The following is a 112,636-nucleotide window of genomic DNA, read 5'->3' on the forward strand; positions in this document are numbered from 1 at the left end:
CGCGCCGGCACTTCGAAGCGGACTTCCGCCACCGCATCGGCGAGGACGAGGCATCCCTCATCCGCCGTTACGACGCGACTGCCGACCCGCTCCCCGCGGACCTCGAACTCCTCCTCGCCCACGACGACACCGACCGACAGGTTTCGCCGACGTGGTCGCTCGCACTGCTCGAATCGCATCGCGACCGCGCACGCCTCGTGCGCACGACCGGACTGGGACACGTGCGACTGCTCGCGTGCGACCCGGTGCTCGACGCCGTGGTCGGACTCGTCACGGGCGGACTCTACGGCGTCGACCGCGCCACCGCAGCGACGCGCACCCACGCGGTCGAGATCGCTCCGCGCGAGGCCGCTGCACGCGAGACCGCGTCGCGCGAACCGGCGCTGGAAGAGGCTGCCCACCCCGATTCCGAGCTCGACGTCCCGGCGCCGTCGGGCACGATAGGGAGATGACCCAGCCCGCACTCCTCGCGATCTCGCACGGCACCGCGTCGCAAGCGGGTCAGTCCGCCATCCGTCGACTGGCCGACGCGGTCGCGGAGCGGCTCGCCGACGTCACTGTGCGCCTCGGGCACGTGGACGTGCAGCAGCCGGATGTCGCGGCATCCCTCGACGCACTCCCCGCCGGGAAGCCCGTCGTGATCGTCCCCCTGCTGCTGTCGGCGGGGTACCACGTGCGCGTCGACCTGAGGAAGCAGTCCGCCGGTCGCGAGGGAGTCGTGATCGCACGGGCGCTCGGGCCCGACGCCCGCCTTGTGGAGGTGCTGCTGCAGCGGCTCGGCGCCCTCGGCATGCATGACACCGACGGCGTCGTGCTCGCCGTGGCGGGCTCGAGCGACGAGCGCGCCAACGACGACTGCCGCGCAGTCGGTGCCATGCTCGCTGAGGCGCTGTCGCGCGAGGTCACGGTGGGATTCCTCGCGGCTGCAGAGCCGCGGCTCGGCGCCGCAGTCGGGTCGGCCCGCGGGAACGCAGCGCGCGTCGTCGTCGCGAACTATCTGCTCGCACCCGGCTACTTCCACGACCTCGCCGTGCGCATCGCAGCAGGCTCGCCGGTCGCACGACCTCTCCTCGACGACGACGAACCGCCCTCCGTCCTCGTCGACATCGTCGTGGATCGCTACCGCGCCGCGATCGCCGCGGAACAATGAGCGCTCCGGCTCGATAAGCAACTGTGTGTCGCCGCGTTACGCCCCGTAACGCCCCTTGACACATCGATAGGCCGCCGCGCGATCGGCTCCTACGCTCACGGGGTGGGCTGCTTCAGAGTCCGCCCCGAGGACGCTCGGGACATTCGGAGGCCACCGTGACGATCAGCGACACCCATGAGCACGCCGGTGCGCCGCGCCCCGAGCACGCGCCGGCCCGGCCCCCGCGACCCTCATCCAAGCCCAACGGGCAGTGGAAGATCGACGGCACCACCCCGCTCAACGGCAACGAGGAGTGGAAGCAGGTCGACGGCGGACTCGCGGTGCGCGAGCGCATCGAGAAGATCTACGCCCCCGGCGGCTTCTCGAGCATCGACCCCACCGACCTGCACGGCCGCTTCCGCTGGTGGGGCCTCTACACGCAGCGCAAGCCCGGGATCGACGGCGGCAGGACCGCCACGCTCTCACCGGAAGAGCTCGAGGACGAGTACTTCATGCTGCGCGTCCGCATCGACGGCGGCCAGCTGACCACCGAGCAGCTGCGCGTCATCGGCGACATCTCCACCGAGTTCGGCCGGGGCACCGCCGACCTGACCGACCGTCAGAACATCCAGCTGCACTGGATCGAAGTCGAGGCGATGCCCGAGATCTGGCGCCGACTCGAGGGTGTGGGCCTCGGCACGACCGAGGCGTGCGGCGACGTGCCCCGCGTCATCCTGGGCTCGCCCGTCGCCGGCATCGCCGCCGACGAGCTCATCGACCCCACGCCGCAGATCGACGAGATCACCTCGAGGTTCATCGGCGATGAGTCGCTCGCGAATCTCCCGCGCAAGTTCAAGTCCGCCATCACGGGGCATCCGAGCCAAGATGTCGTCCACGAGATCAACGACGTGGCGTTCGTCGCGGTGCAGCATCCCGAGCTCGGCATCGGCTACGACCTGTGGGTCGGGGGTGCGCTCTCGACCGCGCCGCGTCTGGGCGAGCGTCTCGGCACGTTCGTCGCTCCCGAAAAGGTGGCGGATGTCTGGCACGGCGTCGTGCAGATCTTCCGCGACTACGGGTACCGGCGACTGCGGAACAAGGCCAGGCTGAAGTTCCTCCTCGCCGAGTGGGGCACCGAGAAGTTCCGCCAGGTGCTGCAGGACGAGTACCTCGGCTATGCCCTGCCCGACGGCCCCCCGGCGCCGAAGCCGCTGACGCAGGGCGACCATGTCGGCGTCCACCGCCAGAAGGACGGGCGCTTCTACGTCGGGGTCACGCCCATCGTCGGCCGCGTCTCGGGCCCGACTCTCTCGAAGCTCGCCGACCTCATCGAATCACACGGCTCCTCGCGACTGCGGACCACCCCGCACCAGAAGCTCGTGATCCTCGACATTCCCGAAGACCATGTCGAGTCGCTCATCGCCGGCCTCGACGACCTGGGCCTTCAGGCGCGTCCGAGCCTCATCCGCCGCGGCACCATCGCGTGTACGGGGCTCGAGTTCTGCAAGCTCGCCATCGTCGAGACCAAGGGCTTCGCGACGACGGCCGTGCTCGAGCTCGAGGAGCGCCTCGCCCAGTTCGACCTGCCGCATCCGATCAGCCTGCATGTGAACGGCTGCCCCAACTCGTGCGCGCGCATCCAGACCGCCGACATCGGGCTCAAGGGCCAGCTCATCATGGATGACGCCGGTCAGCAGGTGCCCGGCTACCAGGTGCACCTCGGCGGAGGGCTCGCCTCGCAGCACCGCGACGAAGCCGAACTCGGCCGCACCGTCCGCGGCCTCAAGGTGACCGCAGACGGTATCGCGGTGTACGTCGAGCGCGTGGTCACGCGATTTCTCGCGGATCGGGATGCTGCGACCGACGAGACGTTCGCCGAGTGGGCCCATCGCGCCGAAGAGGAGGCGCTGCAATGAGTAGCTCGCTGCGCGGGATCGCGCACTCCGGCGGAGATCTGCCGTTCGAAGGACGGATGGCGAGCGGGGTCTCCTTCGAACGCGCGATCTCCTGTGAATCGACCGTGTCGAACGGCAGCGAGTGGAGGATCCAATGACCGTGTCCCTCGCCCCACGTCTCGCCACCAAGCGGTCCGCCGAAGAGCTCGAGGCGCTCGCCGAGCAGGGCAACCTCGAGCTCGGCAGTCTGACCGACCATGAGGCATCCCCCGCCGAGGTCGTCGCGTGGGTCGCCCGCAACTTCGGGGCGGATGCCGCGGCCGTCGCGTGCTCGATGGCCGATGCCGCGCTGCCGCACCTCGTTGCCGAGCAGCTGCCGGGCGTCGACGTGCTGTTCCTCGACACCGGCTACCACTTCGCCGAGACCCGCATCACCCGCGACGAGGTCGGTCGCGTGCTCGACGTGCGCATCGTCGACGTGCTGCCGCAGCTGACTGTCCCCGAGCAGGACGCGGAGTTCGGCGCCAAGCTGCACGACCGCAACCCGACGCTGTGCTGCGAGATGCGAAAGGTCGCACCGCTGAAGGACGCACTCGCCGGCTACGAGCTGTGGTTCACCGGCGTCCGCCGCGAAGAGGCTCCCACGCGCACGAACACGCCCCTCGTCACCTGGGATGCGCGAAATGGCCTGGTCAAAGTCAACCCGGTCGCCGCGTGGACCTTCGACGACCTGCTCGACTATGCCGGTGCCCATCAGGTTCCGGTGAACCTGCTCGTGACGAACGGGTACCCCTCGATCGGCTGCGAGCCGTGCACCAAGCCGGTCGCAGCCGGCGAGGACCCCCGCTCGGGTCGATGGGCCGGCCTCTCGAAGATCGAATGCGGGCTGCACCTATGACCGCCGTGGACGCCGCCCTCAGTCAGGTCCCGGAGCTTGTCGAAGGGTCCGGGCGTGCATCGGACGCTTCGACAGGCTCAGCGACCGATGCTCGCGGGCCGGCGAGCCGAAGTCACCGCCTCTCGACCCTCGACCTGCTCGAGGCCGAGGCCATCCACATCATCCGCGAGGTCGTCGCCGAATTCGAGCGCCCTGTGCTGCTGTTCTCGGGCGGCAAGGACTCGGTCGTGGTGCTGCACCTCGCCGCCAAGGCGTTCGCTCCTGGCCGCGTGCCCTTCCCGGTGCTGCACGTCGACACCGGGCACAACTTCCCCGAAGTGCTCGCGTTCCGCGACGAGACCGTCGAACGTCTCGGGGTGCGGCTCGAGGTCGCGCGGGTTCAGGACTACATCGACGATGGGCGACTGCAGGAGCGCACCGACGGCACCCGCAACCCACTGCAGACACTCCCGCTCCTCGACGCGATCGCGGCCGGCCGGCACGATGCCGTCTTCGGGGGTGCGCGGCGCGACGAGGACAAGGCTCGCGCGAAAGAGCGGATCATCTCGCTGCGGGACGAGTTCGGGCAGTGGGATCCGCGCAACCAGCGGCCGGAGCTGTGGAGCCTGTACAACGGGCGTCACACGCCCGGCCAGCACGTGCGCGCGTTCCCGATCTCGAACTGGACCGAGCTCGATGTCTGGCGCTACATCGAGCGCGAGCGCATCCCGCTGCCACCGCTGTACTTCGCACACGAGCGCGAGGTGTATGCGCGCGACGGCATGTGGCGAGCGGTCGGTGAGTTCTCCCCCGCCCGAGCCGAAGAGACGATCGAGCGACGCGTGGTCCGATACCGAACCGTGGGCGACATGAGCTGCACCGGCGCCGTCGAGTCGGATGCCGCAGACCTGGCCTCGATCGTGGTCGAAGTCGGGCGCTCGACGCTCACCGAACGCGGGGCGACCCGCGCCGACGACCGCATCTCCGAAGCAGCCATGGAAGACCGCAAGAAGGACGGGTACTTCTGATGCCCGATCTCGCCACCTCCACCCCCACCCCCACCTCCACCGCCACCCCCACCGTTTACGGACGGGACACGCCGCGGGGCGCAGGGCCGACACGGCGTGTCGCGTCCGTAACCGGTAGAGGGGACCGGGAGTCCGAGCCCACGCTGTTCCGGTTCGCGACGGCGGGATCGGTCGACGACGGCAAGTCCACGCTCGTCGGGCGGCTGCTGCACGACTCCAAGGCGATCCTGGCCGACCAGCTCGAGCAGGTGGCGCGCACCTCTGCGGAGCGCGGGTTCGCGCACGGCGACTTCGACTTCGCGCTGCTGACCGACGGCCTGCGGGCCGAGCGCGAGCAGGGCATCACCATCGACGTCGCCTACCGCTACTTCTCGACCGGGTCGCGGTCGTTCATCCTCGCCGACTGTCCCGGACATGTGCAGTACACGCGCAACATGGTGACCGGCGCCACGACCGCGGATGCCGTCGTCGTGCTGATCGACGGCCGCAAGGGAGTGCTCGAGCAGACGCGGCGCCACCTTGCCGTCCTCGCGCTGCTGCGCGTGCCACACGTCATCGTCGCGGTCAACAAGATCGATCTGCTCGGCTTCTCACAGGATGCGTTCTCGCCGGTCGAGGCTGACGTGCGCGCAGTGACCGCCGAACTCGGGATCGAGGACGTCCACGTCCTGCCCGTCTCGGCGCTCGAAGGCGACAACATCGTCGAGCGGTCCGAGCGCACGCCCTGGTACGAGGGTCCGGCTCTGCTCGAACTGCTCGAGTCGCTACCGACCCAGGACGAGCTCGTGACTCGATACGCTCCTTCGTCGCGGCTCGACGACCGGGCGCCCGGGCCGTTCCGCCTGCCGGTGCAGCTCGTGCTGCGTCCGCAGGGCGGGCTCTCGCCCGATCTCGCCGACGACCCGCTCCAAGCGGAGCGGCTGCGCGACTACCGCGCGGTAGCGGGGCGGGTGTCTTCGGGCAGCATCCGGATCGGTGATCGGGTCGAGATCTTTCCGTCCGGCATCGCGACGACGATCACCGGCATCCAGGCCGCCGGCACGGATGTCGACGAAGCCGGGGCACCGCAGTCCGTGTCTCTCCAGTTCGCCGACGACGTCGATGTGGCTCGAGGCGCCCTCGTCGTCGCGGCGGGCACTCTTCCTCCGGCGCGCCGCGAAATCGATGCCGAGCTGTTCCAGCTCGATTCCCGCACCCTGTCGACCGGAGCGCGCGTGCTCGTCAAGCACGGCACCGCGACTGTGCAGGCCATCCTGCAGCAGATCGACTCGCGCTACGACCTCGACCGCCTCACGCACGAGCCGGCCGACGAGCTCAGCACCAACGACATCGGCCGCGCGCGTCTGCGCCTGTCGGCCGACCTGCCGCTCGAGCCTTATTCCTCGAACCGCCACGGGGGCTCGTTCCTCGTCATCCATCCGTCCGACGGCGCGACTCTCGCCGCCGGCATCGTGCGCGACTGAACCAGTCGAGCAGCTCACCCCATCGAAATACCCACCTGAAGGAGGCGAACCGTGAACACCATCCGCACCGCGACGACGATCACCACTCTTGGACTTGTGGCTGCCATGATGGCCGGTTGCGCATCCGCCGCGGGCAGCAGCCCTGCCGAGGAGGAGCCGGTCACCGAGCTCCGTCTCGGCTACTTCGCCAATGTCACGCACGCACCGGCGCTGGTGGGCCTCGAGGAGGGCCTGTTCGCCGATGCCCTCGGTGACGTCGACATCACGACTCAGGTCTTCAATGCCGGTCCCGCTGCGATCGAGGCGCTGTCCGCTGGCGCGATCGACGCCACCTACATCGGCCCCAACCCGTCGATCAACACCTTCATCCAGTCCGCGGGAGAGTCGGCGCACATCGTCGCCGGCGCCGCGACCGGTGGTGCCGCACTCGTCGTGCGCGACGGGATCGACGCGCCCGCAGACCTCGAGGGCACGACCCTCGCCACACCGCAGCTGGGCAACACGCAGGATGTCGCGCTGCGCAGCTGGCTCGCTGACGAGGGATACGAGACGGACACCACAGGCGGCGGCGACGTCAGCATCACACCGACCGAGAATGCCCAGACGCTGACGCTGTTCCAGCAGGGCGACATCGACGGCGCATGGCTGCCGGAGCCCTGGGTGTCGCGACTGATCCTCGACGCGGGTGCTCACGTGCTGGTCGATGAGGCGGACCTCTGGCCAGACGGTGAGTTCCCGACGACCGTGCTGCTCGTGCGCGCCGACTTCCTCGAGCAGCACCCGACCGTGGTCGAGCACCTGCTGGAAGGACACATCGCGGCCGTCCAGTGGATCGCCGACAACCCCGACGATGCGCCCGGCGTGATCAACGACGCCCTCGAGGCCGAGACCGGCAAGCCGCTGGACGATGCCGTCATCGAACGGGCTCTCCAGCACGTGACCTTCTCGGTCGATCCGCATGCCGACACGTTCCAGACGCTCGTCGAGAACGGGCTTGCAGCAGGCACTCAGAAGGAGGGCTCGATCGACGGGCTGTTCGACCTGACCCTGCTCAACGGACTGCTCGAAGCCGCCGGCGAGGAGCCGGTGTCGGCGGCGGGGCTCGGAGAGGAATAGCCGTGACCTCAGCGGCTCGCAGGTCTTCCGGTGCCGCATCGTCGAATCTCGACGGTGCGGCACCGGGCATCCGCGTCGCCGGCCCGCTCGCCCCGAGCTTCGACAGCGTCACTCCGGTGCGAGAGCCGGCGCGGCCGGTCGAGCCGGCCGTGCGCATCGAGCACGTCGGCAAGCGCTTCGGCGAGGGACCGCTCGTGCTCGACGACATCAACCTCGACATCGCGCCCGGGGAGTTCGTATGCCTGCTCGGCGCGTCGGGATGCGGCAAGTCGACGCTCCTCAACCTCATCGCGGGTCTCGACCGGCCGACGGCAGGACACATCGAGACGCCGGCCGCGGGCTCGGCCGTGATGTTCCAGGAGTCCGCGCTCATGCCGTGGCTGACCGCGCGGCGCAACGTCGAACTCGCTCTGCGACTGCGGGGAGTCCCGCGGGCAGAGCGTCGCTCGAAGGCGCTCGCGCTGCTCGACACCGTCAATCTCGCGGATGCCGCGGAGAAGCGTCCTCACGAACTCTCCGGCGGGATGCGGCAGCGCGTTGCTTTGGCACGCGCGCTCGCGCAGGACCGCCCGGTGCTGCTGATGGATGAGCCGTTCGCCGCGCTCGACGCGATCACCCGCGACCTCCTGCACGAGGAGTTGGAGCGCGTCTGGCGCGCCACGGGCCGCACGATCGTGTTCGTCACCCACAACGTCCGCGAGGCGGCCCGCCTCGGCGAGCGCGTGATCCTGCTGTCGAGCCGCCCCGGTCGGGTGGCCGGTGAGTGGCGCATCGCGAAGACCGCCGGGCGGCGCATCGAGTCGCCCGAGGTCGCCGCGCTCTCGATCGAGATCACCGATCAGCTGCGCAAGGAGATCCGCCGAAATGCCGCGTGACGTCGAGGTCGAAGTGCGCCCGGTCGCGGGAGGAGAGGACCTTCGCAGCCTCGCCGCGGGTCTGGATCGCCTCCAGACCGATCCGACCAGCACGCCCGGGCGCTGGCGGCGCTTCGCGACCAGCGTGCTGCCGCCCCTCATCTTCGTCGCGTTCCTCATCGTGGTGTGGCAGCTCTACGTCGTCATCGCGCAGCCCCGGCCCGACATCGTGCCCGGACCCCTCGACGTACTCGCGGCGATGGGCGAGGCGTGGCAGTCCGGCAGACTGCAGGAGGCGGTCACCACGAGCCTCGAGCGCGGCATCGTCGGCTTCCTCATCGCGGTCGTCGTCGGCACGCCGCTGGGTCTCCTGCTCGCCGAGGTGCGCCCGCTGCGTCGTGCGATCGGACCGATCATCTCCGGCCTCCAGGTACTCCCCTCGGTGGCGTGGGTGCCGGCGGCGATCATCTGGTTCGGTCTGTCGGACGCGACCGTGTACTTCGTGATCCTGATGGGCGCCATCCCGTCGATCGTCAACGGCCTCATCGCCGGTGTGGACCAGGTTCCCCCGCAGCTCAGGCGCGTCGGCACGGTGCTCGGGGCGAGCCGGGCGCAGCTCGCGACATCCGTCATCCTTCCTGCCGCACTGCCCGGCTACCTCGCGGGCCTCAAGCAAGGGTGGGCATTCTCGTGGCGGTCGCTCATGGCCGCCGAGATCATCGCCGTCGGCGGCACGATCGGCTTCGGCCTCGGCTCGATGCTGCAGCAGTCGCGCGAACTCGCGGATCTCGCCGGCGTACTCGGGACCATCCTGCTGATCCTCGCGATCGGCATCCTGATCGAACTCGTCTTCTTCGGCCCCATCGAGCGCAGGATGCTGCGCCGCCGCGGGCTGCTCATCTCAGGAGGTTCCCGATGACCGCGACGATTTCCGGCGGCAAAGTCTGGCTCGTGGGCGCCGGCCCGGGCGACCCGGGACTCTTGACCGTGAGGGGCCTGCGTGCCCTCGAGGCCGCCGACGTCATCGTCGCCGATCGGCTCGGTGCCCGTGCGGTGCTCGACGGCCTCGAAGCCGAGGGTGTCGAACTGCGGGCCGAGGTCATCGACGTCGGAAAGCTTCCCGGCCATCACGCCGTGCCACAGGATGCGATCAACGCCCTGCTGGTCCAGCTCGCCCGCGACGGCAAGACAGTGGTGCGGCTCAAGGGCGGCGACCCTTACGTCTTCGGGCGCGGCGGGGAGGAGCTCGACCACTGCCGTCGGGCGCAGGTCGACGTCGAGGTCGTTTCGGGCGTCACGAGTGCGATCTCGGTGCCCGCGCTCGCCGGCATCCCGCTCACACATCGCGGCGTCGCGACCGCGTTCACCGTCGCGACCGGGCACGACCAGATCCGCGAACTCGGGGGCGGCCGCGACCACACCGTGGTGCTGCTCATGGGCGTGGGCACTCTCGCTCATGCCGCGATCACCCTCGCGCGCGGCGAGCGCGGCGCAGGATGCCCCGTCGCGATCATCGAGGACGGGTTCGGGCCGAGCCAGCGCGTGACGATCGGCACGCTCGCCACCATCGCCCACCAGGCGGCGGAGCGCGGCGTGCGCTCGCCTGCGGTCGTCGTCGTCGGAGATGTCGTGCGCCTCAGCAGCTATGCGCCCGAGCAGATCGCCACGCTCGACCTGTCGAGCTTCGAACCGCTCGCATGACGTACGTGATCGCGCTGCCGTGCGTGGACCTGAAGGATCGTGCGTGCATCGACGAATGTCCGGTCGACTGCATCTACGAGGGCGATCGGATGCTGTACATCCACCCCGACGAGTGCGTCGACTGCGGAGCCTGCGAGCCGGTGTGCCCCGTCGAGGCGATCTACTACGAAGACGATGTGCCCGACGAGTGGCGGGACTACTACACAGCGAACGTCGAGTTCTTCGCCGAGGTGGGCTCACCCGGCGGCGCCGCCAAGACAGGTGTGATCGCGGGCGACCATCCCCTCGTCGCCGCTCTTCCACCGCAGGCGACCGAGCATGCGTGATGACGTATACGACGCCGCGCTGTACGACGCCGTCATCATCGGCGGTGGGCCTGCCGGCCTGTCGGCGGCACTGAATCTCGGCCGCTCGCGCGCACGTGTGCTCGTCGTCGACGCGGATCGCCCGCGCAATGCCGCCACGCTCAACTCGCACGGCTTCCTGACCCGCGATGGGGTGCCGCCGCACGAGCTGCGCCGCCTCGCCCGCGCCGAGCTCGTTGCCTACCCACTGGTAGAAGTCCTCGGGCGCACCCGCGTCACCGCCGTGACCGAACCATCCTGCAGGTCGGCAGCCCAAGCCCGGTTCGTCGTCGCGCTCGAGGGCCGCAAGGCACCCGCATCCGTCCTCGCCCGCGCCGTCATCGTCGCCACGGGGCTCCGCGAGACGCTGCCGGGTATCCCGAGCATCCGTGCCTTCTACGGCATGTCGGTGTTCTCGTGTGCTGCGTGCGACGCGTGGGAGCTGCAGGACCGGGCGCTCGCACTCATCGGCGAGACGCCCGACCTCGCCGATCGGGCACGGCTCATCGCGCGGTGGACCGATCGGCTCACCGTCTTCACGAACGGGGCGGATGTCGTCGACCCGGTCGAGGAGGCGGAGCTCGCGGCATCCGGAATCGTCGTCGAGCGCCGCCGGATCGCCGACCTCGAAGGCGAACGAGGCGCCGTCGGCGCTGTGCGGCTCGAGGACGGATCACGGGTCGAGATCGCCGGCGGATTCGTGCGTCCGCACTGGAGCGCCGCGCTCGACTTCCTCGCTGATCTCGAGGTCGAGCTCGACGGTGACGGGCACCTCGCGGTGGATCGCTCGGGGCGGGCGTCTGTCGCGGGCCTCTACGGGGCAGGAGATGCCGTCGCCCCCGGCCCGCAGCAGCTCATCGTCGCCGCAGGCCAGGGGGCGAGGGTCGCCGCCGTGCTCGTGCACGATGAGATCGGGGTGCGCACCGCGCACTGAACCATCGCTATCGCCGCTGCTGCTCCGAACCCGACAACCGCTGCGCGATGTAGATCGGCACGATCGACACCACGACCAGCACAACCGCGATCACGCTCACGATGGGCGCCTGGTTGGGGCGGAACATGTTGTTCAGGATGAAGATCGGCAGCGTCGTGACGCCGGATCCGGCCGTGAACGTCGTCACGATGATCTCGTCGAAGCTGAGCGCGAAGGCGAGCAGTCCACCGGCGAGGAGTGCAGACCGCAGTTGTGGGAAGGTGATGAGCCGGAAGGTCGTCCAGATCCCGGCACCCAGGTCGGATGACGCCTCTTCGAGGCTCGTGCCGGTTCGTCGCAGGCGGGCGATCACGTTGTTGAAGACCGTGACGATGCAGAAGGTCGCGTGCGCGATCACCACGGTCCAGATCGACAGCGGCACGCCCATGATCGTGCGGAAGAAGTTGTTGAGCGCGATACCGGTGATGATGCCCGGCAGGGCGATGGGCAGGATGATCAGCAGGCTGATCGCCTCACGGCCGAAGAAGGTGAACCGCTGCAGGGCCAGCGAGATGAGCGTTCCGAGCACGAGCGAGATGAGCGTCGCCACGATCGCCACCTGAAGGCTCGTGAGGACGGCCTCCATCGCGCCGGCGCTCTGGAACGCCTTGCCCCACCACTCCAGGGTGAACCCGGGCGGGGGCCACGTCAACGACGTCGACGTCGAGAACGAGTTGACGAGCACGACGAACAACGGCACGTACACCGCGACGAGGATGAGGCCGGTGACCACGGCGAGGATCACTCGCGCAGGCTTTCCGAGTCGCATGTCCGCTTCCTAGAGGTTGTTCAGCGCACCGGTGCGACGCACCAGGGCGAGGTAGCCGAAGATGATGACGATCGGGATGAGGGCGATCGCCGCCGCGAGCGGCAGATTGTTCGCTGCGCCGACGTTCGTGTAGACCAGGTTTCCGAGCATCTGGTTCGCGCCGCCGACGATGTTCACCGTGATGTAGTCGCCGAGCGACAGCGCGAAGCTGAAGATCGTGCCCGCGATGATCGCGGGAAGCGTGAGCGGCCACACCACGAGGGCAAGCGTCCGCCATGTCCTGCCGCCGAGGTCGGCGGAGGCCTCGAGCAGCGAGTCGGGCACCCGCTCGAGCCCCGCGTAGATCGGCAGGATCACGTACGGCAGCCAGAGGTACGAGAGGGTGATGACCGTCGCCGTGAGGCCGTAGCCCGGAGTGTGCAGTCCGAAGGGCGCCAGCATCCATTCCAGGATGCCGTCCTGCGACAGCACGGATCGCCACGCGTACGCCTTCACGAGGTAGCTCGCCCACAACGGCGTCAGCACCGCGATCACGAGGATCCGCTGCGCGCGCGGCGAGGCCACCTTCGCCATGTAGAACGCGATGGGCAGGGCAAGGGCGACGTCGATGAAGGTGACCGTCAGCGCCACACCGAGCGTGCGCAGCGTGACGGTCTGGTAGAGCGACCCGGTGAGCACCGTGATGATGTTGTCGAGCGTGAACTGGGTCTGGATCTCGCCGGTGAAGCTGTCGACGCTCCAGAACGCGGTCACCAGCAGGAGGACCAGCGCCACGATGTAGACCACGCCCAGCCAGAACAGCGGCGCCGACAGCAGCAGCGTCAGCCTCGCGCGAGGATGCGTGGTGAGGAACGACGACGTTCGACGACCGATGCCGCGGCGAGGCGTCGGGACCCCAGCAGGCCCGGGCTCGGAGCCGGAGGCCCGAGGGGTTGTGGAGACGTCGGTCGTCATGTGCCGTTCCTGGGTTCAGGCGATGTGGGGGCGTCGGGTGGCGGGTGCGGCCGCCACCCGACGCTCCGGTTCGGTCGTGCGGTCAGCCCTTGATCTCTGACCAGGCCTGCGTCCACTGCGCGTAGTCGATGCACTCGACATCCGTGCGGCCGTCGACGCAGTCGGCGATCGGCGTCGTCCAGTACCAGATCTGCGATGCGTAGTCGGCGTCACCGGCGTGGTACGCCTCGCAGTCGTCGCGGAAGTCGCATGCCGCCTCGCTCGACGGCGCCTCGCCGAAGTACGCGGTCGCCGTGGCGTTGGCCTCGGGGCTCGCGATGTAGTCCAGCCATGCGTAGGCGCAGTTCGGGCTCTTCGCCTCGGATGCGATCATCCAGGTATCCGACCATCCGGTGGCGCCCTCTTCGGGCAGCACGACGTCGGTCGCCGCTCCCTCGGCCTCGAGCGAGTTCTCGATGACCTGCCACGTCGTTCCGACGACGGAATCACCGGTCTCGAACGCGCTGATCTCCTTGAGGTAGTCCGACCAGTACTCGCTGATGTGGGGTCGCTGCTCCTTCAGCAGATCGACGGCCGCCTGGAACTGCGTCTCGTCGAGGGCGTACGGGTTCGTGATGCCGAGGTCGGGCTGGTGCGCCATCAGGTACACGGCGGCGTCGGCGATGTAGATCGGCGAGTCGTACGCCGTGACCTTGCCGGTGTACTCGCTCGCCTTGTCGAACACGACATCCCACGACGTCGGCGCAGGGGTCACGTCATCCGTGTTGTACAGCAGCAGGTTCGCGCCGTAGCCGTGCGGCACGCCGTACGACTCACCGTCGACGGAGTTCCACGCCTGATCCTTCAGGAAGTCGAAGATGCCCGCGTAGTTGGGGATGAGATCGGTGTTGATCGGCGCGACGTCCCCCGCAGCGATGAGGCGCAGCGTCGCATCGCCCGACGCGGCGACGACGTCGTAGTCGCCGGTCTTCATGAGGTTGACCGCGTCATCCGATGTGGGGTAGCTCTTCGACACGACCTCGCAGCCGGTGTCCTCCTCGAACGGGGTCACCCAGTCGACGGCGGGGTCGTTCGATCCGTCCTCGACGTAGCCCGGCCACGCCAGGATCGACACGGACGACTCCATGTCGCCGAGTTCGGTGGCCTCCGGTGCGGCGGTGCCGCCTCCGGAGCTCGTGCCGCATGCGGTGAGCACGGCGACCGAGCCGATCGCGATGGCGGCGACGATCGAGCCGCGCCGCATCGTTGTGATGCCTCTCATGGTTCCTCTCCTGCTTCTCTCGGGTGCTGCGGATGGGTCCTGTATTGCGCTCAACCGCCGCCTGCCGGCGGGTAGAGCGAGATCACATCGCCGTCGTGCCAGTTGACGATCACGCGGTTGCCGCGCTCGTCGTCGTCCACTCGGCCGCGGACGTTGGGCTCGAGCACCGTCACCCGCACCCCGGCATCCAGATCGACGACGCTCCGGATGCCGCTTCCGACGTAGATGGACTCCACGACCGTCCCGGGTGCCGAGTGGATGCCCTCCCCCTCCTGCGGCGTCCGCGAGAGGGTGAGCTTCTCGGGCCGGACGGAGTGCTCGCCGGCGCGACCGAGGATCGTCTGCGATCGCTCGTGGTCGAAGACGTTCGAGGTCCCGACGAAGTCCGCGACGAAGCGGGATGCGGGCCGCTCGTACAGGTCTCGCGGTGTGCCGAGCTGCTCGATTCCACCGGCGTTGAAGACCGCGATGCGGTCCGAGAGTGTCAGCGCCTCTTCCTGATCGTGGGTCACGAAGATGAACGTGATGCCGAGCTCGCGCTGGATCTGCTTGAGCTCGACCTGCATCTGCTCGCGCAGCTTGAGGTCGAGGGCGCCGAGCGGCTCGTCGAGCAGCAGTGCCTTGGGCTGCACGACGGTCGCCCTGGCGAGCGCGACGCGCTGGCGCTGCCCTCCCGAGAGCTGGGCCGGGCGGCGGTCGGCGTACTGTTCGAGCCGCACGGAGGCGAGGGCCTTCATGGCGCGGTCTCGCCGTTGCGCACGCTTCATCCCTCGGACTCGGAGCCCATATGCGACGTTGTCGAGCACGCTCATGTGCGGAAAGAGCGCGTAGTCCTGAAAGACCGTGTTGACATCGCGATCGAACGGCGCCTTCGCGGTGACGTCCTGCCCGAACAGCTCGATCGTGCCCGACGTCGGCTGCTCGAAGCCCGCGATGAGGCGCAGCACGGTCGTCTTTCCCGACCCCGATGGACCGAGCATCGAGAAGAACTCCCCCGCCGCGATCTCGAGATCGACGTGGTCGACGGCGGTCACGCTGCCGAACTCCTTCGTGAGCCCGGTCAGCCGGATGGCGGGCTGGTCGGTCATTCGCGTCTCCTCGATGTCGCTGGGAGTAATCATATGGATCCAGATGTCTGGATTCGACCTTCCGTGTTACGGTCGTGTCACGGATCTCGGGAGTGCCGCCGTCAACGCCGCCCAGCCGCGGTCATCGGGGCCACCGTCATCCGTGCCGCCGTCATCCGTGGGAGCACACATGCCGCAGGCCACGACCGGCCGGGACGCGACGCACGCAGTGGTCTTCTCGCCGCTCGACGCCACCGGCCGCGCCGAACTCGTCGAGCAGCGGCTCACCGATGCGATCGTGGCCGGTGTGCTGCGCGACGGTGAGCGACTGCCGAGTGAGTCCGAGCTCGCGAAGAGCCTCGGAGTCGCGGTCGTCACCGCCCGCGAGGCACTCGAGGGCATGCGCGACAAGGGTCTCGTGCAGACGCGTCGAGGTCGCGACGGCGGGAGCTTCGTGACGTACGACCGGGATGCCGCGCGCACCCTCATGGACGCGCGACTGCGCGATCTCAGCCGCATCGAGATCCGCGACCTCGCGCTGCACGCCGCAGCGATCGCGGGCACGGCGGCGGAGGTCGCAGCCGACCGCGCAAGCCAGGACGACCTCGAGACGCTGCAGGCGATCGACGAGCGCGCCGACCTCGCGACGGCGGGCGGCGCCCGGCGCGCTGTCGGCCGCTTCCAGTTGGAGGTGGCCGCTGTCAGCCAGTCACCGCGGCTCGTGCACGAGGAGCTGCGGCTGCAGGCGGAAGCGGGCCCGGTGCTCTGGCTGTGCCTGCGGGAGCAGGAGTACCGTGACGAGAGTGCGCGACGTCGTGCGGAGGTGATCCGCGCGATCCGGGATGTCGCGCCCGCTGCTGCCCGCGCGGCCACGGTCACCCACATCGAAGCGGCCTTCGAGTGGCTCGTGGACGAGAAGCTGCGACTCGACGCATCCGTCCAGCTCGCCGGCGGCTCGACCGGTGACGATTCCCACCCGATCCAGGAGACGGCACGATGACTGCAACCGCGACGATGAGCCCGCCGGCGATCGCGGCCTACGTGGCCGAGACGATCGACCCGATCTTCGCCACGATCGATGCGTGGCGCGACGCTCTCGAGGCCGGGCTGTCGCGGCATCCCGAACCGACGGCGGCACTGCTCGACCCGATCGTCAGCGCGCTCGTCCACCCGGCCCTCGAGGGCCCGGGACTCATCACCGGCGCCGGCTTCGTCGCGACGCCGGGCTATCTCGCCGACGCCCAGTGGCATCTCGCGTGGTGGCTCGCCGGCGACGGAGCGCGCGGCGCAGCCGGGGTGCGCCGGCTCGCCGCGGTCAGCGATCCCGACAGCGAGGATTTCCGCGACTACACGGGACTCGAGTGGTGGCGCGTGCCCGAGCGGACCGGCACGAGACACCTGACCGGGCCGTATGTCGACTACGTCTGCACCGACGACTACACCGTCACCATCACGACACCCGTTCGGGCGGCGGGGCGGATGGTCGGAATCGTCGGAGCCGACGCCTACGCCGCGCGGCTGGAACTGGAGCTTCGGCAGGTGATCCGCGGCACCGGAGCGCCGTGCGCCGTCGTGAACGCGTCCGGTCGAGTCGTGACAGCCACCGAGTCCCGCCGCGAGCCGGGCTCGATCCTGCGGTTCGACGGACTTTCGGATGCCCTCGCTCCGCTGCGGGAGGCGGATCCGGGCGTCGTGGCGGCGGTGCTCCCCGGCGGCCAGAGCGTGCTCGCGTGCGGCGACACCTCGCTGGCGCTGGTGATCGGCTAGGCGGGGAGGTCAGTCGCCGCGCGACCCCGCGTCGGACCTGCCGACATCCGTGCGGTGGAAGTTCTGAGACGAACGGGATGCCGTCGGCCCCCGCTGGCCCTGATACCTGTTGCCGTACGGCCCGGAGCCGTAGGGGTTCTCAGCGGGAGACGACAGCCGGAAGAAGCACAGCTGGCCGATCTTCATGCCCGGCCACAGCGTGATCGGCAGTGTCGCGACGTTCGAGAGCTCGAGCGTGACGTGGCCCGAGAAACCGGGGTCGATGAATCCCGCGGTCGAGTGGGTGAGGAGGCCGAGACGGCCGAGCGACGACTTGCCCTCGAGCCGTGCGGCGATGTCGTCGGCAAGCGACACGAGCTCGAACGTGGATCCGAGGGCGAATTCGCCAGGATGCAGCACGAACGGCTCATCCGGTGCGACCTCGATCAGGTGAGTGAGGTCGGGCTGGTCGAGCGCCGGGTCGATGAACGGGTACTTGTGGTTGTCGAACAGCCGGAAGTACCGGTCGAGCCTCACGTCGACGCTCGATGGTTGCACCATGTCGGGCTCCCACGGGTCGAGCCCGATGCGCCCGGCCTCGATCTCGCCACGGATGTCACGGTCGGAGAGCAGCACGCGATCAGCCTACCGGCGGCGGTCTGCGCGAGGATCCCCGGTTCGGCGCTCGGTCGGGCACGCGAGGTCGGTTTGCTATGCTGGCCGGGCGCCGAAAGGCCTGCCGGGGATGTAGTTCAATGGCAGAACTTCAGCTTCCCAAGCTGATAGCGCGGGTTCGATTCCCGTCATCCCCTCCAATGCCTGTAGGAGTCACTCCCGTGCGGGCGGGCCCACCGCGACCCTGTTTAGTGTTGTAGGTGCATCGCCGGCACACCGAGCTCGTCGACCCGCCGGCAGCAAAGGAGCCTCACCATGCGCGCACTCATCCATTCGACTTTCGGCGATCCGACCGAGGTCCTCGAGGTTGCCGAGCGCCCGCTCCCGGAGCCTGGGACCGGACAGGTGCGCGTGCGGACCCTGCTCTCGCCCATCCACAACCACGACCTGTGGACGATACGCGGCACGTATGGGTTCAAGCCCGAACTGCCTGCGGCATCGGGCACCGAGGCGGTCGGCGTGGTCGACGCACTCGGCGATGGTGTCGATGGCCTGCAGGTGGGGCAGCGAGTCACCGGCGGCGCATTCGGGGCGTGGAGCGAGTACTTCCTGGCCAAAGCGGCCGGGCTCGTACCGGTGCCCGATGCGATCGACGATGAGACCGCCGCGCAGCTCATCTCGATGCCGTTCAGCGCGCTCGCCCTCCTCGACTCGCTCGACGTGCAGCCAGGCGACTGGATCGCGCAGAACACCGCAAATGGCGCGGTAGGCAAGCTGGTCGCGCAGTTTGCGCCCGCGCGCGGCATCCGTGTTCTCGGCCTGGTGCGCCGCGATGCGGGCGTCGATGAGCTCGCAGCCCTCGGCATCCGCGATGTCGTGTCGACTGAGGGCGCGAATTGGCGCGATCGCGCCGCTGAGATCCTCGGCGGCGCGGAACCGCGCGCGGCGGTCGACTCGGTCGGGGGGAAGGCGGCCGGAGAGCTGCTGTCGCTCCTCGGCGAGGGTGGCACGCTCGTGTCGTTCGGAGCGATGGGATCGAGCACGCTGGAGATCTCGTCGGGCGATCTCATCTTCAAGAACGCGACGGTGAAGGGCTTCTGGGGAAGCACCGTGAGCAGGACGATGGATGCCGCGAAGCGCGGCGCGCTGATCGGCGAACTGCTTCAGCGCATCGGTTCGGGCGAAGTGTCACTCCCGGTCGAAGCCGTGTATCCCTTCGAGGAAGCACGCGCCGCCGCGGCCGCGAGCGCCGTTCCCGGCCGTGCCGGGAAGATCCTGCTGCGCTTCGGCGCGAGCGACGCGAACAGCAGCTGAACCGTCCAGACGGATGCAGCGACGACGTCACGCCAGCGGTTCGGCCGCTTCGCGCGCAGCACGCCCCGAAGAGCGCACAGCGCCGATGCTGGCGGTGATGACCAGCCCGATGCCGACGAGCTCGAGCCACCCCAGCGTCTGATCCAAGAAGACGAATCCGGCGAGCGCCGCGGTCGCCGGTGCGAGGCTCATGAGAATCGCGAACGCTGCCGCCGGCAGCCTCCGGAGGGCGATGAGCTCGAACGCGTACGGGATGGTCGACGACAGCAGGGCGACCGCAGCCCCGATGGCGAGAATGTCGACGCGAAGCAGCGAGGCACCGGCATCCGCGATTCCGAACGGCAGAGAAAGCAGCGCGCCCGCCGTCATGGCGAGTGCGAGGCCATCGAGTTTGGGGAAGGCGCGTCCGACGCGAGCGGAGGCGAGGATGTAGAAGGCCCAGCTCGTCGCCGCGCCCAGTGCGAACAGCACCCCGAGGGCGTCGAGGTCATCCCAGCCTCCACCGCCGAGGGCGACCACTCCGACGAGGGCGAGCAGCGCCCACAGCCAGGCCGACGCTCGGCGGCTCGCGACGATCGAAAGCACGAGCGGTCCGAGCACCTCGATCGTGACTGTAACGCCGAGCGGCAGGCGCTCGAGGGCGAGATAGAAGAGGCCGTTCATGGCGGCGAGCACCACGCCGAAGCCGGCCACGGCGAGCCAGGCATCGCGTGAATGACCGCGCATGCTCGGACGGGCGATCGCCAGCAGGAGCACCGCGGAGAACACGAGGCGCAGCATGACCATGCCGAGCGGGCCCACTTCGGGGAACAGCAGCACCGCGAGCGACGCCCCGACCTCTTGGCACGCCAGCCCCGCGATGACCAGCAGGATGGCGGGAGTCGTCCCCGCGCGGGGCGTCACGGCCCGCTGGTCACTGGGTCGGGAGCGGGCAGATGGCGCCCTTCGCGATCATGTCGTGGTACTGCGAGGCGGTCCACGGCAGACCTGCTTCCGGAGCGGTCTCTCCCGCCGCGGCGGGCGCCTTCGATGCGATGGCGGCAAGCTGCCAGGCGAGAAACGCCACGAGATCGCTCGACGCGGCCGAGTTGTTCAGCACGACAGCGACGGTGAGACCCGAGTCAGGGTCGGAGAAGACCGCCGGCAGGTACCCGGGCACCTTGCCGAACTGCCCGATCAAGGATCCAGCCTGAAAAGTCCCGCCCGTCGCGGTGTACCACGCCGGCGCCTTCGCATAGGGTGCGATCGGGTCGGCGAAGCGGTCGATGCCGTCCGGCAGCAATGCTCCCGCCGCAAGCGCCCGCCCGTACCTGCCGAGATCGGCGATGGTCGATACGACGCCGGCGTCGGTGAAGCCGACGCTCGACGACAGTTCTGTGATGTCGCGAGGCTTTGCGCAGTCGAGTCCGTTCTTGCCGGTCAGAGACACGGTTCCGCTGAGCACCGAACCGCTGGATCCGGGCTCGACGGTGCTCGGCGAGGGCAGTTCCGTGCCGGCGAGGTCGAGCGGGTCGACGACGTACCGGTCGATCAGGGCGGCCGCGCGCTGGCCGGTGGCGCGCTCGAGCGCCAGGCCGAGCAGGACGTATCCCGCATCCGAGCTGGCGTATGCCTTGCCCGGATCGAAGAGCCGCTTCTGGCCGAGACCGTAGCTGGCGAGTTCGCGGGGATCCCACGTTCTCGAGGGGTTGCTGAGCCAGAGCGGCCCGAGCTGCTTCGCGAACGAGCCGATCCCCGATGTGCCATTGCACAGTTCCTGAAGGCTCACGCCCGTGGCTTCGGGAACCCCTGCGACGTAGTCCGACACGTTGTCATCGAGGCTCACCTTGCCTTCGGCGGCCACGGCGTAGAGCACATCGCACGTCATCGCCCGGGTGATCTTGCCCGCCCGGAACTGCATGTCTGCGGTGACCGCCTCGTCATCGCCCGGGTGCTGCGTTCCGATTCCGGTCACCCAGCTGCCGCTCCACGGCGCCCACACGCCGACGACGGCACCCGACGATCCGGTGGCGGCCATCGCGAACTCCACCGCGGCCTGCAGCTGCGCGGCGGTCTCGTCGGGGAAGGCGGCATCCGACTGAGCGGGGAAGTCCAGATCGACGTGGTTGTCGGCGGCGCATCCGGCGAGACCACTCACAAGCCCCAGCGCGACGAGGATGGCGACAGCACGGTGCTGTCGTGTGGAACTTATGCGCATCTCACCCCCCGGTGTAGTGCAATGATTCAAACACACCGTGTGTCGTTCCCGTATTCAACCTCCTTAGGCTGTTGAAATGCCCCACCGATTCGACGACGCCGCACGCGCGGGAGTTCTCGGCCACATGAATGCCGACCATGGCGACGACAATTTGCTGATCGCGAAGGCATTCGGGCCGACGAGCGACATCGTGACGGCGACGATGACCGACTTCGACGGCGAGGGCGGCCGGTGGGATGCGCAGCTCCGCAGCGGCGAGACGATCGAGGTCAGCATCCCCTGGCCCGCGGGCGGGATCACCCAGCGCCCCGAGGTTCGCCGAGAGATCGTGGCGCTCTACGACGAGGCATGCCGACGGCTCGGGCTCGAACCACGAGCGCACGCCTGACCGGTGCCGAGATCGACTAGGTAAGGATGCCCTAAGTCTTCTAGACTTGCGCCATGCCCGACCCGATCCCGTTCTCCACGGCGCTCCGCGAGCGCTCGAGTGGAGCGCACTCCGGCAGCGAGCACGCAGGATTCATGGCCGATCTGATGTCGGGCGAGGGAACGCGGGCGGATTACACCGCGCTCGTGGTGCAGCACTGGTACATCTATGAGGCACTCGAGCGGGTGGCCGAGCAGATGCGCCGCGATCCGGTGGCGTCGGTCTTCATCAGTGACAAGCTCACGCGGATGCCGGCCCTCGAGGCCGACCTCGAGTTTCTGATCGGCGCCGACTGGCGTGATCACATCACGCCGCTGCCCACGACGCGGCGCTACGTCGATCGGATCAACATGGTCGGCGCGACCTGGCCGGGCGGCTTCGTCGCGCACCAGTACACACGCTACCTCGGCGACCTCTCGGGTGGGCAGTTCATCGGCCGCCTCATGGCCCGTCGCTTCGGGTTCGAGGCGAACGGCATCGGGTTCTACCTCTTCGCCGACATCGCAGACCCGAAGGCTTTCAAAGAGGTCTATCGCGAACAGCTGGATGCCGCACCGTGGGATGCCGAAGAGCAGGCGCGGGTCATCGACGAGGTCCTGCTCGCCTACCGCTTCAACACCGAGCTGTTCGACGATCTCGCGCGTGCGAAGCAGTCGCAGGTCGCCTGAGCACCGGCATCCGCGCCCGCATTCTGCTGGCGAACCCACTCCTTTTCGCCGAGCCCATCCGTTCGGCGCGACCGAGCGGGTGGGTTGGCGCGGAAAGGATGGGCTCGACAACCGCAGTGTCAGGAGGCCGACGGCCGCAGCGCGGACGCCATGAACCGCTGCACATCCGGATCGACGCGGATGTCGCTCGGTCGCAGCGGCCGCGACAGATAGAGGCCGTCGAGCGATGTCAGCCGCGAGAGTGCGACGTAGGTCTGTCCCGGCGCGAACGCACCGGAGCCGAGGTCGATGACGGCCCGATCGTACGTCTGTCCCTGCGACTTGTGGATCGTGACCGCCCACGCCAGCCGCAGTGGGAACTGCGTGAACTCGGCCACGATCTCGCGCGTCAGCGACTTCGAGCCGGCGTCGTACGCGTAGCGGAATCGCTCCCAGACCGTCGGCTCGACGTCGAACTCGTCGCCTTCCACCTCGACGCGCACTGTTCCGCCCGCGATGCGCGTGACCGTGCCGATCGTGCCGTTGACCCAGCGAGGCGGCTCACCGAACGAACCCGTGTCATTGCGCAGGAACATCACCTGCGCCCCGACCTTCAGCTGCAGCTCCTTGTCGGCGGGGTAGGCGGCATCCCCGCGTCCGAAGTCCCCCGTGATCTCGGCGACCGCGGTCTGCGAGCGGCCGGCGAGGGCATCGAGGTGGCGGCGATTGATCGAGTTGACGATGTCGTTGCGCGTCGCCAGCGTGATGAGCGGGGATTCCCCGTCGACGGGCTCGGGCGGCGTGCGGGAGCCGGTGTCGTTGAAGATCTGCGCGATGTCAGCCGTCACGCGCCCGTGGCGCACGGCGTTCAGCATCGCCTTGAACGCCGGATCCGCCTGCCGATGGATGTCGACCAGCTCCCTGATGTGGAGCTCCGCACCGTACGAGCCGACGTCGATGAGGCCGTCGCCGGCCGCCTCGCCGACCCACACCTTGGCGTCGAAGAACCAGAACGAGCGGTAGTGGTCGCGGATGTAGTGCGCCTCGTCGCCGCGCGGCGGCACCGGCGCGAGCTGATAGGGGTCGCCGAACATGACGACCTGTGCGCCCCCGAACGGCTCGGCTTTGCGGCCCCGGGCCTGGCGCAACGCCCGGTCGATCGCATCCATCAGGTCGGCGTTGACCATCGAGATCTCGTCGATGACGAGCGTGTCGATCGCGTTCAGGATGCGGCGGGTCGGATCGGACTGGTCGATCTCACCGTTCGCGATGAGACCGATCGGCAGCCGGAACAGCGAGTGGATCGTCTGGCCCTCGACATTCAGCGCGGCGACGCCCGTCGGGGCGCACACCGCGATCTGCTTCGAGGTGTTCCATGCGAGGTGCTGCAGCAGGGTGGACTTGCCGGTGCCGGCGCGGCCGGTGACGAACACGTGCTCGCGGGTGTCCTCGATGAGCCGGAACAGCGCCTCCTGCTCGGGGGACAGGGCGGGCGCGGTCACCGACTCATGCTAACCAGCGCCGCGGGGCGCCGGGCGCGGCATCCACAGCCCGCGGAGACATCTTTCAGGTGCCCGTCCATAGACTTGTGGCGTGGACCAGGGGGCGGTGGACACGGCGGGCGATCACGCGTCGGCGACGACCGCCACCGCTCAGCGCCCGGAGCCCGAGCCCGCCACACCACCCGGTCGCACCCGGGCCCGCCTCGCCGTCGACTTGACGCTGCTCGGGATCGTCGGCATTCTGCTCGTCGCGGCGATGTGGGCCGCAGTCTCGGCCGTCTCCCGTGAGTACTACAGCCCCACGGCGTTCGTCGAGCGCTACCTCGAGCTGCTCTCGGACGGTCGAGCGGCCGAGGCGCTCGCTGTTCCCGGTGTGGCCGTCGACTCGGCCGCACTCGATGCCGCGCGCCTGCCCGAGAACGCGTCACAGGCGCTGTTGCGTCACGACGCGCTCGCGGCGCTCACCGGCATCCGCGTCCTGTCCGAAGAGCCCGATGGCGACGTGACCCGCGTCACCGTCGAATACCGTGCGGGCGACTACCCCGGAACGACCACCTTCGACGTGGTGCGCGATGGGTCGATCGGCCTCGCCCCGACGTGGCGCTTCGCCACCAGTCCGCTCGCCGTGATAGACCTCACCGTGACCGGCTCGATGGTGTTCGACGTGAACGGGTTCTCGATCGACAAGCGCCAGGTGTCACCTGATGGAGCGGATGCCAATCCGCTCGTGCCGGTTCCGCTCCTCGTCTTCTCGCCGGGCGTCTACTCGGTGTCCGTCGACACGCAGCTGTCCGAGACACCGGGGGTCGCCATCCTGTCGGACAGTCCGTTCACCGAGGTGCCGGTGCAGGTTCATGCGACGGCGACGAAGGAGTTCGTGGCGATCGTGCAGCGCCGGGTGGCGGAGTTCCTCACCTCCTGCGCGACCCAGGAGGTGCTGCAGCCGACCGGGTGCCCGTTCGGCTTCGTGGTCGCCGACCGCATCGCCTCGACACCCGTCTGGTCGATCGCCGCCCAGCCCGCCGTCAGTGTCGACCCCGACGGCGGCGGGTGGAAGATCCCTGCGACGGATGCTGTCGCCCACATCGAGGTCGACATCCAGTCCCTGTTCGACGGATCGATCAGGCACGTCAGCGAGGACGTTCCCTTCCTCGTGACCGCGGCGATCACGGTGCTGCCCGATGGCAGCGCCTCCATCGCGGTGAGCGGACCCGACACGTTCTGATCGGATGCCGCGCACGACGCGACCGCCACACCGCGGTCTCTATCCGCCATGATGTGGATCGGGAGGCGCGAGGCGATGACCAACGCGATAGGTCGGTGGCTGCCGGGCGTCGGCACGGCAAGGAACTACCGGCGCGCCTGGCTGTGGCCGGACCTCCGTGCCGGCCTCGTCGTGACGGCACTGCTCATCCCGGCGGGCATGGGCTACGCAGAAGTGGCCGGGCTCCCGCCTGAGACGGGTCTCTATGCCACCATCGTGCCCTTGATCGCGTATGCGGTGTTCGGTCCGTCCCGGATCCTCGTCCTGGGCCCCGATTCCTCACTGGCACCCATCATCGCCGCGTCCATCCTGCCGCTCGCCTTGGGCGACAGCGAACGCGCGGTGGCGCTCGCGGGTCTGCTGGCGATCATGGTCGGCCTGCTGCTGCTGATCGGAGGGATTCTGCGGCTCGGGTTCGTGACCGACCTGCTGTCGAAGCCGATCCGCGTCGGCTACCTCAACGCGATCGCGCTGATCGTGATCATCTCGCAGATCCCCAAGCTGCTCGGCTTCTCGATCGACGCCGAGTCGGTCTGGCAGGAGGTGGTCGCCAGCTTCACGGGCATCAGGCTGGGCGAGGTGCAGCCGCTCGCCACGGCGTTCGGGGTCGGTTCGCTCATCGTGATCTTCGCGCTCAAGTGGCTTCGCTCGCCCGTGCCGGGAGTGCTCGTCGTGGTCGTCGTCGCGATGGCCGTGACCGCGATCTTCGGCCTCGCGGAAGCACTCCCCGTGGTCGGTGCGCTGCCGCAGGGACTCCCGGCTCCCGCGCTCGAGGGACTGCAGTGGGCGGATGTCGGCGCGCTCGCGCTGCCCGCGGCGGGCATCGCACTCGTGGCGTTCACCGACAGTGCCGTGCTCTCGCGCACGTTCGCCGCGCGCCGTGGTGAGACAGTCGACGGAAGCCAGGAGATGTCGGGGATAGGCCTCGCGAACATCGCAGGAGGCCTGCTGGGCGGGTTCCCCGTCTCGGCGTCGTCGTCGCGCACGCCCGTCGCCGAGCAGGCCGGATCCCGCACCCAGCTCACGGGCGTCGTGGGTGCGGTGGTCATCCTCGCCTTCATCCTCCTGGTTCCCGGCCTCACGGCGTTCCTCCCCTCAGCCACGCTCGCGGCCATCGTGATCAGCGCGGCAGTCGGTCTCATCGATGTGCGCGGCGTGCGCAGGCTCGTGCGGATGGACACCGTGGATGCCACGCTCTCGGCCGCCGCGTTCCTCGGGGTGGTGGTGTTCGGCGTCCTTCAGGGGATCGTCGTGACGATCGGCCTGTCGCTGCTTGCATTCGTCATCCGCTCGTGGCGACCTTACCGAGCAGAACTCGGCCGCATTCCGGGCCGAAGGGGATACCACGACCTGTCACGGAATCCGCAAGGGTCGCGCATCCCCGGCATCGTGATCGTTCGGTTCGACGCACCGCTGTTCTTCGCCAACGGTGCGACGTTCGACGACTGGGTGCGCTCATGCGTGCGGGCGGCGGGGCCCGGTGTGCACTCCGTGATCCTCGCGTCCGAGCCCATCACGGACATCGACACGACCGCGATCGATGAGCTCGTCGAACTCGACGACTTCCTCTCGGCGCACGGCATCCGGCTCCTTTTCGCGGAGATGAAAGGGCCCGTCGTCGACGTGCTGCGTCGATACGGGATGACGGAGCGCTTCACGCCCGACCGCTTCGCGCCAACGGTCGGCGCAGCCGTGGACGAATTGACAGGCACCATCCGCGGCGATCTCGAGGGGACGAAGTGGGACGACACGCCCGACGCTCCGCCGGACCCCCCGCAACCCGGGTCCGGCTGACCCGACCGTGGATGCCGCTGGGGTCAGCGGCCCGCCCGGGCGTCCCGCTCGGCGAGTGCGGCCAAGCGCGCGTTGTACTCCTCGAGCTCGGCATCCCCCGTCCGATCGGCGTGCCGATCCCTACGACGCTGATCTCGATCGTCGCTTCGGCTCCATTGGATCGCGACGGTGATCGCCAGGATCAGAGTCGGGATCTCCCCGACCGACCACGCGACACCGCCCCCGGTGTACTGGTCTTCGAGCGGCGTCGGTCCCCATGTGCGGCCCATTGATCCGAACCACTCGGCGACCATGAGTCCCGACTGGGACATGATCGCGATGCCGAAGAACGCGTGCATCGCCATGATGCCGATGAGAAGCAGCAGCCGGCCGGCGTACGGCAGCCGGTAGGGCACCGGGTCGATGCCGATGAGGGTGAGCACGAAGAGGTAGCCGGTGACGAGGAAGTGGACGGTCATCCACTCATGACCCAGATGGTCGTAGAGCGACCAGCGGAAGAAGTCCGTGAAGTAGAAGACCCACAGCGATCCGATGAACAGCCCGGCCGCCACGAAGGGGTTGGTGAGGACGCGGGCGACCGGCGAGTGCACAGCCCACAAGATCCACTCGCGACCGCCCCTGGTGCCGTCGTCGCGCCGGACCACGGCTCGGGCTGCAAGGGTGACCGGCGCTCCCGCGACGAGCAGCATGGGGATCGCCATCGTCAGCAGCATGTGGCCCACCATGTGCATGCTGAACAGATAGTCCTGATAGACGTTGACCACTCCACCGGTCACCCACACGAGCAGGGCGAGACCCAGGACCCAGAAGATGGTGCGATAGATCGGCCACCCGTCTCCCCGCCTGCGCATCCGCCACACGCCGGCGAGATAGAAGAAGACGGCGAAGGCGGCGATGAGCGCCCACAGCAGATCGACGTTCCACGCGGTGATCCAGTCGATCGGCGCGAGCTCGGGCGGCACAGGCGCACCGGTGAGGCGCTCGGCGGGCGAGGGAGTCACCGGAGCCGTGCCCGGCACGGGCGGCGGTGTGCGGGCGAGAGCGACGGCAGCGCCGGCGGCCGCACCCATCAGGGCGAGTTCGAAGACGACGAGCGTCCAGAACCGGCGGGATGACGCATCCTCCGTGAGGCGGGCGATGAGCCGCCGGCGGTACCAGGCCCCGAGCACGCCCAGTGCGATCAGGGCGACGATCTTGACGCTCAGGATGAGACCGTACGGCGACAGCATCGCCTCCCACGACCGGAGCCCGATCACAGCCCGCACCGTGCCCGAGACGGCGACGATGATGAACGCGACGAGCGCGATGCTCGAGTACCGGGTCAGCGCGACGGCGGTCGCGCGGCGTCCGAGCACCGGGCGCACCAGCACCATGAGAATCAGGCCACCGAGCCACACCGCCGCGGCGATGATGTGCAGTACGAGGGCGATGACCGCCTCGTTGTGGTCGGCTTCGGCACCGGAATGCCCCTGCGTGCCCATCGGCACGAGCGCGGCGAGCGCCAGCAGCGCGACGAAGAACGTCGCCGTCCACGACCTGACGGCGAAGGTCAGGACCGTGAGGATGGCTCCGGCGACCGTCGTGATCAGCCAGGTGCGCCCGAGTTCCGTCTCGACGAGGAATCGGCCCAGCTGCGCTCCGAACTCCGGACCCGCGCTGATCGCCGGGTTGAAGGCGTCGACGAAGGTGAGGAAGCCGGTGGCAGCGGCCGAGACGGTGAAGATCGCCGCAGAGACGGATGCCGCATCCAGCGCGACGTCGAACTCGCGCTCGCCGGCGCGCAGGGTGTACAGCGCGGTGACGAGCACACCGACCATGCCCGCGGCCGAGAGGTTGACGAACAGCCGAGCGACCGGAAGCCCCCAGCGCACGAACGGACCCGGGTCGCCGATCGCGAGGGCCGCCGCGCCGCCGCCGTACGCCAGTGCCCACACCATGACCACGAGCGCGGTCACGACGAGGATCGCGGGCCCGGCGGCCCGCAGCGCGCGCGGCTTCACCGTCCCAGCCTAAGCGTCGTGCGCTGGGCACCTGCCCTCGCCCGCCCCCCACCGGTTACGGCCGGGACACGCCGCGCCGGACGTCGGGGGCGCGGCGTGTCGCGTCCGTAACCGTGAGGGTGGGAGGGGGAGATGCCGGCGGGCACGAAGAAGGGGGATGCCCCGTGGCATCCCCCTTCCTCACACCTGAGTGTTACTTGACGGTGCTACTTGACAGTGCCTACTTGACAGCGGCCTTCAGCTTCGAGCCCGCGGTGACCTTCACGCGCTTGCCCGCGGGGATCTTGATCTCGGCACCCGTCTGCGGGTTGCGGCCCGTGCGGGCCGACGTCGCGACCTGCTCGAACGAGATCCAACCGGGGATCGAGACCTTGCTGCCCTTTGCGACCGCCTCGGAGACGGTGGCGAAGAGGGAATCGAGCACGCCCGACACGGCGGACTGGCTCTGCCCGGTCGCGCTCGCAATGCTCGCGACGAGTTCGGTCTTGGTGATGGACTTGTCGGCCATGTGGATTGTCCTCCAAGGGGGCTGAGACGCCACCCTTTGATTGCTTGGACCGGGGCGCTCGCGCCCCCCGGCTGGTCGGATCGACCGCCTTGAATGTACCTGACTTCCCCCACGATTCCGCGGATTTCTGCGGTTTTTCCGTCATCCGCGCGGCGTGTCGGGGGCTGGTGTGACTCGTGTGGCCGCTGTGGCCCCTTCTCGTGGCCATCGCGGCGGCTCAGTGACGGTGCGCGGCGATGACCTGGCGCGCGGTGCGCGCGAAGGCCGGGGCGACCCGATCGTGCCCGTCGAGGTAGCCGCCGACGAGCGCCGCGTCGCGCAGCAGCACGAGCGATTCAGCCACCTCGGGGGGCTCGGAGAGGCCAGCCGCGCTCGCCAGCTGCTCGAGCGTCGCCCGGAACCACCCACGGTGATCGGAGATGAGGGTGCGCACAGGTCCCGCGTGCGGGTACTCGGCGGCCGCGTTGATGAAGGGGCATCCTCGCGTGTGACGGTGACGGATGTCGGCCTCGATCCCGGAGACGACGGCATCCAACAGGATGTCGGGGTCATCCGAGAGGCCGGCCGCGTCGACGAACAGCGTCCGCAGCTGCTGGTCCTCGCCCTGGAGGTACGCCAGGACGAGCCCTTCTTTGCCGTCGAACTGCTTGTACATCGTCGCGCGGGTGACACCGGCAGCCTCGATGATCCGATCGACGCCGACGGAGTGGATGCCTTCGCCATAGAACAGGTCTGTCGCAGCATCCAGCAGTCGCTGCCTCGCTGGAGAGGGGCGCGAGTTTCCCGCCGTTGCAGTGGTGGTGCTCATGATTGCTCCTCGGTCTCCCATCGTGCCACTTTGGGCGTCAGAGGAAATTGTTTGGGGAAGGACTTGTGTAGATAGAACGTTCGGTCTACTATCAGAGTATCACCCCGGGACCGCAAAGGATCCGGAACCTGAAGCTCCGCAACGACAACCCACCGCAATACCTCAAGGAGAAGAACCAATGGCCGCCACGACCAAGACCCCGATCGTCCTCATCCACGGACTCTGGATGACCCCCAAGAGCTGGGACACCTGGGCCGACCGCTTCCGCGCCGCCGGACACGACGTCATCGTCCCGGGCTGGCCCGGGATAGATGACCGCACCGTCGAGGACATCCGCAAGAACCCCGAGGCACTCAAGGGGATCGGCCTGAAGCAGATCGCCGACAACTACGAGCGCATCATCCGCGCCCTCCCCGAGAAGCCGATCATCATCGGGCACTCGTTCGGTGGCGTGATCACCCAGATGCTCGCCGACCGCGGACTCGGGGTCGCCTACGTCGGTGTCGCCCCCGGCCAGACCGCCGGAGTCACGGCGCTGCCGCTGTCGACGCTGTGGACCGGAACCCCGATCCTCTCGAACCCCTTCGGCAAGAACGGTGCCAAGCCGCTCTCGAAGCGCCACTTCCACTTCACATTCGGCAACGACCTGCCCCGCGCCGAGTCCGACAAGCTGTGGGAGGAGTACGCCGTCAACTCCTACAACCGCGTGTTCTTCGAGGGAGTGCTCTCCGTGCTCAACGAGAAGGGCGGCGTGACGCACGTCGACTACGCCCGCACGGATCGCGCGCCGCTCCTCATCATCACCGGTGAGATCGACCACGTGGTGCCGCCGGCGATCGGCGAGGCCATCGTGAAGAAGTACCACGCGACCGGAAGCCCCGCGATCGTCGACTACAAGACATACCCCGGCCGCACCCACCGCCTGGTCAGCCAGGACGGCTGGGAGGAGATCGCGGACTACGCGCTCGAGTGGGCGACCTCGCACGCGATCACCGAGACGGCGAAGTAGGAGCCGCCACCACGGGGAAGAGGCCCCGGGGTTTCAGACCCCGGGGCCTTCTCACGTTGAGATCCCTGTGCCGTGTCCGCCGGCCGGTCAGTCCTCGTACAGCCGCCGCAGAGCGCTCACGACGTCCGAATGCCAGCGCCGCGCGGAATCGAGCACTCCGGTGAAGATGGCGATGTCGTGGGTCACACCGAGGTATTGCACGACACTCGCCTCGACGCCCGCCCGACGCAGCGCGGCACCGTACGCGGCGCCATCGCCGCGCAGCGGGTCGTACTCGGCGGTGAGGATCACCGCCGGCGGGAGTCCGGCATGGGACGGAGCGCGCAACGGAGAGGCGTAGGCCTCGAGAGCATCGGCGTCGATGGGCAGGTAGGTGCGGGCGACCGAGCGAAGCTCGCGCACGGCGATGAGGGTCGGGATGCCGAGGGCCCGGGTCGCACGGAAGTCGAGGTGTCGTCCGGTCAAGTCGGTCACGGGCACCTCGAGTACCTGCAGGCGAAGCGGCAGCCGCAGGCGATCGCGGTTCATCAGGGTGACCGCCGCAGCGATGCCGCCGCCGGCCGACATTCCGGCGACGCCTATCCGCTCCGCATCGACACCGAGTTCTTCGGCGTGCTGGAACAGCCAGACGAGGGCGGCGTGCGCCTGCTCGACCTGTGTGGGGTAGCGGTGCTCCGGTGCGAGGGCGTAGTCGACCGCGATGATCGCGATTCCGGCATCGACGGCACGACGTCGGAAGGCGGCATCCGTTGTGGGATAGTCGATCCCGCCGATGCGGAAGGCTCCGCCGAAGAACGCCAGGCACGCGGGCACAGCGCCGGCGTGCTCGATGCCGGGGTAATAGATGCGCACGCGAACGTCCGGCTGACCGCCCACGGCGACCACATGCTCGGCCGTGCGGACCACTGGCCCGGCGGTGCCGACCGTCTGCAGCTCCTTGCGATCCCATGCGAGCGCGGCGCGTCGGTGGCGGGCCCGCGTGCGCGTCGGCGTGCTCACGGCCGGGGCGCTCGCGCCGCCGGTCTTCCGGGGTTCATCAGCGCCGGACCCGGCCGGACTCTCGCGCTGGAAGGGCCACAGCGCGGAGATGCGCCCACGAACGGCGCTCAGAGCCTTCCCGAGCAGGTACCGCCGATGCACGCGCAGCCGCTCTTCGAAGAACGGATCCAGGGGCATGCCTCCATCATCGACTGCCCGGATGCCGAAAGGCCCGGAGTTCCGAGGAACTCCGGGCCTTTCGCTCAAGCTCAGCGGTCACTGCCCTTCGACAGGCTCAGGGACCGAGTCTTGATGCCTACCAGCTCGACTTGGTCACGCCGGGCAGCTCGCCACGGTGTGCCATGTCACGGAAGCGGACACGCGAGATGCCGAACTTCGTGAGGACACCACGGGGGCGCCCGTCGATGACGTCGCGGCTGCGCACGCGCACCGGCGACGCGTTGCGGGGCAGCTTCTGCAGGCCGAGGCGTGCGGCCTCGCGCTGCTCGTCGGTCGACTCCGGCGACACGAGCGCCTTCTTCAGCTCGGCACGCTTTGCGGCGTAGCGGTCGACGACCACCTGACGCTGCTCGTTGCGGGCGATTTTGCTCTTCTTAGCCATGGATCAGCGCTCCTCTCGGAATTCGACGTGCTTGCGGATGACCGGGTCGTACTTCTTCAGCACGATGCGGTCAGGGTTGTTGCGGCGGTTCTTGCGCGTCACGTAGGTGTACCCCGTGCCGGCGGTCGAACGCAGCTTGATGATCGGACGGACGTCCTGAGCCTTCTTCGCCATCAGAGCTTCACACCCTTCGCGAGGAGGTCCTTGACGACGGACTCGATGCCGCGTGCGTCAATGACCTTGATGCCCTTCGCCGAGACGTTGAGCTTGATGTTGCGACCCAGCGACGGAACGAAGTAGGTCTTCTTCTGCACGTTCGGGTCGAAGCGGCGCTTCGTCCGGCGGTGCGAGTGCGAGATGCTGTGACCGAAGCCGGGAACCGCTCCAGTCACCTGGCACACTGCTGCCATAGTGATGTCTCCTTAATACCGTGGGGCCGGACGGCCTCACCCAAGATCCCTTGTCTGCACTTCGACGAGCCTGATTGGCGGGCTGATCGAAGCACGAACTGCGTGCTGGAGTGCGCGCAGACAAAGAGTCAGTCTAGCACGGGGGATGCCGCGACCAAGACCACCGGCCCGTCTTGGACTGTGCACAACCGGATCACATATACGGAATACGGCATCCGGAGTATGGAATCATTTGGGCACCGCAACTCCAAAGGAGGAGTGCAGATGTCTGATTCAGCTGATGACGCGTCAATGTGGCCGGGTTTCCCCCACGTGCTCGCGGACAGAGGATTGTGTCCGAGCTGCTGGTCCAATCTCACGGCGATGACCTGCTCGAACTGCGGGCTCGTGCTCGCGGATCCGCGGGCTCCTCGACTGCTCGAGATCGGGCGCAGCATGGTGTCTCTCGAGGCCGAGCGACAGGGTCTGATCCGCACGATCCGCTCCGAACATCGGCTCGCGCCGGAGCCTTCGCCGCCGAAGCAGCCATGGTCGGCGACGGATCGGCCCGAAGTGGCCTCAGTCGCTACGCTCGCGGCCCTGCTGGAACCCGCCGCTGAGTCGATCGCCGTCACGATCACCGTCGGCGGCGAGCCCGCCGGCGAGCTGGTGGTCGAGCCGAGGGCCGAGGCCGGTGCGGTCGCCCCGCCCCCCGAGCCGCCGATGACGCGGGCTGCGGCATCCGCCCCGTCCCAGCCGCCACGGCGTCGGCTCAGCGTGCCGGTGCTGCTGCTGATCGTCGGCGTGTCACTCGTGGGTATCGCGGCGATCTTCTTCCTGGTACTCGCCTGGAACATCGCCGACATCGGGATGCGCGCATTGATCATCGGCGGTGTCACTCTCGCGACGATGGCCGCGGCCGCGCTGCTTCGGCGGTGGTCGCTGACGGCGACCGCCGAGGGAATCGGTTGTCTGGGCGTCATCCTTCTGGCACTGGACGGCTGGGCGGTGCGCGCGAACGATCTGTTCGGCGCAGGAGGCATGGACCCCGTCGTCTATGCGGGAGTGGCCGCACTCGCGCTCGCCGCGGTGTGTCGCGCGTGGGCTGTCTTCTCGCGGCTGCGCGGCCCCGACCTCGCCGCGACGCTCGCCCTCCCCACGGGCGTCGGCCTGCTCGTGGCAGGGCTCGTTCCGCTCGATACCGCGGGCGCGTTCGCGGCCGGCTTCGTCGGGACAGCGATCGGCGGGCTCGCGTTCGCGCTGCCTGCGCCATGGTCCGCGGCCCGAACGCGCACCGATTCCGTGCCGGAGCACACGGCACTCGCCGTGCTCGGTATGGCGGGTCTGGTCGGAGCCGGCGCAATGCTCGCCCTCGGCCTCGAGTCAATACCCGTGCAGCTCATGCTGGCTGTGAGCGTCATCGTGCTGGGCATCGCGTATGTGCTGCTTCTGCGAACGCGACCCGACGCCGAGCCTCTGCCGGCGTCGCGGGCACTCGAGGCTGCGGCCGGTGCTGTCTCGGCCGCGGCCACGGCGACGCTGGGCTGGCAGGTGGCCGCTCAAAGCGCCCTGCCGGTCTACGCCGAGCTCGTCGCTCCGGTCATCGCGGTGACCGTCGCCGTGGGACTCGATCGATGGGCGCGGCGGGGGGCCGCGTTCGTCGCCGCCCGGATCAGCGGCGCGATCTTCGGCGCGCTGAGTCTCATCGTGCTGCTGACGGCGTCGGCCCTCCGCGCCCAGCAGGCGCTCGGCGTGGACTGGGGGATGTGGCGGACACCCGTGTTCACTGCTCCGATCGCCTCCGACACCACGGCGGCGATGCTCGGAGCGCTCGCGGCGATCATCGTCTCGACGCTGCTCTTCTTCGCACCCGCTCTCGCCCGCCCGGTCCTGCGGGACGTGCGGCCGATCGTGGGCGCGATCCTCGTGCTCGTCGGTGTCATGGGCACGGGCATCCCCATCCTCATCGTGGCCACGGCTGTCGCACTCGCCGCAATCGCGCTCGCCCGCCTCGCACTTCCCGCCCGCAGCCTCGCGCCGATGGGATGGGGAGTGGTTGCCGGCCTCGCGGCGCTCACCGCCTTCATCGCCGGCCTGGCCGCTCCGTGGTTGTGGGGGATCGGCGTGGTCGTCGCCATCGCGGTGCCGATCACGGCGCGGGCTCTCATTCGCCCCAAAGCCGAGGGAGCCGTCCTGCTTGCACTCGCGCCAGTGGCGGTAGCTGCGGTGGCCGCCTTCATCGCTCCCGCCGCCATCGGAGCCGCGTTCGATGTCGAGGTCGACACGCGGGCCGCGTTCAAGCTGCTGCAATGGGTGGCAGCGGGCGCGCTGGTCTGCGCCGTCGCCCTACGCCTGGACTCCCCGAGCCGCGCCGCGCTCGCCATCTCGTCGTATGGCCTCCTCGGCATCTCACTGCTCGCCTTCCTGTCCGAACCTGCGGGCGCCGGAACGGCGTCGGCATCCATCGGCGAGCCCCTGCTCGCGATCGTCCGAGCCGCCGCACTGCTCGTGCTGCTCGTCGTGGTCGCGCTGGTGCGGACGCGCATCGATCCCCTGACGTCGCTGGGGGCCGCAGTGCTGCTGGCACCGGCGGCTGCCTGCGCTGTGGTGGGCGTACTCGAGACCCTTCGCGTCACGGATGAAGGCCCGACCGCGCTCTTCGTCGCAGGGGCCGCCGTGGCCGTCGTCTGGCTCGGCGCTCTGGTCCCCCGGCGGATGTATGGCGTCGCCGAGGGCGCGGCGGCATCGACGGATGCCGCGCCGAGCGCGGAGCCTGCGACATCGCAAGCGGGCCCGGCGCCCTACGCCACGCTCGCGCGCCGGTGCGCCGACGTCGGCGCGCTCGCGACGCTCGTGGCCGCAGGCAGCGTCGTCCCGTCGGACGTCGACTGGGCGATGCTCCTCACGATCGCCGTAGGGCTGGCCGGGGCATCCATCACCCGCGGCTGGGCGGCACCGGCGACGAGCCGCGCTGTCGGCGTCCCCGAGACGCGAGCTGTCGGACTGCCGCTCACACGCGCGCCACGCCGACTGCTCGCCTGGCCCGCGTTCGCCGCCGCGACACTCGCCCTGTGGGTCTGGCTCGACGGTGCGGGTTCCTACGAGATCGAGGCGTTCGCCGTTCCGCCGGCCGTCGGGCTGCTCGTGTTCGCGGTGGTGCTGGTCTGGCTGCGACGGGGCGTGGAGGCGACGATCGCCGTGGCGGCATCCTTCACGCTCGGGCTGGTCCTGCCCGCTCTGGCGAGCGTCGCCGTCGGCTCGGATTCGCCCGTGCGCGGCACCGCCGTCGCGACCGTCGCGGCCGCCCTGACGGCGCTGGTCGCGTGGACGCCGGCGCGTCGCGTGCGGGTTCCGGCGATCGCGGGCGCGGTGGTGGCGATCGTCGGCCTCGGGATCGTCGCCGTCGACCGAGCACTCACGACCCCGGCCGGCACCGGATGGCTGCTGCTGCTGGTCGGCGCCGCATACGCCGCGGCGTTGGGCTTCTTGCGACCCTTCGCACAGCAGGCGTCGTTCGCATCGATCAGCGCAGGAACCGTGTCGTTCGTGCCGGAGCGGTGGTTCGCCGTCCTCGCGCCGGCGCTCGCCCTGGCGACATCGGCCTTGGCGGTCATCCCATCGCTCGACGAAGGGGTCGTCGTCGCCGTGGCGATCGCCGTCCAGGGTGCGCTTCACCTCGCCGCGTCCGCGCTGCACCGAGACCCGCTCGGCGCCGCCACCCGATGGACCGCCCTCGCCGGTGCCGTTGTCGCGGCCGGCGGCGCGTTCGTCCTCGGCGACGTCGACGCGGTCGAACTGGTCAGCCTGCCGATCGCCGGCATGCTTTTGGGCGGCGCGGCCCTCGCGATATGGCGGCGCGCTCGCGCCGGAGAGCCGTGGCCCGGCCGTGAGCTGTTCGCCTGGCTCGCCGGCCTTGCAATCGCGGTCGCACCGAGCGTCGTCGCCGAGCCGAACGACCCGAGGACCTGGCTCGTCATCGCCGGCACGCTTCTCGCCGCTATCGGATGTCTCGTCGCCCCGATCGCCGACTCGACTGGGCTGAAGACCCCCTCCGCGATCGTCCTGACCACCGGCGCCCTGGCGATGGGAGTGCGGGCGCTGTTCGCGGGGAACGTCGAATCCCGGGAGTTCGCTGCGATCGCGGCCGGCGTGGGTGCGCTGCTGGTCGCGGCGACGATGGTCTGGATGAGCGAGTCGGACGCGCCGCCGATCGCATCGACGGCGCTCGCCGGCGCCGGGGCGGCACTTCTCGTGGGAGTGGTCACCGTCCAATCGGAGGGCGAGCTCGTCCAGGCATCCCTGACCGCCGTCATCGCCGGGACGATCGGCGTCGGAGGCGCCTTCCTGTTGCGCTGGCCCCGCTGGGCGGGTCTCGGCGGGGTGCTTGCCGTCGGCGGCCTCATCGCCGCCCTGGTCGCGATCGCCCTCCGATTCGCTCAGGTCGCCACCCTCGCCGGGACCGGCGTGGAGCCCGATCTCTGGGCGGTCGCCGGGGTGGGCATACTCGTGGCGATCGGTGTCATGGCGCTCCGGTCCACCACCTCCTCCGGTGTCGCGACGGCCGTGGGCGTGACCTTCTCCACCGCGCTCGTCCTCTTCGCCGCGGCGGAGCTGATCCTGCTCGGCACCGGCGATGGCGATCAGATGCGGACCGTTCTTACGATGACCGCACTCGTCATCGTGGGGATCCTCGGCTGGATCCTGCGCTCGCGCGTCGGTGCGGCACTCGCTCCGACGGCGGCCGTGGCGGCCGGACTATTCGGCCTCGTTGCGCTGGTGGTCTTCGCCGTCCGTCCGATCGAGCTCGTGACCGTTCCTGCAGCGCTCGGCATGCTCTTCGTAGGCGCCCGCGAGCTGCGGCGACGGTCCGCGCTGCGGACCTGGCCCGCCCTGGGCCCGGGGCTTGCACTGCTGCTCATCCCCTCGCTCGCATACGACTTCGGCACCACCAGCCTGTGGCGCGTGGTCGCTCTCGGGGTCGTCGCCATCGCGCTGATCGTGGTGGGTGCCGTGTGGCGGCTCCAGGCGCCGCTCATACTCGGCTCGGTCGTCGTGCTGGTGCACGCGGTCAGCCAGCTCTGGCCCTGGATCTCGGACGTCTACGCGATCGTGCCGTGGTGGCTGTGGCTCGGCATCGGCGGCGCGCTGCTCATCTACATCGCGGCACGCTACGAGCGGCGCATGCGAGCGCTCCGTGCGGCTTTCACGGCCGTGACGAGCCTCCGCTGAGGCCTGCTCAGGAATGCTCGGCGCCGCGGCCCCACCGGAAGGGCGAGACTGTGGGATTCCCGGCGATCCAGAAGCGCCACGGAAACGCCGCGGTGCCCGCGACGCCCGCGACCCCGACGCGGGGTCCGGCTGCGATGCCGGTCAACGGCTGCGCGCGCAACGAAAGTCGTGCGGCGGCGCCGTGCCACTCGGAACCGGTGACGGCGTCGATGCCGTCATGGATCGGATGCCGCAGCCCCACTGCATCGCCGAGGCGGCCGGGTCCACGCGCCAGGTCGCGCGGCGAGCGCGCAGCCGGGCGGCGCCGGGCCGCGGCATCCTGCCCCTCGATGATCTCTCCGGCACGCAGCAGGATTCCGCCCGCGACCCCCGGAGGCCCGCAGACCACGTTCACGCACGAATGGATGCCGTGGCTCAGGTAGACGTACAGGTGGCCGGGTTCGCCCCACATCGTGGCGTTGCGCGCGGTCTGACCCATCCGCGCGTGTGACCCCGGATCGGGGACAGATCCTGTGCCGAGCCCGTGGTACGCCTCGACCTCGGAGAGCCGCACGGTGACGATCTCGCCCGCCACCGTGGTCGTGAGGTGCGCGCCCAGAAGGCGCGGCGCGACATCCGCCGGCAGTCCCTCGAAGTCAGCGCGGACCGCCGGGCGGACCGTGCCCGCGGAGTCGGTCGCCGCCGGCGGGTCGCTCAAGCGCTCGCAGGCGCCGCCGCGCACGACGCGCACAGGCCGAAGATGTCGACGACGTGCTCGGCTTCGGTGAAGCCGTGCGCCGCGGCGGTGCGCTGCGCCCACTGTTCGACATCCGTCGCGGCGATCTCGACCGTCAGGCCGCATGATCGGCAGATCAGGTGGTGGTGATGTCCGGGAGAGGTGCACGCGCGGAACAGGTTCTCGCCCTCGGGGCTCTGCAGCGAGTCGGCCTCGCCCTGTGCGGCGAGCCCGGCGAGCGCGCGGTACACGGTCGCGAGACCGATCCCGGTGTCGTCGTCGCGCAGCGTCGCATACAGCGTCTGAGCGCTCACGAAGCCACTGGCGTCGGAGAGCGCTTCGCGCACTCGATCGCGCTGCCAGGTGTTCCGGTGCACCACCATGCCTGGAATTCTAGTCGCGGGGCGCCCACCCCGGCCGGGAGCAGCGGTGGCGCCCCTGCCCTCTGTTCCTGTCATGCGACAGTCCTCGTGACCCGGCCGCGCCGCCCGCCGACGACCCGGCACACGACATAGATGAGGAACGAGATCGTCGTGATGAAGGGACTGACGGGCAGCGTGCCGGCGACCGCGAGAAGGATGCCGCCCACCGCCGACACGAAACCGAACGCCGTCGCGAGCAGTGGAACCGACCGCGGTCCCGTGGCGACGCGCATGGCCGCGGCCGCGGGCGTGACGAGCAGCGCCATGACCAGCAGCGCACCGATGATGTGCACGCTGACCGCGACGATGAGCCCGAGCAGCAGCATGAAGGTGAGCGATACGGCTGTCGTCGGCACTCCGCGTGCAGCGGCCGACTGCGGATCGAGCGAGTCGAATCGCAGCGGTCGCCAGATCACGAGCAGCGCCGCGAGCGCGACGGCGCTGATGGCGATCAGCCAGCCGAGCTGATCGGACTGCACCGACACGATCTGACCGGTCAGCAGACTGAACCGGTTGGCGCTGCGGCCGTCGTACAGCGACAGGAACAGGATGCCCAGCCCGAGCCCGAACGGCATCAGCACGCCGATGATCGAGTTGCGGTCCCGTGCTCGCGCGCCGAGCCAGCCGATGATCGCGGCGGCGATGAGGGACCCGACGATGGAGCCCGTCACGACGTCGGCGCCGATCAGGAGCGCCGCCGCCGCACCGGCGAACGACAGTTCGGCGATGCCGTGCACGGCGAACGCCATGTCGCGCTGCATCACGAAGACGCCCACGAGGCCGCCCACGAGACCGAGCACGGCACCCGCGACGACGGCGTTCCAGACGAGCCCGAGGATCTCGCCGTAGAAGGGGAGCCCGGCGAACATCGCATCCCAGATGTCGGCCCAGTTCATCCGTCGGCCTCATCGTGCTCGTGATGGTGATGCGACTCCTCGGCGTCGGGCGCACCCACGACGACCAGCCGACCCCCGGCGCGCAGCACGAAGACCGGCGCACCGTACAGAGCGGTGAGCACCTCGGAGTTCAGGACCTCATCCGGTCGCCCGAGCATGAACCTGCCGTTGGCGAGGTACAGGATGCGGTCGACCTTGCCCAGCACGGGGTTGATGTCGTGCGTCACGAGCAGGACGGCCCCGCCGCTCTCGCGGCGGTACCGGTCGATGAGCTCGACGACGGCCTGCTGGTTGGCGAGATCGAGGCTCGTGAGCGGCTCGTCGCACAGCAGCAGTCCCGGATCGTCGGCGAGTGCCTGTCCGACGCGCAGGCGCTGCTGCTCGCCGCCCGAGAGCAGCCCGACCGGATCGTCCGCGAAGTCGCGGGCTCCGACCGCATCGATCAGGCGCTCGATGCGCTGCGCGTCGCCGCGTCGCGAGAACGGCAGGCCGAATCGGTGGCCGTCGACCCCGAGCGCGACGAGGTCGCGGCCTCGCAGAGCCGTCTCGGGCGGCAGCGGGCGCTGCTGCGGGATGTAGCCGATGCGCCGGTTGCCGCGCCCGCGGACCGGCTCGCCCAGCGCGCGGATGCTGCCCTCGCTGAGCGCCTCGAGTCCTAGGATCGCCCGCAGCAGCGTCGTCTTGCCCGACCCGCTGGGCCCGAGCACGGCGATCAGCTCGCCGGGCTCGACGGCGAGATCCAGACCCTCCCACAGCCGACGATCGCCTCGACGCAGTCCGGCGCCGGTGATCTCGAGCGGCATCGGATGCGGCGGGGTCATTGCGCGAGTCCGTCGGTGAGGGCAGCGATGTTCGCCTGCATCCATTCGATGTAGCTGTCGCCAGCCGGCAGCGTCTCGGCGAATTCCAGCACGGGGACCGACTGCGCGTCGGCTTCACCGAGCACCAGTGTCGTTTCTGTGCCGCCGGTCTGCGCGTTGACGATGACGATCGCCACGTCGTCCGAGCGCAGCAGCTTGAGTGCTTCGAGAAGGGTCGCGGGCGCGACATCCTGGCCCTCTTCGACCGCCTGCGTGAAGTCATCAGGAGCGACGTCGACGAGCCCGGCTGCGTCGGTGAGGTGGAGCGGCAGCGGTTCGGTCACGAAGATCTCGGTGCCGCCGTGCGCCTCGTCGATCCGCGCGAGTCGGTCCTCGAGTTCGGCGATGCCGGCCATGAAGGCGTCGAGATTCGTCGCGAACTCGGCTGCGTGGCCGGGGTCGAGCACCTCGAGCTGGGACTGGATGCCCTGGGCGAGCGCGCCCATCGCCTGAACGTCGTACCAGACGTGCTCGTTGAACCCGTCGATGTGTCCGTGATCCTGGTCGTGATCGTCGTGACCGTCTGCGGATTCGGTGGCCGCTCCGCCGGGCCAGTCCCACGAGAATTCGACGGCCGTCAGCACCGGGGACTTCGACCCGCTCGCTTCGATCAGCGCGTCGACGAAGGCGTCGTAGCCGCCGCCGTTCTCGATGACGAGGTCGGCGTGGCGCACAGCCAGCTGGTCGCGCGCGCTCGGCTCGAACGAATGCGGATCCTGGGCGGCCGACGAGATGATCGGGGTGACGTCGACGAGGTCGCCTCCGATCGCTTCGGCGATCTGGCCGTACGCGCTCGTGGAGGCGACGACCGCGACGGGCCCACCGTCGCCGCCGGCGGCGGTTCCCGCACATCCCGCGAGCGCGAGAGCGGATGCGGCGGCCAGGGTCATAGCCAGCATCAAACGCGTCGGGGGGATCACACTTCTCAACCTAACGCTATTGATAATCGTTCTCAAGTCAATCTCGAGTCTGCCTTCTCCACCATGACCTTCGTGCTCACACGCAAGCTCTCGGATCTCGCGATGCGACGTTGACGGCCGGAAGCGATGACCGTCCGGACGCAGTTGGCAGGCTTCTGGGATCCTCACCGGGCGCGACGATCGACACGCGGCTCGAACGGGAGCGCGTGAGCGCGAAGTTCAACCAGGGCATGTGAGCGCGAAGTTCAATGAGCAAGACAGAAACTGTCGCGCGGAGGCGCCGTCCCCACGGTGCGGCGGCTGTGGACGAGCTGCCCGGGCCCTGTTCAGCCGAGGCGCCGGGCACGTCCGTCGAACCCGGATCCCGGACGGGCTGAGATCAACTCCATGACCGGTCCCTCGTGCACGGCCAGATAGATCGCATTGCGGATCGCGTTGGCCTGATCCGAGGTGAGCGTCCGATCGATCGGCCGCAAGACGATCCGCAGCAGGAGATTGACCTGCCCATCTCGGGTTCCGAGACGCGACCGCGCCGCGTGGGGGAGTGACTCATGAGGCGTGCGACTGAGCAGTTCGATCGACTCGACGACATCCGCATCTTCTCCGAGAGCGGTGCGGATGCGGTCACCCAGCGTCTCCTCGTCCTCGTCTGCAGCGACCACCACGGAGATGTCGCGCCGTGAAGCCGGGAGTGGTGAGACATCCCGCCACGGCTCGAGGCTCAGCATCTGCGAGGCGATCCGGGGATCTTCCGCGCGCAGGTAGCGGATGTCCGGAATGGACTTCCGCAGCATCAGGGCGCGTTCCAGCCCCATGCCCAGCGCGAGCCCCGACCACCGGACCGGGTCCAGACCCGAGCCGAGCAGAACATCGGGATGGATGCGGCCGCACTCCGCCAGTTCGAGCCACTGGCCCTCATGGCGCACATCGATCTGACGCCCGGCGACGGTGTACGGGTGCGTCGCGTCGGCGACCGTCCACTCCGCGCCCGGAAGGACCGCCTCGACCAGGCGTTCGATCATGACGAGCATGTCGCCATCGTCGGATTCGCCGGTGCTGCGAATGCGCCAGAGATCGACCTGATGGGGTTCGCCGACATGGCTGCGGTCGACCGTATCTCGCCGGTAGACGAGCCCGGGCGCGACGATGAGCTCGTCGACATCCGACCGGCCGGCATAGTGCTCGAGTGCGGCAGGCAGTTCTGCGCTGGTGTGACTGCGCAGCATCACTGTGGGACTGATGTAGCGGGTGTACCGCCGGGCACGGGTCACGTCGTCGGCGTTGTAGCCGAGGCGGTCGTAGTTCTCGTGCACCGGCACGACGGGCGAGCTGCGCACGTAGCGGACCGTGCTGCCCCACTCGGATTGCAACGCGGCGACCACCGCGTCGAGAAGGACTTGGATCGCGTGCTCGCCGTGAGCGGGGTCGGTCAGATCGCGCAGCGCGAGCGCGCGGGAAAGCTGGTCGGGCGTCAGATAGTCGACATACGACATGAGGGGGTCTCCAAAACGGTTGCGGGCTGGCGGAGGAGGACTACCCCCGGCCGTGCCTGCGGAGACCCGGTGCTATCGGCGCACGTCGGAGACCCCGAGGCCGTTAGCCGGCCGGGGGTCGCGAAATCGCTGCTGCTCGTGCACGCCACCAGGGTACATCCGCCCGCTACGCCTCAGCGAGCGCCCGCACGGCGCCGGCACGCGCCGGCCGCGCCGCGCCCCGCGTCAGTCGAGGAGGAGAGCGGGCTCTTCGAGGATCGACGCGATGTCGGCGATGAAGCGGGACGCTCCGTCACCGTCGATCACGCGATGGTCGAACGAACCCGCGACGGTCGTGACGAACCGCGGTCGAACCTCGCCGTCGACGACCCACGGCTTCTGCCGGATCGTGCCGAGGGCGACGATCGCCGCCTCACCCGGGTTGATGATGGGGGTTCCGGCATCCATCCCGAACACCCCGATGTTCGTGATCGTGATCGTGCCGCCCTGCTGGTCGGCTGGGGTCGCCTTGCCGTCGCGCGCGGTGATCGTGAGCTTCTCCAGCGCACGGGCCAGGTCGCGCATGTTGAGGTCCTGCGCATCCTTGATGTTCGGCACGAGCAGGCCGCGCGGCGTCGCCGCGGCGATGCCCAGGTTCACATAGTGACGCACACGGATCTGCGCACCGTCTTCGACATCGACCCACGCGGCGTTCACCATCGGCGTGCGGCGCACGGCCCAGATGACGGCGCGCGCCATGATCAGCAGGGGCGAGATCTTGACGTCGGCGAAGTCGGTCGATGCCTTGAGCCTGCGGACCAGCTCCATCGTGCGGGTGGCGTCGACGTCGGTCCACACCGACACGTGCGGGGCGGAGTACGCCGACTGCACCATGCCCGAGGCCACCGCCTTGCGCACGCCCCGGACCGGGATCGATTCCTCGCGCCCCTCGACCGGGTCAGCGACCTGTCGCGTGACCGGAGCCGGGCGTGCGGGAGGGGCGGCGGCGACCGGGATGGTCTCTTCGCGCACCTCGGGCCACTGCGGCGTCTCGATGTTGCGGAACACCGACGCCTGCGACGCGTGCTTGAGCACGTCGTCGCGGGTGACCTCGCCGGCGGGGCCGCTCGGGACGACATGCGTGAGGTCGACGTCGAGATCGCGGGCGAGCTTGCGGATCGGCGGCTTCGCGACGACGCCGACGGATGACTCGACCCGCTCCTGCGCGCTGACGGCGGGCTTGCGGCGGCGTGACTGGGCGTGGCCGCCGGTGCCGTAACCGACCAGCACCGCGCCTTCGCCCCCTGAAGCCGGCTCGGCCGGCTCGCCGTGCTCACTCTGGCCGACGGTCGCGGGTCCGGCGGGGGCCGCGACCGACGAGGCGATCGTGATGATCGCGGCGCCGACGTCGACCGTGTCGCCCTCGGCCGCGAGCAGTTCGCCCACCGTCCCTGCGAAGGGGGAGGGCAGCTCGACGAGCGATTTCGCCGTCTCGATCTCGACGAGGACGTCGTTGACCGCGACCGCATCCCCGGGGGCGACGTGCCACGACACGATCTCAGCCTCGGTGAGGCCTTCGCCGACATCGGGGAGAAGGAACGTCTGAGTGCTCATCGGGAGTCCTTTCGCCGCCGGTCGTTGAGCGAGGAGCGAAGCGACGAGACAAGACGTGGCTCCCCGACGAGGCTCATCGGCTCGGCGCATTTCGTCTCGCGGAGACTAGCACTGAGCGAGCGCCAGCGAGTCGAAGTGTCGCTCAACGACCGGTAGGCAGCCATGTCAGTAGGTGAGGGATCGGTCGACGGCCTCGAGGATGCGGTCGGCGTCGGGCAGGTACGCGCCTTCGAGCTTGGCCGGAGGGAACGGCGTGTCGAAGCCGGACACGCGAAGGACCGGAGCTTCGAGCGCGTAGAACGCCCGCTCCATCACGGTCGCCGCGATCTCGGAGCCGAGGCTCGTGAAGCCCGGGGCCTCCTGCGCGTAGACCATCCTGCCGGTCCGCCTGACGGAGTCGAGGATCGGGCCGTAGTCGACGGGCGACAGCGATCGCACATCGACGACTTCGCAGCTCGTGCCCTCGGATTCCGCGATCGCGGCCGCCTGCAGGAGCACCGAGACCATCGCTCCGTGTCCGACGAGGGTGACGTCGGTGCCTCGCCGCACGACGCGGCTGGCGTGAAGGGGCAGCGCTCGGGCGGAGGTGTCGACCTCGCCCTTCTGCCAGTACTTGGCCTTGGGCTCGAGGAAGATCACGGGGTCGGGCGACGCGATCGCATCCTGGATCATCCAGTAGGCGTCATTGGGGGTCGAGGGACTCACGACGCGAAGCCCGGGTGTGTGGGTGAAGTACGCCTCGGGGCTCTCCTGGTGATGCTCGACAGCGCCGATGTGTCCGCCGTACGGGATGCGGATCACCACCGGCAGCTGCAGCGCACCCTCATGGCGATAGGTCTGCTTGGCGAGCTGGGAGGTGATCTGATCGAACGCGGGGAAGACGAAGCCGTCGAACTGAATCTCGCACACCGGCCGAAAGCCCGCCATCGCCAGTCCGATCGCGGTGCCGACGATGCCCGACTCGGCGAGCGGGGTGTCGAGCACACGTCGATCGCCGAATTCGGCCTGCAGACCCTCGGTCACCCGGAAGACTCCGCCCAGCGGCCCGATGTCCTCGCCCATCAGCAGCACTCGGTCGCTTCCGGCGAGTGCCGCCCGCAGGCCGGCGTTGAGCGCGCGGCTGAACGGCATGGTGGTCACGGTCGAAGCAGCCGGGCTCGCATCGGTCGCTGAGCCTGTCGAAGCGGCCGCGCTCGCATCGGTCGCTGAGCCTGTCGAAGCGATCGTCTCGGTCATGACGCCTCCTGCTCGCCATCGAAGGACGCCTCGTACCCGGCGAACCACTGACGCTGCTCCTCGACGAGCGGATGCGGGTCGGAGTACACGTGGTCGAACATCGCATCCGTCTCGAGGCCGCCCAGCTCACCGGTGCGGATGCGGATGTCTTCTGCGACCGCGGCGGACTCGGCCTCCACGTCGGCGAAGAAGGCCTCGGACGCGCCGCGGCTCAGCAGATAGTTGCGCATGCGGTCGATCGGGTCGCGTGCCCGCCACGAGTCCTCCTCTTCGGAGGTGCGGTACTTGGTCGGGTCGTCGCTCGTGGTGTGGGCGCCCATCCGGTAGGTCAGCGCTTCGATGGCACGCGGACCCTCGCCCGCACGCGCCTCCTCGAGGGCGAGTCTGGTCACGGCCCAGCTCGCGAGGACATCGTTGCCGTCGACGGCGATGGACGGCATCCCGTATCCCTCGCCGCGCTTGTAGAGCGGCGCACGCGACTGCGTCGCAACCGGCACCGAGATCGCCCACTGGTTGTTCTGCAGGAAGAACACCTGGGGCGTGCGGTAGCTCGCGGCGAAGACCATGGCCTCGTGGATGTCGCCCTGGCTCGACGCGCCGTCGCCGTAATAGACGATCACAGCCTCATCGCGCTCGGGATCGCCGGTGCCGCTGCGCTCGTCGAACGCCAGTCCCATGGCCAAACCCGTCGCGTGGAGGGTCTGGGACCCGAGCACCAGCGTGTACACATGGACGTTGCCGTTCTTGGGGTCGAACGGATTCCAGCCGCCGTGGGTGAGGCCGCGCATCACCCGGATGATGTCGATCGGGTCGACGCCGCGGATGCGGGCCACGACGTGCTCTCGGTATGAGGGGAAGAAGTGGTCCTGCGGGCGCGCTGCTCGCGCCGAGCCCACCTGGGCGGCCTCCTGTCCGAAGCTCGGCGGCCACAGCGCCAGCTGTCCCTGCCGCTGCAGGTTCGTGGCCTGCACATCGAACGCGCGGATGACGGCCATGTCGCGATAGAAGCCCTCGAGTTCGGCGTCGCTGAGAGCGTCGATGAGCGCCAGGTAGGGTTCCGCAGCGGGTGTCGGTGCGAAGGAGCCGTCCGCTGTGAGAACGCGGACGGTGCCCGGGTCGGGAGAGCTCACAGGCAAGGTCACGGTTCTACGCTAACCCTCGTCCGGAATGGCCTTCCGGGAGGTCTTTCACAACGGATGCCGCGATCCGTAGGACCTTCTCGACAGACTCTTCCTCACCCACCGAGATGCGGATGCCGTCACCTGCGAACGGCCGAACGATCAGACCGGCACCTTCGAACGCCGCCGCGATCTCACGGCTCTCGTCGCCCGCCGGAAGCCAGACGAAGTTGCCCTGCGCGGCCGGGACGCGCCATCCGACCTCTCGCAGACCCTCGGCGAGGCAATCGCGCCGATCGGCGATCGTGCGCACGCGCTCGAGCAGTTCAGCCTCGGCCGCGAGGCTCGCGAGCGCCGCTTCTTCGGCCTGCGCGGTGACCGAGAGCGGGATGCTGGCGCTGCGCGCCGCGTCCAGGATCCGCGGATGCCCGACGGCGTAGCCGACCCGCAGGCCGGCGAGGCCGAACGCCTTCGAGAAGGTGCGCAGGACGACCACGTTGGGTCGCCCGGTACCTCCGGGCTCCCGCAGTCCGTCGACGGAGTCGGGATCGGTCACGAACTCGGCGTACGCCTCGTCGAGGATGACGAGCACGTCGGCCGGCACTGCGGCCACGAACTGGTCGAACTCGGCCTGGGTGACGACGGGCCCCGTCGGGTTGTTCGGGCTGCAGACGATGATCGCCCGCGTCCGGTCGGTGATGGCATCGGTCATCGCGGCGAAGTCGTGTCGCGCGTCGGCGGTCAGGGGCACCTGCACGGCGGTCGCGCCCGCGACCACCACGAGCCACGGGTACGCCTCGAACGAACGCCACGCGTAGATCACCTCGTCGCCGGGTCCGGATGTCGCCAGCACCAGCTGCGCCAGGATCGACACACTGCCCGCCCCGATGTGAATCGAGTCGATGTCCACGCCGAATCGCTCCGCGAGTCGCTCCCGAAGGCGGGCGGCCGAGGCGTCGGGATAGCGGTTGAGCGCCGTCGCCGCCTGCACGGCCTCGAGCACCCCGGGGAGCGGCTCGAAGGGATTCTCGTTGCTCGAGAGTTTGAAAGCGTCGTCGCCGGCCTGTCGGCCCTGCTTGTACGGCGGGAGCGCGGCGATCTCTGGGCGCACGCGAATAGGGATGTCGGAGGCCTCGGTCACCCTGCCGAGTCTATGGCGGCCTCGATGTCGCGGCAGACTGCGCGTGGTGGTCGGCAGGTCGGAGCCGGCCCGCCGAGGGCAGCCCTCCCGCGCCGGCGGCGCCCACCTCGCCCGCGCGGGTCGCGCATGCCAGACTTGTCGTCACTATGCGCTTCATCATCCGCGTCGTCGTCAACGCGTTCGCGATCTGGGTGGTCACCCTGATCCCTGCGCTGCAGGTCACCGTCATCGCGTTCCCCCCGGGAGACACGCTGCAGCTCGTACTCACGCTCCTCGCTGTGGCCGTGATCTTCGCCCTGGTCAATACGTTCATCGGCACCGTCATCAAAGTCCTCGCGTTCCCGATCTACATCTTGACTCTGGGACTGATCGGGCTGCTCATCAACGGCTTCCTGTTGTGGCTGACGGCCTGGATCACGAGCTTCTGGGATTGGGGCCTGCGCGTCGAGGACTTCTGGTGGGGCCTCCTCGCCGCGATCGTGATCTCGCTCATCAACTGGATCTTCGGAATCATCCTGCGGCCGCAGAAGAAGGACGACTGACCGGCCGCATTCAAGGACGTTCGGCACCGTACTCCGTCGCCTCGACGGATACCGCGTCGCCCAGGCCGTCGAAGAGGTCGCGCACGGCGCCCATGCGCGGGTCGGGGGTTGCGTCCAGCAGCCGAGCGGTCTCGGTGTACGCAGCGGCGTCGTGGGCCGGCAGGGCCACATCCTGCAGCCCGCTGGCAGGATCTGCGACACGGTGGGCGACGAAGCTGCCCGGAGCTCCGACCGGATGGTCATGCCCACCGCCGGTCATCATCGCAAGTGGATCGTCGGTGTGGCGGAGCGAGACGCTCAGGGTCTCTGGCCCGACGTCCGCCTCGATCGGCGAACCCAGCGAGATGAGCGTGCGCGTGTCGAAGTCACCCTCGAGCGCCAGGTGGCCGAGCACCATCGCTCCCTGCGAGTGTCCGAACGCATGCACCACATCGCCGGGCTCCGCGCCCGCCTCACGGAGCGCCTCGATCGTCGCCTCGTATGACGCCGACCGCCGACCTACCTCGAGCTCGCCCGCCGAAGCCGCGTCGAACGCTTCGGATCGCGAGGCCACGAGCTTCGTCCCGGCGACGTAGACGGCGAACTGCCGCGATCCATCGACCATGGTGTACTTCTCGACCCTGATGCGTGCGTCTCCCGCCGACACGGAGGGGATTCGGGCCGCCGCACCGGCGAGCGTCGCGGGTGCGCCGACGTCACGGGATGCAGAAATCTGCCGCACCCGGACGTCGACCGGGTCCCCGGTCAACCGCTCGCCGCGGTCGATCGTGCCACGCCCCAGCGCTTGCGCGCTGCGAGCGAATCCGTACGCCAGCGCTCCGCCGATGACGCCGGGCACCTCGCCCCACGGCTCACCGAGTTCAGTCGCCTGACGCACCAGCTCGGAGGGCCACATCAGGTTGTACTCGAACTGGGCGCCCCACGCGTCCCAGACCGCGGAGGGGAATGTCTCGCCGAGCTGAGCCCGACGCCGGTCGATGCGGGCCGCGGTGTCGAGGTCTCCCGCGAAGATCGCCGCCGCGTGCGCGGCATTGAGCTCGGCCATCTCGTACACCGCTGCCGCCTGTCGCAGCCGCCCCGCCACACTCTGCGCGAAGTCGTCGGACTCTGTGAGGCTGCGGTACAGCGCGAAGGCGCTGGTGCCGGCATCCCATGCCCGCCGCTCACTGAGAAGAGTGGACTGCACTGATGCCGCCAGCCCCGCGAGCTCGGCGAGCTCCGCACCCAGCGCGACGAACCCGGCTGCGGCGGAGCGGAGCGTCTCGGTGTCGACCGCGATCGCTCCGCCGCCGCGGATGTCGAGATCGTCGCTCATCGGCAGTCCCACGTGTCCTGGACGACGACCCGGGCCCGTGCGAGGGCGATCTCGACCCGCACGGCCTCGGCCAGCGGGGCGAGCGCCACGACCTCCTCGGCCAGATGCTCGGCCAGCGCGAAGAACGCCCGCGCCGCCGGCGTCTGCCAGTCGGTGGAGGCGGCGAGTCGTCGCACGGCGACCGCGACATCGGTCAGTCGGTCGGCGACACGTCGCAGCAGGAGGGATGCGTGGTCCATCGTCGCCAGGGCGGATGCGGAGGAAGGAGTGAGGCAGATGAGGTCGAGCGACATCCCCTCACTGTGCTCGTCGAAGATGCCGTGCGCGGCGCACGAGGAGGCCTCTGGGGATGGATTCGCTGCGCGATCTGCTGGGGAGGAGTCGTCGCGAGACTCAATACGGCTCACACCTACGGTGCGAGGAGAGAGAGAATGAACCCCATGACCGCGAGCGCCGGCGACCGACCAGCGCCATTCCGCGTCGTCTTCGTCTGCACGGGCAACATCTGCCGTTCGCCGATGGCGCAGGTGGTGTTCCGCGAGTTCGCGGAACAGGCGGGCCTCGGCGCCCGCGTGGTCTCGACGAGCTCGGGCACGGGCGACTGGCACGTCGGAGAGCCCGCCGACCAGCGCACGATCGACGCTCTGCATCGCCGCGGCTACGACGGCACCACGCATCGCGCCCGACAGTTCACGCACGACGATTTCGCCCACAGCGACCTCGTCGTGGCCCTCGATCGCAGCCACGAGCGCATCCTGCGGGGGTGGGCGCGCGGCGAGGCGGATGCCGGCAAGATCGCTCTGCTGCTCACTTTCGACCCGTCGGCCCAGAGCCTGGACGTGCCCGACCCGTACTATGCCGGCCCGGTAATGTTCGACGAAGTGCTCGGTATGATCGAGAGTGCGAGCCGGTCGCTCTTCCGGCAGCTCGAACCAGCGATCCGCCCGGCGATGTGACCGCGCCCGCACGTTCGGCCCCCTCCGAATGACTCCGACGGGAGCACCGTGTCTTCTCTCCCCCCGCAGCCGCTCAGCCCACTCGACGGCCGCTACCAGGCCGCCGTTGCGCCCCTCGCCGACTTCCTGTCCGAGGCGGGCCTCAACCGCGCGCGCGTCGAGGTCGAGGTCGAATGGCTGATCGCCCTGACGGACCGCTCGCTGTTCGCCACGAACCCGCTGGACGACGAAGACAAGGCCCGCCTGCGGGCGCTGTACCTCGAGTTCGGGCAGGCCGAGATCGACTGGCTCGCCGAGAAGGAGGCGGTCACGCGTCACGACGTCAAGGCCGTCGAGTACCTCGTTCGCGACCGGCTCTCGACGCTCGGCCTGGATGCGATCGCCGAGCTCACCCACTTCGCGTGCACGAGCGAAGACGTCAACTCCACCTCCTATGCGCTCATCGTGCAGCGCGCGGTCGAGCGGGTGTGGTTGCCGAAGCTGCGCGAGGTGATCCGCACCCTCCGTGAGCTCGCCATCGCTCACCGCGATGCTCCGATGCTGTCGCGCACCCACGGGCAGCCCGCGACGCCCTCGACGATGGGGAAAGAGCTGGCGGTGTTCGCGTGGCGCCTCGAGCGCGTCGCGGCGCAGATCGCGGGCGGCGAGTACCTCGCCAAGTTCTCGGGAGCGACGGGCACCTGGTCGGCCCACCTGTCAGCGGCTCCGGATGTCGACTGGCCCGGGCTGTCGCGCTCGTTCATCGAGGGTCTCGGACTCGGCTTCAACGTGCTGACGACCCAGATCGAGTCGCACGATTGGCAGGTCGAGCTGTACGACCGGGCACGGCATGCCGGCGGCATCCTGCACAATCTCGCGACCGACGTGTGGACATACATCTCGATCGGCTACTTCTCGCAGATCCCCGTCGCCGGCGCCACCGGGTCGTCGACCATGCCGCACAAGATCAACCCGATCCGGTTCGAGAACGCCGAGGCCAACCTCGAGATCTCGAGCGGGCTGTTCGCCACACTCTCGCAGACTCTGGTGACCTCACGGCTGCAGCGCGACCTGACCGACTCGACGACGCAGCGCAACATCGGCGTCGCCTTCGGACACTCCCTGCTCGCACTCGACAACCTGCAGCGCGGGCTCGGCGAGATCTCGCTCGCCGAGGATGTGCTGCGGGCCGACCTCGACGCGAACTGGGAGGTGCTGGCCGAGGCCATCCAGACGGTCGTCCGCGCCGAGATCGCGGCCGGCCGCTCGCGGATCACGGATCCCTACGCGCTGCTCAAAGACCTCACGCGCGGGCGTCGCGTCGGCGCGGCCGAGCTCGCAGACTTCGTGCGCGGGCTCGACATCGGGGATGCCGCGAAGAATCGCCTGCTCGCATTGACACCCGCCACCTACACCGGGATCGCATCGGAGCTCGTCGACGAGCTATGACGAGGGCTTCGGCCCGTCTCCGGATGCCGTGGCATCCGGATCGTCATCTTCATCGTCGACCAGCACGCCGCGATCCACGGTCTTCGTGATCTGGGCTGGGTCGACGGCGAGAAGCAGCAGCGCGACGATGACGAGCACCGCGATGAACGAGATGCCCGCGATGATCAGCGCGAGCACGACCGCCGCCTGGCGCTCCTCCGCTGTCTGGGTCTGGAAGAACCCCATCGACACCAGCGTCACGATGCCGGCGAAGAGGGCTGCGCCGAATGCCAGCCCTAGCAGCTGCACGGGCTTCATCAGGTCGCGGCGGGTGGGTCGGTCGTCGCTCACGCGGAGTCCTTCTGGTCGGCGGGGGCGGACGCGTCGACGGTCGGGGGCTCGCCCGTCGCCGACGCGGCCACCTCGTCTGTGTCGGCTGCCGGCTTGCGCGGCGAGAACCCCGCGATCGCGAGGTACACGGCGATGATCGCCGCGTAGCCGCCGAAGAGGCCGACGCCGATGGTGATGCCGGTCAGTGTGAACGTCTGGTGCGCCTCGTCCACCGTGTACTGCAGCGCGTACTGCGTCGGTACGAAGAGCAGCGCGCCACCGAGAATCAAGGTGATCACGCCGACCACGACTCCGTCGCGTGATTCGCCTCCAGGGCCGGGCTCGACGAAGGGCCTCGGATCCACGACCCCGGGAGCGATCTCGCGCCGCACGCGCGTTCGCCCTGCGTTGCGCAGGTCGCGCCATCCCGCGATCAGCTCGATCGCACCGCTGATCAGCGCCCAGGCGATGACAGTGGCGAAGAAGCCGGTGACGGTTCGCAGCGTGCCGATGCCGCCGGCCAGTCCCGCGATCAGAGCGACCGTGCCCAGCAGTGCGGCCGGCCAGCGTCGTCCCGAGGGGTAGACCAGCCACACGGCGCCGAAGAGCACGAAGGCTGTGGTGATCGCGAACCCGCTGAACACCGACATCCCGATCACAGCGGAGTGGTCGGGCGAGAACGTCACCATGATCGCGGCGAGCGCGGCGAGGGCTGCGCGGGCGATCTGCAGGTGACGCACTTCGAGAGTGCGGGCGGGCGGGGCTGACGTCACGACGGTTCCTGGTGGGACGGGAGGGATGCCTCCAGTCTAGGTCGTGCGGAAGTTCGGGCCTCCGCGGCTCAAAGTCCTTCGTAGGCCTCGCCGTGCTGGCCGGTGAGCGCTCGGGGGGTTCCGTCGACCGACAGGATGAAGCGCGATGCGACCATCGCGCGGGGAACGAGCTGCGCATCGACGGCCTGCAGGACACCGGGTGCCTCGTTGCCGACCCAGACGCAGTCGAGCGCGCGGACGGTTTCGACGAACCGCGCCTTCGCCTCGTCGTCCAGGTAGAGCAGCACCGCGGAGTGGAAGACGACGAGCGTGGCATCCGTCGGCGCCTGCGATGCAAGCCGCTCGAGTTCGTCGTTGATGTCGCCGGTCACGATGTGCGTGGGCTCGGATGCCGCGACCGCCGCGGCGGCGCGGAGGCGGCGACGCCGCTCGTCGTGCTCGGGCCAGATGAGGGTCTCGAGCCAGTCACGATCGGCGGGGTTCGACACTTCGAGCGGATTCCGATCGATGCCCGCGCGCCATACGACCTCGGGAACCGTGGCCGGAAGCGTCGCGTTGCGCAGTTCGCAGCGGAGGCGGACCGCGCTCGGCCCGGTGGGCGGGTCGAGCGCGACCACCCCTCCGTCGGTGACGTAGTCGTAGCTGTAGCGATCGGGGTGGAGGCACAGGCCCGCCGACGTCCCGACCTCGAGCAGCGCGATGGGACCCTCGATGAGCCCGAACGCGGGCAGGAGCGTCGCGCAGCGCCCCGCCTCATTCGTCTGCGTCTCATGGGTCAGCGCGATCTCGCGGATCGCGTCCCAGTGCGCCCGCATCCACTCGCGCATGACCGCCCAGTCCTCGAGCGGCGCTCCCGCCGCACGCGCGGAGGCGAACACCAGGGTCGCGATGCGCTTCGACCGCGGAAGCTCATCGATCCTGGAGAGGATGTCGGCATCCGACGCGACGCCGCGTGCCCACGCCTCGTATATGGGCGAGCTGCCGTGCGCGCCGAATTCGGCGAAGACGAGGTAGTGCTCGGCGGTGGTGGCCACCCGCCGATCCTCCCACCGCAGGCGGTAGGCGTGCGCCCGCACCCGTCGTGCCGTGCCCGCGCGGGCGACCGTTCAGCGAGCACTGCCCCCGGGACGGTCTTCGATGAGGTGCAGCTGCGTGCCGTCCAGGTCGATGAGGAAGGCAGCGCGCTGTCCCCAGGACTGCATCGCGATCGCCGTGATCCGAGGGATGCCCCTCGATGACTCGGGGACTCCCGCGGCGACGACCGCCGAGCGCAGGCCCTCGAGATCGTCCACCCGGATGCTGCACATGAACGAACTCGTCGCCGGGTCGAGGTCGGGCATCGGAAAGAACTCGAGCTGCAGCGTGCCGCGCGCAACGATCAGCCAGCCGTCGTCATGGAACGACTCGGCGAAGCCGAACGCACCGTAGAACTCCGCCGTCGCTGCGAAGTCGCGTGACGGCAGGTTGGGGACCGCACGATCGACCATGGCGAGAGGGTACCCCGAGTGCCGGCTTGAGCGCGCTGAATCATCGGCGAGCGGGTCCCGGCGCCGGCATCCTGCGACGGATCCGCCGCAGGATGCGGCTGCCCTGCGAGATGACCACGACGCCCGCGATCACCACGAGCCCGCCGATGAGTTCCGCGGGGAGAGGGATCTCGCCGAGCCACACCCAGGAGATGAATACGGCGATCGGGGGGACGAGGTACAGCAGCGATGTCGACACGGCCACCGGAAGCCGGGCGACGGCATACGCCCACAGCACGAACCCGAGTGCCGAGGGCAGCAGACCGAGATAGATCGCCGCCACCCAGCCACCCGAGCCCGCCGACGAGAGCTGGTCCCATCCGAACGGGACGAATGGGATCGTCATGATGGTGCCGGCGACCATCGCGTATGTCGCGACCTCGAGGCCGGTGTAGGTGCGCAGCAGCGGGCGCTGCAGCGGATGGTAAATCCCCTGCACGATCATCGCCGCCAGGACGATCCCTACCGAGGCCGAAAGCGAGACGCCCGCCCGCGCGAGACAGACGATCGCGACACCGGTGAGTGCCACCGCACTGCCGACGAGCGTGCTGCGGCTGATGGGCTCGCGGAAGAGTACCCACGCGACGGCGACCGACACGAGCGGAGCCGCCGCCACGACGATGCTCGCCGTGCCGGCCGGCACCCGCAGCTCGCTGGCGTTGAGCAGCAGCTGGTACGCCGTCATGCCGAAGAACCCCGCGCCGGCGATCCATCCCAGATCCCGCGCCTTCGGAATGCGCGCTCCTCGCAGCACCGCGACGATGAGCAGAGCCGCCATGGCGACGACGAGACGGATGAACGACAGCCCGATCACGCCGAGCTCGGGCACCGCAACCTGGATGGCCGGAAACGCGCTCGCCCAGAGGGCGACCACGCCGCACCCGGCGATGACCGCGCGCTTCACCTTCATGTCTCGAGCCTGACGCGCGCATCACCGAAGCACTACTGAGTTCTACTGACTCATTTAGTAAGCTGCGCTTATGATCGATGTCCGTAAACTCCGGATGCTGGCTGCTCTGGACCGGCTGGGAACGCTCGCGGCCGTGGCGGAGGAACTGCGACTGACGGCCCCCGGCATCTCGATGCAGCTGAGCGCCCTCGAGCGCGAGCTCGGAGTCGCACTGACCGAGCGACAGGGCCGACGGCTCGTGCTCACCCCTGCGGGAAAGCTCCTCGCCGCGCACGGACGCGTTCTGGTCGACCGTCTCTCGCTGGCCGAGCTCGAGGTCACAGCGCTACGACTCGGCGAAGTCGGAAGTTACCGAGTGGCGGCCTTCCCATCGGCAGCCCGGACGTTCGTCGCCGACGCCTGGCGTCGCCTGCTCGCCGAGGGCGCGGGCGTCTCGCTGACCTTGACGACACCTGAGCCGGAGGATGCGCTCGCGGCTCTCACGACCGGTGAGACCGATCTCGCCGTCGTGCATTCCTACTCGAATGTGCCGCGGGACATCCCCGACGGCGTTGCACTCCACGCCATCGTGACGGAGCCGGTGTGGCTCGCGATGCGTGCGGACGACCCGCTCGGTGCGCCCGCAGTCGACCTCGCCGAGCTCGCGAACCGCCCCTGGATCACCCCCACGCCCGACCTCACCTGCTTCGAGATGACCGAGCGCGCTTGCGGACTGGCGGGCTTCCGCCCCCGCATCGTTGCGCAGTCGATGGATTTCCAGGTGCAGCTCGAGCTGGTCGCAGCCGGCGTCGGCGTCGCCCTCGTGCCCGACCTCACGGTCGCCGCCCTTCCTCGCGAGGTCGTCCTCGTTCGTCCTGCGCAGGCGCTGAGCCGCCGCATCCATGCCGCGCAGCGTTCGTCGACGCACGGTGACCCCGGGGTGGCGCGCCTGGTCGAGGCGTTCCGAGTCGCCGCAACCGGGCGAGTCCGGCAAGACACGTCCTTGCCCGACTAGCGCCGACCGCCGGGGCGCTCTTCGCTGCTCCTCCGCGCGGTCGAAATCAGTATCCGCTGCCCCTGCGAACCGGCGCGTACGGCGGTTTGGTCAGCGCGAGCGACACAGCGGGATGTCGCGCCACGCCGCACCGGTCCTCAGTCCCAGACGGCGACCGTCATGCCCGCCGACGGAGCGGGGCCCGACATCCCCGCCAGCGCCCCGCCGAGTTCGTCGAAGCCGATCCTCCGACCGAGGGTGAGGGCGGGTGAGAGCCGCCCCTCGGCTATCTGAGCGAGCATGGCCGGATACTCGTGTGCCGCCATGCCGTGGCTGCCGAGGATGTCGAGCTCGTTCGCGACCACGTCGCCCATCGGGAGCGGCGGCATCGCCTCGTCGCCGAGCAGCAGCCCCACCTGCACGTGGCGCCCGCGCGGGCGCAGACTCGCGATCGACGCGCGGCACGTGGCAGCGCTCCCGAACGCGTCGAGCGACACGTGCGCCCCACCGCCGGTGATCGAGCGGATCTCGTCGACCGCCGTCGGGCCGGCCCGCAGTATGACTGCGCCGAGCCGCTCCGCCGCGGCGAGCGCACCGGGAGCGACATCCACCGCCACGACCTGAGCCCCCGCCGCCCGGGCCACGACGATCGCCGAAAGCCCGATGCCGCCGCAGCCATGAACCGCGACCGACTCGCCGGGCCGGACGGCCGCCCGAGTGACGACGGCCCGGTAGGCCGTGGCGAATCGACAGCCGAGGGCGGCTGCCTCGGCGTACCCGAGCGCATCGGGCAGCGCGACGAGGTTGAGGTCTGCCTCGAGCACCACGACGAGGTCGGCGAACGATCCCCACAGAGTGAACCCGGGCTGCTCCTGCCTGGTGCACACCTGGTTGTCGCCCGCACGGCACTGCGCGCAACGGCCGCAGGCGTACACGAACGGCGCTGTCACCCGATCACCGACCCGAGAGCGGGTGACCTCTGCGCCGAGCTGCTCGACGACGCCGGCGAACTCGTGACCGGGCACATGCGGCGTCCGGACGCTCGAATCGTGGCCTGTCCAGGCGTGCCAGTCGCTGCGGCACACGCCGGTCGCCTTCACACGGACGACCGCACCGGTCGGCGGACACTCCGGAGCCGGCACATCCGCGATGCGCGGCATGATTCCGAACTCCTCGATCAGCACAGCCCGCATGGGCGCCCTCCCCCTTGTCCTGCGGTTCGACGCTAGTGTCATCGGTTCACGAATCGCTGCGGCGACAGCCCAAGAGGCCGGCGCTCACTCGTCGGGCATCCGGACGAGATGATGGCCGCCGACATTGATGCCCCGCAGCAGTGCAACAGCGGATGTCGCCGACATGCGGCCATTGTCATCGCAAGCGAAGCCGGGCTCAACCCGTCGCCCTCACCGGGACGACCCCGTCACTGAGGCAGAACTCGTCGATGGCGGATCATCCGGTCCCCGCGCGAGGTTGACATCGAGGTGCGGGCGGTGCGGCCGATCTTCGGTCCGTGGTGTGATGGGGACCCCGCTGGGCGGGTGAGGTCCTCGACCCGTGGGACGGGGGTTGTATCTTTCCGCGCCGTCGATCCTCCTCACTTGCAACCATCCAGACCAAGGGAGACTCGGGTGAGCAATCCAGCACCTACCCCTAACGCCGGAGCGCCTCGCTTCGACGTGCACAGCCAATCGGCGGGCGCCATCAACAACGTCGGCCGCGACCAGTACACGTCGTACGTCGCGCACATCCAGTCGCAACGGGAGTCCTTCCTCCGCGACGTGGCGGCGACGCGCTCCAAGGCGCGCTGGCTCGTGTGGCTCGGCCTGCTCGGCATCCTCGCCGGCACAAGCATCTTCCTCTGGATCTTCGCCGGCTACTTCGACGCCTTCGCCGACGCCTTCCGCAACATGGGCGACCCCACTGCCTTCGAGTACGTGTTCGAGGCCGGGTTCGGCCAGGAGATCGCAGGCGTCAACGCCCTCATCGTGGGGTTGGGCGCGGCCATGATCGGACAGGTGATGGTGATCGTCGGCATCATCCTGCACATCGTCGCCACCGCTCGGCGCAGGCGAGTCGATCGCGAACTGACCGTGCCCGCACCATGGAACTTCGCCGGATAGGAATGGCGCCATGACCTTCCACATCGGACAGCAGAACGCCGGGGTGATCAACAACACCGAGGGTGACCAGATCATCCACGGCGGGCAGCGCGGCACATTCGTGTCGGCGGATCCTTCGCAGGCCCTTGCGGCCCTGCGCGCCGCTCTCGGCGAAGTGGCCCTTCCCTCCGGCACGGCCGAAGCCGTGAGTAGCGACCTCGACCAGGCGGCGGCCGCCATCCAACAGGCCGAGCCCGATAAGGAGCGCGCCGCCGGTCCGCTCGAGAGGGTGACCCAGACGCTGAAGTCGACTGGCGCGCTGGCGGCCGCGGGTGCCGCGCTCATCGCACCGCTGCAGGTGCTCGGGCAGTGGCTCGGCCCCCTCGGCGCGGGATTGCTGAAGCTGCTGCCCTTCATCTGAGTCGGGGAGGGACCCCGTTGGACATCCGCGGCGGCGCTCCCTAGCGTTGAGGCGGATGGGCGGCAGAGCACCGCCCACGGCCGTTCCGGCATCCGCCATCGCAAGGGAGTACCCGTGAAGTCGATCAATCTGTCCGCCGCAGGCATCGTCGCCCCGAACGTCGTGCTCGGCGTGATGAGGATCGCCGAGATGTCGGACGAGGCGGTCCGCGATCTGGTGCGGTCCGCTCGGGATGCCGGCATCGACTTCTTCGACCACGCAGACGTCTACGGGGGAGTGCTGCACGGCTGCGAGCGTCGCTTCGCCGAGGCGCTGCAGCTGTCCGCGTCGGAGCGCGCCGAGATCACGATTCAGACGAAGGCTGGAATCGTTCCTGACGGACCGTACTTCGACTTCTCGGCCGAGCACATCATCGAGTCGGTGAACGGCTCGCTGGAGGCTCTTCAGACCGACTACATCGACATCCTGCTGCTGCACCGCCCGGACGCGCTCGTGGAGCCGGAGGAGGTCGCCCGTGCCTTCGACGAACTCGAAGCAGCCGGCAAAGTGCGCGCGTTCGGAGTTTCGAACCACACGCCCCGGCAGATCGACCTGCTCACGAAGTACGTGCGTCAGCCGATCGTCGCGAACCAGCTGCAGCTGTCGATCACCCATTCGCCGATCATCGCCCAGGGCGTCTCGGCCAACATGTCCGCCGAGACGCAGTCGATCACGCTCGACGGCGGCGGAATCGTGGACTACTGCCGCCTGAACGACATCACCGTCCAGGCGTGGTCGCCCTTCCAGGGCGGGTTCTTCACGGGCGCGTTCCTGGACTCGCCCGACTATGCCGAGCTCAACGCCGTCATCGGCAAGCTTGCGGCGGCATACGACGTGCCGGCGATCGCCATCGCGACGGCGTGGATCACCCGGCATCCGGCGAACATGCAGGTCGTGCTCGGAACCACGAACTCCGAACGGGTCAGGGGTGCGGCGCTCGGCTCCGACATCCCCCTCAGTCGCGCAGAGTGGTACGAGCTGTTCCGCGCCGCCGGTCACATCGTGCCCTGACGGCCGCGACTCGCTCACCCGAGCGGCAGCTCGTCGCGGCGACGGGTCAGGTGGGCGATCTCAGCGCTGTTGCCGGTCAGCCCGATGGCCCTGTCGTAGGCGGACCGCGACTCCTCGGTGCGGCCGAGGCGGCGCAGGAAGTCGGCCCGCGTCGCGTGGTAGGCGTGGTAACCGGACAGATGATCGTCGAGACCACCGATCGCCGCCAACCCGACCTCCGGGCCGTCCAGCTCCGCGACCGCGACCGCGCGATTCAGGGCGACGATGGGGGACGGGTCGAGGCTTATGAGCTGGTCGTAGAGGGCGACGACCTGCGACCAATCCGTGTCGCGCGCGTCGGGGGCCGATGTGTGCACGGCACTGATCGCGGCGAGGATCTGATACCGGCCCGGCGCCACACCGGTCGCCAGGCGCTCGCGCACCAGGGCATGACCCTCGGCGATCAGCTCGGCATCCCAGGACCGGCGGTCCTGGTCGTACAGCGGAATGAGTGCCCCGGCCTTCGATACGCGCGCCTGGCGGCGAGCCTCGGCGAGGAGCATCAGCGCGAGCAGGCCGGTCACCTCGCCGTCGCCCGGAATCAGCAGCCGGATGAGGCGGGTGAGGCGAATGGCCTCGGCAGTCAGATCGGACCGGACCGGGTCGGTGTCGGAGCTCGTGGTGAGATACCCCTCGTTGAACACGAGGTAGATCACGGCGAGGACGCCCGAGACGCGCGCGGGCAGGTCGGCGGCGGACGGAACCCGGTAGGGCACGCGCGCCGCCTTGATCTTGCCCTTCGCGCGGGTGATGCGCTGCCCCATCGCACTCTCCTGCACCAGGAACGCCCGCGCGATCTCCGGCACCGTCAGCCCGGCGACCATCCGAAGGGTCAGCGCCACCCGGGCCTCCATCGCGAGCGCCGGGTGGCAGCAGGTGAAGATGAGTCTCAGCCGGTCGTCGTCGATCACGCCGAGGGGCTCGGGTGGGCCATCGTCGTACAGCATCTGAGCCTCCTGGTGTTTGGCGTCGCGCCGAGCCTCGCGCCGGATCCGGTCGATGGCCTTGCGGTTCGCCGTGGTGGTGAGCCACGCACCGGGGTTCGGCGGGACACCGTCCGTCGGCCACCGCTCGAGGGCGATGGCAAACGCCTCCGCTGCGGATTCCTCCGCGATGTCGAGGTCGCCGAACCGCCGGGTCAGACTCGCGACGATCCGGGCCCACTCCTCGCGGTGGGCCCTGATGACCGCCTCGCCGGCGTCGATGCGGCTCACACGACCAGAAACGGCCGCAGCTCGACCCTGCGATTGCAGTGCTTCGATCCCTCGGCGGCGAGTTGGAGAGCGACGTCGAGGTCGGGCGCGTCGAAGACCCAGAAGCCGGCCACCCACTCCTTCGACTCGAGAAACGGGCCGTCCGTGAAGAGGGCCTGGTCGCCGCGGTTGTCGACGACGGTGGACGTGGTGGGATCGGCGAGGCCACCCGCGAACACCCAGTGACCGTCCGCCTGCACACGATCGTTGAACGCGTCGATCGCTGCCATCTCGTCCTCGGTGGCGGAGCCGGTCCGATCGTCGATCACGGATATCAGGTACTGCATCTGAATCATCCCCCTCTGCTCTCAGGCGCCCCTCGCGGGCATCCCGTCATCCGCTCAACGAACAGTCGTGCTCCAATCCGACACCATTCCGCATGATTTCGGCAGGGATTGTGAAACGGGCAGTCGTTCGACGTCCTCGCCTAGACTGGCCCACGATGGATGCCTCGATCGCGAAAGCCCTGTCGCTGGGACCCGAGTCGACGATCGCCGACCACACCGTGGACATCACCACCACCGGTGCGCGGTCGAATGAGCCGCGTCGCATCGAGATCTGGTTCCACAACATCGACGGCAGCGTGTACCTCACCGGCCTGCCCGGTCCCCGCGCTTGGTACGCGAACCTGCTGTCGCACCCGCGCTTCACCTTCCACGTCAAGCACGCCGTTCGCGCAGATCTTCCTGCCACCGCGGCGCCGGTCACGGATCCACGCGAGCGGGCCGCGCTGTTCGACGCGATCATCACCGGCATCGACGCCCTCTACGCCCGGCGCGGATCGCACCAGCGAGTGGCCCACCCCGAGCGCTGGGTCACCGACAGCCCTCTGGTCCGCGTCTCGTTCGACTGATCGACACCCGCCGGCCGCGGAAAGGAGACTCGGTGGTACTCCGCATGTGCGTGCTGCTGTGGGCGCGGGAAGGCCGCGAGGAGGACCTTCGCCGCTACGAAGACACGGTCCTCGCGTTGCTCGACGACCATGAGGGCACCCTGATCCAGCGCAGCCGTGTGCTGCGGCAGAGCCCGACCGACCCGACAGAGATTCAGGTCATCGAGTTCGCCCATGTCGCGGCGATGGATGCGTACATGGATGATCCGCGCCGAACAGCACTCCACGACGAGCGGGATGCCGCTATCGCCGACACGCGGATCCTGCGCCTCGATTCGACCGACTAGCTCCGCTGCTCGTAGTGCCGAACGTGGAGGTCGCGTTCCAGCAGGAACCGGTCATCCTCGGGGTAGAACACCGCCCGCTCGATGTCGGTGCCGGCGAAGCCCACGATGGCATCGCGCGACTCCCATCGCGACACCGTCGTGATCTCCGTCCTGCCGTCACCGAGATCGCGGGTGAGCAGCCACGCGTCGAGGTTCCCCGCTGTCGTGCGGTACTCGTCCATCCCGGTGCGTTCGACGTACTCCACATAGCTGTCCCGGTCCTCCGTGCGGACCACACCGGTCCACATGCGCACCACCGCTCGCTGCTCGGTCATGAGATCCAGGATGCTCCGCCGTGCCCGCGGCGTCACTCGGGCATCAGGGAATGGCGGTGGAGGCACGGACTCTGGCAGATCGCCGTCGATCGCCATGCTAATGATCGGATCCCGATGCGGCGCGAGAGGCGAGGGCGGCCGCCAGGCGACGGCCACGCTGCGAGTCGGGGAAGCGATCGATCATCTGCCTGAGCTCGCGGGCATCGACATCCGCCCCGAAGGGCTCGGTGCCCGGCTCGAGCCGGATTCCGTCGGCGAGCGCTCCCACGATGACCGGGTCGAAGCCCAGGTCATCCACGATGCCCGACACGACCTCGAGGTCGTCTGCGCGGTCCCCGGCGACGCCTATGGCCTTGCGTCCCGCCTGGCCGGGTGGTCGCGCTTCGTCTTCGAGGTCCCGGTATCCCATGTGATTGAACGCCTTCACGACCCGCGATGCGGGCAGGTGATCGCGCACGAGCGCGCTGCTCGAGGTCAGCGGATCGGTGAACTCGTCCGGAAACCCGTCGACTTCCCACCAATAGTTCGTGGCATCGATGACAAGCCGGCCGGCGAGCTGGTCCGCCGGGATCGTGCGGTACCTGCCGAGCGGAAGCGCCAGGATGACGACGCCCGCGCGCTCCGCCGCATCTGGTCCGGAGGTCGCCGCCGCACCCATCGCGAGCATGTCGGGCGTGAGCGCGACCCGCTTCGGGTCACCGGACCCGGCGATCAGCACCGGGTACCCTGCGCCGGTCGCGAGACGCGCGAGGACCATCCCGAGCCTGCCCGCACCGAGGATCCCGATCACGGGCTTGCCTGCGGTCATGGATGCACAGCCCCTTCGCTCCGTGCGGCGCGCGGCATCCGCCGCCTCAGCGCCGCAGCTCACCCAGCGCGGCGAAGCGGAGCATGTGCGCCTGGCCGCTGTGCAGTGTGTACTCATGCACGATCTTGATCAGCGTGTAACCCAGGGGCTGCCCATGGCCGAGGCCAGGTGAGTCGTAGGTGGCCAGCGCTGCGATGGCGGCATCCGATCGCGAGACCTCGGCCAGGTAGCCGCGGATGTCGTCCTCGATCGTCTCGGGCCTTCCCCCCGCGTAATCGTCCTCGCCGTAGTACTCGGTGCGCTTGCCACCGCCGAGACCCCACGCCAGGTACACATGCTCCATCTGGCGCATATGCCTCACGAGGCCGAGCACCGACAGCTGGACAGGCGGCACCGACCACGCCGCCAGCTGGTCGGCGTCGAGATCTCGAAGCTTGCGCAGGAACTCGTGACGCTGATATCCCAGCCACGCGACCAGATCGCCCCTAGGGTCGCCGGTGGGCTTCGGCTGTTCGGCGGGACCGAAATCCAAGGAGTCGAGCGAATGCAGGATCACAACGACAGTCTCGCGCACTTGTGCATTTCTCCGCGTGGTGTCGGAAGGCCGGTGTGCCGTTCGTAGCAGAGGTGAGCCAGCCCGCGCAGGGCGCCACAGAAGGGACCACGAGCATGAAGCTGATCACCCACACCCAGATCACCGTCGACGGCGTGATGCAGGCGAACGGTGGCAACAACCCGGTACTCGATCCCGGGTTCGACCGCGGCGGATGGGCGATGCCGTTGGGCGACGATGAGTCGGTCGCCTACATCGGCGAGTGCTACCAGCGAGCCGACGCGTTCCTGTTCGGCCGGCGGACGTATGAGCTCTTCGCCGGGTACTGGGGAGTCAGGGACGACGTCGACAATCCCTTCGTCGGCTCCTTGAACTCGCGCCCGAAGTACGTCGCGTCGAACACCATCACCGACCCGGAGTGGACGGACACGACCGTGCTCTCGGGCGATCTCGAGGCGCCGATCCGAGAGCTCAAGGCGAAGCCGGGCGGCGAGCTGCAGGTTCACGGCAGCGGTCAGCTCATCCGCTGGCTGCTCGAGCGCGAGCTCGTCGATGAGATGACCCTGATCGTGTGCCCCGTCATCGTCGGCGCGGGCACCCGGCTGTTCCCCGAAACGGGCCGAGACTTCGCACTCCACCTGGTGGAATCGCGCAGATTCGCGACGGGAATCCTGGCCCAGACCTACCGGCCCGCCGGACGGCCGCAGTACGCATAGCGGAGCGCTCGAACGGTGGTGTCGGGACGGGGCCATAAGGTCGGGGGATGGCCGGTCTCGTTCCCTATCTCCACTTCGCGGGCAGTGCGCGCGAAGCCCTCACCTTCTACCGCGACATCTTCGAGGGCGATCTGACTCTTCACACGTTCGCCGACCTGGGTCGCACGGATGGTCCGCCCGACGCGATCGGTCACGGCATCCTGCAGGGTCGCGTCGAGCTCTTCGGTGCGGATGCCGCCGACGGCGACGTTCCGCTGGCTGTGGAGGGCATGATGTTCTCCCTGCTCGGAACAGCCGATCCGGCGACACTCGAGGACTGGTTCGCCTCGCTGTCCGCGGGTGGCACCGTGAACGATCCCCTTCAGGTCAGACCGTGGGGGGCCCACGACGGTCAGGTGACCGATCGATACGGGCTGAGATGGCTCATCGGCTACGAGGTCTGACGCCTGAAACCCCACCTGGGGCCTAGGGCATCGCAGTCGGCGTCGGACGGATGACGTCCCGCTGCGGTCCATAGTGCGGCTGTGTCGGATGCCGCGAGCGCCGGCATCCTCTCGGTGAGGTCGTGCCCCTGCCGCCGCGGATCTGCCGGGCTCAGGCAGGTTCGCCGAGTTGACCGATCATGCGCTCGATCTCTGCAACGGCGTAGGCCGCGATCGCGCGCTGGCCTACGTCGGCGGCACTGCCGGGCTGTTCGTCGAGGTCGCCGATCACGATGATGTTCTCGTCGTTCAGCGTGTTCGCGGGCGCGGTGTAGTTGAAGCTGCCGACGATCGTGATGCACTCGTCGATGACCATCAGCTTGTGGTGGACCTTCCTGACTCCGACGCCCTTCTTGTTCATGTGCAGGTCGATGCCGGCCGCTTTGAGGGCTGCCGCCGGAGTCCAGGTCTGCCTCCCCTGCGTCCTGTCGATGATTCCCCGGATGCGCGCGAGTCCGGGACGCAGGCGGAACATGGCATCGTCGATGCCGGATGACGCGGCGAACGTGTACATCGCGAAGTCGATGCTGACCTTCGCCTTCAGCATCTGCTTGATGATCTCCATCTCGGGACCGTGCCGAGGCGCGAACAGCGGCTTCACGCGCACATCGCCGATGCGGAACTCTTTGGGGCGCGCCTCGACTCGTTCGTGCAGCGCGCCGAACGTCCCACTGTCACGCATCCGCTCGAACTCGTTCTGGTATTGGGATGCCGCGGTCCTACCGCGCAGGATGACGATGTGGTTCAGGTTGTTGCCCGAGGCGTCTCCGCCGTTCGCCGGGGTGTTCAGACCCGTATCGGTCAGAGTGAAATTGGTGGATCCGGTGAGCACGGCCGCGTTGTCTGTGTCGACGTCTCGAACGATGAACTTCTGGTGGAAGATGTTCGGATTGAGGTCGGTGACGACATCCACCCCCGCGCGAAGCATCGCCGCGTGGATCTCGCGGTTCCGCTCGTTGGCGCCGCTGGGCAGCCAAGGATCCGTGAGCGGCGACTCCTCCGTCAGGTAGTCGCCCTCCAGAATCAGCTGCACCCCGAGTCGATCCTCACCGGGCTTGCGGGCGGCTTCGTGCGCAGCCTTCGCAGTGAGGATGGCGGAAGCGACCGACTTGGAGTCGAGCTCTTGCACGGCGATGGCGAGGCTGTGCTTGGTCGCGCCGATGAACGCTCGGATGGCCGCGTCAAGATCGTCCGGCCCGCCGACGCTGCTCGGGCCGGTGTGCAACTCGAGATTGCCGACGGAAACGGACATGTGGGCCTCCAGGAACCGCCGACGACGACGAGTGGCACCTCGCAGTGCACATCGTACTCATCGGGCTCGCGGCCGGGGCTCGTCAGTTGTATTCGTCGCCGCGCGGAGCGTCGGTGTCGGACACCACGGTGATTTCGAGATCGGTCGCGTATCGAGAGGCGATGTAGCGGTCGTCGGGGATCGCGTCGGGATTGTCGACCTGGCTCGGCCAGTACTGCGCCATCCCTCGATAGGCCGTCGCCCCGAAGAGCAGCCGTCCGGCGGATCGCACCCGATCGGCGTCGTGTTGAGCGAAGGCGAGATCCATCGGCATCTGCGACACATCTCCGCCGGCCCCCTCGGTGCAGCCGTCGATGCTCACCATGCTGCTGACGATGATCTTGGCCATCGGATCCTCCTCGTGCGTCGCTGTGCCCCAGCGTCTCCCGCACCGAAGCAGGGTCGACCCGCGTCGTCAAGGCCTTGACCTGCGCGTGGGGGCCTGCGAGGTTCGGGCACGAAGGCACCCCCGCATCGCGCCCGTGACGATGACGTCGTGAGGATTGACATGAAGCTCCAGATCCGCCTGCTGGCAGCGTACGCCGCAGTTTCGGCGACCGCGCTCGTCGCCGGCATCCTGACCGCCCCCGCCGCTGTGGCAGACGATGCCCCGCCGCCGGTGCGGGTCTGGCTCACCACGGCCAACGACCGCAGCAGCCAGCTGACGGAGCAGGCACCGCTGGAATTCGGCACAACGCCGTCAACGGCGCAGACGATCGTCATCGATCCTGAGACCACCTACCAGAGCATGGACGGGTTCGGCGCCTCGCTCACCGACTCCTCGGCTGCGGTGCTCTACCGGCTGCCGAAGCAGCAGCGCGATGACGTCATGCGCTCACTCTTCGACCCGGTGGATGGCATCGGGGTCAGCATCCTGCGCCAGCCGATCGGGTCCTCCGACTTCACTGCGGCGCCGGCTCACTACACGTATGACGATGTGGCGCCGGGAGGGAAGGACCTGCTGCTGCGCAAGTTCAGCATCGCTCACGACGAGAAGCAGATCCTGCCCCTGCTGCGTCAGGCGAAGAAGCTCAACCCCGACCTCAAGATCATCGCCACCCCGTGGAGCCAGCCGGCGTGGATGAAGACCAACGACTCCCTCGTGGGCGGCCGGCTCAAGGACGGATACGTCTACGCGACGGCATACGCCGCGTACCTCACGAAGTATGTACTCGCGTACAAGCGAGCCGGCGTACCCATCGACTACCTGACGGTCCAGAACGAGCCGCAGAATCGGACCCCCGACGGCTACCCGGGAACGGATCTGCCCGTCGCGGATGCCGCGCGGGTCATCTCGATCCTCGGGCCGATGCTGAAGCTGGCCAGCCCCCGGACGAAGATCCTCGGCTATGACCACAACTGGGCGACGCATCCGGGTGACATCGCCGACACGCCTCCCGGCGAGGATCCGGAGACCGACTATCCGTCGAAGCTGCTGCAGACCTCGGCGGCGAAGTGGATCGCGGGCACCGCATTCCATTGCTACTACGGCGACCCCAGTGCGCAGACCGTGCTGCACGAACAGTTCCCGAACAAGGGGATCTGGTTCACGGAGTGCTCGGGCTCGCACAATCCCGCCGACCCGCCGGAGAAGTTCTACCAGGAGACCCTCGAATGGCACGCCCGCAACCTCGTGTTCGGGGTGACGCGCAACTGGGGCAAGACCGTCGTCAATTGGAACCTCGCCCTCGACGAGCGAAGCGGTCCATACCTCGGCGGCTGCACGACCTGCACGGGGTTGGTCACGATCGCCGACGACGGCACCGTGACGAAGAACGCGGAATACTTCACGATCGGGCACCTGTCCACGTTCGTCGAGCGCGGGGCAGTGCGCATCGCCAGTACGTCGTTCGGATCGGTCGGCTGGAATGGTCAGATCCAGGATGTCGCCTTCCGCAATCCGGACGGATCGACTGTGCTCGTGGTGCACAACCAGCACTGGGCGGACGACCGCACATTCGCCGTCTCGATGGGCGGGAAGACCTTCGAGTACACGATCCCGCCGCGAGCGCTCGCCACTTTCGTGTGGCCCGCCTCCGAGGCTTTCGCCGACGACCTCGCCCCGGTGGACATCTCCGGCGCGACGGCCACAGCGACGCATGAGAATGCCGCCGATCCCCCTGCGAACGCGATCGACGGGGATGCTTCGACCCGCTGGTCGAGTGGCACTGCACAATCCGATGGTCCGGCGCTCACGATCGACCTCGGAACTGCAACGACCTTCCGCCGCGTTGCGATCGACTCCGGCGGCAATCTCGGTGACTTCGCGCGCGATTGGACGCTGGACGTCTCCCTCGACGGTGTGACGTGGACGGCAGCCGCCACCGGCACCGGTGTGGGCCAACTGACCCAGATCGACGTTGCGTCGACGACAGCGAGATACATGCGGGTCGCGGCATCCGGCGATGTCGGCAGTTGGTGGAGCGTCGCCGACGTGCGGCTCTACGACTGAGCCTGCGTTGTCTGATCAGCGACGCGGCGACGAAGCTATGAGCTCCACCGCAGACGACTCGCCGACGGGCGTCGCGCGCCGCATCATCGATGCGAACTCCTACGCCACCCTCGCCACCGCCGATGCCGAGGGCCGCCCATGGGTCACGCCCGTGTGGTTCGCCGAGCGCGACCTGCGTGAGTACCTCTGGGTATCGCGAACCGAGCGGCGGCACTCGCAGAACGTCGCCGAGCGGGCCGAGCTGGCCCTCGTGGTATTCGACTCGACCGCCGCTGCGGGTTCCGCGAACGCGGTCTACGTAGAGGCGGTTGCAGCGCCGGTGTCCGACACCGACCTCGACGACCTGCTCGCCGTCTTCAACGCGAAGTGCGAGGCATCAGGTCTGCGAGCCTGGCCCCGCTCCAAGGTCTCCGGGCACGAGCCCTTCCGCCTGTACCGCGCGACGGCGTCGCAGGTGTGGGTGCTCGACGAGCACGAACACCGGGTGCCGGTGGGGCTGCAATAGGTCCATGTGACGCACGAAGCTCGCCGCGCGACGCCTGGAGAACGGTCCCGTTGGAGAACGCTTACGGTGCGCTCTGCTGGATGTCGGACCCGGCCGTCGAGCTGGGCATCGACCCTGCCAGGCCGGTGATCGCCGGTCAGAGCGCCGGCGCAGGGCTGGCGGCCGGGGTGACCCTGCTCGTTCGGGAGCGCGGGGGTCCGGTAGTGTGCGGGCAGATTCTCGTCAGCCCCATGCTCGATGACCGCCGCGGCGGTCCGGATGTCGGTTCCCCGACCGCTGCAGCGCAGCGGTCGACCTGTCCGACCCACCACCGGCATTCAACTCCACGGGGAGCAGCGAGGTCTTCCGCGATGAGGCCGTCGCGTACGCCTCACGCAACTGGGCATGTGGCGGGATCGCCGAGCTTCATGTCTGGCCGAGCGGCTTTCACGGATTCGAGAACCTCACGCCGCGGGCGGCTCTGTCTGTGGCGGCCGCGGCCGCGAGGGACGGATGGGTACACCGCCTGCTCGACGGCCATCACGGAAGCCCGCAGCGGTCAGCCTGAGCTCGCGTGCTGAGAACTCCTCACGGCGACGGCTCGAACCAGTCGAAGTTGCGCTTGAACGCGGACGTCGGCATGAGCGTCGTCGGCTCGGTGCCATCGGAGTTGATGACGATCACGCTGTTGTCCGGATGGGCGAACTGATTCGAGTCCGGGTCGAGTGCGAACACGATCTGACTGCCGTCGGGTGACCATTCGGGCGTGATCGGGAAGGTCCCGTCGGGTGGGATGTAGATCTGCGTGAGTCCGGAGCCGTCGGCGCCGACCGTCCAGATCCCACCCACGGGTTGGTTGCGCTCTGCTGCGAAGAGGATCTTCTCCCCGTCGGGTGACCATCGCGCCCACCAGCTCGGGGCGATGTTGCCCGTCTCGACGGGCCGCAGATCGGTGCCGTCTGTGGCCACGATCCAGAGGCTGCCGCCGAGATCCCAGTCCGGCTCCGGCATCCCGCGGAAGAACAGCAGCTCTGTCCCATCAGGTGAGTAGTCGAGCGGCACGTCGTGACCGCCGGTGTCGGTCGTCGTGACCCGTACCAGGTCGTCGCCGGAGGGAGAGGCCGCGGTGTAGACGCCGGTCCGGGACGCATCGGCGTTCGCCCATCCCTCGGATGCGATGCGCGTGCCGTCGGGGGACCACAGCTGGGCGACGAGGTTGAGGTCGGGGTCGACAGCGGACAGGAATGCGGGTTCACCCCCTTCGACGGGGATCGTTGCGCTGGTCAGCGGGCCGACGGGCTGCGCGGAGGGCAGCAGCAGCACCGATGATCCGTCGGGTGATACTCGAGCGCAGCATGCCTCGCCGAGGTCCGTGAGCTGCTTTTCCGGTGACCCGTCTCCCGGAACGAGGAAGACCGTCTCGTCGCCGTACTGCCCGCCCGCCCGGGTGAACAGCAGGGATCCCTCCAGTTCGACACCTGCAGTCGCCGTGGCAGTCGGCGGCGCGGTACTCGGTTCCGCCGGCGTACCGGCGCACCCCGGCAGAACCGCCACGACGAGCATCCCGGCTGTCGTGAGCCGGCTTCCACGAGAACTCCTGGCGGACGCTCGGTCACGACCGACGACTGGCCACCTCTTCACGCCGACATCCTCTCGGATCTGCGCTGTCGGCGACAGGTCGAACTGCGTACTCGGCCACTTACGGACCCGCCCTCGCAAGAGCGGGTCGCATCTACAGCAGAACGACGCGTCCCTATGACTGAGTCGGTGCAGACGCCGCTGCGGCGGGCGTGCCGCTGAGAACCCGCGCACCCCACCGGCCCGCGCGCCCGGACAGAACGTGCGCCGGCGCTTCGACCAGGTAGTAGAAGCCGGTGGCCAGGATGAGTGCGATCGGGATGACGATGAGCATGAAGATTCCCAGAGACACGTCGGGCATGAGGTGGCGGATCGCCACGATCAGCGGAACGTGCACGAGGTAGAGGCTGAACGAGATCCGACCCGCGAAGCGAGCCGGGCGCAGTGTCAGGATGCGGCCGCACAGCCGAGAACCGAGGGCGCTCACGACGATCAGCAGAGCGCCGACCGGGATGAGTGCCGTCAAGAGCGGTGGCATCCAGGAGGCGGCCATCGCCTCAGGGCCGACCAGCCAGCGGGCGATGAGGAGAAGGAGGCCGGCCGTCACGGCCGCGGCCCAGATCAGCCACGAATAGCGCACCGCATTGATCACCGCAATGAGTTTCGTCACACCCTCCAGCCCGACCGCGAGCAGAACGCCGATCATGAAGACAGGCAGGTACAGGAACGAGGCCGTGCCGGTGAGCGCCCCGATCCACACCCCGACGAGGCATGCGGCGATGCCCACCACCCACCACCGCTTCACGACGATGGCGATGATGCCGAAGACCGGGAGCGCGAGCGAAAAGATCATCTCCCACTGGATCGACCACAGCGGGTTGTCGATCTGGTACTGGCCGTTGAGCAGATCGAGCGCGCTCAGCACGCTCGCCCAGGTGAGCTGGGGCGTGCTCGCCATGTCGAGCCACCGGGATGCCCCGGGCACCAGGGTCTGCGGGTGGAGGAGGATGAGCAACGACGCCAGGGCGACAGCGCCGGCGACGGGGACCATGAGTCGCACGACACGGCGTGGAAAGTACGCAGCCCAGTTGAATCCACCGCGCAGTACGGGAAGAGCGAGGACGAATCCCGACAGCACGAAGAAGAGGACCACTGCCTCGGGCCCCGCGTTGGTGAGTTTGAGCGGACTGTACGTCAGCCACCACAGCGCCGAGCCGGGCTGCGGCGGTTCACCGCCCGGCATCACCACCGCCGACATCGCCGGCGTCACAAGGAGGGTGTGATGCACCAGGACGACGAGCGCAGCAACACCACGGAGGCCGTCAAGGGACCTGAACCGGTCCGCACCGACGGTCGCGCTCCGTTCGGGCGCCACCGTAGACGTTGTCGACACTGCGGAACTCCACACTCACACACACGTGCGTCATCACTGATGAAGGGGATGCGCACGGTCTGGACGGGGCCGCGGCGGGCGCAAAGGTACGGAGAATGGTAGCAATGCCTAACTGGGCGTCTGCCGAGCCGGTCTTATCACTTAGCTCCTGTGCTAAGTGATGGATGCCGCAATACTTAGCTTTGTGGCTCAGTATTCTTCGACGCTCGACACGGTGTTCGAGGCCCTGACAGACCCCACCCGCAGGGCGGTGATCCGTCGTCTGGGCGGCGGGCCGGCGAGCGTCGGCGAGTTGGCGAGCGAGTTCACGATGGCGCTGCCGTCCTTTCTGCGGCACATCCGGGCGCTGGAGGGCAGCGGACTCATCCGCACCCGAAAGACCGGCCGGGTCCGCCTGTGCACTCTCGAACACGACCGCCTTGCGGTCGTCGACGGGTGGCTCGCCGAACAGCGCGCCATCTGGGAGAGCCGGACCGACCGACTCGAACAACATCTGCGTGAGGCGAAGGACGACTGATGAACCCCGACGAAATCAATCCCGATCTCGACCTGGAACTGAACCGGATCATCCGCGCACCGCAGAGCGCGGTGTGGCGCGCGTGGACGAACCCCGATGAGCTGCAGCGATGGTTCATCCCTGCTCCGACGGTGCTGCGAGTCGATCGGCTCGACGTCCACCCTGGTGGTGGGCTTGTCACCTCCATGAGCGACGACGGCGCGAACTTCACTGCGCATATCGATGCGGTCTTCCTCGTCGTGGAGCCGGGGTCTCGCCTCGTCTGGACGAATGCGATCGACAGCATGTGGCGGCCGCAGCAGCCGCGGCCCGTGCCGCTCACGGCGGAGATTCGTCTGCTCGAGCATCCCCAAGGCACGGACTACCGCGTCGTCGTTCGCCACGGCCGACCTGAGGATCAGCGCTTGCACGCCGAGCTGGGGTTCTTCGAAGGCTGGGGAGCTGTCACCGAACAGCTCGCCGAGTTCGCTGAGCGGAGCAGCTGAGCGGACGTTCAGCGGGTCCAGAAGTCCTCGGGACGGGATCCCTCACGGAAGCCGATCGCCTCGAGCATCGCGGTCGCCTCGGGAAAGCCAGCCGCGAGAGCCCCCGGTCCGTGGGAGTCGCTGCCGAAGCACACCGCCCGTCCGCCCTCCTCCGCCCACCATTGCGGAATCCAGGGCTCGAGCCGCCGGGTGTTCATCTCGAGCGCTCGTCCCGAGCTTGCGATTGCGCGCATCGCCCCACGGAACGGCTCTTCGAACCTGCGCGGGTCGAATGGCCCTGCGGTCGCGACAGGCCACGAGCGAACTGCGTAGTCGATGTGGGTGAACACCACGAAGGAGTCGGAACCGGCGACCATTCGTGGGATCTCCGCGAGGTACTCCCACATGACCGCATCCGCCGGCCGGTAGCGGTAGAGGGTGGCCGGCTCCGCGCGATCGCCGGCAGCGAACGGGAGCATATGCAGCGACCCGTTGACGCGATCGATGACACCGCTCGACAGCAACGGCGCGGCGTGCGCGTCCCACAGGTGCGGCTGCCCGAACTCGACACCGGTGAGGATGCGGAGCTGGGGGTACGCATGGCGGCAGTGATCGATCGCTGCAAGGTAACCGTCGGCGTCGAACCGCGGCAGCCGGACGTGCCCCGTCGCGTCGACGTACTTCTGTGCGTATTCGCCGATGTCACCGTCGTCCGCCCGCCAGGAATCCTCGAAATCAAGGTGCTCTGTGAACACGAGCGCGGGCAGCCCGATCCGCACCGCGTGTTCGCACATTCGGGACATCGACCCCGGAGACTCCGGATGCGATCCCCAATCCCACGACCACTCGCTGTGGACGTGCGAGTCAGCGGGCAGGGTCGTCATCGCGCCGAGCGGGCCATCTGTAGCGGCCTACAGCCCGACCGCCATGTCGGTGAAGCGCGAGAAGTGGCCCTGGAATGCCACGGTCACGGTGTCCGTGGGCCCGTTGCGGTGCTTGGCGACGATCAGGTCGGCCTCGCCCGCCCGCGGGTTCTCCTTCTCGTAGGCGGCCTCGCGGTGCAGCAGGATGACCATGTCGGCATCCTGCTCGAGCGAACCCGACTCGCGGAGGTCGGACAGCGCGGGCTTCTTGTCGGCGCGCTGCTCGGGACCACGGTTCAGCTGCGACAGCGCGATGACCGGCACACCCAGCTCCTTGGCGAGGAGCTTCAGCGCACGCGAGAACTCCGACACCTCTTGCTGGCGCGACTCGACGCGCTTGCCCGACGTCATGAGCTGGAGGTAGTCGATGACCACCATCTTGAGGCCCACGCGCTGCTTGAGCCGACGGCACTTCGCACGGATCTCGACGAGCGTCATGTTGGGGCTGTCATCGATGTAGAGCGGTGCGTCGTTGATGCGACCGCGCACCGACGCGATGGTGGTCCAGTCGCGGGAATCCAGCGTGCCCTTGCGCATCGCCTGCAGCGGCACAGATGCCTCAGCGCTCATGAGTCGCATGGCGATCTCGCTGCGGCCCATCTCGAGTGAGAAGAAGATCGTCGGCAGGGAGTGCTTGATCGCTGCCGACCTCGCGAAGTCGAGGGCGAGCGTCGACTTGCCGAGGGCGGGTCGCGCGGCGATGATGATGAGCTGACCGGGGTGCAGCCCGTTGGTGAGCTGATCCATCTGCGCGAAGCCGGTGGGCACGCCGGTCATCTGTCCGTCACGGCCTCGTGCGGCCTCGATCTCGTCGACGGCCGCATCGACCGCGATCGTCAGCGGAACGTAGTCCTCGGCGGCATCGGCGCCCGTGACGCCGTAGATCTCCGCCTGGGCATTGTTGACGAGGTCGAGTGCCTCACCCTCGCCGGCGTAGCCCATCTGCACGATGCGCGTGCCGGCCTCGACGAGACGCCGCAGCAGCGCGCGCTCCGCGACGATCGAGGCGTAGTACCCGGCGTTCGCCGCCGTGGGCACGATCGAGGTGAGCGTGTGCAGGTAGTCGGCGCCCCCCGCACGCTGCAGCTCACCGGTCTTGATGAGCTCGTCGGTGACCGCCACGACATCGGTCGGCTCGCCATGCGAATACAGCGAGAGCACGGCCTCGAAGATCAGCTCGTGCTTGGGCACGTAGAAGTCGGTGCCGCGGAGCGATTCGATCACGTCGGCGACGGCATCCTTCGACAGCAGCATTCCGCCGAGCGCGCTCTGCTCTGCGAGCAGGTCATGAGGAGGCGTCCGCTCGTGCGTGCGGGGTCCGCCCATCCGCTCATCGGAGATGTCGGCTATCGACATGTGCAGTGTCCTCCACGCGGTATTCGGGCAATCCTGGTGCGGCCGGCGGGTGCGCGCGGGCATGCGCGAGCACGGTCATGCATCGGATGCCGCAGCATCCGATGCAGTCCCATATCAGTGGAGCATCATCCACCGACATCGTCCACGCCGACGTGCGGTGCGGTCCTCCCCGGGCCGGACCCCACGCTAGAGAGCGGGTATTCGATGTGCAACTCGGCCTGTGGATAAGTCTGTGGAATGTATGCGCGAAACGCCGGGAAGCCTGTGCACAACCCCTGTGGAGAGTCTCTCGGCGATGGCGGATCGCGATCGAGGTTCTTCGATCTGATCAGGGATTCTAGATTTCACAGCTTGTGGATGGCGATGTGGTTGAAGTACGGCTTGAAGGTTCCGTCGATGACCGCGACCTGTGCACAAAGTACGCCCCCGATGCGCAGCCACCGACGGTGCGGCGAGCGCCGGAGTCGACAGGGGCATAGACAGACGTCGCGGCAGACGTTATCGTCTTCAGAGATCCAGGCACCCCGTTTGACGCGATCACATCGCTGCTCGCGTGACGTTCTTCGTCGCACAGGAGGTGACATGGACCCCGAGGCAATCAGCCCGCAGCCGAACATCCGGCGACTGCTGTTCGTCGCCGTCGGCGTCGCATTCGCCTGGGTGCTGCTCACGCTCGCGATGGGTGTCGGCTCGTCCGGCGCCCGCGCTGAGCAGACGGATGACGGGGGTGCCCTCTCACGCGTGAGTTCGGTCATGGATGAGACCACCGATGCCGTGACGGATACCGGAGCCGCCGCGACCGTTGCGATATCACACGCCACCAGCTCTGTTCCGCCGGCCCCGCCCGCGCAGGTGCCGATCGTGGCAGCCGTCGTCGATACGGTCGCACCCATCGTCGAAACAGTCACCTCGACGGTGAACGACACCGTCGCACCGGGAGTGGTGGCCCCGATCGTCGCGCCGGTGGTGGAGGTCGTATCGGCCGTCCCCGCCGTGGGCGACGTCGTCTCGGAAACCGCACTCGATCAGGCCCTTCCCGCCGCTGCGGCCGATGTGGACGAGACGCTGCGGCACCTCATTTCGACGGTGACCGACACCGTGGGCGGTGTGATCCCTCCCCTTCCGTCGGTGCTTCCGTCGCTTCCGGATGTCGCAGCGCCGACGGAGATGCACCCGTCCACCAGCACGGGATCGCGTGCCACGCCGACGGACTCCGCGGGCACGGTCACCGCCGGCACCCTCACGGACTCGTGGTCGCCCGCTGGGTGGACGGTCGTGCGCACGCTCACCGCGGGCATGGCGGCCATGACGACCCTCGCTCTTTCGCCCGAGTTCGAACTCGGCTCAGCCGAACAGCCTCTTCCCCTCGGTGCGGCTCTGCCGGCCGATCTGCTCTCCATGGGATCCAGCGGTGCGGGTCCCGGCGTCTGGGGCATGCTCGCCCTCGCGTTCTTCGTTGCATACCGTGCCTGGGTGCTGCGCAAGACCGGCGAGAACGCCGACGCTCCTGCGGCGCCCCTGCTCGGCACCGACGTCTCTCCCGACTGATCGGAACCCGCCGCCGAACGCTGGCGGCCGAGTTCACCCGCGCGCGCTGCGCGCGGCATCCGATCCCCAGTCAATAGGAGACAACCATGCATACCTTCATCACGCGCGCCCTCTTGGGCACGCTGCTCGCCGGCGGCATCACGCTGCTCGGTGCTACGGTCGCCAACGCGGCCGAGACAACAGTCGACGACGGACTGGTGTCCGGCACGCAGGCCCTCATCGACATCCAAGCTCCGGTCACGATCGCCGGAAACGCCATCTCGGTGATCGGCGACAGCTCGTCGACCGCACCGGCGCCCGCTCCCGCCCCGGCTCCGGCTTCAGCGCCGGCAGCGACAACGAGCGGCAACCACGGCATCGGCTCGGGAACGCAGGCGATCGTCACGGTCGCCGTGCCCATCACCGTGTCGGACAACGCCATCTCGGTGATCGGCGACAGCTCGTCGACCGCACCGGCGCCGGCGCCGGCTCCCGTGGCCGCCGCGGCACCCTCTGCGTCGACGGAGGGCGATGACAGCATCCTCGGCGGCACCCAGGTCATCGCGCCCGTCGCGGTGCCCGTCACCGTCAGCGGGAACGCCATCTCGGTCATCGGCGACAGCAGCGCCGCCTCGGCCACGGAAGGCGCCCCGGCACCCGGAACGACACCCCCGCCGGTCGGTGGCGCCACGAGCGGTGACGACAGCATCCTCGGCGGCACCCAGGTGATCGCACCGATCACCGCCCCCTCCACTGTCACCGGCAACGCCATCGCGATCATCGGTGAATCAATCACCGAGACGGTCGTCGTGCCGGCCGTCTCGACGGAGCCCACCGAGCCGACGGTTCCCGCGAACCCGACCGATCCCACCGAGCCGACCGTGCGTGACAGCACGACCGACTCCGTAACGGCTGTCGGCACCGACGGAACGATCGTCGGGGCGAAGGCTTCGACCACCGCGACTCAGCTCGCCGCAACAGGAGGACCGAACGCGCTGGTCGCGCTGCTGATGAGTGTCGGGCTCATCGCAGCAGGCCTGACGGCGCGCGTCCTGCGGCGCCGCTCCGCGTGACGTCAGGGTGGCGGCGTGCCCCAGCGCCGCCACCCGACTCCGCGTGAGCAGGCGGGAGCGCCGTACCCAGCGGCGCTCCCGCCCCATCAACCCCCTCGTACTCGCGGGAGGGCCGCCATGCCTGGATCGGCCCTCCCGCGTCATGCCGCTGGGGAGGGCGGATGCCGCGGATCCTACGGGTCCGCGGCATTCGCCGCGCCCTGCGGCGGGCCGAGACGATCTGGACCCTGACCCGCTCGAGGTCACCGCGATCGCCGTGGCCGCTCCCGGTCGCCCGCCGAGATGCCGAGAACGACGGATGCCGCGAACCCGAGGGTCCGCGGCATCCGCTGCTTCGCGCGAATTACTTCGCGGCGACCACCGTCAGCGTGATCACGGCGGTGAGGTCGTCGCGGAGGCGAACGGTCGCCTCGTGCTCGCCCACCGACTTGATCGGAGAGGTGATGTGGATCTTGCGCTTGTCGAGGTCACCGAGACCGGCGGCCTTGACCGCGTCGGCCACGTGCTCGGTCTTGACCGAGCCGAACAGGCGACCTTCGGAACCCGCCTTGACGACGAGCTTGACCTTGTTCGACTCGAGGGCGTCCTTGAGCGCAACGGCCTCGTCGTGGTCGTGGATGGCACGCGTGTCGCGGGCCGCGCGAATCGACGCGACCTGCTTCTCGCCACCGCGGGTCCACCGGACGGCGAAACCCTGGGGGATGAGGTAGTTGCGGGCGTACCCGTCCTTGACCTCGATCACGTCACCGGCAGAGCCCAGCCCGGCGACCTCGTTCGTGAGAATCAGCTTCGACATATCTGGTCCCTACCTGCCGGCGCCGGCGTAGGGCAGAAGCGCCATCTCGCGCGCGTTCTTGATCGCGCGGGCGATGAGGCGCTGCTCCTGCACGGAGACACCGGTGATGCGACGGGCGCGGATCTTCCCACGCTCCGAGATGAACTTGCGAAGCGTCGCGACATCCTTGTAGTCGATGACGCCGACGCGGGTCGGCTTCGCGGGAGCGGTGGGCTTGCCACCCTTCCGCGGCTTGCGGCGGTCGCCGCTTGACTTTCCAGCCATGGTTTTCCTTTACGTGTCTAAGTGGGGGTGCCGGACATCGGTCGCTGAGCTTGTCGAAGCGCCCGATGCCGAGGCGAGTATCAGAACGGAGTGTCGTCGCCGTAGGCGCCGGGAGCAGCCCAGGCGTCGCCGCCGGCACCGCCTGCGGCTGCCGGAGCGGCCGACTGCGAACCGGGGGTCGACCACGGCTCGTCGGACGAGACCTGGCCACGGGACTGACCGCCGCCGGCAGCGCGCGTCACCTGAGCGGTGGCGTACTTGAGCGAGGGGCCGATCTCATCGACCTCGAGCTCGATCGCGGTGCGCTTCTCGCCCTCGCGCGTCTCGTAGGAGCGCTGCTTGAGGCGACCGGTCGCGATGACGCGGGAGCCCTTCGTCAGCGAACCGGCGACGTGCTCGGCGAACTCGCGCCACACGCTCGCGCGGAGGAAGAGCGCTTCGCCGTCCTTCCACTCGTTCGCCTGGCGGTCGAAGTTGCGCGGCGTCGACGCGATCGTGAAGTTCGCGACGGGGAGTCCGTTCTGCGTGTAGCGCAGTTCGGGATCAGCCGTGAGGTTGCCCACGACGGTGATGATCGTCTCGCCGGCCATCGTCGTTACGCGTCCTGCTTGGCGGGAGCCGAAGCGACAGGCTTCGCCGGGCGGGCAGCCTTGCGGGCGGCCTTCTCAGCGGAGCGCTCGGCCTCGGCGGCGACCATCGCGATTGCTTCCTCGGCCCGGAGGACCTTGGTGCGCATGATCGTCTCGCTGAGGTTCAGCTGACGGTCGAGTTCCTGTGTGGCAGCGCTCGTGGCGGTGAAGTTGACGACGGCGTAGATGCCTTCGGTCTTCTTCTCGATCTCATAGGCGAGACGGCGCTTGCCCCAGATGTCGACCTTGTCGATCGAGCCACCATCATTCGTGATGACTTTCAAGAACTTGTCGAGACTGGGAGCGACCTGGCGCTCGTCGATCTCGGGGCTCAGAATGACCATGAGTTCGTACTGGTGCGTCACTAACCCACCTCCTTCGGACTAGAACGGCCGCCGAGCATTTCCCGGCAGCAGGAGGGTGTGTGCACGTCGTCCTGGGCTTACGCGCACTGGGGCGCCACCGGACAACCTTGACAGTCTAGCGGATGCCGCGTGCCCGGCCGAATCCGTCTGCCCGCGGCATCCGCGGGTGTCCGCGCGACGAGCCCACGCATTCACGGTCGAGACCTCGGTTCCAGGTGACGCGGGACTGTGGTTTCGCGCACCGATGTGCGGGCTCAGGGGTGAGCTCCGCCATCAAGGCCGCACGTCAGTGAAGGCGCTGATTCCGGTGAGGTGCTGGCCGAGGATGAGGGTGTGAACCTCATCCGTCCCCTCATATGTGCGGACCGACTCGAGGTTCGCTGCGTGGCGGATCGGCGAGTTCTCCAGCAGCACGCCATCGCCACCGAGGATCGTCCGCGCCTCGCGCGCGATCGCGATCGCCTCGCGCACGTTGTTGAGCTTGCCGAGCGAGATCTGGGCAGGGGTCAGGGATCCGGCATCCTTCGCCCGCCCGAGGTTCAGCGCCAGCAGCGCACCCTTCTGCAGCTCGAGGACCATGTTCACGAGCTTCTGCTGCGTGAGCTGGAACGCCGCGATCGGGCGACCGAACTGCTCACGTCGCAGCGCGTGGCGCAGTGCGGCTTCATAGCTGTCGCGGGCCGCGCCGAGCGAACCCCACACGATGCCGTACCGCGCCTCGTTGAGCGCTTCAAACGGCCCGCGAAGGCCGCGAGCGCCCGCCAGCAGAGCGGATGCCGGCAGCCGGATGTCGTCGAAATGCAGCTCGCACTGGATCGACGCCCGCATCGAACCCTTCGGCTCGAGCACCGTCACCCCGAAGCCGGGCGAATCAGTGGGGACGATGAATCCGCGAACACCGCCCTCGGTCTGCGCCCAGACGACGGCCATCTGCGCGATCGAGGCCAGCCCGATCCACCGCTTCGAACCGGACAGGATCCAGTCATCGCCGTCCCGCCGGGCGAACGTCTTCATGCTCGAGGGATCCGAGCCCGCGCTCGGCTCCGTGAGGCCGAAGCAGCCGATCACCTCGCCGCGCGCCATCCCGGGCAGCCACTCCTGCTTCTGCTCCTCGGACCCCCAGCGGTGGATCGAGCCCATCGCCAGCGAGCCCTGCACCGACACGAATGTGCGGATGCCGGAGTCACCCGCCTCGAGTTCGAGCGCGGCAAGGCCGTACTCGACGGACGATCTGCCGGGGCATCCGTAGCCCTCGAGCGTCATGCCGAGCAGACCCAGCTTTCCGAGTTCGGGCACCAGCTCGGCCGGGAAGACTGCTCGATCGAACCAGTCGCCGATATCGGGGCGGATCCGCTCATCCGCGAAGCCGCGAACGACGTCACGGACCGCGCGCTCCACGTCGCTGAGCAGGGCGTCGAGGCCGAGGACATCGGATGCCGCGCGCAGCCCGTCGAGATCATCGGGGTTCCTCGGCTCCATCGGCTTCCTCCTCGTCGAGCGGCTGGTTCGATCATGCCTCGGTCGGGCGGGGACGTGTCACCCCTCCTCCTCGTGGTGCCCTTCCCCGTCGCCGCTCGTGGACCTGCGCGCACCTTCGGAACGCTCGGATACGCCGAGGCGGAGTTGTGACACGACCGGGGAGACCCCAGGTACCTTGGGCGGATGGAGTGGACGGCGGATGTCTCGGTGGGCGACTGGATCCGGGAGCATCTCGAAGACGGGCGCGACTGGTCGACGATGCACGCTGTGGTGCCTCGCGGCTTCGCCGCCTACGCCCGCATCCTCCATCCCGCCTCGCGGGATCGCCCGGTCGGGGCTGCCTGGCCTCCGGTGCCCTACGGAAAGCACGTCAAGGAGTGGGATGCCTTCCAGGCAGCGGGCCACGAGATCGACACCGAGCGCGTGACCTGGGCCGCCACTGCGAGCGCCTTCGGCACCACCATGCACGCGCTGGCGCAGTGGCACCGGATCGTCGGGCCCCGCGTGGTCGAAGGCGAGGACGGACCGAGGGATGCCGCAGGCTGGCGCTACTCGGACCCGATGGAGGGCTCGCTGGAGCCCGACCTCGTGTCGGCGACGGCGAGCATCCTTGCGCGGCATACGAGCACACCCGACGACGGGTTCGTGGCGGTGTGGGAAGGTTGGGGCGGGATCGTCGGCGCCATGGGATACGGGCCTTCGCGCATATTCCTCACCATCGGCGACGAGTCGGCCGACGACGATCCGCGGCATGACGAGTTCCTCGCCCACGCGGCTCGCGACACCTTCAACGACGTCTTCAAGAAGCCCACCTGGCAGCCCGGCATCCTGTCGGACGAGGTCTCACGCGGTCCCCGGCTGAGCCTGCCGAATCGCGACCACGTGCTGTTCCGCGGCGGAGTGTCGGAGCTCGCCGACCCTGACTGGGAATCGCGCGTGCCTTGGCAGGACCGCGAACTCGAGACCCACGGCTTCGCACAGACCGCGCACTGCCCCAGCCTCGTCTGGCCGCAGGACCGCGCCTGGGTGCTCGTCACCGAGGTCGACTACGACTCGACGATCGTCGGCGGCTCGTCCGAGCTGGTCCGTGCCCTGGTTGCGGATCAGCGACTCGAGGTGCTGCCCCTCCGCGAGGGTGCCGAGCTCGCGTGGGATGCCGACGAGGTAAACCGATGAGCGGTCCCGGGCCGGTGGCGTCCGTCTCCTTCGATCCTCGCCCGCTCACGGAACCGGTCGACCGAAACAGCGTCGTCGCGTTCGCCCGCCGGCTGCGGCAGAACGGACAGGTCCCCTCGCCGTTCAACACCATCGCGGTCATCGTGACCGTGGCGGTGATCTGCGTGTTCGTGTTCGTGTTCGGCACGACCTTCGTCTCGATCATCGTCTCGGTCGTGGCCGCAAGCGCAGGTTCGGGGGGTGGCGGCTTCGGCCTGCTGTTCTTCCTGCTTCCGGTGCTCGTGATGGTCGGCGTCGCCGTGGCGATCGTCGTCAGCGTGGCGCGTGCGCTGACCGGCGGCCGCGAGCGCTGGTACCGCCTCGACCGGTTCGCGCGCGCCAATGGGATGACGTACGTGCCGCAGCTCGCGGCCCCGGCTCTGCCCGGGATGATCTTCGGAGTCGGCGACTCCCGGCATTCGACCGACCTCGTGCGCGGCGATCGCCCGAGGTTCGTCGAGTTCGGCAACTATTCGTACACGACCGGCTCGGGCAAGGACCGCACCACCCACCAGTGGGGCTACGTCGCGGTCAGACTCGACGTGCCCCTGCCGAACATCGTGCTCGATGCGACGAGCAACAACTCCCTGTTCGGCTCGAACCTGCCGGCCTCGTTCGGCAAGGATCAGCGCCTGCGCCTGGAGGGCGACTTCGATCAGCACTTCGCGCTGTACGCACCGGTCGGCTACGAGCGGGATGCGCTGTACCTGTTCACCCCCGACATCATGGCGCGGTTCATCGACAACTCGGCCGCGCTCGACGTCGAGATCGTCGACGACTGGCTCTTCCTGTACGGGCAGCGCGCGTTCTCGACGCTGGATCCGGCGACGTGGGCGTGGCTGTTCTCGGTCGTCGGGGCACTCCTCGACAAGTTCGCGCAGTGGTCGCGGTGGCGCGATGAGCGACTCGCGGCGGATGCCGCGGCCACGCCATCCGTTCCTGCCGGCGCGTCCGCAGCGAGCGCGGCGGTGCCCTTCGCGGCGCCACCCGAACTGCTGCGGCCACCCCCGGGGGTCGCACCGCCCGGCCGCCGCCTCACCCGGCGGTTCGGCTGGGTCGGCTTCGTGGTCATCGGCGTGTTCATGCTGATCTGGCTGTTCCAGGTGTTCGCCGGCGGGATGTTCGCGCTGTTCTCCTGACCGTCCTGTCGCGGTCGGCAGGGACGAGAGACGCGGCGATGCAGCGGGACCGTTCGCGGGCGGTGCGCGGATACCACCGACACGGTCTGCGCGCGGGGCCCTTGATCCCGGCGTGAGGAACCGTAGCGTGGGTTCATCACATCCGGTAGAAGGAGGAGGCGCCCGTGGATGACTCGGTGCAGGATCTGACCACGACCGAAGAGAGCGCGACGGCGGTCGAGCATCCATCCGTGCCGAGCGAGTCCGCAGACGTCGAAGAGGCTCCCGCCGAGCTGGCGCCGGAGATCACCTACGACGAGCAGCGCTACCCGGCACGACCGCGCCGACTTCGCCCGCGCGATCAGCTCCGCCCGAGCAATCTCCGCCGGGTGAGCATCGACCCGAGAAGCGCGACGGGGACGAACCCGTCGTACGTCGAGTGGCTGGTGCGACAGGCGATGCTGAAGGATGCCGACGTGCTGAGCCGCCAGCTCTCCGGTCAGCCGAGCATGTGGCGCAATCCCTATGCGCGACCCGACGCGCGCCGCGCGATCACCACCGCCGACGTCTGGTTCACCGCGTATCCCATCTCGCTGATCACCCGGCCGGGCGAGTCGTTCCTCGACGCGCTGGGTCAGCAGGTGCTGTGGGATGCCTTCGAGCGTGTCGGCATCAATGCCGTGCACACCGGCCCCGTCAAGCGCGCCGGCGGCATCGTCGGCTGGCGCGAGACTCCGAGCGTCGACGGCCATTTCGACCGCATCTCGACGCAGATCGACCCGCTGTTCGGCGATGAAGCGGCGTTCCGCCGGCTGACGGACGTCGCGGAATCCCACGGCGGGAGTGTCATCGACGACATCGTGCCCGGGCACACCGGCAAGGGTGCCGACTTCCGGCTCGCCGAGATGGCGTTCAAGGACTATCCCGGGATCTATCACATGATCGAGATCCCGCCCGAGGACTGGCACCTGCTGCCCGAGGTTCCCGAGGGAGCCGATTCTGTGAACCTCGACGCCGCCACCGAGCTCGAGCTGTCTCGAATGGGCTACATCATCGGAGAGCTGCAGCGGGTCATCTTCTACACGCCGGGCGTCAAGGAGACCAACTGGAGTGCCACTGCGGCGGTGAAGGGCGTCGACGGGGCCGCCCGCCGCTGGGTCTACCTGCACTACTTCAAGGAGGGTCAGCCGTCGATCAACTGGCTCGACCCGACGTTCGCGGGAATGCGGCTGGTCATCGGCGATGCCCTGCACTCGCTCGGCGACCTGGGCTCCAGCGCGCTGCGGCTCGATGCGAACGGCTTCCTCGGCGTCGAGAAGAGCGCGGAGGGACTGCCCGGCTGGTCGGAGGGGCATCCGCTTTCGCACGCCGCGAACCACATCATCGCCGGCATGGTGCGCAAGGTGGGCGGCTTCACCTTCCAGGAGCTGAATCTGGCGATGGAGGACATCCGCGACACCGGTGCCGTCGGCGCCGACCTGTCGTACGACTTCGTCAGCCGTCCCGGCTATCAGCACGCGCTGGCCACCGGCAACACCGACTTCCTTCGCCTTGCACTGCGTGAATCGCTGGAGGTGGGGGTCGAACCGGTGAGCCTCGTGCACGGCATGCAGAATCACGACGAGCTGACCTACGAACTCGTGCACTGGGGGACGGCGCATCGCGACGACGTCTTCCCGTTCCGGCACGAGGAGATGACCGGAGCGCAGATCGCCGAGGCGATCCGCGCCGAGCTCACCTCGGCGCTCACGGGTGAGGCGGACTTCAACCGGGTCTTCACGCAGAACGGGATCGCGTGCACGACCACGTCGGTGATCGCCGCCGCACAGGGTTTCACGTCCCTCGACGACATCACCGAGGACGATGTGCCCGCCATCCGGGATGCCCACGTGCTGCTGGCCAAGTACAACGCCTGGCAGCCGGGCGTCTTCGCCCTCTCCGGGTGGGATCTCACCGGCATGCTCACCATCCCCGCCGATCAGGTGCGGGACCTCATCGCGACGGGTGACACCCGCTGGATCGAGCGCGGCGCGCACGATCTCATCGACGCAGACCCGCTCGCCCAGCGGTCGCTGTCGGGAATGCCCAGGGGTCGTTCCCTCTATGGATCCCTGCCGAGCCAATTCGAGTCACCGGACTCGTTCGCCGCACAGCTGACCGATGTGATCTCGGTGCGACGAGATCACGGTGTCGCGGTCGCGACTCAGATCGACGTGCCGGATGTCGCGCACGGCGCCATGCTCGTGCTCGTGCACCGGCTGGATGAGGGCAGCGGCGACGACGCGGCGACGATCCAGCTCACCGTGCTGAACTTCTCGGCGGAGTCCGTCGACGGCACCGTGCATTCCGCCGCCCTGCCGCCGCAGCGGGACGTGGTCGACGCGGCGACGGGTGAGACCATCGCGCACGTCGATGACCTGCAGAGCTTCATCGTGCACCTCGAGCCCTACGGCGGACTGTTCCTGCTGCTGCGCGAGCCGGAGCCCGAAGCAGAGACCGCCAAGGCCTCAACCGTGTGAGGCCCCGAGCCCGAAGTGCTCCAGTTCGGCCTCGTCGAGCATGCGCGAGCGGATGAGGAACCGCATCCCGGTCGGCCCCTCGACCGAGAAGCCCGCACCGCGTCCGGGTACGACGTCGATCGTGAGGTGCGTGTACTTCCAGTACTCGAACTGCGACTCGGACATGTAGATCTCGACCGGCTCGGCCCGCGCTGAGCCTGTCGAAGGGTCCAGCCCGACCTCCAGTGAGCCGAGCAGCACGTCGCTCGGGCCGGTCATGAACATGCCGACCGGATAGCACATCGGCGAGCTGCCGTCGCAGCAGCCGCCGGACTGGTGGAACATCAGCTTGCCGTGCTGAGCGGTGAGCTCACGGATGAGGGATGCCGCGGCATCCGTCACCGCCACGCGCTGGGGTGCCTTCGTGTCGACCATCGTGCTCCTGCTTCTCGCTGCTTGCTGCTTTTCGTCTCGCTTCGCTCGCTCAACGACCGAAGCCTCCGGTCGTTTGAGCGAGGAGCGAAGCGACGAGACGAAACGTCTGTGCCGCACCAACCGGGGGCGGCGACGGGCACCCGCTGGGGCCGGGGCGCCCGTCGCCCATCCCGGGTTCAGAAGAACCCCATCGGCCCTTCGGCATACGAGACCAGCAGGTTCTTCGTCTGCTGGTAGTGATCGAGCATCTTGAGGTGGTTCTCGCGACCGATGCCGGACTGCTTGTAGCCGCCGAACGCCGCGTGCGCGGGGTACTGGTGGTAAGTGTTGGTCCAGACCCGCCCGGCCTCGATCGCACGCCCGGCGCGGTAGGCCGTGTTCATGTCGCGGCTCCACACTCCAGCGCCGAGCCCGTAGAGGGTGTCGTTCGCGATCGAGATGGCGTCGTCGAAGTCGTCGAACGACGTGACCGAGAGCACCGGGCCGAAGATCTCCTCCTGGAAGATGCGCATGTCGTTCGTGCCCTCGAAGATGGTGGGCGCGACGTAGTAGCCCTCGGAGAGGTCTCCGCCGAGGTCGACGCGCTCGCCGCCGAGCAGCAGCTTCGCGCCGCCCGACTTTCCGATGTCGATGTAGCTGAGGATCTTCTCGAGCTGGTCGTTCGAGGCCTGGGCGCCGATCATGGTGTCGGGGTCGAGCGGGTTGCCCTGCTTGATGGCCTTGACCCGTTCGATGCCGTCTCCGAGCAGCTGGTCGTAGATCGATCGGTGCAGCAGCGCGCGCGACGGGCAGGTGCACACCTCGCCGTTGTTGAGCGCGAAGAACGAGAATCCCTCGAGCGCCTTGTCGTAGAACGAGTCGTTGGCGCGGGCGACATCCTCGAAGAAGATGTTCGGGCTCTTTCCGCCGAGTTCGAGCGTGACGGGGATGAGGTTCTGCGACGCATACTGCATGATGAGGCGGCCGGTCGTCGTCTCACCCGTGAAGGCGATCTTGCGGATCTTCTTGTGCGACGCGAGCGGCGCACCCGCCTCGATGCCGAAGCCGTTCACGATGTTGAGCACTCCCGGCGGGATGAGGTCGCCGATGATGTCGATCAGGAAGAGGATCGACGCCGGCGTCTGCTCGGCGGGCTTCAGCACGACGCAGTTGCCGGCCGCCAGCGCCGGCGCGAGCTTCCACACCGCCATCAGAATCGGGAAGTTCCACGGAATGATCTGGCCGACCACTCCGAGCGGCTCCTGGAAGTGGTAGGCCACGGTGTCTTCATCGAGCTGCGAGATGCTGCCCTCTTGTGCACGCAGCACTCCGGCGAAGTAGCGGAAGTGATCGATCGCGAGGGGGATGTCGGCGGCCAGCGTCTCGCGGACGGGCTTGCCGTTCTCCCAGGTCTCGGCGACGGCGATCCCCTCCAGGTTCGCCTCCATACGGTCGGCGACCTTGAGGAGGATGTTGCTCCTCTCGGTGGGGCTCGTCTTGCCCCAGGTCGCGAACGCCTTCCATGCGACATCCACAGCGCGGTCGATGTCTTCGACGGTGCCCCGGCCGACCTCGGTGAACGTCTTGCCTGTCACCGGCGAGGGGTTCTCGAAGTACTGCCCCTTGATCGGCTCGACGAACTCGCCGCCGATGTAATGGCCGTAGCGCGGACGGTAGTCGGCGACCGAGCCTCGCTGGCCCGGGGCGGCGTAGACGCTCGAGACGCCTTCTTCGACGATGGTCATGATGTCTCCTTCGACGGGTTCGCGACGGTCTTCGTCGCGCTGCGCCGAGGCTAGGCGAGCGAAGGTTGCAGAACGTTGCAACCTCCCCGTCCCCACCACCCTCACCGTTTACGGACGGGACACGCCGCGTCCCCGGTCGCGGGAGCGGCGTGTCCCGTCCGTAATCGGCCTCGACGCCTCGAAGCGACGAGACGAAACGCAGTGCCCCGCCCAGCGGCCGATTTCAGGCGGTGGCCTCGAGGCGCTCGATACGCGCTACCAGGCCAGCGCGCTTCGGCGAGCGGGCCGGCAGCAGCCTCAGGCACAGACGCAGGAGGTCGACATCCTCCGCCCCGATGTCGGTCTCGGCGAACGCGAGCAGGACGTCGCCGCTCGCCTCGGACATGAGGGCCTCGCGCAGCGCCGTGCGCACGGTGTCGCGGAACTCCTCGACGCCCGGCGAGGTCGAGTCGGGCAGCACGTCGCCCCGGTACGCCGCGAGCGCCACACGATGCGCGCCGCGGTCGAGGAGCGAGAGCATCTGGTGCGCGTCCGTCTCGAGCTCGGCCGCGAGGCGATACGGCCGCGACTCCGGTATGAACGCCGGCGCCGCGCGCTCCAGCACCTTGCGAAGCCGGACCATCTCGGCCCGCAGGGTGTCGGCGGTGCCGGCGTCGCCGTACACCAGCTCCGCGAGGCGTTCGGCGGACAGTCCCTGCCGATGCACCGCGAGCATCAGCAGCAGCTCGGCGTGGCGCGGGCCGAGCTCCGACACGGACTCGACGCCGGCGGCCTGCACTTCGAGCAGGGCCCGATCCCGACCGAGCACGCGAAGGACCGCGCGCGTCGCGTCGGGCCGCCGGGCGGAGCGGCGGGGAGGAGTGGATGCCGCGGCCCGCTGCCGCAGCCGGGCCACGAGCAGCTCGCCCTCGATCGCGCGAGCCGTGGCATCCACGAGCAGCTGCGCCTGCGGCGTGACGGCCTCGAGGCCCCCGGTGACATCGACGACCCCGAGCAGTCTGCGGGTCTCGGGATCGTGCACGGGAGCCGCGGTGCACGACCACGGCTGCACGAGACGGTTGAAGTGCTCGGCCCCTCGGATCTGTACGGAGCGGTCGAGTGCCAACGCCGTCCCGGGCGCCGACGTGCCCACGGCCGACTCCGACCAGTTCGCGCCCTCGGTGAATCCCATGTCGCCGGTGAGCGAGCGGATGTGGCGATCGCCCTCGATCCACAGCAGGCGGCCCGCCGCATCCCCGACGGCGATGACGACACCCGACTCATCGGCCTCGCCGGGCAGGAGCAGCGCGCGCACCATCTCCATGACCCCGGCGAGCGGGTGGGCGCTGCGATACTGCTCGATGTCAGCCGCGGTCAGGTCGAGCGGCGGAACACCCTCTGCTCCCACGAGGCTCTCGAGCGAGCGCCGCCACGACTCGCGCACCAACGGACGCACATCCAGCAGCCGCCGATCTGCGCCGTTGCCTGCGACGAGCTCTTCGTGTGCGCGCTCGATCAGCAGGCGCGAGGTCTCGGGTGACACTTCGCGTCGTTGCGACCACGGCGATGACATGGGGCTCCGATCGACGTCGGGGAGCGTTGGTCAAGTCTAGGTCGGCCGTCGAGGCGCCCGGGTCGAGCCGCCCGACTCCGAGGACGACGCAACCTGGATGAGGTCAGACCTCGCGGGAGGCCTGCCACGCCTCGCGGCGAGTGGCCTGCTCGATCGGATCGGGCACCGGCAGCGACGCGAGCAGGCGTCGGGTGTAGTCGTCCTGTGGGTTGCCGAGCACCTGTGCCGTCGAGCCCGTCTCGGCGACCCGCCCGTTGTGCAGCACCACGACGCGATGGGCGAGGAGGTCGACCACAGCGAGGTCGTGCGTGATGAACAGCGTGGCGAAGCCGAACCTCTCCTGCAGCTCGGCGAAGAGCTCGAGCACCCTCGCCTGCACCGAGACGTCCAGAGCGCTCGTCGGCTCATCCGCGATGAGGAGCTTGGGGTCGAGGGCGAGAGCCCGCGCCAGGCTCGCCCGCTGGCGCTGTCCTCCCGAGAGTTCGTGCGGGAAGCGATCGCCGTACGCACCGGGCAGCTGCACGGCCTCGAGCAGCTCGTCGACCTTCTGGCGTGCACGGGCCGCATCGCGGGCGACGCCGTGCACGATGAGCGGCTCGGCCACGCACTCTGCGATCGTCAGCAGCGGGTTGAAGCTCGTCGCCGGGTCCTGGAAGACGAAGCCGAGCTCTTTGCGACGCGGGCGGAATTCACGCTCCCGCACACCGAGCATCTCGGTGCCGAGCACCCGCAACGACCCGCCTGCCACCGGGGTGAGCCCGGCGATGGCCCGACCGATCGTCGTCTTGCCCGAACCGCTCTCGCCGACGAGGCCGAGCACCTCGCCCGGCGCGATCGTGAAGCTCACTCGATCCACGGCCCGGAATGTCGCCCGGCCGAAGCGCCCCGGGTATTCGATGACCAGGTCTTCGGCGACGACCACTCGCGCGGAGTGGTCGTCATCCGTCATGAGGGGACGATCGAGGATCTCGAGGCGCGGCACCGCCGCGAGCAGACGTTTCGTGTAGTCGTGCTGCGGCGCCGCGAAGAGCTCGTGCACCGGGGCGGTCTCGACGATCTCGCCTTCGAGCATCACGGCGACGCGGTCGGCGAGATCGGCGACGACACCCATGTTGTGGGTGATCAGGACGATCGCCGTGCCGTCCTGATCACGCAGATCGCGCAGCAGGTCGAGGATCTCGGCCTGAACCGTCACGTCGAGCGCCGTCGTGGGTTCATCGGCGATGATCACCGTCGGGTCGAGCGCGAGCGCCATCGCGATGATGACGCGCTGCTTCTGACCGCCCGAGAACTGGTGCGGGTAGTCGTCGACACGGCGACCGGGTTCGGGGATGCCGACACGACCGAGCATCTCGATGGCGCGGGCCCGGGCCTCGGCCTTGCTGTACCGACCATGAGCGCGAAGGCCCTCGGCGATCTGCCATCCCACCGTGTACACCGGGTTCAGCGCGGTCGACGGCTCCTGGAAGATCATCGCGGCCGACGGTCCGCGGACGGCGCGCAGCTCCTTCTCGCTGAGGCCGACGACGTTCGTGCCGTCGAGGACGACTGCGCCATGCGCGGTCGCCGTCTCGGGAAGCAGTCCGAGGATCGTGCGTGCCGTGACGGTCTTGCCGCTGCCGGACTCGCCGACGATGGCGAGCACTTCACCGCGCCGTACTTCCAACGACACGTCGCGCACCGCGCGGACGTCGCCGCCGTCGGTGGCGAATGTCACATCGAGGTCGCGGATGTCGACCGCCAGATCTTCGACGCCCATCAGATGACCTCGCCCATCTCTTCGCGGGCAGCCGGCTGGCTCGCCGCGACGGCGTCCGCGGCCGTGCCACCGGCCCGGCGGCGCGCCCGCAGGCGCGGATCAGCAAGGTCGTTGAGGCTCTCGCCGACGAGGGTGACACCCAGCACGGCGATCAGCATCGCCACACCGGGGGGAATAGCCGTCCACCAGATTCCGCTCGTGACGTCGCTCATCGACTTGCGCAGGTCGTAGCCCCATTCAGCGGCGGAGGTCGGCTCGATGCCGAAGCCGAGGAAGCCGAGGGCGGCGAGCGTGAGGACCGCCTCGGAGGCATTCAGCGTCATGATGAGCGGCAGCGTGCGGGTGGAGTTGCGGAAGACGTGGCGGAACATGATGCGCCACGTCGACGCGCCCATGACCAGGGCGGCTTCGACGAATGCCTCCGACTTGATGCGCACCACCTCTGCGCGGACCACTCGCAGATACTGCGGGATGAAGACCACGGTGATCGAGATGCCGGCTGCGAGCAGTCCGCCCCAGAGTCCGGACTGACCGCCGCTGATCGCGATCGCGGCGACGATCGCGAGCAGGAGCGTGGGGAAGGCGTAGATGGCGTCGGAGATGACCACGAGCACACGGTCGAGCCAGCCGCCGATGTAGCCCGAGATGAGTCCCAGCGCCACGCCGGCGAACACGGACAGCAGCACAGCGATGATGATCACGAGAAGCGCGGTCTGCGCGCCCCAGATAGCCCGCGACAGCACGTCGTAGCCACCGACGGTCGTTCCGAGCAGATGCTCCGGACTCGGCGGCTGCTGCGACCCGAAGAGGCCGTCGGGTCCGCGCAGCTGGTTGAACCAGTACGGCGCGATGTACGGCGCGAAGATCGCGCACAGGATGAAGAGTGCCGTGATCACGAGGCCGGCGACCAGCATCCCGCGCTGCAGGCCGATGCTCTGGCGCAGCTGGTGCACGACAGGCAGCCGTCCGAAGAAGGCGCGCGCTTTTCCCTTGCCGGCCATCAGTAACGCACCCTCGGGTCGATGAACGCCGCGATGATGTCGACGACGAAGTTGGTGAGCGCCACGATGACGGCGAGCAGCGCGACGATGCCCTGCACTGCCGCGAAGTCGCGCGCCGTGAGGTACTCCGTGAGCTGGTATCCGAGGCCCTGCCACTCGAATGTCGTCTCGGTCAGCACCGCGCCACCCAGCAGCAGGGCGATCTGCAGACCGATCACGGTGATGATCGGAATGAGCGCGGGCTTGTAGGCGTGCTTGCGAACGAGCCGGTAGCCGCTGACGCCCCTCGATCGTGCCGCATCGACGTACGGCATCGAGAGCGTGCCGATCACATTCGTGCGTACGAGCCGCAGGAAGATGCCGGCGGTCAGCAACCCGAGCGTCAAGGCAGGCAGAATCGCGTGTAGCAGCACATCCGCGACGTACGCGGGGTTTCCCGAGGCGATGGCATCGATGAGATAGATACCGGTGCCGGAGCCGCGATTCAGCGCGAGCTCGGTTCGGACGCTCGCGCGGCCGCTCGCGGGAAGCCAGTCGAGCCACACCGAGAAGACCAGCTTGAGCATGAGGCCGGCGAAGAAGACCGGCGTCGCGTAGAAGATGATCGCACCGACGCGCAGCCCGGCATCCTGCCACCGGTCTCGGCGGGCGGCGGCGATCATCCCGAGCGGAAGGCCGACGATGAACGCGACGATCAGCGCATAGAAGGCGAGCTCGAGGGTGGCGGTCCCATAGCGCAGCAGCACCTCGACGACAGGCTGATTGTCGGTGATCGTCCTTCCGAAATTTCCCGTGAAGACGTTGCCGAGGTACTCGAGGTACTGCACGATGATCGGGCGGTCGTACCCTGCCTCGTGGATCCGCTCCTGCAGCTGGTCGGCCGGCAGTCGGCCGCCGAGCGCGGCCGTGATGGGGTCGCCGATGGAGCGCATGAAGAAGAACACCATCGTGACGAGGATGAAGACCGTGGGGATCACCAGCAGGGCACGGACGAGGATGTAGCGACCGAGGGTTCCCCCAGTGCGCGCACGCCGCTGCGCGAGTGCGGGAGGTGGCTGGTCGACCGGGACCGCGACGTCCATCGTCATAGCTGGAGCCTATCTTCGGGGGACGCAGAGAGAGGGTGGGAGGACCCGCGGAGCGAGTCTCCCCACCCTCTCCGTGTCGATTACTTCGTGAGCGGTGCGAACCGGAACTTGAACGACGCGTCGAGCACGACGCCGTCAACGCCCGGTCCCGAGACGGCCAGCTCGGATCCCTGCAGCAGCGGCACAGTGGACAGCAGCTCGCCGACCCGCGCCTGGATGTCCTCGATGAGCTGCGTGCGCTCGGCGACATCCGTCGTGACGGCCTGCTTGAGGATCATCTCCTCGGTCTGGGCGTCGCTGAAGTGGTTCCCCAGGAAGTTCTCCGTGAGGAAGAACGGCGTCAGATAGCTGTCGGCGTCCGAGTAGTCCGGGTACCAGCCGAGCTGGTAAGCGGGGTACACGTCGGCGGTGCGGTCCTCCGAGTACTGCACCCACTCGGTCGACTTGAGGTCGACCGTGAACAGGCCGTCCTTCTCGAGCTGGTCCTTGATCATCGCGTACTCGTCACCCGACGAGGGGCCGTAGTGGTCGTCCGAGTTGTACTGCAGGCTCAGCGCGACGGGGGTGGTGACTCCGGCTGCCTCGAGGGTCGCCTTCGCCTTGTCCGCGTCGGGGCCGCCGTCGCCATCGCCGTAGAGGTCCTTCAGCACCGTCGTCGCGCCGGTGAAGCCCTCGGGAACGAACGAGTACAGCGGCTGGTACGTGTCCTTGTACACCTGGGTCGCGATCGCCTGGCGGTCGACGAGGTCGGCGACGGCCTGGCGCACAGCCAGTGCCTTGGCGGCGTCGGCGTCGTCGGTCTTCGCACCGTAGGGCTGCGTGTCGAAGTTGAACACGATGTAGCGGATCGATCCGCCCGGGCCGTCGGTGACGGTCAGGTTGTCATCGGTGCGGAGGTCCGCGACGTCGGTGGCCGACATCGTGCGGTACGCCACATCGATGTCACCCTCCTGGATGGCGAGCTTGAGGTTCGTCGAGTCCGCGAAGTAGCTGAGGATCACGCCGCTGTTCTCCGGCGCGGCCAGCACTCCCTTGTAGTCGGCGTTGGGCGTGAACTCCACCGTCTTGTTGAAGTCGTACTCGGTGATCGTGTACGGCCCGCCGAATGCGTTCGCCGCGACGATGTCGGAGTCGGGTGTCAGCGCGTCGGGCGAGAACGATTCCTCGTCGACGATCGCACCGGGGAAGCTCGTCAGGATGTACGGGAAGATCTGGTCGTTGCCCTGCTTGAGGTTGAAGACCACCGTCGTGTCATCGGGCGTGTCGACGCTCTCCAGGTTGTAGAGCAGGCTCGATGCGCCGTTCGGGTCGGCGATCGCAATGTTCCGATCGAACGAGAACTTGACATCGGATGAGGTCAGGTCGTTGCCGTTGGCCCACTTCAGGCCTGCCGGCAGCGTGACGGTGTACTCCGTCGGCGACGTGAATTCGGCGCTCTCGGCGAGGTCGGGGACGACCTCGGTGCTGTTGTAGTCGGTGTTGACCAGGTACGGGAACACCTGGGTCTGCACCGTGAGCGACCCGTTGTCGTACGAGCCGGCCGGGTCGAGGGTGACGACCTTGTCGGTGGTGCCGACAATGAGCGGCTCGCCGGAGGCGTCGCCGCCGTCGGTCGAGTTGCCCCCGCCGCCACCGGCGCAGCCGGCGAGAAGGATGGCCGAGGCTCCGAAAGCCCCGATGGCGAGGCCGAGACGGCCGCGCGCGCTGTGGTGCAGTGACATAGTGCTACCTCTGCTGTGGAAGAGACGGCCACGTCCGGGAGGCGCGGCCCATCAGGCTATCTTCACTGCGCCCCACGCTCAGGGCAATCCGGTGAACGATTCGTAACCAGACCGAAACCACAGCAGCGGCGCGAAGCGCAGGCGATTCGGGAGCTATGCCAGTCCGCGATCGCGCGCGATGCGCCGCAGAGCGCCGTCGACGGCTCCCGTGAGAGACGTGAATCTCTCGTTCGCCGCGAGGTCCTCGATCAGGACCGGAGCCCCCGCGCTGTCGGCCAGCGGCACCTGCCAGTTCGGGTATTGCGTGTCGGTGCCCGGCTGGTTCTGCACCCGACGCTCGCCGACCGTGTCGACGAGCGATACCCCGAGCAGCACGGACTCCGCGGCGGTGAGATGCAGATGCAGCGCCTCGATGATCTGCTGCTCCGTGGCATCCTCGCCGATGAGGCCGCGCTCGCGCAGCACGGCGAGCATCGTGTCACGCTCACGCTGGGCTTCGGCGCGCGCCTCCTCCACGGGTTGCGTGAGTAGGCCCAGTCGCTCGCGGAGGTCGACGTGGTCGCCGGCGAGATAGCCGGCCGTGGGGGGCAGGTCGTGGGTGTTGACCGTCGCGAGCAGCGCCCTTCGGTAGTGCTCCGGCGGCTTCGGCCCGTCGCCCTCGTACTCGAACCAGAGGACGGACGTGCCCAGGATGCCGCGAGCCGACAGATACTCGCGAACCCACGGTTCGACGTTGCCGAGGTCTTCGCCGATCACGACGGCACCGGCGCGGTGTGCCTCGAGGGCGAGCACACCGATCATCGCCTCATGGTCGTAGCGCACGTACGTGCCGGCATTGGCACCCAGGCCGGTGGGAATCCACCACAGCCGGAAGAATCCGATGATGTGGTCCACACGCAACGCGCCGGCGTGGCGAAGGAGGTTGCGGATCATGTCGCGCAGCGGCCGGTACGCCTCGCGCTCGAGCGCCTTCGGCAGCCAGGGCGGCTGCGACCAGTCCTGGCCCTGCTGGTTGTACATGTCCGCCGGGGCACCGACGGTGATCCCCGCCGCATACATGTCGCGCAACGACCAGGCGTCCGACCCCCTCCGGTGCACACCGACGGCGAGATCGTGCATCAGGCCGATCCGCATACCGGCATCCTGCGCGGCCGCCTGCGCCGCGGCGACCTGCTCCTCGGCGATCCACTGCAGCCACGAGTGGAAGGCGACGCGCTCGGCGAGCTGGATGCGCAGACCCGAGACCAGGCTCGACCCGATGTCCCACGCTTCTGCGGGACGCTCCTCGCCCGGAGGCAAGGTCGCCGCATAGTGCTCCTCGAGTGCGCACCACAGCGCGAAATCCGCGAGGGGAGCACCCTGCCGTTCGAGGAAGGCGTCGAGCGAGCGCTGGCGGCCGGGCGAGCGCGGTGCGGCATGGATGACCTCGAGGGCGGCGCGCTTGGCCGACCATGCGGCATCCCGATCGATGCGCGACGGATCGGTGTTCGATCTGCTCACCGTCGCCCGGGCTGCGTCCACCAGGGCGCGCTCATCGGGTGCGAGATACGCGGCCTCACGGATGTCTTCGGGCCGCAGGTAGAGCGGTGCGAGAAACCGTCGTGTCGCTGGAAGATAAGGCGACGGCTCGATGGGCGATGTCACCTCGGCGGCGTGAATGGGGTTGATGAGGAGGAAGTCGGCTCCCTCTGAACCCGCCACCGCCGCCAGGTCGCCGAGGTCGGCGAAGTCGCCCATGCCCCACGATCGGCGCGAACGTGCCGAGTAGAGCTGCGCCATGAGACCCCAGGAACGCCCGCCGTAGCCGGGGCGTCCCGGCGGAAGCGGCAGATGGGCGGGTGAGACGACGAGTGCGCACGCCGCCTCGCGATCGATCTCGCCCGACCCGTGCCGCTTCTGCCACGCGTGCAGCGTGTGCCAGCCGAGCGGCAGATCGGCCGGCAGCGGAACACGCACACCCCACACGCGGGCTCCGTCGACGACGCGCGACGCGGGCGCCTGATCCGGGATTCCCACGTCGCGCCACGAGCCGTCCTCGAGGGCGACCGCCACCGACACATCGTGGTGATCGGCGACGTTGACCACGACCTCGCCGGAGCCCGCCTGCACGACCAGCGACGGCGGGAGCAGCTCCAACCACGGCGCGGTCTCGGTCGCGGCGAGAGAGGCCTCGACATCCGCCTCTGTCGTCGCCTCGACATCCATCGCCCGCAGCACCGCGCGCAGCGTGGTCGCGGGCACCTCCACCCAATCGCCGAAGAACGACCAATAGCCGGTCGCGATGCCCCACGCCTCAGCGAGCTGCGCGAGGGCGGCCGAAGGGCGATCGAACTCTTGTCCTTGAGCGTCCGCGTCCATGCTGTCGATCCTGGCCCGTCCGCCCGGCGGGGCGCTACCCCGGGCGGCTGGTGTGATTCGTGGGCGCAATCCGACATCCCCCACCGTCGTTCCCGTGCTGGTTCGACGAACGGCCACGGGACCGACGTCGTCTCGGTGCAGGCTCGGCGAGCCAGCACGGGAACGATGCCTCACGATCGGTCGCTGCCGCCACTGTCAGGCGCGCGCGGCCCACCACTCGCGCAGCCGGCGCTCTGCCTCGGCCTCACCGACGACGCCTTCGTCGAGACGCACGTCGAGGAGGAAGCGGTAGGCCTCGCCCACTTCACGCCCTGGTGGGATGCCGAGCACCTCCTGGATGCGATTGCCATCGAGTTCGGGTCGCATCGCCTGGAGTTCCTCCTGAGCCGAGAGCTCGGCGATGCGCCGTTCGATGTCGTCGTACGCGCGGGCGAGCCGCCCTGCTTTCTTGGCGTTGCGCGTCGTCACGTCGGCGCGGGTGAGGATGTGGAGGCTTTCGAGTTCTGCGCCGGCATCCCTCACGTAGCGACGGACCGCCGAGTCTGTCCACGCTCCCTCGGCGTAGCCGAAGAATCGCAGGTGCAGCTCGATCAGGCGGATGACGGTCGTTGTGGTGTCGGTGTCGAAGCGCAGTTCCTGCAGTCGCTTGCGGGCGAGCCTGGCGCCCTTGATGTCGTGGTGGTAGAACGTGACGCCACCGCCGGGCTCGAGCTTGCGGGTCGCGGGTTTGCCGATGTCGTGCAGCAGGGCGGCGATCCGCAGCGGCACGTCGGGCGCGGCATCCGGGTGCCTCGCCTGCTCGAGCTCGATGGCCTGGCGGAGCACGGTGAGCGAGTGCTCGTACACGTCCTTGTGATGGTGGTGCTCGTCGATCTCGAGTCGGAGGGCGGGGATCTCGGGCAGGAACTGCTCCATCAGCCCCGTCTCGACCAGCAGACGGATGCCGCGCACCGGATCATCGGACTGCAGCAGGCGCACGAGCTCGCCCTGGATGCGCTCCGGGCTCACGATCGAGAGCGTCTTTCGGAGAGCCGCCATCGCCGCGACCGTCGCGGGGTCGACGGCGAAGTCGAGTTGGGCGGCGAACCGGGCGGCGCGCAGCATCCGGAGCGGATCGTCGCCGAAGCTGACGCTCGGATCGGCGGGGGTGCGGAGCGTCCGCGCGACCAGGTCTTCGACCCCGCCCGTGGGGTCGACGAGGGTCTGGGTGGGCACGCGCAGCGCCATGGCGTTGACCGTGAAGTCGCGGCGCGCAAGGTCGCCCTCGAGCGAATCGCCGAACTCCACGGTGGGCTTGCGAGTGACTCCGTCGTAGCTGTCGGCCCGGTACGTCGTGATCTCCACCTGTTCGGCCGGCCGATTCGGCGAGGGGACCATCGCCCCGATCGTGCCGAACGCCCGTCCGATGTCCCAGTGGGCGGTGCTGATGGCTTTGACGATCCGCAGGATCTCGTCGGGCAGCGCGTCGGTCGTGAAGTCGAGGTCGTTCGTCTCGCGGCCGAGCAGCGCATCGCGCACCGGCCCGCCGACGATCGCGAGATCGTGCCCGGCGCGGGTGAAGGCGTAGGCGAGGGTCGCCACCACCGGCGACCGGGCAAGAGCACTCAGGCGCTCGACACCATCGGCCATATTGAGCATGCACCGAGCCTACCGAGCGCCGTCGCCCTCCCTCCGGTCCGGCCGTCCTCCCGTTTACGGACGCGACACGCCGCGCGTCCACGCCCGCGCGCGGCGTGTCGCGTCCGTAAACGGCAGGGGGTTGGGGTCAGGCGAAATGCAGGAACCCCGTGAACACGAGCTCCCGAACGCGGGGCAGCAGGTCCTCGCGCAGGGCCGTCGCATCCACCTCGAGAAGCTCGCCGATCGCGTCGACCAGCACGCCCACGCCCAGGTCGCCGTCGCAGGCACCGACGAGAGCGGCGAGACCCGGATCAACCGCCAGCGACCGGCCGAAGCCCCCGCCCTGCCGCAGCTCGATGACCGTCGGATCCGCGGCGCCGGGCAGGTGGTGCCGCGCCTCGGTCACGTCGGGTGCGACGACGAGGACGGATGCCGCGAGCCCCGGGTCATCGAGCGCCTCGAGCCTGTCGTGCGCCGCGATGGCGTCGGCGAGGTGCGCCCCCAGACCGTCGCCGGCGAGCGACTGCGGCAGCGATTCGTACCGTGCCAACGTCGGCGGCATCGAGGCGGGACGCCGGAGCAGGATGTACCCGAACCCGATGCCGCCCACGCTCCTCGCGGCGAAGTCGTCGAGCCACGCGTCGACGAGTGCCGAGAACTCGGGCGATCCCGGCAGGGTGCCGCCGTCGCGCACCCAGAGTTCGGCGTATGAGAGCGGATCGAGTTGCTCGCGCTCGACGACCCACGCGTCGAGCGGCACCGGTGAGTCGGCCACCCACTCCCGCACGCGATCCAATCCGCTGACGCCAGAGCGGCTCTCCCAATTGCCGAGCAGCTGCGCGACGCCGCCGGGTGCGAGATGCGCGCCGACGCCGCGGATGAACGCCGCGACGAGGTCGTCGCCGACGAGCCCGCCGTCGCGGTATTCGTATGCCGGCACGCCCTCCACCCGTGGCGTGATGACGAACGGCGGGTTCGAGACGATGCGATCGAACACCTCACCGGCGACGGGATCGAACAGGCTGCCGAGTCTGGTCTCGATACGGGGGATGTCGTTGAGCAGCGCATTCAGCCGTGTGAAGCCGAGAGCACGCTCGGAGATGTCCGTGGCGACGACGTGTTCGACGCCGCGGCGCGCGCGGAGGGCCTGGATGCCGCATCCCGTGCCGACGTCGAGCCCGCGCGCCGCGGGGGTGGGGAGCTGCAACGACGCGAGTGTCAGTGAGGCTCCGCCGACGCCGAGCACATGGTCCTCTGGGAGCGCGCCGCCCAGAGCCGCTTCGTCCAGATCGCTCGCGATCCACCACTCACCGGCCCCGCTCGCGTCGACGAACGACTGCGGACGCACGAGTGCGAGTGGACGCACGTCGTCGCCGTCCGCGATCGCGAGGCCGAGGATCGCGAGCCCCGCGACACCGGTGAGCGGCACGGCGGCGGCCGTCCGATCCGCGGGCTGCGGCATCCCGAGCACGAGCAGTCGGCCGAGGACGGCCAGTGGGTCGGCACGCTCGCCGAGCGCCCGCAGGGCCGGTGCACTCAGCCCGCGCGCGATGGCATCGTCGGCGGCTTCACCCCATGCTTCGCGAAGCGCTTCGGAAGTGTAGCCCGCGCCGCGCAGGTCCGCGGCGAGCGAACGGCACAACGCCGGATCGGGAACGGGGATCACGCACCCATTCAACAGTGCCTGTTCAACAGTGCCTGTTCAACAGTGCCGATTCAACAGTGCCTGTGCAACAGTGCCGTCCCGCGCCGCGCGGGTACGGGAGCCTCGGAGTCTCGGACCGTAGAATCTCACTCGATCGTGCGGTCCGGACATCGCACAGGAGCGAACCACAGCATGACCGTGACCCCCCCGCGAGCGCGCGCCGTTCGGCGCACGCTGCGCGCGCGTGCCGTCGTGGCCTTCGGTGCCGCCGTGATCGCGCTGCTGCCCGTTATCGGCGTCGTACCCGGCGGCACCGCGCCGGCCGGCGCCTCGACGACCACCCCGACGCCTACGCCCACACCGACCCCCGACATCCCGGCGGGCACGACGAAGTTCACCCTGTCGCCCGTCGGAAGCGGGATCGTCCAGCCCGGCGATCCGCTCAGCGTGTCGGTCACCCTGCAGAACGGCACCAGCTCCCTGACCGCGCCCGTCGAGGTGACGCTGCGCCTCGGATCTTCGCCCTTGCCGGACCGCGCCGCCCTCGCCGCCTGGCTCGCCGGTCGGACCGGCGGAATCGCCGCACAGCAGGTCGGCACGGCCGCGATCGGGTCGATCCCGGCCGGCGGAGAACGGACCGAAGGCATCGGAGTCGACGGAGACGATCCGGCGATGCAGAACCGAGCCCCGGGCGTCTACCCACTGGCTGCGTCGTACGACGGGCCGGACGGCGTCGTCACCTCGACGAGCGTGATGGTCGTGCCCGACCCTGCCGCCGCGCCGACCCAGATCGGGGTCATCGTGCCGATCACGGCAGACGCCATCGCCGGCGGTCTCCTCACGGCAGCCGAGCTGACCGAGCTCACGGCCCCGACCGGCTCGCTCACGAGCGAGCTGAACGCGGTCGAAGGCACGTCCGTCATCCTGGCGGTGGACCCCGCGATTCCTGCGGCGATCCGCGTGCTGGGCACATCGGCGCCCGAGTCCGCCCTCGAGTGGCTCGAGCGGTTCGACGCTCTTCCGCAATCGCGGTTCGCACTGCAATTCGGAGACGCGGATGTCGCCGTCCAGATCAAGGCGGGACTCTCCCGCCCGATGCAGCCGACATCCCTCTCCGCATACATGAGCCCGGATGACTTCATCCCGGTCGACTCACCGACGCCGACTCCTGAGCCGACTCCGACGCCCACGCCGACGCCGACGCAGACGGCGGACGCCGACCCCGACGCTCCGGTCTACCCCGACCTCGAGAGCCTCCTCGACATCGGCGGAGGCCGGGCCGGCGTCTTCTGGCCCACAGCCGGTGCGGCCGGACCCGACACCGTCGCGACCCTTGGTGACCTCACCATGGAGGGCCAGACGTCGCTCACCGTCATCCCGTCTATCACCACGGCCCAGGGAGCGGCAGGTGCCACGGTCCCGGCGCATGGCCAGAGCGAAGGCGGCGGCGAGGTCCTGGTCTATGACACCGACGTGTCGACCGCGCTGCAGCAGGCCTCCGTCGTCGACGAGGCGGCGCTCCGGGGCGCAGCGCTGACCGAGGCGACGGCGTATCTCGCCTTCGCGGCGTCTGACCTGCGGGGCACCGCGCCGCTGCTCGTCACACTCGACCGCGACACTGCCCGGTCTCGAGTGGGCCTCCGCAGCGCGATCACCACCGCTACGGAGGCACCGGGCGCCGCGCCGGTGACCCTCGGCCGGCTGGCGGCAGCCGACCCGATCGACATCCAGGTCGCGGATGCCGACATCGACGCCTCCCGTGTGGCGGCGGCATCCGCTCTCTTCTCAGAAGAGACGGAACTGTCGCGCTTCGCAACGATCCTCGACGACTCGAGCCTGTTGACCGGACCCGAGCGGGCGAGAATCCTGCAACTGCTCGCTGTCGCATGGATCCCCGATCCTGTCGCGTGGTCTGCCGCGGTCACCGCCCATCGCGCGGCCACCACCGTGACGCTGAACTCGGTCGATCTGCTGCCCACCAGCACGGTCAACCTGTTCGGGTCCGGAGCCGACCTCGGCTTCTGGGTGCGCAACGACCTTCCCTACCCCGTCAACCTCATCCTGTACGCGACCCCCGACAGTCTGCGTCTGGACGTTCAGCGGGCAACCCCGGTCGTCGCGGGGGCGTCGAGCAACACGCGCGTCGAAGTGCCCGTTCAGGCGCGCGTCGGCAACGGCGAGGTCACACTCGCCCTCCAGCTGCGCAGTCGCGCGAGTGTCGCCATCGGCAACGGCGCGTTCGTCGATGTGAACGTGCGCGCCGAGTGGGAGGGAGTCGGCGTCATCGCGCTCTCGGTCGTCGTCGGAGCCCTGCTCGTCCTGGGCATCGGCCGCACGGTGCTGCGCGTGCGGAACCGGCGGCGGGCGGCGGCGGCAGGGACGGTGGCGGCAGGGACGGTGGCGGCCGAAACCGCGGACGCCGCAGGCGCACCGGACGAGCCGCAGGCACGAGAAGAGCCGGACCCTGCCATCTCGGCCACCGACGACGACTCCGGGGTCCGCACGTGAGCGGCATTGGACGGGCGAGCGTGCTCATCGGCGCCGGCACGATCGTCTCGCGGCTCAGCGGTTTCCTGCGCGCGGTCGTCCTGGTCACCGCCGTCGGTGCCACGACCGAGGCGGGCAACGCGTTCGCGATGGCCAACCAGCTGCCGAACAACATCTACGCCATCATCTCGACGGGGCTGTTGAGCGCCGTCGTCGTGCCGCAGATCGTCAAGGCGGCAACCCACGACGATGGTGGGCGGGCATTCGTGTCCAAGCTCTTCACGCTCGGCACCGTGGTGCTGCTCGTGACCACCGCCCTCGCCATGCTGGTGGCGCCGTGGCTCGTGCAGCTGTATGCCCCGAACTTCGAACCAGACCAGCAGGCGCTCGCCACCTCGTTCGCATACTGGTGCCTCCCGCAGATCTTCTTCTACGGTCTCTATGCGCTCGTCGGCGAATCCCTGAACGCCCGCCGCGTCTTCGGCCCGTTCACGTGGGCGCCCATCGTCAACAACATCGTGTCGATCGCCGGTTTCGTGATCTTCATCTGGCTGTTCGGCCCGGGCGGGTCCACCACCGAATGGACGCCGGAGATGGTCGCGCTGATCGCCGGCACCGCGACCCTCGGCATCGTCGTGCAGGCCGGCATCCTGCTGCTCTTCTGGCGCCGGACGGGACTTCACGTGCGCCCGGACTTCGTCTGGCGAGGAGTCGGTCTCGGGCAGATCGGGCGGCTCGCCGGCTGGACGTTCCTGATGGTCGTGGCCGGGCAGCTCGCCGGACTGGTCCAGTCACGGGTGCTGTCGGGCATCCCCGACGGGGATGCCGGCATCCTCGTGTCGCAGAGCGCCTGGCTGCTGTTCATGCTGCCCTACTCGATCATCGTGCTGTCGATCGGCACCCCTTACTTCACCCAGCTGAGCGAGCACGCGGCGGCGGGACGGGACGATGACGTACGCGGCGACATCGGGCGCAGCATCCGGACCCTCGGCCTGTTCGTCGTGGTCGCGGCAGCGGCGCTCGCCGTGGCCGCCGTTCCGGCGGCGCGCATCTTCACCGACAGCACCGACGAGGCGATCGCCGCGGCGCAGGTGCTCCTCTGCTTCCTCGTGAGCCTCGTTCCGCTCGCGGTGCTGTTCGTCGTGCAGCGCACGTTCTACGCCTACGACGACACTCGCGTGCCCTTCCTCTTCACGCTCCTGCAGTGTGTGCTCGTCGTCGCGACCGCGCTCATCGCCGCGTCGACACTTCCGGTGCATCTGCTCGCGGCAGGGGTCGCGCTCGGCCAGTCGATCGCGAGCGTCGTGCAGGTGATTGTGGCCACCTGGCTGCTGCAGCGACGCCTCGGCGGACTTCGCGTCGGGTCATGGATGCTGTCGCTCGGCCGGTTCGCCCTTGCCGCTGTACCCGCAGCCGGCGCCGGATGGGCGACCTTCGTGCTCCTCGGCGGAGTCGAGGGCTGGACAGTGTCGGACAAGCTCCTCGGCGCACTCGGCGCCGCCATCATCGGGACCGTGGTGCTCCTCGTCTACGTCGGCGCGCTGGCTCTGCTGCGCGCTCCCGAACTGGCGCCGGCGCTCGCGATCGCGAGGAAGATGCTGCCTGGTCGGTCCTGATGAGGTCACACAGCGTCAGTCCAGCTCCGGTGGAATGCCGCGCGGTTAGCATGTGTTGAACCACTGAGCGCCGAAGCATCGGCATATCTCGAAGGGGGCGCAGTGCGTCACGTCATCATCATCGGATCAGGTCCTGCCGGCTATACCGCGGCGATCTACGCCGCTCGCGCCAACCTCGAACCGCTCGTCGTGGCGAGCTCGGTCGAAGCCGGCGGCGACCTCATGACGACGACCGACGTCGAGAACTTCCCCGGCTTCCCGGACGGCGTGCAGGGCCCTGACCTCATGACCAAGATGCAGGAGCAGGCCGAGCGGTTCGGTGCCGAGGTCCTGTACGACGACGTCGTCTCGCTCGAGCTCGACGGCCCGGTGAAGAAGGTCGTCCTCGGCAGCGGTGCGGTGCACGAAGCGAGCTCGATCATCTACGCGACGGGCTCCGCCTACCGAAAGATCGGAATCGAAGGCGAGGAGCGGCTCTCGGGTCGAGGCGTGTCTTACTGCGCCACCTGCGACGGCTTCTTCTTCCGCGAGCGTGTGATCGCCGTCGTCGGCGGGGGCGACTCCGCGATGGAGGAGGCCACCTTCCTCACGAAGTTCGCCTCGAAGGTGTACGTCATCCACCGTCGCGACGAGCTGCGTGCGTCCAAGATCATGCAGGAGCGCGCATTCGCGAACGAGAAGATCGAGTTCATCTGGAACAGTGAGGTCGTCGACGTGCTCGGTGATGAGACGGTGACCGGTGTCGTGCTCGAGTCCGTGATCGACGGCACACGCCGCGACCTCCCGCTCGACGGCGTCTTCGTCGCCATCGGCAACGACCCCCGCACCCACCTCATTCACGACAAGCTCGAACTGACCCCCGAGGGCACGGTCTGGGTCGATGGGCGCTCGTCGCGCACATCGGTCGCGGGGGTGTTCGCCGCCGGTGACGTCATCGATCCGACCTACCGTCAGGCCGTCACCGCGGCCGGCAGCGGGACGGTGGCGGCCCTCGATGTCGAGCACTTCCTCGCCGCGCTCGGCGAAGCGGGCGCGCCTGACGCACGGGCCGATCAGATCGAGAACCTGGCCGGCGCTGACGCCGCCTGACCTGCGGTTCTCAGCGCACGATCTGACCCCGGAACAATCCGGACGCCTGCGGCGTTCGAACCACTGCGAAGACTTCCCCAAGAAGGAGTGAAAGATATGACTGCAAAGGCGACGACATCCGCCACCTGGAACGAGGACGTGCTGCAGGCCGATGGTCCCGTTCTCGTCGACTTCTGGGCTGAGTGGTGCGGCCCGTGCCGCATGGTCTCCCCGATCCTCGATCAGATCCAGACCGAGAACCCCGGCAAGATCACGATCCTCAAGCTCAACGTCGACGAGCACCCCGACCTGGCGATGAAGTATCAGATCACCTCCATCCCCGCCATGAAGGTGTTCCAGGGCGGCGAGGTCGAGACGACGATCATCGGTGCCAAGCCGAAGTTCGCGCTCGAAAGGGATCTCGAAGCGTACCTCGCCTAGTATCTGCAGATCGGCGACCGCCACCATCAGGGATATGAATCCCAGATGGTGGCGGTTTTCTGTTGTATACCGCATGCGGCATCCATAGATCTTTCGAACTTCTTGGGCGAGGATGTCGATCCAGACCACTCTCGTTCGACGCACCTGATGAGAGGGCCGAAGGGGCCCCCACGAGCCCAGGCTCGACGACGGAAGGAACACGATATGCGCTACATGATGCTCATGCAGGTCGAGCCGGAGGCGGCGGCTCGCGCAGCGGAGGATCTCGACCTCGAGGAAGTCGTCGCAACGATGGGCGCCTACAACGAGGAGCTGCAGAAGGCGGGGGTCTTCCTCTCGGCGGAGGGCCTCACCGACGCGAGCGAGGGATTCCGCGTGGACTTCTCGTCGACGCCACCCGTCGTCACGGACGGACCTTACGCCGAGGCGCGGGAGGTGTTCACGGGCTTCTGGATGCTGGAGGTGGCGGATCGTGAGGAGGCGGAGCTATGGGCCCGCAAGTGCCCGCTCGGGCCCGGCGTCGCGCTCGAGGTGCGACCGATCGGCGAGCTGGACGAGGTCGACCTGCCGGCCGACAATGACTGGCTCGTCAAGGCGCAGGAGTGGCGCGCAGCCAACACGTGACGTCACGCGTCGATGCGGACCGACGCATCCCAGCGGCGGTGCGCGCCGGTGTCTCCGAGCAGACGCCAGACGGCCCTCGTGAGCGGTGGGTATTCGAGCGCTATCTGGCGCAGCACGCGATAGTTCCGAGCGGCATTCGGCCTCGCGCCGCCGTTCTCCGCGATGTTCTCGGCCCGGAGTGTCAGGACGACGAGTTCGTCGACCGACGGAAGGTCCTCCATGAACTCCCACGGGTCCTCGCCGTCGCGCAAGCGCTCGTCGACGACGACGGACAGTTCGTCCGCGGCCTCGGCGCGGAGGAGTTCGAGACTGGCTCTGCGGCGCAGGGGCTGATCGTCTTTCGGCACCCATCCAGCGTACGACGACTGCCAGACCTGGTGCTCTGCGGCACCCCTACGCTGGCATCATGAGCGACGGCGACGGCGATGACCACGCCCGGCGGGCGGTCGAGGCGGTCTGGCGTGGTGAGTCGGCCCGCATCGTATCGGCGCTGACGCGCCATACCGGTGACTTCTCCTGGGCCGAGGATCTCGCTCAAGAGGCGCTGCTCGAGGCCCTGGCGGGGTGGCCGCGCGCCGGCATCCCTGACAATCCGGGTGCATGGCTGCTCTCGGTCGCGAAACGGCGTGCGATCGACGGCTGGCGGCGGCGGGAGAGGCTGGCCGCGCGCGAGCCGCTGCTCGGCGTCGAGACGATCATGGCCGAGAAGCAGGACTCGGTGCCCGAGCTCGGCGACCCGGACCGGATCGACGACGACGTCCTTCGACTCGTGTTCATCGCGTGCCACCCGATCATTCCCGCTCAAGCTCGCCTCGCGCTCACCCTGCGCACCGTGGCGGGACTCACGACGGAGGCGATCGCGCGGGCGCTGCTCATGACGGTGCCCACCGTGCAGCAGCGGATCGTGCGCGCGAAACGTTCGCTCGCCGACGCGCACGTGCCGTTCGAGGTGCCGGATCGGACGGAGCGGCCGGCACGCCTCGCGAGCGTGCTGCAGGTGATCTACCTGCTGTTCACCGAGGGATACTCCGCAGCCGGCGGCGATCGCCCGGTACGCCCGGACGTCGCGCGCGAGGCAGTGCGGCTCGCGCGTCAATTGTCGGCGCTCATGCCGTCGGAGCCCGAGGTGCAGGCGCTCATCGCCCTGATGGAGTTCCAGTCGTCGCGCTTCGCCGCCCGTGTCGATCGCGATGGCCTGCCCCTGACTCTCGGGGAGCAGGATCGCAGGCGCTGGGATCGGTCCGCGATCGGGCGTGGTCGACAGGCTCTCGAACGGGCGGATGCCGACGCCCGCGGTCTCGGGTATTACGGCCTCCAGGCGGCCATCGCGGAGTGCCACGCGATCGCGCCGTCGTTCGATGACACCGACTGGGAGCGGATCGTGCTGTTGTACGACGCGCTGGAACGTCTTGCGCCATCGGCGGTCGTGCGTCTCAACCGCGCCGTCGCCGTCTCGATGGCACGGGGACCCGGCGAGGCGCTGGTGGAGGTCGACGCGGTCCGTGCCGAACTTGCTCAGTTCCGGCCCCTGCACGCGGTGCGCGCGGAACTTCTCGAAAGACTCGGGGAATCGGATGCCGCGGCCGCGGCATTCCTCGCTGCCGCAGACCTGCCCGGAAACGAGGCCGAGGAGATCGTTCTTCGACGCCGAGCCGCGTCGCTCGTTGGTGAGTCCTACCCCGCGCCGTAGCCGTTTACGCCGATCTCATCAAGGATGCGGTTCAGATCCTGGATGCTGGCGAAATCTACGATGATCTGGCCTTTTCTGGCCGTAAGTGACACCCTCACCCGAGTGTTGAGCCGGTCACCGAGGCGGTCGGCCACCTCGTCGAGGTGTGCCCGGCGCGCGCCGGCCTGCGGCTTCGAGGGTCGTTGGCGCGCGGCATCCGGTGCTTTCGACGCCGCTTCCGCGGCGCGCACCGAGAGGTCCTCGTTGACGATCTTGTCGGCGAGGCGCTGCATCGCCTCGGGGTCGTCCCCGAGCGACAGGATGGCGCGCGCATGTCCGGCGCTGAGGACGCCGGCCGCCACCCTCTGCTGGACAGGCATCGGCAGCTTGAGCAGCCGGATGGTGTTGCTGATCTGAGGACGGGAGCGGCCGATGCGACCAGCGAGCTCCTCCTGGGTGATGCCGAAGTCCTCGAGAAGCTGCTGGTAGGCGGACGCCTCCTCGAGCGGGTTCAGCTCGGACCGGTGCAGGTTCTCCAGCAGTGCGTCGCGCAGCAGGTGCTCGTCGGCGGTGTCACGGATGACCGCGGGTATGGAGTCGAGGCCCGCCTCGCGCGCGGCTCGGGTGCGACGCTCTCCCATGATGAGCTCGTAGGTGCCGTCGTCCGTCGCTCGGACGACGACGGGCTGCAGCACGCCGAACTCGCGCACACTGTGGACGAGCTCGGCCAGGTCGTCGGCGTCGAAGTGTGTGCGCGGCTGTCGTGGATTCGGCACGATGAGCCGTGGATCGATGTTCGCGAGCCGCGCACCGGGCACCGCGATGAGCTCCTCGGTCGGCTCGCGCTCGCCGTCCTCGGATCCTTCCGGCTCAGCCGGAGCGGCGCGTGGGAAGAACACGTCCGATGGCCGCTCCTCGGTCGCCTCGCTTGTAGGGATGAGTGCCCCGATCCCCCGGCCCAGGCCTGTGCGCTTGGCCATCAGGATCCTCCTTCAATGTTCGACGTGCTGTGGGGTGCGTTTGGAGCACCGGCTGATGCTGCGTTGCCGGACTTGGCGCCGTCGCGGCGGATGATCTCGACCGCAGCCTCGCGATACGCGACCGCGCCCGCTGAGTGCCCATCGTAGGCAATGACCGTCTGACCGAAACTCGGGGCCTCGGACACCCGAACCGACCGTGGAACGACGGTCTTGAGCACCTCGTTCGGAAAATGGGTGCGCACCTCTTCGGCCACCTGTTGCGCCAGTCGTGTGCGACCGTCGTACATCGTGAGCAGGATCGTGGACAGCCGGAGCTTCGGGTTGAGGTGCTTCTGGATCATCCGCACCGTGCCGAGCAGCTGGCTGAGTCCTTCGAGCGCGTAGTACTCGCACTGAATGGGGATGAGCAGCTCGCTCGCGGCCGTGAACGCGTTGATCGTGAGCAGGCCCAGTGACGGCGGGCAGTCGATCAGGACGTAGTCGATCCGCTCGTCGACATTCGCGAGATACTCATCGAGCGCGGTGCGCAGCCGATGCTCGCGAGCTACCTGGGAGACGAGTTCGATCTCAGCGCCGGCGAGATGGATCGTGCTCGGCGCGCACAGCAGGTTCGGCGACTCAGGGCTCGTCTGCACGATGTCAGCGAGCGGGAACTCATCGATGAGAACGTCGTAGACGCTGGGAATCTCGGCCGTGTGGGGGATGCCGAGAGCCGTGGATGCGTTTCCTTGGGGGTCGAGGTCGATCACCAGGACGCGAGCACCTACCGAGGCCAGGCTCGCAGCGAGATTCACGGCGGTGGTCGTCTTGCCGACGCCCCCCTTCTGGTTCGAGACGGTGAGGACGCGGGTACGGCCCGAGAGTTGGACCTCGGCCTTCTCAAGCGCCCGACGTCGCGCAGAGAGG

At 68.8% G+C, this 112,636-nt stretch carries 109 protein-coding genes, 1 tRNA gene and 1 pseudogene (2 of these 111 cut by a window edge); 49 read left to right on the forward strand and 62 right to left on the reverse strand.

Features of this window, described 5'->3' with window-relative positions:
* The 12 genes from ABD188_RS03350 to ABD188_RS03405 all read left to right on the forward strand — a co-directional run.
* Positions 1-452 carry the end of an alpha/beta fold hydrolase gene (locus tag ABD188_RS03350; protein WP_344058513.1) on the forward strand. It extends 565 nt beyond the left edge of the window, so 452 of the gene's 1,017 nt are visible here — the last part of the coding sequence; the start codon falls outside the window, past its left edge; it ends in the stop codon at positions 450-452.
* Positions 449-1,150, forward strand: coding sequence for a sirohydrochlorin chelatase (locus tag ABD188_RS03355; RefSeq protein ID WP_344058515.1), 702 nt, complete (start codon positions 449-451; stop codon positions 1,148-1,150). The genes ABD188_RS03350 and ABD188_RS03355 overlap by 4 nt, the downstream gene beginning before the upstream one ends.
* 155 nt (positions 1,151-1,305) lie before the next feature.
* Complete coding sequence (locus ABD188_RS03360; RefSeq protein ID WP_344058517.1) at positions 1,306-3,045, forward strand: nitrite/sulfite reductase; 1,740 nt, start codon at positions 1,306-1,308, stop codon at positions 3,043-3,045.
* 133 nt (positions 3,046-3,178) lie between these two features.
* A complete protein-coding gene (locus tag ABD188_RS03365; RefSeq protein ID WP_344058519.1) occupies positions 3,179-3,922 on the forward strand; it encodes a phosphoadenylyl-sulfate reductase in 744 nt (247 codons plus the stop codon).
* A complete protein-coding gene (gene cysD / locus ABD188_RS03370) occupies positions 3,919-4,929 on the forward strand; it encodes a sulfate adenylyltransferase subunit CysD (protein ID WP_344058521.1) in 1,011 nt (336 codons plus the stop codon). The genes ABD188_RS03365 and cysD overlap by 4 nt, the downstream gene beginning before the upstream one ends.
* Positions 4,929-6,392 (forward strand): sulfate adenylyltransferase subunit 1, encoded by a 1,464-nt coding sequence (locus ABD188_RS03375; protein ID WP_344058523.1) that lies wholly within the window; start codon positions 4,929-4,931, stop codon positions 6,390-6,392. Before cysD ends, ABD188_RS03375 begins: the two co-directional genes overlap by 1 nt.
* Before the next feature lie 51 nt (positions 6,393-6,443).
* Positions 6,444-7,508 carry an ABC transporter substrate-binding protein gene (locus tag ABD188_RS03380; RefSeq protein ID WP_344058525.1) on the forward strand — a complete coding sequence of 355 codons (1,065 nt, stop codon included), beginning with the start codon at positions 6,444-6,446 and terminating at the stop codon, positions 7,506-7,508.
* A 149-nt stretch (positions 7,509-7,657) separates the two neighbouring features.
* Positions 7,658-8,383 (forward strand): ABC transporter ATP-binding protein, encoded by a 726-nt coding sequence (locus tag ABD188_RS03385; protein WP_344066841.1) that lies wholly within the window; start codon positions 7,658-7,660, stop codon positions 8,381-8,383.
* Complete coding sequence (locus ABD188_RS03390) at positions 8,373-9,281, forward strand: ABC transporter permease (protein ID WP_344058528.1); 909 nt, start codon at positions 8,373-8,375, stop codon at positions 9,279-9,281. Before ABD188_RS03385 ends, ABD188_RS03390 begins: the two co-directional genes overlap by 11 nt.
* Entirely contained in the window at positions 9,278-10,063 is a 786-nt protein-coding gene (gene cobA / locus ABD188_RS03395) for a uroporphyrinogen-III C-methyltransferase (protein WP_344058530.1), read from the forward strand. Before ABD188_RS03390 ends, cobA begins: the two co-directional genes overlap by 4 nt.
* The gene (gene fdxA, locus ABD188_RS03400; protein ID WP_344058532.1) at positions 10,060-10,389 is read left to right on the forward strand and encodes a ferredoxin; all 330 of its coding nucleotides are present in this window, start codon (positions 10,060-10,062) and stop codon (positions 10,387-10,389) included. Before cobA ends, fdxA begins: the two co-directional genes overlap by 4 nt.
* Positions 10,382-11,341: an NAD(P)/FAD-dependent oxidoreductase gene (locus ABD188_RS03405; protein ID WP_344058534.1), complete on the forward strand. Its 960-nt coding sequence runs from the start codon at positions 10,382-10,384 to the stop codon at positions 11,339-11,341. Before fdxA ends, ABD188_RS03405 begins: the two co-directional genes overlap by 8 nt.
* Positions 11,342-11,348: 7 nt before the next feature.
* Here the strand turns inward: ABD188_RS03405 and ABD188_RS03410 are convergent, their stop codons facing one another.
* The 4 genes from ABD188_RS03410 to ABD188_RS03425 all read right to left on the reverse strand — a co-directional run bounded on the left by ABD188_RS03410 (position 11,349) and on the right by ABD188_RS03425 (position 15,452).
* Positions 11,349-12,149, reverse strand: coding sequence for an ABC transporter permease (locus tag ABD188_RS03410; RefSeq protein WP_344058536.1), 801 nt, complete (start codon positions 12,147-12,149; stop codon positions 11,349-11,351).
* Positions 12,150-12,158: 9 nt separating this feature from the next.
* Positions 12,159-13,103, reverse strand: a complete 945-nt coding sequence (locus tag ABD188_RS03415; protein WP_344058538.1) for an ABC transporter permease — start codon at positions 13,101-13,103, stop codon at positions 12,159-12,161.
* Positions 13,104-13,185: 82 nt separating this feature from the next.
* The gene (locus ABD188_RS03420) at positions 13,186-14,364 is read right to left on the reverse strand and encodes an ABC transporter substrate-binding protein (protein ID WP_344058540.1); all 1,179 of its coding nucleotides are present in this window, start codon (positions 14,362-14,364) and stop codon (positions 13,186-13,188) included.
* Between the two features lie 50 nt (positions 14,365-14,414).
* A complete protein-coding gene (locus ABD188_RS03425) occupies positions 14,415-15,452 on the reverse strand; it encodes an ABC transporter ATP-binding protein (RefSeq protein ID WP_344058542.1) in 1,038 nt (345 codons plus the stop codon).
* A gap of 169 nt (positions 15,453-15,621) precedes the next feature.
* Between ABD188_RS03425 and ABD188_RS03430 the strand changes: the two genes are divergently transcribed.
* Positions 15,622-16,431, forward strand: a complete 810-nt coding sequence (locus ABD188_RS03430) for a FadR/GntR family transcriptional regulator (RefSeq protein WP_344058544.1) — start codon at positions 15,622-15,624, stop codon at positions 16,429-16,431.
* Entirely contained in the window at positions 16,428-17,198 is a 771-nt protein-coding gene (locus ABD188_RS03435; protein ID WP_344058546.1) for a PDC sensor domain-containing protein, read from the forward strand. Before ABD188_RS03430 ends, ABD188_RS03435 begins: the two co-directional genes overlap by 4 nt.
* Positions 17,199-17,207: 9 nt before the next feature.
* Here ABD188_RS03435 and dcd read toward each other — a convergent pair whose 3' ends face one another.
* Positions 17,208-17,813: a dCTP deaminase gene (gene dcd / locus ABD188_RS03440; RefSeq protein ID WP_344058548.1), complete on the reverse strand. Its 606-nt coding sequence runs from the start codon at positions 17,811-17,813 to the stop codon at positions 17,208-17,210.
* A 105-nt stretch (positions 17,814-17,918) separates the two neighbouring features.
* On the opposite strand from dcd, the gene ABD188_RS03445 reads away from it, so the two are divergent.
* Positions 17,919-17,992: transfer RNA gene (locus ABD188_RS03445), tRNA-Gly, on the forward strand.
* Between the two features lie 115 nt (positions 17,993-18,107).
* Entirely contained in the window at positions 18,108-19,106 is a 999-nt protein-coding gene (locus ABD188_RS03450) for a zinc-binding dehydrogenase (protein WP_344058550.1), read from the forward strand.
* A 27-nt stretch (positions 19,107-19,133) separates the two neighbouring features.
* Here the strand turns inward: ABD188_RS03450 and ABD188_RS03455 are convergent, their stop codons facing one another.
* Entirely contained in the window at positions 19,134-20,009 is an 876-nt protein-coding gene (locus tag ABD188_RS03455; protein ID WP_344058552.1) for an EamA family transporter, read from the reverse strand.
* 10 nt (positions 20,010-20,019) lie between these two features.
* Complete coding sequence (locus ABD188_RS03460; RefSeq protein WP_344058554.1) at positions 20,020-21,303, reverse strand: serine hydrolase domain-containing protein; 1,284 nt, start codon at positions 21,301-21,303, stop codon at positions 20,020-20,022.
* A gap of 76 nt (positions 21,304-21,379) precedes the next feature.
* On the opposite strand from ABD188_RS03460, the gene ABD188_RS03465 reads away from it, so the two are divergent.
* Together ABD188_RS03465 and ABD188_RS03470 are read left to right on the forward strand one after the other, a co-directional pair.
* Positions 21,380-21,691: a DUF2470 domain-containing protein gene (locus tag ABD188_RS03465; protein WP_344058556.1), complete on the forward strand. Its 312-nt coding sequence runs from the start codon at positions 21,380-21,382 to the stop codon at positions 21,689-21,691.
* 53 nt (positions 21,692-21,744) lie between these two features.
* Positions 21,745-22,398 carry a biliverdin-producing heme oxygenase gene (locus ABD188_RS03470; protein WP_344058558.1) on the forward strand — a complete coding sequence of 218 codons (654 nt, stop codon included), beginning with the start codon at positions 21,745-21,747 and terminating at the stop codon, positions 22,396-22,398.
* A gap of 119 nt (positions 22,399-22,517) precedes the next feature.
* Here the strand turns inward: ABD188_RS03470 and ABD188_RS03475 are convergent, their stop codons facing one another.
* Positions 22,518-23,879 (reverse strand): ATP-dependent DNA helicase, encoded by a 1,362-nt coding sequence (locus tag ABD188_RS03475; protein ID WP_344058560.1) that lies wholly within the window; start codon positions 23,877-23,879, stop codon positions 22,518-22,520.
* Between the two features lie 91 nt (positions 23,880-23,970).
* Between ABD188_RS03475 and ABD188_RS03480 the strand changes: the two genes are divergently transcribed.
* Positions 23,971-25,104, forward strand: coding sequence for a hypothetical protein (locus ABD188_RS03480; protein WP_344058562.1), 1,134 nt, complete (start codon positions 23,971-23,973; stop codon positions 25,102-25,104).
* Between the two features lie 75 nt (positions 25,105-25,179).
* Positions 25,180-26,937 carry a SulP family inorganic anion transporter gene (locus tag ABD188_RS03485; protein ID WP_344058564.1) on the forward strand — a complete coding sequence of 586 codons (1,758 nt, stop codon included), beginning with the start codon at positions 25,180-25,182 and terminating at the stop codon, positions 26,935-26,937.
* Between the two features lie 23 nt (positions 26,938-26,960).
* Here the strand turns inward: ABD188_RS03485 and ABD188_RS03490 are convergent, their stop codons facing one another.
* The 3 genes from ABD188_RS03490 to ABD188_RS03500 form a co-directional block, all read right to left on the reverse strand.
* Positions 26,961-28,937 carry a bifunctional copper resistance protein CopD/cytochrome c oxidase assembly protein gene (locus ABD188_RS03490; protein ID WP_344058566.1) on the reverse strand — a complete coding sequence of 659 codons (1,977 nt, stop codon included), beginning with the start codon at positions 28,935-28,937 and terminating at the stop codon, positions 26,961-26,963.
* A gap of 220 nt (positions 28,938-29,157) precedes the next feature.
* The gene (locus tag ABD188_RS03495; RefSeq protein WP_344058568.1) at positions 29,158-29,445 is read right to left on the reverse strand and encodes an HU family DNA-binding protein; all 288 of its coding nucleotides are present in this window, start codon (positions 29,443-29,445) and stop codon (positions 29,158-29,160) included.
* A gap of 217 nt (positions 29,446-29,662) precedes the next feature.
* Complete coding sequence (locus tag ABD188_RS03500; RefSeq protein WP_344058569.1) at positions 29,663-30,253, reverse strand: TetR/AcrR family transcriptional regulator; 591 nt, start codon at positions 30,251-30,253, stop codon at positions 29,663-29,665.
* Between the two features lie 178 nt (positions 30,254-30,431).
* On the opposite strand from ABD188_RS03500, the gene ABD188_RS03505 reads away from it, so the two are divergent.
* Complete coding sequence (locus ABD188_RS03505; protein ID WP_344058571.1) at positions 30,432-31,262, forward strand: alpha/beta hydrolase; 831 nt, start codon at positions 30,432-30,434, stop codon at positions 31,260-31,262.
* Positions 31,263-31,349: 87 nt separating this feature from the next.
* Here ABD188_RS03505 and ABD188_RS03510 read toward each other — a convergent pair whose 3' ends face one another.
* The 4 genes from ABD188_RS03510 to rpmB form a co-directional block, all read right to left on the reverse strand.
* Positions 31,350-32,438: an alpha/beta hydrolase gene (locus ABD188_RS03510; protein ID WP_344058573.1), complete on the reverse strand. Its 1,089-nt coding sequence runs from the start codon at positions 32,436-32,438 to the stop codon at positions 31,350-31,352.
* Between the two features lie 118 nt (positions 32,439-32,556).
* The gene (gene rpsN, locus ABD188_RS03515; protein WP_344058575.1) at positions 32,557-32,862 is read right to left on the reverse strand and encodes a 30S ribosomal protein S14; all 306 of its coding nucleotides are present in this window, start codon (positions 32,860-32,862) and stop codon (positions 32,557-32,559) included.
* Between the two features lie 3 nt (positions 32,863-32,865).
* Entirely contained in the window at positions 32,866-33,036 is a 171-nt protein-coding gene (rpmG, locus tag ABD188_RS03520) for a 50S ribosomal protein L33 (protein ID WP_005051772.1), read from the reverse strand.
* Positions 33,036-33,272, reverse strand: coding sequence for a 50S ribosomal protein L28 (gene rpmB, locus ABD188_RS03525; RefSeq protein WP_344058577.1), 237 nt, complete (start codon positions 33,270-33,272; stop codon positions 33,036-33,038). The genes rpmG and rpmB overlap by 1 nt, the downstream gene beginning before the upstream one ends.
* A 363-nt stretch (positions 33,273-33,635) precedes the next feature.
* On the opposite strand from rpmB, the gene ABD188_RS03530 reads away from it, so the two are divergent.
* Positions 33,636-38,480 (forward strand): SCO7613 C-terminal domain-containing membrane protein, encoded by a 4,845-nt coding sequence (locus tag ABD188_RS03530; protein ID WP_344058579.1) that lies wholly within the window; start codon positions 33,636-33,638, stop codon positions 38,478-38,480.
* 7 nt (positions 38,481-38,487) lie between these two features.
* Here the strand turns inward: ABD188_RS03530 and ABD188_RS03535 are convergent, their stop codons facing one another.
* The 10 genes from ABD188_RS03535 to ABD188_RS03580 all read right to left on the reverse strand — a co-directional run bounded on the left by ABD188_RS03535 (position 38,488) and on the right by ABD188_RS03580 (position 48,874).
* Entirely contained in the window at positions 38,488-39,177 is a 690-nt protein-coding gene (locus ABD188_RS03535) for a DNA-3-methyladenine glycosylase (RefSeq protein WP_344066844.1), read from the reverse strand.
* Positions 39,174-39,575 (reverse strand): Fur family transcriptional regulator, encoded by a 402-nt coding sequence (locus ABD188_RS03540; protein ID WP_344066847.1) that lies wholly within the window; start codon positions 39,573-39,575, stop codon positions 39,174-39,176. Before ABD188_RS03540 ends, ABD188_RS03535 begins: the two co-directional genes overlap by 4 nt.
* 74 nt (positions 39,576-39,649) lie before the next feature.
* The gene (locus ABD188_RS03545; RefSeq protein ID WP_344058581.1) at positions 39,650-40,513 is read right to left on the reverse strand and encodes a metal ABC transporter permease; all 864 of its coding nucleotides are present in this window, start codon (positions 40,511-40,513) and stop codon (positions 39,650-39,652) included.
* Complete coding sequence (locus tag ABD188_RS03550) at positions 40,510-41,334, reverse strand: metal ABC transporter ATP-binding protein (protein ID WP_344058583.1); 825 nt, start codon at positions 41,332-41,334, stop codon at positions 40,510-40,512. The genes ABD188_RS03545 and ABD188_RS03550 overlap by 4 nt, the downstream gene beginning before the upstream one ends.
* Complete coding sequence (locus ABD188_RS03555) at positions 41,331-42,263, reverse strand: metal ABC transporter solute-binding protein, Zn/Mn family (RefSeq protein ID WP_344058585.1); 933 nt, start codon at positions 42,261-42,263, stop codon at positions 41,331-41,333. The genes ABD188_RS03550 and ABD188_RS03555 overlap by 4 nt, the downstream gene beginning before the upstream one ends.
* 356 nt (positions 42,264-42,619) lie before the next feature.
* Positions 42,620-43,786, reverse strand: coding sequence for a PheS-related mystery ligase SrmL (gene srmL, locus ABD188_RS03560; protein ID WP_344058587.1), 1,167 nt, complete (start codon positions 43,784-43,786; stop codon positions 42,620-42,622).
* 225 nt (positions 43,787-44,011) lie between these two features.
* Positions 44,012-45,379, reverse strand: coding sequence for a dihydrolipoamide acetyltransferase family protein (locus ABD188_RS03565; RefSeq protein ID WP_344058588.1), 1,368 nt, complete (start codon positions 45,377-45,379; stop codon positions 44,012-44,014).
* A 165-nt stretch (positions 45,380-45,544) separates the two neighbouring features.
* Positions 45,545-46,510: an alpha-ketoacid dehydrogenase subunit beta gene (locus ABD188_RS03570; RefSeq protein WP_344066850.1), complete on the reverse strand. Its 966-nt coding sequence runs from the start codon at positions 46,508-46,510 to the stop codon at positions 45,545-45,547.
* 101 nt (positions 46,511-46,611) lie between these two features.
* Positions 46,612-47,757 carry a thiamine pyrophosphate-dependent dehydrogenase E1 component subunit alpha gene (locus ABD188_RS03575; RefSeq protein ID WP_425561322.1) on the reverse strand — a complete coding sequence of 382 codons (1,146 nt, stop codon included), beginning with the start codon at positions 47,755-47,757 and terminating at the stop codon, positions 46,612-46,614.
* Positions 47,758-47,761: 4 nt separating this feature from the next.
* On the reverse strand, positions 47,762-48,874 hold the full coding sequence (locus tag ABD188_RS03580; protein WP_344058590.1) for a histidinol-phosphate transaminase: 1,113 nt from the start codon (positions 48,872-48,874) through the stop codon (positions 47,762-47,764).
* Between the two features lie 146 nt (positions 48,875-49,020).
* On the opposite strand from ABD188_RS03580, the gene ABD188_RS03585 reads away from it, so the two are divergent.
* Positions 49,021-49,416, forward strand: a complete 396-nt coding sequence (locus ABD188_RS03585; protein WP_344058592.1) for a phage holin family protein — start codon at positions 49,021-49,023, stop codon at positions 49,414-49,416.
* A gap of 10 nt (positions 49,417-49,426) precedes the next feature.
* Here the strand turns inward: ABD188_RS03585 and ABD188_RS03590 are convergent, their stop codons facing one another.
* Both ABD188_RS03590 and ABD188_RS03595 read right to left on the reverse strand, forming a co-directional pair.
* Complete coding sequence (locus ABD188_RS03590; RefSeq protein ID WP_344058594.1) at positions 49,427-50,731, reverse strand: hypothetical protein; 1,305 nt, start codon at positions 50,729-50,731, stop codon at positions 49,427-49,429.
* Positions 50,728-51,024, reverse strand: coding sequence for a hypothetical protein (locus tag ABD188_RS03595; RefSeq protein ID WP_344058596.1), 297 nt, complete (start codon positions 51,022-51,024; stop codon positions 50,728-50,730). The genes ABD188_RS03590 and ABD188_RS03595 overlap by 4 nt, the downstream gene beginning before the upstream one ends.
* A gap of 147 nt (positions 51,025-51,171) precedes the next feature.
* Here ABD188_RS03595 and ABD188_RS03600 point away from each other — a divergent pair, with 147 nt between their 5' ends.
* Both ABD188_RS03600 and purB read left to right on the forward strand, forming a co-directional pair.
* A complete protein-coding gene (locus ABD188_RS03600) occupies positions 51,172-51,687 on the forward strand; it encodes a low molecular weight protein-tyrosine-phosphatase (protein WP_344058598.1) in 516 nt (171 codons plus the stop codon).
* A 48-nt stretch (positions 51,688-51,735) separates the two neighbouring features.
* The gene (gene purB, locus ABD188_RS03605; RefSeq protein WP_344058599.1) at positions 51,736-53,115 is read left to right on the forward strand and encodes an adenylosuccinate lyase; all 1,380 of its coding nucleotides are present in this window, start codon (positions 51,736-51,738) and stop codon (positions 53,113-53,115) included.
* Here purB and ABD188_RS03610 read toward each other — a convergent pair.
* The 5 genes from ABD188_RS03610 to ABD188_RS03630 form a co-directional block, all read right to left on the reverse strand.
* Positions 53,110-53,445, reverse strand: a complete 336-nt coding sequence (locus ABD188_RS03610) for an amino acid transporter (RefSeq protein WP_344058600.1) — start codon at positions 53,443-53,445, stop codon at positions 53,110-53,112. The genes purB and ABD188_RS03610 overlap by 6 nt on opposite strands.
* Positions 53,442-54,197 carry an acyl-CoA synthetase gene (locus ABD188_RS03615; RefSeq protein ID WP_344058601.1) on the reverse strand — a complete coding sequence of 252 codons (756 nt, stop codon included), beginning with the start codon at positions 54,195-54,197 and terminating at the stop codon, positions 53,442-53,444. The genes ABD188_RS03610 and ABD188_RS03615 overlap by 4 nt, the downstream gene beginning before the upstream one ends.
* 68 nt (positions 54,198-54,265) lie before the next feature.
* On the reverse strand, positions 54,266-55,231 hold the full coding sequence (locus ABD188_RS03620) for a DUF2332 domain-containing protein (protein ID WP_344058603.1): 966 nt from the start codon (positions 55,229-55,231) through the stop codon (positions 54,266-54,268).
* Positions 55,232-55,303: 72 nt separating this feature from the next.
* Positions 55,304-55,684, reverse strand: a complete 381-nt coding sequence (locus ABD188_RS03625) for a bleomycin resistance protein (RefSeq protein ID WP_344058604.1) — start codon at positions 55,682-55,684, stop codon at positions 55,304-55,306.
* 40 nt (positions 55,685-55,724) lie between these two features.
* Positions 55,725-56,633 (reverse strand): DMT family transporter, encoded by a 909-nt coding sequence (locus ABD188_RS03630; protein ID WP_344058606.1) that lies wholly within the window; start codon positions 56,631-56,633, stop codon positions 55,725-55,727.
* Positions 56,634-56,703: 70 nt separating this feature from the next.
* Between ABD188_RS03630 and ABD188_RS03635 the strand changes: the two genes are divergently transcribed.
* Positions 56,704-57,627, forward strand: a complete 924-nt coding sequence (locus ABD188_RS03635) for a LysR family transcriptional regulator (RefSeq protein WP_344058608.1) — start codon at positions 56,704-56,706, stop codon at positions 57,625-57,627.
* A gap of 137 nt (positions 57,628-57,764) precedes the next feature.
* Here ABD188_RS03635 and ABD188_RS03640 read toward each other — a convergent pair whose 3' ends face one another.
* Complete coding sequence (locus tag ABD188_RS03640; protein ID WP_344058610.1) at positions 57,765-58,799, reverse strand: zinc-dependent alcohol dehydrogenase family protein; 1,035 nt, start codon at positions 58,797-58,799, stop codon at positions 57,765-57,767.
* Positions 58,800-59,234: 435 nt separating this feature from the next.
* Here ABD188_RS03640 and ABD188_RS03645 point away from each other — a divergent pair, with 435 nt between their 5' ends.
* The 3 genes from ABD188_RS03645 to ABD188_RS03655 all read left to right on the forward strand — a co-directional run bounded on the left by ABD188_RS03645 (position 59,235) and on the right by ABD188_RS03655 (position 61,176).
* Positions 59,235-59,726 (forward strand): hypothetical protein, encoded by a 492-nt coding sequence (locus tag ABD188_RS03645; protein WP_344058612.1) that lies wholly within the window; start codon positions 59,235-59,237, stop codon positions 59,724-59,726.
* Positions 59,727-59,736: 10 nt separating this feature from the next.
* On the forward strand, positions 59,737-60,126 hold the full coding sequence (locus ABD188_RS03650; RefSeq protein ID WP_344058614.1) for a hypothetical protein: 390 nt from the start codon (positions 59,737-59,739) through the stop codon (positions 60,124-60,126).
* Between the two features lie 114 nt (positions 60,127-60,240).
* Positions 60,241-61,176 carry an aldo/keto reductase gene (locus ABD188_RS03655; RefSeq protein ID WP_344058616.1) on the forward strand — a complete coding sequence of 312 codons (936 nt, stop codon included), beginning with the start codon at positions 60,241-60,243 and terminating at the stop codon, positions 61,174-61,176.
* A 14-nt stretch (positions 61,177-61,190) separates the two neighbouring features.
* Here ABD188_RS03655 and ABD188_RS03660 read toward each other — a convergent pair whose 3' ends face one another.
* Both ABD188_RS03660 and ABD188_RS03665 read right to left on the reverse strand, forming a co-directional pair.
* Positions 61,191-62,429: an RNA polymerase sigma factor gene (locus ABD188_RS03660; protein WP_344058618.1), complete on the reverse strand. Its 1,239-nt coding sequence runs from the start codon at positions 62,427-62,429 to the stop codon at positions 61,191-61,193.
* Positions 62,426-62,755 carry a YciI family protein gene (locus tag ABD188_RS03665; protein ID WP_344066856.1) on the reverse strand — a complete coding sequence of 110 codons (330 nt, stop codon included), beginning with the start codon at positions 62,753-62,755 and terminating at the stop codon, positions 62,426-62,428. Before ABD188_RS03665 ends, ABD188_RS03660 begins: the two co-directional genes overlap by 4 nt.
* A 155-nt stretch (positions 62,756-62,910) precedes the next feature.
* Here ABD188_RS03665 and ABD188_RS03670 point away from each other — a divergent pair, with 155 nt between their 5' ends.
* Together ABD188_RS03670 and ABD188_RS03675 are read left to right on the forward strand one after the other, a co-directional pair.
* Entirely contained in the window at positions 62,911-63,321 is a 411-nt protein-coding gene (locus ABD188_RS03670; RefSeq protein ID WP_344058621.1) for a nitroreductase/quinone reductase family protein, read from the forward strand.
* Positions 63,322-63,353: 32 nt separating this feature from the next.
* The gene (locus ABD188_RS03675) at positions 63,354-63,647 is read left to right on the forward strand and encodes a DUF1330 domain-containing protein (RefSeq protein ID WP_344058623.1); all 294 of its coding nucleotides are present in this window, start codon (positions 63,354-63,356) and stop codon (positions 63,645-63,647) included.
* On the opposite strand, the gene ABD188_RS03680 is transcribed toward ABD188_RS03675, so the two are convergent.
* The 3 genes from ABD188_RS03680 to ABD188_RS03690 all read right to left on the reverse strand — a co-directional run bounded on the left by ABD188_RS03680 (position 63,644) and on the right by ABD188_RS03690 (position 65,325).
* Positions 63,644-63,961 carry a hypothetical protein gene (locus ABD188_RS03680; protein WP_344058625.1) on the reverse strand — a complete coding sequence of 106 codons (318 nt, stop codon included), beginning with the start codon at positions 63,959-63,961 and terminating at the stop codon, positions 63,644-63,646. The two genes, ABD188_RS03675 and ABD188_RS03680, sit on opposite strands and share 4 nt — an antisense overlap.
* Before the next feature lie 97 nt (positions 63,962-64,058).
* The gene (locus ABD188_RS03685; protein ID WP_344058627.1) at positions 64,059-64,769 is read right to left on the reverse strand and encodes an NADPH-dependent F420 reductase; all 711 of its coding nucleotides are present in this window, start codon (positions 64,767-64,769) and stop codon (positions 64,059-64,061) included.
* A 46-nt stretch (positions 64,770-64,815) separates the two neighbouring features.
* Positions 64,816-65,325, reverse strand: a complete 510-nt coding sequence (locus tag ABD188_RS03690) for a mycothiol transferase (RefSeq protein WP_344058629.1) — start codon at positions 65,323-65,325, stop codon at positions 64,816-64,818.
* 113 nt (positions 65,326-65,438) lie between these two features.
* Here ABD188_RS03690 and ABD188_RS03695 point away from each other — a divergent pair, with 113 nt between their 5' ends.
* Positions 65,439-66,038 (forward strand): dihydrofolate reductase family protein, encoded by a 600-nt coding sequence (locus tag ABD188_RS03695; RefSeq protein WP_344058631.1) that lies wholly within the window; start codon positions 65,439-65,441, stop codon positions 66,036-66,038.
* Positions 66,039-66,085: 47 nt separating this feature from the next.
* Entirely contained in the window at positions 66,086-66,481 is a 396-nt protein-coding gene (locus tag ABD188_RS03700; protein WP_344058633.1) for a VOC family protein, read from the forward strand.
* Between the two features lie 151 nt (positions 66,482-66,632).
* Here ABD188_RS03700 and ABD188_RS03705 read toward each other — a convergent pair whose 3' ends face one another.
* Both ABD188_RS03705 and ABD188_RS03710 read right to left on the reverse strand, forming a co-directional pair.
* Positions 66,633-67,772: a phospholipase D-like domain-containing protein gene (locus tag ABD188_RS03705; RefSeq protein ID WP_344058635.1), complete on the reverse strand. Its 1,140-nt coding sequence runs from the start codon at positions 67,770-67,772 to the stop codon at positions 66,633-66,635.
* An 82-nt stretch (positions 67,773-67,854) separates the two neighbouring features.
* On the reverse strand, positions 67,855-68,160 hold the full coding sequence (locus tag ABD188_RS03710) for a dihydrofolate reductase family protein (protein ID WP_344058637.1): 306 nt from the start codon (positions 68,158-68,160) through the stop codon (positions 67,855-67,857).
* A gap of 159 nt (positions 68,161-68,319) precedes the next feature.
* Between ABD188_RS03710 and ABD188_RS03715 the strand changes: the two genes are divergently transcribed.
* The 3 genes and pseudogenes from ABD188_RS03715 to ABD188_RS03725 all read left to right on the forward strand — a co-directional run bounded on the left by ABD188_RS03715 (position 68,320) and on the right by ABD188_RS03725 (position 71,315).
* Entirely contained in the window at positions 68,320-70,263 is a 1,944-nt protein-coding gene (locus ABD188_RS03715; protein ID WP_344058639.1) for a discoidin domain-containing protein, read from the forward strand.
* A 37-nt stretch (positions 70,264-70,300) separates the two neighbouring features.
* Complete coding sequence (locus ABD188_RS03720) at positions 70,301-70,768, forward strand: pyridoxamine 5'-phosphate oxidase family protein (RefSeq protein ID WP_344058641.1); 468 nt, start codon at positions 70,301-70,303, stop codon at positions 70,766-70,768.
* Positions 70,720-71,315: pseudogene (locus tag ABD188_RS03725) on the forward strand (alpha/beta hydrolase). Before ABD188_RS03720 ends, ABD188_RS03725 begins: the two are co-directional and overlap by 49 nt.
* Before the next feature lie 20 nt (positions 71,316-71,335).
* On the opposite strand, the gene ABD188_RS03730 reads toward ABD188_RS03725, so the two are convergent.
* Both ABD188_RS03730 and ABD188_RS03735 read right to left on the reverse strand, forming a co-directional pair.
* Positions 71,336-72,388, reverse strand: a complete 1,053-nt coding sequence (locus ABD188_RS03730) for a hypothetical protein (protein ID WP_344058643.1) — start codon at positions 72,386-72,388, stop codon at positions 71,336-71,338.
* A gap of 112 nt (positions 72,389-72,500) precedes the next feature.
* Positions 72,501-73,718 (reverse strand): acyltransferase family protein, encoded by a 1,218-nt coding sequence (locus tag ABD188_RS03735; protein WP_344058645.1) that lies wholly within the window; start codon positions 73,716-73,718, stop codon positions 72,501-72,503.
* 184 nt (positions 73,719-73,902) lie between these two features.
* Here ABD188_RS03735 and ABD188_RS03740 point away from each other — a divergent pair, with 184 nt between their 5' ends.
* Positions 73,903-74,235, forward strand: coding sequence for an ArsR/SmtB family transcription factor (locus ABD188_RS03740; RefSeq protein ID WP_344058647.1), 333 nt, complete (start codon positions 73,903-73,905; stop codon positions 74,233-74,235).
* Complete coding sequence (locus ABD188_RS03745; RefSeq protein WP_344058649.1) at positions 74,235-74,720, forward strand: SRPBCC domain-containing protein; 486 nt, start codon at positions 74,235-74,237, stop codon at positions 74,718-74,720. The genes ABD188_RS03740 and ABD188_RS03745 overlap by 1 nt, the downstream gene beginning before the upstream one ends.
* Positions 74,721-74,728: 8 nt before the next feature.
* On the opposite strand, the gene ABD188_RS03750 is transcribed toward ABD188_RS03745, so the two are convergent.
* Together ABD188_RS03750 and dnaB are read right to left on the reverse strand one after the other, a co-directional pair.
* Positions 74,729-75,583: a PHP domain-containing protein gene (locus ABD188_RS03750; protein WP_344058651.1), complete on the reverse strand. Its 855-nt coding sequence runs from the start codon at positions 75,581-75,583 to the stop codon at positions 74,729-74,731.
* A gap of 27 nt (positions 75,584-75,610) precedes the next feature.
* On the reverse strand, positions 75,611-76,978 hold the full coding sequence (gene dnaB / locus ABD188_RS03755) for a replicative DNA helicase (RefSeq protein ID WP_344058653.1): 1,368 nt from the start codon (positions 76,976-76,978) through the stop codon (positions 75,611-75,613).
* Between the two features lie 582 nt (positions 76,979-77,560).
* Here dnaB and ABD188_RS03760 point away from each other — a divergent pair.
* Both ABD188_RS03760 and ABD188_RS03765 read left to right on the forward strand, forming a co-directional pair.
* The gene (locus ABD188_RS03760) at positions 77,561-78,526 is read left to right on the forward strand and encodes a hypothetical protein (RefSeq protein WP_344058654.1); all 966 of its coding nucleotides are present in this window, start codon (positions 77,561-77,563) and stop codon (positions 78,524-78,526) included.
* An 86-nt stretch (positions 78,527-78,612) separates the two neighbouring features.
* A complete protein-coding gene (locus tag ABD188_RS03765; RefSeq protein WP_344058657.1) occupies positions 78,613-79,578 on the forward strand; it encodes a hypothetical protein in 966 nt (321 codons plus the stop codon).
* A gap of 343 nt (positions 79,579-79,921) precedes the next feature.
* Here ABD188_RS03765 and rplI read toward each other — a convergent pair whose 3' ends face one another.
* The 5 genes from rplI to ABD188_RS03790 all read right to left on the reverse strand — a co-directional run bounded on the left by rplI (position 79,922) and on the right by ABD188_RS03790 (position 83,111).
* Entirely contained in the window at positions 79,922-80,374 is a 453-nt protein-coding gene (rplI, locus tag ABD188_RS03770) for a 50S ribosomal protein L9 (RefSeq protein ID WP_344058659.1), read from the reverse strand.
* A gap of 9 nt (positions 80,375-80,383) precedes the next feature.
* The gene (gene rpsR, locus ABD188_RS03775; protein WP_344058660.1) at positions 80,384-80,638 is read right to left on the reverse strand and encodes a 30S ribosomal protein S18; all 255 of its coding nucleotides are present in this window, start codon (positions 80,636-80,638) and stop codon (positions 80,384-80,386) included.
* Between the two features lie 80 nt (positions 80,639-80,718).
* Positions 80,719-81,228 carry a single-stranded DNA-binding protein gene (locus ABD188_RS03780; RefSeq protein WP_344058662.1) on the reverse strand — a complete coding sequence of 170 codons (510 nt, stop codon included), beginning with the start codon at positions 81,226-81,228 and terminating at the stop codon, positions 80,719-80,721.
* Between the two features lie 5 nt (positions 81,229-81,233).
* Positions 81,234-81,632: a 30S ribosomal protein S6 gene (gene rpsF / locus ABD188_RS03785; protein ID WP_344058664.1), complete on the reverse strand. Its 399-nt coding sequence runs from the start codon at positions 81,630-81,632 to the stop codon at positions 81,234-81,236.
* Between the two features lie 273 nt (positions 81,633-81,905).
* The gene (locus ABD188_RS03790; RefSeq protein WP_344058667.1) at positions 81,906-83,111 is read right to left on the reverse strand and encodes an acyl-CoA dehydrogenase family protein; all 1,206 of its coding nucleotides are present in this window, start codon (positions 83,109-83,111) and stop codon (positions 81,906-81,908) included.
* A 183-nt stretch (positions 83,112-83,294) separates the two neighbouring features.
* Here ABD188_RS03790 and ABD188_RS03795 point away from each other — a divergent pair, with 183 nt between their 5' ends.
* The 3 genes from ABD188_RS03795 to treS all read left to right on the forward strand — a co-directional run bounded on the left by ABD188_RS03795 (position 83,295) and on the right by treS (position 87,963).
* Positions 83,295-84,287, forward strand: a complete 993-nt coding sequence (locus tag ABD188_RS03795) for a hypothetical protein (protein ID WP_344058669.1) — start codon at positions 83,295-83,297, stop codon at positions 84,285-84,287.
* Positions 84,284-85,465 (forward strand): hypothetical protein, encoded by a 1,182-nt coding sequence (locus ABD188_RS03800; RefSeq protein ID WP_344058672.1) that lies wholly within the window; start codon positions 84,284-84,286, stop codon positions 85,463-85,465. Before ABD188_RS03795 ends, ABD188_RS03800 begins: the two co-directional genes overlap by 4 nt.
* 164 nt (positions 85,466-85,629) lie before the next feature.
* Positions 85,630-87,963, forward strand: coding sequence for a maltose alpha-D-glucosyltransferase (gene treS / locus ABD188_RS03805; RefSeq protein WP_425561323.1), 2,334 nt, complete (start codon positions 85,630-85,632; stop codon positions 87,961-87,963).
* On the opposite strand, the gene ABD188_RS03810 is transcribed toward treS, so the two are convergent.
* The 10 genes from ABD188_RS03810 to ABD188_RS03855 form a co-directional block, all read right to left on the reverse strand.
* On the reverse strand, positions 87,952-88,377 hold the full coding sequence (locus tag ABD188_RS03810) for a DUF779 domain-containing protein (RefSeq protein ID WP_344058674.1): 426 nt from the start codon (positions 88,375-88,377) through the stop codon (positions 87,952-87,954). The two genes, treS and ABD188_RS03810, sit on opposite strands and share 12 nt — an antisense overlap.
* 176 nt (positions 88,378-88,553) lie before the next feature.
* Positions 88,554-90,101, reverse strand: coding sequence for an acetaldehyde dehydrogenase ExaC (gene exaC, locus ABD188_RS03815; RefSeq protein ID WP_344058676.1), 1,548 nt, complete (start codon positions 90,099-90,101; stop codon positions 88,554-88,556).
* A 223-nt stretch (positions 90,102-90,324) separates the two neighbouring features.
* Positions 90,325-91,623, reverse strand: coding sequence for a sigma-54-dependent transcriptional regulator family protein (locus ABD188_RS03820; RefSeq protein ID WP_425561324.1), 1,299 nt, complete (start codon positions 91,621-91,623; stop codon positions 90,325-90,327).
* Between the two features lie 133 nt (positions 91,624-91,756).
* Positions 91,757-93,412: an ABC transporter ATP-binding protein gene (locus tag ABD188_RS03825; RefSeq protein ID WP_344058680.1), complete on the reverse strand. Its 1,656-nt coding sequence runs from the start codon at positions 93,410-93,412 to the stop codon at positions 91,757-91,759.
* Positions 93,412-94,413 (reverse strand): ABC transporter permease, encoded by a 1,002-nt coding sequence (locus tag ABD188_RS03830; RefSeq protein WP_344058682.1) that lies wholly within the window; start codon positions 94,411-94,413, stop codon positions 93,412-93,414. The genes ABD188_RS03825 and ABD188_RS03830 overlap by 1 nt, the downstream gene beginning before the upstream one ends.
* Positions 94,413-95,495, reverse strand: a complete 1,083-nt coding sequence (locus ABD188_RS03835) for an ABC transporter permease (RefSeq protein ID WP_425561362.1) — start codon at positions 95,493-95,495, stop codon at positions 94,413-94,415. Before ABD188_RS03835 ends, ABD188_RS03830 begins: the two co-directional genes overlap by 1 nt.
* An 86-nt stretch (positions 95,496-95,581) precedes the next feature.
* A complete protein-coding gene (locus ABD188_RS03840) occupies positions 95,582-97,222 on the reverse strand; it encodes an ABC transporter substrate-binding protein (protein ID WP_344058686.1) in 1,641 nt (546 codons plus the stop codon).
* 153 nt (positions 97,223-97,375) lie between these two features.
* A complete protein-coding gene (gene malQ / locus ABD188_RS03845) occupies positions 97,376-99,580 on the reverse strand; it encodes a 4-alpha-glucanotransferase (RefSeq protein WP_344058688.1) in 2,205 nt (734 codons plus the stop codon).
* Positions 99,581-99,775: 195 nt separating this feature from the next.
* Entirely contained in the window at positions 99,776-101,218 is a 1,443-nt protein-coding gene (locus ABD188_RS03850) for a CCA tRNA nucleotidyltransferase (protein ID WP_344058690.1), read from the reverse strand.
* 127 nt (positions 101,219-101,345) lie between these two features.
* On the reverse strand, positions 101,346-102,866 hold the full coding sequence (locus ABD188_RS03855; RefSeq protein WP_344058691.1) for a DUF7059 domain-containing protein: 1,521 nt from the start codon (positions 102,864-102,866) through the stop codon (positions 101,346-101,348).
* A 171-nt stretch (positions 102,867-103,037) separates the two neighbouring features.
* Here ABD188_RS03855 and ABD188_RS03860 point away from each other — a divergent pair, with 171 nt between their 5' ends.
* The 5 genes from ABD188_RS03860 (at position 103,038) to ABD188_RS03880 (ending at position 109,081) form a co-directional block, all read left to right on the forward strand.
* Entirely contained in the window at positions 103,038-105,353 is a 2,316-nt protein-coding gene (locus tag ABD188_RS03860) for a DUF6049 family protein (protein ID WP_344058692.1), read from the forward strand.
* Positions 105,350-106,948: a murein biosynthesis integral membrane protein MurJ gene (murJ, locus tag ABD188_RS03865; protein ID WP_344058694.1), complete on the forward strand. Its 1,599-nt coding sequence runs from the start codon at positions 105,350-105,352 to the stop codon at positions 106,946-106,948. The genes ABD188_RS03860 and murJ overlap by 4 nt, the downstream gene beginning before the upstream one ends.
* A 102-nt stretch (positions 106,949-107,050) precedes the next feature.
* Positions 107,051-108,037, forward strand: coding sequence for a thioredoxin-disulfide reductase (trxB, locus tag ABD188_RS03870; RefSeq protein WP_344058696.1), 987 nt, complete (start codon positions 107,051-107,053; stop codon positions 108,035-108,037).
* 96 nt (positions 108,038-108,133) lie between these two features.
* Positions 108,134-108,457: a thioredoxin gene (gene trxA, locus ABD188_RS03875; protein ID WP_344058698.1), complete on the forward strand. Its 324-nt coding sequence runs from the start codon at positions 108,134-108,136 to the stop codon at positions 108,455-108,457.
* 204 nt (positions 108,458-108,661) lie between these two features.
* Entirely contained in the window at positions 108,662-109,081 is a 420-nt protein-coding gene (locus ABD188_RS03880; RefSeq protein ID WP_344058700.1) for a YciI family protein, read from the forward strand.
* Between the two features lie 2 nt (positions 109,082-109,083).
* On the opposite strand, the gene ABD188_RS03885 is transcribed toward ABD188_RS03880, so the two are convergent.
* Positions 109,084-109,428, reverse strand: a complete 345-nt coding sequence (locus ABD188_RS03885) for a tryptophan synthase subunit alpha (RefSeq protein ID WP_344058702.1) — start codon at positions 109,426-109,428, stop codon at positions 109,084-109,086.
* Positions 109,429-109,487: 59 nt separating this feature from the next.
* Here ABD188_RS03885 and ABD188_RS03890 point away from each other — a divergent pair, with 59 nt between their 5' ends.
* Positions 109,488-110,771, forward strand: a complete 1,284-nt coding sequence (locus tag ABD188_RS03890) for an RNA polymerase sigma factor (RefSeq protein WP_344058704.1) — start codon at positions 109,488-109,490, stop codon at positions 110,769-110,771.
* On the opposite strand, the gene ABD188_RS03895 is transcribed toward ABD188_RS03890, so the two are convergent.
* Both ABD188_RS03895 and ABD188_RS03900 read right to left on the reverse strand, forming a co-directional pair.
* A complete protein-coding gene (locus tag ABD188_RS03895) occupies positions 110,756-111,730 on the reverse strand; it encodes a ParB/RepB/Spo0J family partition protein (RefSeq protein ID WP_344058706.1) in 975 nt (324 codons plus the stop codon). The genes ABD188_RS03890 and ABD188_RS03895 overlap by 16 nt on opposite strands.
* Positions 111,730-112,636, reverse strand: the 3' portion of a protein-coding gene (locus ABD188_RS03900) for a ParA family protein (RefSeq protein WP_344058708.1). It continues 77 nt past the right edge of the window; only the last 907 of its 984 coding nucleotides appear in the window; its start codon lies off the right edge, out of view; it ends in the stop codon at positions 111,730-111,732. Before ABD188_RS03900 ends, ABD188_RS03895 begins: the two co-directional genes overlap by 1 nt.

The sequence above is a fragment of the Microbacterium pumilum genome (assembly GCF_039530225.1).
Taxonomy (GTDB): Bacteria; Actinomycetota; Actinomycetes; order Actinomycetales; family Microbacteriaceae; genus Microbacterium; species Microbacterium pumilum.

Bases quoted from the DNA above. Each gene is read 5' to 3' on its own strand.
- ABD188_RS03895 (WP_344058706.1), bottom strand. From the start codon at position 111,730: ATGGCCAAGCGCACAGGCCTGGGCCGGGGGATCGGGGCACTCATCCCT.
- ABD188_RS03625 (WP_344058604.1), bottom strand. From the start codon at position 55,684: ATGGTCGATCGTGCGGTCCCCAACCTGCCGTCACGCGACTTCGCAGCG.
- rpsN (WP_344058575.1), bottom strand. From the start codon at position 32,862: ATGGCTAAGAAGAGCAAAATCGCCCGCAACGAGCAGCGTCAGGTGGTC.
- ABD188_RS03555 (WP_344058585.1), bottom strand. From the start codon at position 42,263: ATGACCCTGGCCGCCGCATCCGCTCTCGCGCTCGCGGGATGTGCGGGA.
- ABD188_RS03435 (WP_344058546.1), top strand. From the start codon at position 16,428: ATGACTGCAACCGCGACGATGAGCCCGCCGGCGATCGCGGCCTACGTG.
- ABD188_RS03405 (WP_344058534.1), top strand. From the start codon at position 10,382: ATGCGTGATGACGTATACGACGCCGCGCTGTACGACGCCGTCATCATC.
- malQ (WP_344058688.1), bottom strand. From the start codon at position 99,580: ATGGACGCGGACGCTCAAGGACAAGAGTTCGATCGCCCTTCGGCCGCC.
- ABD188_RS03465 (WP_344058556.1), top strand. From the start codon at position 21,380: ATGCCCCACCGATTCGACGACGCCGCACGCGCGGGAGTTCTCGGCCAC.
- fdxA (WP_344058532.1), top strand. From the start codon at position 10,060: ATGACGTACGTGATCGCGCTGCCGTGCGTGGACCTGAAGGATCGTGCG.
- ABD188_RS03685 (WP_344058627.1), bottom strand. From the start codon at position 64,769: ATGACCGCAGGCAAGCCCGTGATCGGGATCCTCGGTGCGGGCAGGCTC.
- ABD188_RS03670 (WP_344058621.1), top strand. From the start codon at position 62,911: ATGGATGCCTCGATCGCGAAAGCCCTGTCGCTGGGACCCGAGTCGACG.
- ABD188_RS03825 (WP_344058680.1), bottom strand. From the start codon at position 93,412: ATGGGCGTCGAAGATCTGGCGGTCGACATCCGCGACCTCGATGTGACA.
- rpmB (WP_344058577.1), bottom strand. From the start codon at position 33,272: ATGGCAGCAGTGTGCCAGGTGACTGGAGCGGTTCCCGGCTTCGGTCAC.
- ABD188_RS03780 (WP_344058662.1), bottom strand. From the start codon at position 81,228: ATGGCCGGCGAGACGATCATCACCGTCGTGGGCAACCTCACGGCTGAT.
- ABD188_RS03410 (WP_344058536.1), bottom strand. From the start codon at position 12,149: ATGCGACTCGGAAAGCCTGCGCGAGTGATCCTCGCCGTGGTCACCGGC.
- ABD188_RS03450 (WP_344058550.1), top strand. From the start codon at position 18,108: ATGCGCGCACTCATCCATTCGACTTTCGGCGATCCGACCGAGGTCCTC.
- rpmG (WP_005051772.1), bottom strand. From the start codon at position 33,036: ATGGCGAAGAAGGCTCAGGACGTCCGTCCGATCATCAAGCTGCGTTCG.
- ABD188_RS03745 (WP_344058649.1), top strand. From the start codon at position 74,235: ATGAACCCCGACGAAATCAATCCCGATCTCGACCTGGAACTGAACCGG.
- ABD188_RS03765 (WP_344058657.1), top strand. From the start codon at position 78,613: ATGCATACCTTCATCACGCGCGCCCTCTTGGGCACGCTGCTCGCCGGC.
- ABD188_RS03795 (WP_344058669.1), top strand. From the start codon at position 83,295: ATGGAGTGGACGGCGGATGTCTCGGTGGGCGACTGGATCCGGGAGCAT.
- ABD188_RS03460 (WP_344058554.1), bottom strand. From the start codon at position 21,303: ATGCGCATAAGTTCCACACGACAGCACCGTGCTGTCGCCATCCTCGTC.
- ABD188_RS03470 (WP_344058558.1), top strand. From the start codon at position 21,745: ATGCCCGACCCGATCCCGTTCTCCACGGCGCTCCGCGAGCGCTCGAGT.
- ABD188_RS03830 (WP_344058682.1), bottom strand. From the start codon at position 94,413: ATGGCCGGCAAGGGAAAAGCGCGCGCCTTCTTCGGACGGCTGCCTGTC.
- ABD188_RS03835 (WP_425561362.1), bottom strand. From the start codon at position 95,495: ATGGACGTCGCGGTCCCGGTCGACCAGCCACCTCCCGCACTCGCGCAG.
- ABD188_RS03790 (WP_344058667.1), bottom strand. From the start codon at position 83,111: ATGGAGCCGAGGAACCCCGATGATCTCGACGGGCTGCGCGCGGCATCC.
- ABD188_RS03705 (WP_344058635.1), bottom strand. From the start codon at position 67,772: ATGTCCGTTTCCGTCGGCAATCTCGAGTTGCACACCGGCCCGAGCAGC.
- ABD188_RS03390 (WP_344058528.1), top strand. From the start codon at position 8,373: ATGCCGCGTGACGTCGAGGTCGAAGTGCGCCCGGTCGCGGGAGGAGAG.
- rpsR (WP_344058660.1), bottom strand. From the start codon at position 80,638: ATGGCTGGAAAGTCAAGCGGCGACCGCCGCAAGCCGCGGAAGGGTGGC.
- ABD188_RS03565 (WP_344058588.1), bottom strand. From the start codon at position 45,379: ATGAGCACTCAGACGTTCCTTCTCCCCGATGTCGGCGAAGGCCTCACC.
- ABD188_RS03375 (WP_344058523.1), top strand. From the start codon at position 4,929: ATGCCCGATCTCGCCACCTCCACCCCCACCCCCACCTCCACCGCCACC.
- ABD188_RS03590 (WP_344058594.1), bottom strand. From the start codon at position 50,731: ATGAGCGACGATCTCGACATCCGCGGCGGCGGAGCGATCGCGGTCGAC.
- ABD188_RS03415 (WP_344058538.1), bottom strand. From the start codon at position 13,103: ATGACGACCGACGTCTCCACAACCCCTCGGGCCTCCGGCTCCGAGCCC.
- ABD188_RS03595 (WP_344058596.1), bottom strand. From the start codon at position 51,024: ATGTCGCTCGACCTCATCTGCCTCACTCCTTCCTCCGCATCCGCCCTG.
- ABD188_RS03715 (WP_344058639.1), top strand. From the start codon at position 68,320: ATGAAGCTCCAGATCCGCCTGCTGGCAGCGTACGCCGCAGTTTCGGCG.
- ABD188_RS03665 (WP_344066856.1), bottom strand. From the start codon at position 62,755: ATGCAGTACCTGATATCCGTGATCGACGATCGGACCGGCTCCGCCACC.
- ABD188_RS03695 (WP_344058631.1), top strand. From the start codon at position 65,439: ATGAAGCTGATCACCCACACCCAGATCACCGTCGACGGCGTGATGCAG.
- cobA (WP_344058530.1), top strand. From the start codon at position 9,278: ATGACCGCGACGATTTCCGGCGGCAAAGTCTGGCTCGTGGGCGCCGGC.
- ABD188_RS03530 (WP_344058579.1), top strand. From the start codon at position 33,636: ATGACCTGCTCGAACTGCGGGCTCGTGCTCGCGGATCCGCGGGCTCCT.
- ABD188_RS03365 (WP_344058519.1), top strand. From the start codon at position 3,179: ATGACCGTGTCCCTCGCCCCACGTCTCGCCACCAAGCGGTCCGCCGAA.
- ABD188_RS03700 (WP_344058633.1), top strand. From the start codon at position 66,086: ATGGCCGGTCTCGTTCCCTATCTCCACTTCGCGGGCAGTGCGCGCGAA.
- ABD188_RS03800 (WP_344058672.1), top strand. From the start codon at position 84,284: ATGAGCGGTCCCGGGCCGGTGGCGTCCGTCTCCTTCGATCCTCGCCCG.
- ABD188_RS03355 (WP_344058515.1), top strand. From the start codon at position 449: ATGACCCAGCCCGCACTCCTCGCGATCTCGCACGGCACCGCGTCGCAA.
- ABD188_RS03810 (WP_344058674.1), bottom strand. From the start codon at position 88,377: ATGGTCGACACGAAGGCACCCCAGCGCGTGGCGGTGACGGATGCCGCG.
- ABD188_RS03850 (WP_344058690.1), bottom strand. From the start codon at position 101,218: ATGCTCAATATGGCCGATGGTGTCGAGCGCCTGAGTGCTCTTGCCCGG.
- ABD188_RS03545 (WP_344058581.1), bottom strand. From the start codon at position 40,513: ATGAACTGGGCCGACATCTGGGATGCGATGTTCGCCGGGCTCCCCTTC.
- ABD188_RS03680 (WP_344058625.1), bottom strand. From the start codon at position 63,961: ATGACCGAGCAGCGAGCGGTGGTGCGCATGTGGACCGGTGTGGTCCGC.
- ABD188_RS03505 (WP_344058571.1), top strand. From the start codon at position 30,432: ATGGCCGCCACGACCAAGACCCCGATCGTCCTCATCCACGGACTCTGG.
- ABD188_RS03630 (WP_344058606.1), bottom strand. From the start codon at position 56,633: ATGAAGGTGAAGCGCGCGGTCATCGCCGGGTGCGGCGTGGTCGCCCTC.
- ABD188_RS03840 (WP_344058686.1), bottom strand. From the start codon at position 97,222: ATGTCACTGCACCACAGCGCGCGCGGCCGTCTCGGCCTCGCCATCGGG.
- ABD188_RS03500 (WP_344058569.1), bottom strand. From the start codon at position 30,253: ATGAGCACCACCACTGCAACGGCGGGAAACTCGCGCCCCTCTCCAGCG.
- trxA (WP_344058698.1), top strand. From the start codon at position 108,134: ATGACTGCAAAGGCGACGACATCCGCCACCTGGAACGAGGACGTGCTG.
- ABD188_RS03760 (WP_344058654.1), top strand. From the start codon at position 77,561: ATGGACCCCGAGGCAATCAGCCCGCAGCCGAACATCCGGCGACTGCTG.
- rplI (WP_344058659.1), bottom strand. From the start codon at position 80,374: ATGTCGAAGCTGATTCTCACGAACGAGGTCGCCGGGCTGGGCTCTGCC.
- ABD188_RS03890 (WP_344058704.1), top strand. From the start codon at position 109,488: ATGAGCGACGGCGACGGCGATGACCACGCCCGGCGGGCGGTCGAGGCG.
- ABD188_RS03550 (WP_344058583.1), bottom strand. From the start codon at position 41,334: ATGACCCCGCCGCATCCGATGCCGCTCGAGATCACCGGCGCCGGACTG.
- ABD188_RS03880 (WP_344058700.1), top strand. From the start codon at position 108,662: ATGCGCTACATGATGCTCATGCAGGTCGAGCCGGAGGCGGCGGCTCGC.
- ABD188_RS03420 (WP_344058540.1), bottom strand. From the start codon at position 14,364: ATGAGAGGCATCACAACGATGCGGCGCGGCTCGATCGTCGCCGCCATC.
- ABD188_RS03425 (WP_344058542.1), bottom strand. From the start codon at position 15,452: ATGACCGACCAGCCCGCCATCCGGCTGACCGGGCTCACGAAGGAGTTC.
- cysD (WP_344058521.1), top strand. From the start codon at position 3,919: ATGACCGCCGTGGACGCCGCCCTCAGTCAGGTCCCGGAGCTTGTCGAA.
- ABD188_RS03570 (WP_344066850.1), bottom strand. From the start codon at position 46,510: ATGCCGTTCAGCCGCGCGCTCAACGCCGGCCTGCGGGCGGCACTCGCC.
- ABD188_RS03585 (WP_344058592.1), top strand. From the start codon at position 49,021: ATGCGCTTCATCATCCGCGTCGTCGTCAACGCGTTCGCGATCTGGGTG.
- ABD188_RS03510 (WP_344058573.1), bottom strand. From the start codon at position 32,438: ATGCCCCTGGATCCGTTCTTCGAAGAGCGGCTGCGCGTGCATCGGCGG.
- ABD188_RS03650 (WP_344058614.1), top strand. From the start codon at position 59,737: ATGACCTTCCACATCGGACAGCAGAACGCCGGGGTGATCAACAACACC.
- ABD188_RS03640 (WP_344058610.1), bottom strand. From the start codon at position 58,799: ATGCGGGCTGTGCTGATCGAGGAGTTCGGAATCATGCCGCGCATCGCG.
- ABD188_RS03710 (WP_344058637.1), bottom strand. From the start codon at position 68,160: ATGGCCAAGATCATCGTCAGCAGCATGGTGAGCATCGACGGCTGCACC.
- ABD188_RS03430 (WP_344058544.1), top strand. From the start codon at position 15,622: ATGCCGCAGGCCACGACCGGCCGGGACGCGACGCACGCAGTGGTCTTC.
- ABD188_RS03485 (WP_344058564.1), top strand. From the start codon at position 25,180: ATGACCAACGCGATAGGTCGGTGGCTGCCGGGCGTCGGCACGGCAAGG.
- ABD188_RS03600 (WP_344058598.1), top strand. From the start codon at position 51,172: ATGACCGCGAGCGCCGGCGACCGACCAGCGCCATTCCGCGTCGTCTTC.
- ABD188_RS03860 (WP_344058692.1), top strand. From the start codon at position 103,038: ATGACCGTGACCCCCCCGCGAGCGCGCGCCGTTCGGCGCACGCTGCGC.
- ABD188_RS03720 (WP_344058641.1), top strand. From the start codon at position 70,301: ATGAGCTCCACCGCAGACGACTCGCCGACGGGCGTCGCGCGCCGCATC.
- ABD188_RS03495 (WP_344058568.1), bottom strand. From the start codon at position 29,445: ATGGCCGACAAGTCCATCACCAAGACCGAACTCGTCGCGAGCATTGCG.
- ABD188_RS03635 (WP_344058608.1), top strand. From the start codon at position 56,704: ATGATCGATGTCCGTAAACTCCGGATGCTGGCTGCTCTGGACCGGCTG.
- ABD188_RS03750 (WP_344058651.1), bottom strand. From the start codon at position 75,583: ATGACGACCCTGCCCGCTGACTCGCACGTCCACAGCGAGTGGTCGTGG.
- dnaB (WP_344058653.1), bottom strand. From the start codon at position 76,978: ATGTCGATAGCCGACATCTCCGATGAGCGGATGGGCGGACCCCGCACG.
- srmL (WP_344058587.1), bottom strand. From the start codon at position 43,786: ATGTCGTATGTCGACTATCTGACGCCCGACCAGCTTTCCCGCGCGCTC.
- exaC (WP_344058676.1), bottom strand. From the start codon at position 90,101: ATGACCATCGTCGAAGAAGGCGTCTCGAGCGTCTACGCCGCCCCGGGC.